The sequence below is a fragment of the Thioclava litoralis genome (genome assembly GCF_045278885.1).
In the GTDB taxonomy this organism is placed as follows: domain Bacteria; phylum Pseudomonadota; class Alphaproteobacteria; order Rhodobacterales; family Rhodobacteraceae; genus Thioclava; species Thioclava litoralis.
Genome location: NZ_CP135443.1, coordinates 1527693 through 1640973, shown reverse-complemented (window position 1 = coordinate 1640973; position 113281 = coordinate 1527693). Strand labels below are relative to the sequence as shown.

At 61.1% G+C, this 113281-nt stretch carries 115 protein-coding genes and 1 other annotated feature (2 of these 116 only partly in view); of the genes, 35 read left to right on the top strand and 80 right to left on the bottom strand.

Annotated elements, in window-relative coordinates:
• The 4 genes in view from ccoP to ccoN are tightly spaced (at most 12 nt apart) and all read right to left on the bottom strand, a layout consistent with a single transcriptional unit that may run on beyond the window.
• Positions 1-440, bottom strand: the start of a protein-coding gene (ccoP, locus tag RPE78_RS08010; RefSeq protein ID WP_339108981.1) for a cytochrome-c oxidase, cbb3-type subunit III. Its footprint begins 442 nt before the window's first position; 440 of the gene's 882 nt are visible here — the first part of the coding sequence; it begins with the start codon at positions 438-440; the stop codon falls past the left edge of the window.
• Complete coding sequence (locus RPE78_RS08005) at positions 437-628, bottom strand: cbb3-type cytochrome oxidase subunit 3 (protein WP_406720250.1); 192 nt, start codon at positions 626-628, stop codon at positions 437-439. The genes ccoP and RPE78_RS08005 overlap by 4 nt, the downstream gene beginning before the upstream one ends.
• A gap of 7 nt (positions 629-635) precedes the next feature.
• A complete protein-coding gene (gene ccoO, locus RPE78_RS08000; RefSeq protein WP_339108979.1) occupies positions 636-1364 on the bottom strand; it encodes a cytochrome-c oxidase, cbb3-type subunit II in 729 nt (242 codons plus the stop codon).
• A 12-nt stretch (positions 1365-1376) separates the two neighbouring features.
• Positions 1377-2972: a cytochrome-c oxidase, cbb3-type subunit I gene (ccoN, locus tag RPE78_RS07995; protein WP_406720249.1), complete on the bottom strand. Its 1596-nt coding sequence runs from the start codon at positions 2970-2972 to the stop codon at positions 1377-1379.
• 212 nt (positions 2973-3184) lie between these two features.
• Here ccoN and RPE78_RS07990 point away from each other — a divergent pair, with 212 nt between their 5' ends.
• Complete coding sequence (locus tag RPE78_RS07990; RefSeq protein WP_339108977.1) at positions 3185-4024, top strand: universal stress protein; 840 nt, start codon at positions 3185-3187, stop codon at positions 4022-4024.
• An 18-nt stretch (positions 4025-4042) separates the two neighbouring features.
• Positions 4043-4582, top strand: coding sequence for a hypothetical protein (locus RPE78_RS07985; RefSeq protein WP_406720248.1), 540 nt, complete (start codon positions 4043-4045; stop codon positions 4580-4582).
• On the opposite strand, the gene RPE78_RS07980 is transcribed toward RPE78_RS07985, so the two are convergent.
• Complete coding sequence (locus RPE78_RS07980; protein ID WP_406720247.1) at positions 4556-5527, bottom strand: PhzF family phenazine biosynthesis protein; 972 nt, start codon at positions 5525-5527, stop codon at positions 4556-4558. The genes RPE78_RS07985 and RPE78_RS07980 overlap by 27 nt on opposite strands.
• On the bottom strand, positions 5508-6254 hold the full coding sequence (gene fnrL, locus RPE78_RS07975; RefSeq protein WP_406721634.1) for a transcriptional regulator FnrL: 747 nt from the start codon (positions 6252-6254) through the stop codon (positions 5508-5510). The genes RPE78_RS07980 and fnrL overlap by 20 nt, the downstream gene beginning before the upstream one ends.
• Before the next feature lie 55 nt (positions 6255-6309).
• Here fnrL and hemN point away from each other — a divergent pair, with 55 nt between their 5' ends.
• On the top strand, positions 6310-7665 hold the full coding sequence (gene hemN, locus RPE78_RS07970) for an oxygen-independent coproporphyrinogen III oxidase (RefSeq protein ID WP_339108973.1): 1356 nt from the start codon (positions 6310-6312) through the stop codon (positions 7663-7665).
• Between the two features lie 149 nt (positions 7666-7814).
• On the opposite strand, the gene RPE78_RS07965 is transcribed toward hemN, so the two are convergent.
• The 10 genes from RPE78_RS07965 to RPE78_RS07920 all read right to left on the bottom strand — a co-directional run bounded on the left by RPE78_RS07965 (position 7815) and on the right by RPE78_RS07920 (position 22520).
• Entirely contained in the window at positions 7815-9038 is a 1224-nt protein-coding gene (locus RPE78_RS07965; protein WP_339108972.1) for a glycosyltransferase, read from the bottom strand.
• Positions 9035-10618 (bottom strand): ABC transporter ATP-binding protein, encoded by a 1584-nt coding sequence (locus RPE78_RS07960; protein WP_406720246.1) that lies wholly within the window; start codon positions 10616-10618, stop codon positions 9035-9037. The genes RPE78_RS07965 and RPE78_RS07960 overlap by 4 nt, the downstream gene beginning before the upstream one ends.
• Positions 10615-11721, bottom strand: a complete 1107-nt coding sequence (locus RPE78_RS07955) for an ABC transporter permease (protein WP_339108969.1) — start codon at positions 11719-11721, stop codon at positions 10615-10617. Before RPE78_RS07955 ends, RPE78_RS07960 begins: the two co-directional genes overlap by 4 nt.
• 1 nt (position 11722) lies before the next feature.
• Positions 11723-12919: an ABC transporter permease subunit gene (locus tag RPE78_RS07950; protein ID WP_339108968.1), complete on the bottom strand. Its 1197-nt coding sequence runs from the start codon at positions 12917-12919 to the stop codon at positions 11723-11725.
• Positions 12920-12958: 39 nt separating this feature from the next.
• A complete protein-coding gene (locus RPE78_RS07945; RefSeq protein ID WP_339108967.1) occupies positions 12959-14839 on the bottom strand; it encodes an extracellular solute-binding protein in 1881 nt (626 codons plus the stop codon).
• A 259-nt stretch (positions 14840-15098) separates the two neighbouring features.
• Positions 15099-15611 (bottom strand): c-type cytochrome, encoded by a 513-nt coding sequence (locus tag RPE78_RS07940; protein WP_406720245.1) that lies wholly within the window; start codon positions 15609-15611, stop codon positions 15099-15101.
• A gap of 117 nt (positions 15612-15728) precedes the next feature.
• The gene (locus RPE78_RS07935) at positions 15729-17834 is read right to left on the bottom strand and encodes a hypothetical protein (RefSeq protein ID WP_406720244.1); all 2106 of its coding nucleotides are present in this window, start codon (positions 17832-17834) and stop codon (positions 15729-15731) included.
• Entirely contained in the window at positions 17834-20578 is a 2745-nt protein-coding gene (locus RPE78_RS07930) for a DUF4159 domain-containing protein (RefSeq protein WP_406720243.1), read from the bottom strand. Before RPE78_RS07930 ends, RPE78_RS07935 begins: the two co-directional genes overlap by 1 nt.
• A complete protein-coding gene (locus tag RPE78_RS07925; protein WP_406721633.1) occupies positions 20578-21486 on the bottom strand; it encodes a DUF58 domain-containing protein in 909 nt (302 codons plus the stop codon). The genes RPE78_RS07930 and RPE78_RS07925 overlap by 1 nt, the downstream gene beginning before the upstream one ends.
• A 17-nt stretch (positions 21487-21503) precedes the next feature.
• Positions 21504-22520, bottom strand: a complete 1017-nt coding sequence (locus RPE78_RS07920; protein WP_406720242.1) for an AAA family ATPase — start codon at positions 22518-22520, stop codon at positions 21504-21506.
• A gap of 78 nt (positions 22521-22598) precedes the next feature.
• Here RPE78_RS07920 and RPE78_RS07915 point away from each other — a divergent pair, with 78 nt between their 5' ends.
• From RPE78_RS07915 to RPE78_RS07905, 3 genes are read left to right on the top strand one after another with little or no spacing between them, the layout of a single operon-like run.
• Positions 22599-23186: a DUF1285 domain-containing protein gene (locus RPE78_RS07915; protein ID WP_406720241.1), complete on the top strand. Its 588-nt coding sequence runs from the start codon at positions 22599-22601 to the stop codon at positions 23184-23186.
• On the top strand, positions 23187-23987 hold the full coding sequence (locus RPE78_RS07910; RefSeq protein WP_406720240.1) for a TIM barrel protein: 801 nt from the start codon (positions 23187-23189) through the stop codon (positions 23985-23987). It abuts the gene before it with no gap.
• A gap of 6 nt (positions 23988-23993) precedes the next feature.
• On the top strand, positions 23994-24800 hold the full coding sequence (locus RPE78_RS07905; protein WP_339108960.1) for a glycosyl transferase: 807 nt from the start codon (positions 23994-23996) through the stop codon (positions 24798-24800).
• Positions 24801-24803: 3 nt separating this feature from the next.
• Here RPE78_RS07905 and RPE78_RS07900 read toward each other — a convergent pair whose 3' ends face one another.
• From RPE78_RS07900 to RPE78_RS07885, 4 genes are all read right to left on the bottom strand, one after another.
• Positions 24804-25724 (bottom strand): cation diffusion facilitator family transporter, encoded by a 921-nt coding sequence (locus RPE78_RS07900; RefSeq protein ID WP_406720239.1) that lies wholly within the window; start codon positions 25722-25724, stop codon positions 24804-24806.
• Between the two features lie 76 nt (positions 25725-25800).
• The gene (gene polA, locus RPE78_RS07895) at positions 25801-28647 is read right to left on the bottom strand and encodes a DNA polymerase I (RefSeq protein ID WP_406720238.1); all 2847 of its coding nucleotides are present in this window, start codon (positions 28645-28647) and stop codon (positions 25801-25803) included.
• Positions 28648-29234: 587 nt separating this feature from the next.
• On the bottom strand, positions 29235-29654 hold the full coding sequence (locus RPE78_RS07890) for a globin domain-containing protein (protein ID WP_339108957.1): 420 nt from the start codon (positions 29652-29654) through the stop codon (positions 29235-29237).
• Between the two features lie 100 nt (positions 29655-29754).
• Positions 29755-29979 (bottom strand): zinc-finger domain-containing protein, encoded by a 225-nt coding sequence (locus tag RPE78_RS07885; protein WP_339108956.1) that lies wholly within the window; start codon positions 29977-29979, stop codon positions 29755-29757.
• 81 nt (positions 29980-30060) lie between these two features.
• On the opposite strand from RPE78_RS07885, the gene RPE78_RS07880 reads away from it, so the two are divergent.
• Entirely contained in the window at positions 30061-30990 is a 930-nt protein-coding gene (locus RPE78_RS07880) for an ABC transporter ATP-binding protein (protein ID WP_339108955.1), read from the top strand.
• A 121-nt stretch (positions 30991-31111) separates the two neighbouring features.
• On the opposite strand, the gene RPE78_RS07875 is transcribed toward RPE78_RS07880, so the two are convergent.
• Genes RPE78_RS07875 through ectA form a run of 4 tightly spaced genes read right to left on the bottom strand, consistent with a single transcriptional unit; the run spans position 31112 to position 34839 of the window.
• Complete coding sequence (locus tag RPE78_RS07875) at positions 31112-32554, bottom strand: aspartate kinase (protein ID WP_406720237.1); 1443 nt, start codon at positions 32552-32554, stop codon at positions 31112-31114.
• A gap of 6 nt (positions 32555-32560) precedes the next feature.
• Positions 32561-32968: an ectoine synthase gene (locus RPE78_RS07870; protein WP_339108953.1), complete on the bottom strand. Its 408-nt coding sequence runs from the start codon at positions 32966-32968 to the stop codon at positions 32561-32563.
• A 45-nt stretch (positions 32969-33013) separates the two neighbouring features.
• Positions 33014-34282 (bottom strand): diaminobutyrate--2-oxoglutarate transaminase, encoded by a 1269-nt coding sequence (gene ectB / locus RPE78_RS07865; protein ID WP_406720236.1) that lies wholly within the window; start codon positions 34280-34282, stop codon positions 33014-33016.
• A 47-nt stretch (positions 34283-34329) separates the two neighbouring features.
• A complete protein-coding gene (gene ectA, locus RPE78_RS07860) occupies positions 34330-34839 on the bottom strand; it encodes a diaminobutyrate acetyltransferase (RefSeq protein WP_406721632.1) in 510 nt (169 codons plus the stop codon).
• A 260-nt stretch (positions 34840-35099) separates the two neighbouring features.
• Between ectA and RPE78_RS07855 the strand changes: the two genes are divergently transcribed.
• From RPE78_RS07855 to RPE78_RS07840, 4 genes are all read left to right on the top strand, one after another.
• Positions 35100-35582 carry a MarR family winged helix-turn-helix transcriptional regulator gene (locus tag RPE78_RS07855; protein WP_406720235.1) on the top strand — a complete coding sequence of 161 codons (483 nt, stop codon included), beginning with the start codon at positions 35100-35102 and terminating at the stop codon, positions 35580-35582.
• 186 nt (positions 35583-35768) lie between these two features.
• On the top strand, positions 35769-36953 hold the full coding sequence (locus RPE78_RS07850) for a M24 family metallopeptidase (protein WP_406720234.1): 1185 nt from the start codon (positions 35769-35771) through the stop codon (positions 36951-36953).
• 14 nt (positions 36954-36967) lie between these two features.
• Positions 36968-38122, top strand: a complete 1155-nt coding sequence (argE, locus tag RPE78_RS07845) for an acetylornithine deacetylase (protein WP_406720233.1) — start codon at positions 36968-36970, stop codon at positions 38120-38122.
• A gap of 101 nt (positions 38123-38223) precedes the next feature.
• A complete protein-coding gene (locus RPE78_RS07840; protein WP_339108947.1) occupies positions 38224-38364 on the top strand; it encodes an entericidin A/B family lipoprotein in 141 nt (46 codons plus the stop codon).
• 73 nt (positions 38365-38437) lie between these two features.
• Here the strand turns inward: RPE78_RS07840 and RPE78_RS07835 are convergent, their stop codons facing one another.
• Positions 38438-39256: an ABC transporter permease gene (locus tag RPE78_RS07835; protein ID WP_339108946.1), complete on the bottom strand. Its 819-nt coding sequence runs from the start codon at positions 39254-39256 to the stop codon at positions 38438-38440.
• 123 nt (positions 39257-39379) lie between these two features.
• Between RPE78_RS07835 and cysQ the strand changes: the two genes are divergently transcribed.
• The 8 genes from cysQ to RPE78_RS07795 all read left to right on the top strand — a co-directional run bounded on the left by cysQ (position 39380) and on the right by RPE78_RS07795 (position 48529).
• Complete coding sequence (gene cysQ / locus RPE78_RS07830) at positions 39380-40174, top strand: 3'(2'),5'-bisphosphate nucleotidase CysQ (protein WP_339108945.1); 795 nt, start codon at positions 39380-39382, stop codon at positions 40172-40174.
• A complete protein-coding gene (locus RPE78_RS07825; RefSeq protein ID WP_406720232.1) occupies positions 40174-40971 on the top strand; it encodes a manno-octulosonate cytidylyltransferase in 798 nt (265 codons plus the stop codon). The genes cysQ and RPE78_RS07825 overlap by 1 nt, the downstream gene beginning before the upstream one ends.
• A gap of 334 nt (positions 40972-41305) precedes the next feature.
• The gene (gene galU / locus RPE78_RS07820; RefSeq protein ID WP_339108943.1) at positions 41306-42211 is read left to right on the top strand and encodes a UTP--glucose-1-phosphate uridylyltransferase GalU; all 906 of its coding nucleotides are present in this window, start codon (positions 41306-41308) and stop codon (positions 42209-42211) included.
• Position 42212: 1 nt separating this feature from the next.
• Positions 42213-43199: a UDP-glucose 4-epimerase GalE gene (gene galE / locus RPE78_RS07815; protein ID WP_406720231.1), complete on the top strand. Its 987-nt coding sequence runs from the start codon at positions 42213-42215 to the stop codon at positions 43197-43199.
• A gap of 187 nt (positions 43200-43386) precedes the next feature.
• Positions 43387-44232, top strand: a complete 846-nt coding sequence (locus tag RPE78_RS07810) for a glycosyltransferase family 2 protein (RefSeq protein WP_406720230.1) — start codon at positions 43387-43389, stop codon at positions 44230-44232.
• Positions 44233-44470: 238 nt separating this feature from the next.
• The gene (locus RPE78_RS07805) at positions 44471-45433 is read left to right on the top strand and encodes a glycosyltransferase family 2 protein (protein ID WP_406720229.1); all 963 of its coding nucleotides are present in this window, start codon (positions 44471-44473) and stop codon (positions 45431-45433) included.
• Positions 45430-47127: a beta-1,6-N-acetylglucosaminyltransferase gene (locus RPE78_RS07800; protein ID WP_406720228.1), complete on the top strand. Its 1698-nt coding sequence runs from the start codon at positions 45430-45432 to the stop codon at positions 47125-47127. The genes RPE78_RS07805 and RPE78_RS07800 overlap by 4 nt, the downstream gene beginning before the upstream one ends.
• A 4-nt stretch (positions 47128-47131) precedes the next feature.
• Positions 47132-48529 (top strand): nodulation protein NodH, encoded by a 1398-nt coding sequence (locus RPE78_RS07795; RefSeq protein ID WP_406720227.1) that lies wholly within the window; start codon positions 47132-47134, stop codon positions 48527-48529.
• Here the strand turns inward: RPE78_RS07795 and RPE78_RS07790 are convergent.
• The 15 genes from RPE78_RS07790 to RPE78_RS07720 form a co-directional block, all read right to left on the bottom strand.
• On the bottom strand, positions 48526-48987 hold the full coding sequence (locus tag RPE78_RS07790) for a PTS sugar transporter subunit IIA (protein ID WP_406720226.1): 462 nt from the start codon (positions 48985-48987) through the stop codon (positions 48526-48528). The genes RPE78_RS07795 and RPE78_RS07790 overlap by 4 nt on opposite strands.
• Positions 48988-49022: 35 nt before the next feature.
• Positions 49023-49601 (bottom strand): ribosome hibernation-promoting factor, HPF/YfiA family, encoded by a 579-nt coding sequence (gene hpf / locus RPE78_RS07785; RefSeq protein ID WP_339108936.1) that lies wholly within the window; start codon positions 49599-49601, stop codon positions 49023-49025.
• A 303-nt stretch (positions 49602-49904) separates the two neighbouring features.
• Complete coding sequence (gene lptB, locus RPE78_RS07780) at positions 49905-50654, bottom strand: LPS export ABC transporter ATP-binding protein (protein ID WP_406720225.1); 750 nt, start codon at positions 50652-50654, stop codon at positions 49905-49907.
• The gene (lptA, locus tag RPE78_RS07775; protein WP_406720224.1) at positions 50654-51139 is read right to left on the bottom strand and encodes a lipopolysaccharide transport periplasmic protein LptA; all 486 of its coding nucleotides are present in this window, start codon (positions 51137-51139) and stop codon (positions 50654-50656) included. Before lptA ends, lptB begins: the two co-directional genes overlap by 1 nt.
• Before the next feature lie 11 nt (positions 51140-51150).
• Positions 51151-51753, bottom strand: a complete 603-nt coding sequence (locus RPE78_RS07770; RefSeq protein WP_339108933.1) for a hypothetical protein — start codon at positions 51751-51753, stop codon at positions 51151-51153.
• Positions 51754-51771: 18 nt separating this feature from the next.
• Positions 51772-52386, bottom strand: a complete 615-nt coding sequence (locus RPE78_RS07765) for a ribonuclease D (protein ID WP_406720223.1) — start codon at positions 52384-52386, stop codon at positions 51772-51774.
• A gap of 204 nt (positions 52387-52590) precedes the next feature.
• Positions 52591-53112, bottom strand: coding sequence for a flagellar basal body-associated FliL family protein (locus RPE78_RS07760; protein ID WP_406720222.1), 522 nt, complete (start codon positions 53110-53112; stop codon positions 52591-52593).
• Positions 53113-53119: 7 nt separating this feature from the next.
• Positions 53120-53845, bottom strand: a complete 726-nt coding sequence (gene flgH / locus RPE78_RS07755; RefSeq protein WP_339108930.1) for a flagellar basal body L-ring protein FlgH — start codon at positions 53843-53845, stop codon at positions 53120-53122.
• Positions 53846-53850: 5 nt separating this feature from the next.
• Positions 53851-54282, bottom strand: a complete 432-nt coding sequence (gene flgA / locus RPE78_RS07750; protein WP_339108929.1) for a flagellar basal body P-ring formation chaperone FlgA — start codon at positions 54280-54282, stop codon at positions 53851-53853.
• On the bottom strand, positions 54282-55067 hold the full coding sequence (gene flgG / locus RPE78_RS07745) for a flagellar basal-body rod protein FlgG (RefSeq protein ID WP_339108928.1): 786 nt from the start codon (positions 55065-55067) through the stop codon (positions 54282-54284). The genes flgA and flgG overlap by 1 nt, the downstream gene beginning before the upstream one ends.
• Positions 55068-55078: 11 nt before the next feature.
• On the bottom strand, positions 55079-55792 hold the full coding sequence (locus RPE78_RS07740; RefSeq protein WP_339108927.1) for a flagellar hook-basal body complex protein: 714 nt from the start codon (positions 55790-55792) through the stop codon (positions 55079-55081).
• A gap of 3 nt (positions 55793-55795) precedes the next feature.
• Complete coding sequence (locus tag RPE78_RS07735) at positions 55796-56062, bottom strand: flagellar biosynthetic protein FliQ (RefSeq protein ID WP_339108926.1); 267 nt, start codon at positions 56060-56062, stop codon at positions 55796-55798.
• A 3-nt stretch (positions 56063-56065) separates the two neighbouring features.
• Entirely contained in the window at positions 56066-56374 is a 309-nt protein-coding gene (gene fliE / locus RPE78_RS07730) for a flagellar hook-basal body complex protein FliE (protein ID WP_339108925.1), read from the bottom strand.
• Positions 56375-56391: 17 nt separating this feature from the next.
• Entirely contained in the window at positions 56392-56784 is a 393-nt protein-coding gene (gene flgC, locus RPE78_RS07725; RefSeq protein ID WP_339108924.1) for a flagellar basal body rod protein FlgC, read from the bottom strand.
• Positions 56785-56786: 2 nt separating this feature from the next.
• Positions 56787-57173 carry a FlgB family protein gene (locus tag RPE78_RS07720; protein WP_339108923.1) on the bottom strand — a complete coding sequence of 129 codons (387 nt, stop codon included), beginning with the start codon at positions 57171-57173 and terminating at the stop codon, positions 56787-56789.
• An 80-nt stretch (positions 57174-57253) separates the two neighbouring features.
• Between RPE78_RS07720 and RPE78_RS07715 the strand changes: the two genes are divergently transcribed.
• The gene (locus RPE78_RS07715) at positions 57254-58573 is read left to right on the top strand and encodes a FliI/YscN family ATPase (protein WP_339108922.1); all 1320 of its coding nucleotides are present in this window, start codon (positions 57254-57256) and stop codon (positions 58571-58573) included.
• A gap of 40 nt (positions 58574-58613) precedes the next feature.
• Here the strand turns inward: RPE78_RS07715 and RPE78_RS07710 are convergent, their stop codons facing one another.
• The 3 genes from RPE78_RS07710 to RPE78_RS07700 are packed head-to-tail and all read right to left on the bottom strand — an operon-like array spanning position 58614 to position 61146.
• Positions 58614-60410, bottom strand: coding sequence for a sensor histidine kinase (locus RPE78_RS07710; protein ID WP_406720221.1), 1797 nt, complete (start codon positions 60408-60410; stop codon positions 58614-58616).
• Positions 60407-60991 carry an RNA polymerase sigma factor gene (locus RPE78_RS07705; protein WP_339108920.1) on the bottom strand — a complete coding sequence of 195 codons (585 nt, stop codon included), beginning with the start codon at positions 60989-60991 and terminating at the stop codon, positions 60407-60409. The genes RPE78_RS07710 and RPE78_RS07705 overlap by 4 nt, the downstream gene beginning before the upstream one ends.
• Positions 60988-61146 carry a NepR family anti-sigma factor gene (locus tag RPE78_RS07700; RefSeq protein ID WP_339108919.1) on the bottom strand — a complete coding sequence of 53 codons (159 nt, stop codon included), beginning with the start codon at positions 61144-61146 and terminating at the stop codon, positions 60988-60990. The genes RPE78_RS07705 and RPE78_RS07700 overlap by 4 nt, the downstream gene beginning before the upstream one ends.
• A gap of 92 nt (positions 61147-61238) precedes the next feature.
• On the opposite strand from RPE78_RS07700, the gene RPE78_RS07695 reads away from it, so the two are divergent.
• Together RPE78_RS07695 and RPE78_RS07690 are read left to right on the top strand one after the other, a co-directional pair.
• Positions 61239-62036 (top strand): response regulator, encoded by a 798-nt coding sequence (locus RPE78_RS07695; protein ID WP_339108918.1) that lies wholly within the window; start codon positions 61239-61241, stop codon positions 62034-62036.
• Positions 62037-62252: 216 nt separating this feature from the next.
• On the top strand, positions 62253-62741 hold the full coding sequence (locus RPE78_RS07690; RefSeq protein ID WP_339108916.1) for a hypothetical protein: 489 nt from the start codon (positions 62253-62255) through the stop codon (positions 62739-62741).
• Positions 62742-62978: 237 nt separating this feature from the next.
• Here the strand turns inward: RPE78_RS07690 and RPE78_RS07685 are convergent, their stop codons facing one another.
• The 3 genes from RPE78_RS07685 to RPE78_RS07675 all read right to left on the bottom strand — a co-directional run bounded on the left by RPE78_RS07685 (position 62979) and on the right by RPE78_RS07675 (position 65979).
• Positions 62979-63476 (bottom strand): DNA starvation/stationary phase protection protein, encoded by a 498-nt coding sequence (locus RPE78_RS07685; RefSeq protein ID WP_339108915.1) that lies wholly within the window; start codon positions 63474-63476, stop codon positions 62979-62981.
• A 147-nt stretch (positions 63477-63623) separates the two neighbouring features.
• Positions 63624-64481, bottom strand: coding sequence for a universal stress protein (locus RPE78_RS07680; protein WP_339108914.1), 858 nt, complete (start codon positions 64479-64481; stop codon positions 63624-63626).
• A 10-nt stretch (positions 64482-64491) separates the two neighbouring features.
• Positions 64492-65979 carry a SulP family inorganic anion transporter gene (locus RPE78_RS07675; protein WP_339108913.1) on the bottom strand — a complete coding sequence of 496 codons (1488 nt, stop codon included), beginning with the start codon at positions 65977-65979 and terminating at the stop codon, positions 64492-64494.
• 69 nt (positions 65980-66048) lie between these two features.
• Positions 66049-66106 (bottom strand) — a sequence feature (sul1 is cis-regulatory element that is thought to sense ions involved in sulfur or methionine metabolism; They are found in Alphaproteobacteria).
• A gap of 116 nt (positions 66107-66222) precedes the next feature.
• Between RPE78_RS07675 and RPE78_RS07670 the strand changes: the two genes are divergently transcribed.
• A complete protein-coding gene (locus RPE78_RS07670) occupies positions 66223-67107 on the top strand; it encodes a YihY/virulence factor BrkB family protein (RefSeq protein WP_339108912.1) in 885 nt (294 codons plus the stop codon).
• Positions 67108-67131: 24 nt separating this feature from the next.
• Here RPE78_RS07670 and RPE78_RS07665 read toward each other — a convergent pair whose 3' ends face one another.
• From RPE78_RS07665 to RPE78_RS07645, 5 genes are all read right to left on the bottom strand, one after another.
• Positions 67132-71034: a translocation/assembly module TamB domain-containing protein gene (locus RPE78_RS07665; RefSeq protein ID WP_406720220.1), complete on the bottom strand. Its 3903-nt coding sequence runs from the start codon at positions 71032-71034 to the stop codon at positions 67132-67134.
• Complete coding sequence (locus tag RPE78_RS07660) at positions 71034-72758, bottom strand: autotransporter assembly complex family protein (protein WP_339108909.1); 1725 nt, start codon at positions 72756-72758, stop codon at positions 71034-71036. The genes RPE78_RS07665 and RPE78_RS07660 overlap by 1 nt, the downstream gene beginning before the upstream one ends.
• A gap of 200 nt (positions 72759-72958) precedes the next feature.
• Positions 72959-73483 carry an NUDIX domain-containing protein gene (locus RPE78_RS07655; protein ID WP_339108908.1) on the bottom strand — a complete coding sequence of 175 codons (525 nt, stop codon included), beginning with the start codon at positions 73481-73483 and terminating at the stop codon, positions 72959-72961.
• 134 nt (positions 73484-73617) lie between these two features.
• Positions 73618-74133 (bottom strand): protein-export chaperone SecB, encoded by a 516-nt coding sequence (gene secB, locus RPE78_RS07650; protein ID WP_406720219.1) that lies wholly within the window; start codon positions 74131-74133, stop codon positions 73618-73620.
• A gap of 53 nt (positions 74134-74186) precedes the next feature.
• On the bottom strand, positions 74187-74717 hold the full coding sequence (locus tag RPE78_RS07645) for an FxsA family protein (protein ID WP_339108906.1): 531 nt from the start codon (positions 74715-74717) through the stop codon (positions 74187-74189).
• 156 nt (positions 74718-74873) lie between these two features.
• On the opposite strand from RPE78_RS07645, the gene RPE78_RS07640 reads away from it, so the two are divergent.
• Together RPE78_RS07640 and RPE78_RS07635 are read left to right on the top strand one after the other, a co-directional pair.
• Positions 74874-75530: a Tim44/TimA family putative adaptor protein gene (locus RPE78_RS07640; protein WP_339108905.1), complete on the top strand. Its 657-nt coding sequence runs from the start codon at positions 74874-74876 to the stop codon at positions 75528-75530.
• 87 nt (positions 75531-75617) lie between these two features.
• Positions 75618-76256: a Smr/MutS family protein gene (locus RPE78_RS07635; RefSeq protein ID WP_406720218.1), complete on the top strand. Its 639-nt coding sequence runs from the start codon at positions 75618-75620 to the stop codon at positions 76254-76256.
• Here RPE78_RS07635 and RPE78_RS07630 read toward each other — a convergent pair.
• The 4 genes from RPE78_RS07630 to hslV all read right to left on the bottom strand — a co-directional run bounded on the left by RPE78_RS07630 (position 76253) and on the right by hslV (position 80166).
• The gene (locus RPE78_RS07630; protein WP_406720217.1) at positions 76253-77032 is read right to left on the bottom strand and encodes a DUF1194 domain-containing protein; all 780 of its coding nucleotides are present in this window, start codon (positions 77030-77032) and stop codon (positions 76253-76255) included. The genes RPE78_RS07635 and RPE78_RS07630 overlap by 4 nt on opposite strands.
• Before the next feature lie 166 nt (positions 77033-77198).
• Positions 77199-78506: an ATP-dependent protease ATPase subunit HslU gene (gene hslU, locus RPE78_RS07625; RefSeq protein ID WP_406720216.1), complete on the bottom strand. Its 1308-nt coding sequence runs from the start codon at positions 78504-78506 to the stop codon at positions 77199-77201.
• Between the two features lie 3 nt (positions 78507-78509).
• Positions 78510-79619, bottom strand: coding sequence for a hypothetical protein (locus RPE78_RS07620; protein ID WP_406720215.1), 1110 nt, complete (start codon positions 79617-79619; stop codon positions 78510-78512).
• A complete protein-coding gene (hslV, locus tag RPE78_RS07615; RefSeq protein ID WP_339108900.1) occupies positions 79612-80166 on the bottom strand; it encodes an ATP-dependent protease subunit HslV in 555 nt (184 codons plus the stop codon). The genes RPE78_RS07620 and hslV overlap by 8 nt, the downstream gene beginning before the upstream one ends.
• Positions 80167-80264: 98 nt before the next feature.
• Here hslV and RPE78_RS07610 point away from each other — a divergent pair, with 98 nt between their 5' ends.
• The gene (locus RPE78_RS07610) at positions 80265-81185 is read left to right on the top strand and encodes a hypothetical protein (protein ID WP_406720214.1); all 921 of its coding nucleotides are present in this window, start codon (positions 80265-80267) and stop codon (positions 81183-81185) included.
• A gap of 94 nt (positions 81186-81279) precedes the next feature.
• The gene (locus tag RPE78_RS07605; RefSeq protein ID WP_406720213.1) at positions 81280-82140 is read left to right on the top strand and encodes a hypothetical protein; all 861 of its coding nucleotides are present in this window, start codon (positions 81280-81282) and stop codon (positions 82138-82140) included.
• 94 nt (positions 82141-82234) lie between these two features.
• Here RPE78_RS07605 and trxA read toward each other — a convergent pair whose 3' ends face one another.
• From trxA to regB, 8 genes are all read right to left on the bottom strand, one after another.
• Positions 82235-82555, bottom strand: a complete 321-nt coding sequence (gene trxA / locus RPE78_RS07600; RefSeq protein WP_339108897.1) for a thioredoxin — start codon at positions 82553-82555, stop codon at positions 82235-82237.
• A gap of 55 nt (positions 82556-82610) precedes the next feature.
• Positions 82611-85985, bottom strand: coding sequence for a double-strand break repair helicase AddA (gene addA / locus RPE78_RS07595; protein WP_406720212.1), 3375 nt, complete (start codon positions 85983-85985; stop codon positions 82611-82613).
• On the bottom strand, positions 85982-88963 hold the full coding sequence (gene addB / locus RPE78_RS07590; protein WP_406720211.1) for a double-strand break repair protein AddB: 2982 nt from the start codon (positions 88961-88963) through the stop codon (positions 85982-85984). Before addB ends, addA begins: the two co-directional genes overlap by 4 nt.
• Positions 88956-89645 (bottom strand): nucleotidyltransferase family protein, encoded by a 690-nt coding sequence (locus RPE78_RS07585; protein WP_406720210.1) that lies wholly within the window; start codon positions 89643-89645, stop codon positions 88956-88958. The genes addB and RPE78_RS07585 overlap by 8 nt, the downstream gene beginning before the upstream one ends.
• Positions 89621-90598: an aminoglycoside phosphotransferase family protein gene (locus RPE78_RS07580; protein WP_406720209.1), complete on the bottom strand. Its 978-nt coding sequence runs from the start codon at positions 90596-90598 to the stop codon at positions 89621-89623. Before RPE78_RS07580 ends, RPE78_RS07585 begins: the two co-directional genes overlap by 25 nt.
• The gene (gene tsaE, locus RPE78_RS07575; RefSeq protein ID WP_406720208.1) at positions 90598-91080 is read right to left on the bottom strand and encodes a tRNA (adenosine(37)-N6)-threonylcarbamoyltransferase complex ATPase subunit type 1 TsaE; all 483 of its coding nucleotides are present in this window, start codon (positions 91078-91080) and stop codon (positions 90598-90600) included. Before tsaE ends, RPE78_RS07580 begins: the two co-directional genes overlap by 1 nt.
• Positions 91081-91119: 39 nt before the next feature.
• Entirely contained in the window at positions 91120-92682 is a 1563-nt protein-coding gene (locus RPE78_RS07570) for a PAS-domain containing protein (protein ID WP_339108891.1), read from the bottom strand.
• An 82-nt stretch (positions 92683-92764) separates the two neighbouring features.
• A complete protein-coding gene (gene regB, locus RPE78_RS07565; RefSeq protein WP_406720207.1) occupies positions 92765-94144 on the bottom strand; it encodes a sensor histidine kinase RegB in 1380 nt (459 codons plus the stop codon).
• A gap of 142 nt (positions 94145-94286) precedes the next feature.
• Between regB and RPE78_RS07560 the strand changes: the two genes are divergently transcribed.
• Both RPE78_RS07560 and RPE78_RS07555 read left to right on the top strand, forming a co-directional pair.
• On the top strand, positions 94287-94919 hold the full coding sequence (locus RPE78_RS07560) for an SCO family protein (RefSeq protein ID WP_339108889.1): 633 nt from the start codon (positions 94287-94289) through the stop codon (positions 94917-94919).
• Positions 94920-95010: 91 nt separating this feature from the next.
• Positions 95011-95565, top strand: coding sequence for an ActR/PrrA/RegA family redox response regulator transcription factor (locus RPE78_RS07555; RefSeq protein WP_339108888.1), 555 nt, complete (start codon positions 95011-95013; stop codon positions 95563-95565).
• 8 nt (positions 95566-95573) lie between these two features.
• On the opposite strand, the gene RPE78_RS07550 is transcribed toward RPE78_RS07555, so the two are convergent.
• The 11 genes from RPE78_RS07550 to RPE78_RS07500 form a co-directional block, all read right to left on the bottom strand.
• Positions 95574-97322 carry a methyl-accepting chemotaxis protein gene (locus tag RPE78_RS07550; RefSeq protein ID WP_406720206.1) on the bottom strand — a complete coding sequence of 583 codons (1749 nt, stop codon included), beginning with the start codon at positions 97320-97322 and terminating at the stop codon, positions 95574-95576.
• A complete protein-coding gene (locus RPE78_RS07545; RefSeq protein ID WP_406720205.1) occupies positions 97319-97507 on the bottom strand; it encodes a hypothetical protein in 189 nt (62 codons plus the stop codon). Before RPE78_RS07545 ends, RPE78_RS07550 begins: the two co-directional genes overlap by 4 nt.
• Positions 97508-97664: 157 nt before the next feature.
• Entirely contained in the window at positions 97665-98123 is a 459-nt protein-coding gene (locus RPE78_RS07540; RefSeq protein WP_339108885.1) for an Lrp/AsnC family transcriptional regulator, read from the bottom strand.
• Positions 98124-98215: 92 nt separating this feature from the next.
• The gene (mscL, locus tag RPE78_RS07535; protein ID WP_339108884.1) at positions 98216-98647 is read right to left on the bottom strand and encodes a large conductance mechanosensitive channel protein MscL; all 432 of its coding nucleotides are present in this window, start codon (positions 98645-98647) and stop codon (positions 98216-98218) included.
• An 80-nt stretch (positions 98648-98727) separates the two neighbouring features.
• The gene (locus tag RPE78_RS07530; RefSeq protein ID WP_406720204.1) at positions 98728-99597 is read right to left on the bottom strand and encodes a TonB family protein; all 870 of its coding nucleotides are present in this window, start codon (positions 99595-99597) and stop codon (positions 98728-98730) included.
• On the bottom strand, positions 99594-100034 hold the full coding sequence (locus tag RPE78_RS07525) for a biopolymer transporter ExbD (RefSeq protein WP_339108882.1): 441 nt from the start codon (positions 100032-100034) through the stop codon (positions 99594-99596). Before RPE78_RS07525 ends, RPE78_RS07530 begins: the two co-directional genes overlap by 4 nt.
• 3 nt (positions 100035-100037) lie before the next feature.
• On the bottom strand, positions 100038-100418 hold the full coding sequence (locus RPE78_RS07520) for a biopolymer transporter ExbD (RefSeq protein WP_339108881.1): 381 nt from the start codon (positions 100416-100418) through the stop codon (positions 100038-100040).
• Between the two features lie 5 nt (positions 100419-100423).
• Positions 100424-101068: a MotA/TolQ/ExbB proton channel family protein gene (locus tag RPE78_RS07515; RefSeq protein WP_339108880.1), complete on the bottom strand. Its 645-nt coding sequence runs from the start codon at positions 101066-101068 to the stop codon at positions 100424-100426.
• Between the two features lie 270 nt (positions 101069-101338).
• Positions 101339-101977: a hypothetical protein gene (locus RPE78_RS07510; RefSeq protein WP_339108879.1), complete on the bottom strand. Its 639-nt coding sequence runs from the start codon at positions 101975-101977 to the stop codon at positions 101339-101341.
• A gap of 65 nt (positions 101978-102042) precedes the next feature.
• Positions 102043-102834, bottom strand: coding sequence for an inositol monophosphatase family protein (locus RPE78_RS07505; RefSeq protein ID WP_339108878.1), 792 nt, complete (start codon positions 102832-102834; stop codon positions 102043-102045).
• Positions 102835-102959: 125 nt separating this feature from the next.
• Positions 102960-103910 carry a LysR family transcriptional regulator gene (locus tag RPE78_RS07500; protein WP_406721631.1) on the bottom strand — a complete coding sequence of 317 codons (951 nt, stop codon included), beginning with the start codon at positions 103908-103910 and terminating at the stop codon, positions 102960-102962.
• Between the two features lie 90 nt (positions 103911-104000).
• Between RPE78_RS07500 and metF the strand changes: the two genes are divergently transcribed.
• Positions 104001-104867 (top strand): methylenetetrahydrofolate reductase [NAD(P)H], encoded by an 867-nt coding sequence (gene metF, locus RPE78_RS07495; RefSeq protein ID WP_406720203.1) that lies wholly within the window; start codon positions 104001-104003, stop codon positions 104865-104867.
• 68 nt (positions 104868-104935) lie between these two features.
• Entirely contained in the window at positions 104936-105448 is a 513-nt protein-coding gene (locus tag RPE78_RS07490) for a PaaI family thioesterase (RefSeq protein WP_339108876.1), read from the top strand.
• Here the strand turns inward: RPE78_RS07490 and RPE78_RS07485 are convergent.
• A complete protein-coding gene (locus RPE78_RS07485) occupies positions 105412-105969 on the bottom strand; it encodes a hypothetical protein (protein WP_406720202.1) in 558 nt (185 codons plus the stop codon). The genes RPE78_RS07490 and RPE78_RS07485 overlap by 37 nt on opposite strands.
• 93 nt (positions 105970-106062) lie before the next feature.
• On the bottom strand, positions 106063-107709 hold the full coding sequence (locus tag RPE78_RS07480) for a 4Fe-4S dicluster domain-containing protein (RefSeq protein WP_406720201.1): 1647 nt from the start codon (positions 107707-107709) through the stop codon (positions 106063-106065).
• 250 nt (positions 107710-107959) lie between these two features.
• Between RPE78_RS07480 and greA the strand changes: the two genes are divergently transcribed.
• Entirely contained in the window at positions 107960-108430 is a 471-nt protein-coding gene (gene greA / locus RPE78_RS07475) for a transcription elongation factor GreA (protein WP_339108873.1), read from the top strand.
• 12 nt (positions 108431-108442) lie between these two features.
• Positions 108443-109465, top strand: a complete 1023-nt coding sequence (locus RPE78_RS07470) for a hypothetical protein (RefSeq protein ID WP_406720200.1) — start codon at positions 108443-108445, stop codon at positions 109463-109465.
• Between the two features lie 36 nt (positions 109466-109501).
• On the opposite strand, the gene RPE78_RS07465 is transcribed toward RPE78_RS07470, so the two are convergent.
• The gene (locus RPE78_RS07465) at positions 109502-110137 is read right to left on the bottom strand and encodes a GNAT family N-acetyltransferase (protein WP_339108871.1); all 636 of its coding nucleotides are present in this window, start codon (positions 110135-110137) and stop codon (positions 109502-109504) included.
• Entirely contained in the window at positions 110134-110751 is a 618-nt protein-coding gene (gene mobA / locus RPE78_RS07460) for a molybdenum cofactor guanylyltransferase MobA (protein WP_406720199.1), read from the bottom strand. Before mobA ends, RPE78_RS07465 begins: the two co-directional genes overlap by 4 nt.
• Positions 110752-110837: 86 nt before the next feature.
• Here mobA and RPE78_RS07455 point away from each other — a divergent pair, with 86 nt between their 5' ends.
• Both RPE78_RS07455 and RPE78_RS07450 read left to right on the top strand, forming a co-directional pair.
• The gene (locus tag RPE78_RS07455; protein ID WP_339108869.1) at positions 110838-111542 is read left to right on the top strand and encodes an AzlC family ABC transporter permease; all 705 of its coding nucleotides are present in this window, start codon (positions 110838-110840) and stop codon (positions 111540-111542) included.
• Positions 111539-111871, top strand: coding sequence for an AzlD domain-containing protein (locus tag RPE78_RS07450; protein WP_339108868.1), 333 nt, complete (start codon positions 111539-111541; stop codon positions 111869-111871). The genes RPE78_RS07455 and RPE78_RS07450 overlap by 4 nt, the downstream gene beginning before the upstream one ends.
• A 112-nt stretch (positions 111872-111983) precedes the next feature.
• On the opposite strand, the gene RPE78_RS07445 is transcribed toward RPE78_RS07450, so the two are convergent.
• Positions 111984-112634, bottom strand: a complete 651-nt coding sequence (locus RPE78_RS07445) for a hypothetical protein (RefSeq protein WP_339108867.1) — start codon at positions 112632-112634, stop codon at positions 111984-111986.
• 217 nt (positions 112635-112851) lie between these two features.
• Positions 112852-113281: the 3' portion of an MBL fold metallo-hydrolase gene (locus RPE78_RS07440; protein ID WP_406720198.1), read on the bottom strand. The gene runs 626 nt beyond the window's last position; 430 of the gene's 1056 nt are visible here — the last part of the coding sequence; its start codon lies beyond the right edge, outside the window; its stop codon occupies positions 112852-112854.

Sequence of the window (113281 nt, the reverse complement as noted above, 5' to 3'; positions counted from 1 at the left end):
CAGAGCCAATCGCTATCCAGAAGGCTGGGATAGCCCAGACCCTGCTGGCCACCGGCCCCTGCCCCGTGACATTGCGCACACCATGTCTGGAACACCGCAGCCCCCGCATTCTGGGTATAGTTCACCAGTTCGGGGTCCTGAGCGATGGCCGCGAGGTCGGTATTCACCAGTTTTTCCTCGACGGGCGCATTCATCGCATCGAAGCGCTCCAGATCGGCTTCAAGATCGGCGCGGGTCGATTTGTGCAACAGCCCCGGCGTTGCCCCGTTCAACAGCGGCCATGCGGGCATCGCAACCGAATAGCCCAGAGCGAAGATGATGCAGGCATAGAACGTCCACAGCCACCAGCGCGGCAGGGGGTTGTTGAACTCTTCGATACCATCCCAGCTATGGCCCGTGGTCGAAGGATCATTCGGCAGTTTCTTGGGTGTCTTGCTCATTTGCCCACCTCCTTGTCGGCTGCGGTTGCGGGACGGTCCTCGTGACGGAACGGGATGGAGGCGCTGTCGCGCTGTGCTTTGCGGGCACCGGGCCGGAAGGCCCATAAGATCGCGCCCACAAACATCATCACCATGAACAGCAGCATCCAGCTATCGGCAAATTCACGGAAGATATGATAGTCCATCATGCCCTCCTTACCGGCTTGCATCGCGTTCGAAGGTCGAGAAATCGACCATCGTGCCCAGAACCTGCAGATAGGCGACCAGCGCATCCATCTCGGTCACGGCGGGCTGACCATCAAAATTGCGCACATTGACACGGTCGTCATAGCGCTCGAACAGGCCATCGGTATCGGCATAAGGATCCAGCTGGGCCGCGAAATCGGCCTTGGCCGCCTCGATCATATCGGAGCTATAGGGCACCCCGACCGCCGCATCGGTTGTCAGACGTTCTTCCAGATGGGCCGTATCGATCAGACGGTTCTTCAGGAAGCCGTATTTCGGCATCACCGATTCCGGCACGACCGATTGCGGGTTGGTCAGGTGATCGACATGCCACGCATCCGAGTAACGCCCGCCCACACGCGCCAGATCCGGCCCCGTGCGTTTGGACCCCCATTGGAACGGGTGGTCATACATCGATTCCGCCGCCAGCGAGTAATGACCGTAGCGTTCATACTCGTCCCGCATCGGGCGGATCATCTGGCTATGGCAGACATAGCAGCCCTCGCGGACATAGATATCGCGGCCGGTCAGTTCGAGGGGGGTGTAGGGGCGAACCCCTTCCACCTTCTCGATCGTGTTCTCGAGATAGAACAGAGGCGCGATTTCGACGATCCCGCCGATGGTCACCACAAGGAAGGAGCCGATCAGAAGCAGCGTCGCGTTCTTCTCGATGATCCCGTGTTTATCCAGAATGGACATAGGTCTCTCTCCTTACTCTGCCGCAACAGGTGCCGCGGCCACGGCCTTGGGCTGCTTGGCAACCGTCGCCCAAAGGTTCCAGGCCATGATCAGCGAACCGGTCAGATACATCACACCCCCAAGAGCCCGCACGACATACATCGGGAATTTGGCGGAAACGGTGTCAGCGAACGAGTTCACCAGGAAGCCCTGCGCATCCACCTGACGCCACATCAGACCTTCCATGATACCGGTCACCCACATGGAGGCGGCGTAGAGCACGATCCCGATCGTCGCGAGCCAGAAATGCCAGCTGACGGCCTTGAGCGAATAGAGACGCTCGCGTTTCCACAGTTTCGGAACAAGGAAGTAGAGCATCCCGAAGGTGATCATCCCGTTCCAGCCAAGCGCGCCGGAATGCACGTGACCGATGGTCCAGTCCGTATAGTGCGACAGCGAGTTGACGGCCTTGATCGACATCATCGGACCTTCAAAGGTGGACATGCCGTAGAAGCCGATGGACACCACCATCATACGGATCACCGGATCGGTGCGCAGTTTGTCCCACGCGCCCGAGAGCGTCATCAGACCGTTGATCATCCCGCCCCAGCTGGGCATCCACAGCATGATCGAGAACACCATCCCCAGCGTCGAGGCCCAGTCGGGCAGCGCGGTGTAATGCAGGTGGTGGGGACCAGCCCAGATATAGAGGAAGATCAGCGCCCAGAAGTGGATGATCGACAGCTTGTAGGAATAGACGGGACGCTCGGCCTGTTTGGGCACGAAATAGTACATCATCCCGAGGAAGCCTGCCGTCAGGAAGAAGCCCACCGCGTTATGGCCATACCACCACTGCGTCATCGCATCCTGCACGCCCGAGAAGAGCTGCACGGATTTCGACCCGAAGATCGAGACCGGCAGAGCGAGGTTGTTGACGATATGCAGCATCGCCACAGTCACGATGAACGAAAGGTAGAACCAGTTGGCCACATAGATATGCGGCTCGCGGCGTTTGAGGATCGTGCCGAGGAAGGTGATCAGATAGGCCACCCACACGACGGTCAGCCAAAGATCGACATACCATTCCGGCTCGGCATATTCTTTCGACTGGGTGGCCCCGAGGATATAGCCAGACGCCGCCAGAACGATGAACAGGTTATAGCCCCAGAACACGAACCAGCCGAGGCTGCCGCCAAACAGCCGCGCCGCCGAGGTGCGCTGCACCACATAGAAGGACGACGCGATCAGCGCGTTCCCGCCAAAGGCGAAGATCACCGCAGAGGTGTGTAGGGGACGAAGCTTGCCGAAATTCAGATAGCCCTGCGCCCATTCGAAATTCAGCGCCGGAAAGGCCAGCTGGAAAGCGATGAACACGGCGACCAGAAAGCCGACGATACCCCATAGAACCGTTGCCACCACGCCATAGCGAATGACACTGTCAAAATATTCCGTTTGCGAGACGGGTTTGGATTTTTCCATTCCCCGCATCACCCAGATCAGTGCAATCACAGCCGCCACAAATACTTCGATCGCATTCACGGTATAGGCGAGATCGCGGCCATAGCTGGCAGCAATCGCGGCAAGCACCGCGACGAGCCCCAGCATAGCTAGCTTGAGATAATCCCACATATTGCGTCCCTTCGTCTTATTCTCCCCTGCTCAAATGAAAGGGGCACGACTTCAGTCCCTTTTGCGGGGGACGCCTTCACTATGCATTGATCTGCATCAACTCTTCGAGAGGGCAAAAAGTAGGTCTTCAATCCATGAATTGATCCTTGTCAAAGTGGTGAATTAGAAGCAGGCATATGATATTTTCCGAACTGAAATGACGAGGCAAAGCCATGTCCTATAAATCTATTCTGACTATTGTTACCGATCTGGGCGCGGCGAAAGCCCAGTTGGACGCGGCCGTTGTGATGGCCCGTCAGGAGCAGGCGCATCTTGATGTGCTCTGCCTCGGCGTCGATGTTTCGCAGACGGGCTACTATTATGCAGGCGCAACTGCCTATGTTCAGAAGGAAATCATCGAACAGGCGCAAGACGAAGCCCGCAAGATCGAGGAAGGCGTGCTGGCGCGGCTGAAAGCCGAGGATATCCGCTGGGCCACCGAAACCATGGTCGTCCAGCTTGGTTCGATCTCTCCGGCTGTGGCGATCCGCGCGCGGTTTGCCGATCTGGTCGTGATGGGACGCCCCTATGGCGAAGATCGTGGACAGGAAATCGAGGCCACCATCGAGGCCGCCCTGTTCGAGGGCAATGTGCCGGTGCTGATCGTCCCCGACGATTTCAACGGTCGCCTGAGTGGCCGCCATGTGGTGGTTGCGTGGAATCAGTCCGACGAATCGCTCAATGCGGTGCGCGACGCCCTGCCGCTGCTGAAAGCTGCGGAGAAGGTGGATATCACCCTTGTCGCGCCGCCCGCACATGGGCCCGAACGCGCCGATCCCGGCAGTGCGCTTTGCCAGATGCTTGTGCGCCACGGTGTGGCCGCCGAAGTGACGGTGCTGCCCAAAACCATGCCGCGCATCTCCGATGTGATCAATCGCCATGTCAGCGACACGAGCGCCGATATGATCGTGATGGGGGCCTATGGCCATTCGCGCTTCCGCGAGGCGATTCTTGGCGGGGCAACCCGTCACATGCTGGAAATGGCTGCCGTTCCGGTGCTGATGTCGCATTAAACCGGCAAGAAATCTCTGATGGCACTCACGAACGGGCGGCTTTATGCCGCCCGTTCCACACTGTGCTGGACAGTCGTGCCGCCACACCCCAATCCTGCGGCTGTCACCCGAAAAACCGGCCATTGGAGACTGGAGAGACTGATGCGACTGCTCGCCCTGCCCCTGATAGGAACCCTCGCGCTTGCGGCCTGCATGCCGCCGGGCAGCGCCAAGCCGGATGCAGGGAACGTGGCCGCAGCCGGACCGATCCCCGCAGGGTTTCAGGGCCGCTGGGGCATGAGCCTGAACGACTGCACCTCGACGAAGGGCGATGCCAAAGGGTTGATGACAGTCAGCGCCGATACCCTGACCTTTTATGAATCGCGCGGTGTTCTGACCGAACCGCAGGAACAATCCGCAACCAAGCTTGCGGGCCTGTTCGACTTTACCGGCGAGGGCCAGTCATGGTCCTATCACGAAATACTGGAATTGAAGGACAAGGGCCAGACCGTGATCCGCACCGAAACCGGCGATGGCGCGGCCCCTGCCCCGCTACGCTATACGCGCTGCCCGATCTGATCGGGGATCAGGACCGAGGGGGGGAAGCCTGAGCCTGCCGCGGCTGATCTCGACCGCCGCGCCGGACACATGGACCGAGGCCAAGCGCCCGCCCCGACAGATCACGCGCAGTCCAAGATCCGAGATGCGCCCCATCTCGACACCCTGCTGCAAGGCAAAGCAGGTCTCGCCATCCCGCAGAGCCCCTCGTGCCAGAAGCTGCGCGGCGAAAAGTGCGGTGGCAGACCCTGTCGCGGGGTCTTCGGGAATACCGCCCATCGGGTCGAACATCCGCCCCTGCCAGCGATACGCCCCTGTGGGCGCATAAAGATACACCCCCGCCGCCGCCAGCTCTGTCTGCAAAAGGTCGAAGGCGGGCTGCACCGGCCACGCCCGCGCCAGCGCCTCTGTATCGCGCAGACCGATAAATGCAAAACGCGGCCCGCCGGCAATCACCGCCAGAGGCGCGTCATCCAGATCCGCGGGGCCTAGCCCAAGCGCGGCGGCACAACGATCCGGCGCTGCGCTCTGCGGCAGGTCGTCGGGCAGGCATTCGGGCAGGACAGGTGCCTGAAATTCGGCACGGATCTCTCCGGCCTCACGCCAGACACGCACCGGCACAAGCCCCGCTTCCTCTTCCAGCACCAGCACACGGTCGAAATCGGCCCCGTCCGTATCCGGAGCAAGATCCTCAAGCGCCAGAAAGATCGCGCAGCCAATGGTGGGATGACCGGCAAAGGACATTTCGCCCTGCGGATAGAAGATCCGGACGCGGGCACGGTGGGCCGGATCGGCGGGCGGAAAGACGAAGATCGTCTCGGAGAGGTTGAACTCGCGCGCGATGGTCTGCATCTGCGCATCGCTCAACCCCGTCGCATCGGGCAGAAGGGCAAGCGGATTTCCCGCGAAAGGCGTCGTTGTAAAGACATCAAGCGTGACAAACGCCCTAGTTGAAGATCCCGCCATCCGCATCATCTCCCGCCTCAAGCTGCAACGCATCCATATCGGGCACGGTCACATGGCGCTTGCCTTCCAGCGAAATGATCCCGTCCCGCTTGAGCGCCGAAATCTGGCGCGACACCGTTTCAAGCGTCAGGCCCAGATAATCGGCCATCGCCTCGCGGGTCAGCGGCAGATCGAATGTCATACTTTCCGAGGGGTTTTTCATCTGCAAGGACGCATTGCGCCGCGCGATGATCGACAGCAGCGAGGCGATCTTCTCGCGGGCGGTCTTGCGCCCCAGAAGCAGCATCCATTCACGCGCGGCATCCAGCTCGTCCAGCGTCATCTGCAACAGGCGCTGCGCCAGATGCGGGGTGCGCTCGATCATCGCCTCGAAAGGCTTGCGCCGGAAGCAGCACATCAGCACATCGGTGGTGGCCGTCACGTTGTAAGCGGCGTTGGACCGCCCCGGACGCCCGACAAAATCCGAGGGCAGCAAAAGCCCCACCATCTGCGTGCGCCCGTCTTCCATCGCCTGCGTGATCGTGGCGATTCCCGTCACCACAGAGGCCACGAATTCCATTTCGTCACCGGCCCAGACAATGGTCTGGCCCGCCTCGTAGGTGCGGTAGAACTTGATCGCCTCAAGCTCGTCGATTTCCTCCGCGCTACAGCGAGCACAGACCGCCCGGTGGCGGATGGTGCAGTCCCCACACTGAAGCGTGAGCGAGGGCACATCATCTTTCGTAATGGACATTTGATATGAGTCAATTTCTGCTGCGCGTTGATCTTCTAAACATATCTGCATGGAACACAAATCGCAACTCGCCCGTCTGGGATTGTTTGACGCACGCGTCCCCCGCTATACCAGCTATCCGACGGCCCCGCATTTCAGTGCGGATGTGGGACCGGAGGCCTTCTCCTCCTGGATCGAAGCCATCCCTGCGGGAAGCTCTATCTCGCTTTATATGCATGTGCCTTTCTGTCGGCGGCTCTGTTGGTTCTGCGCCTGCAGAACGCAGGGCACGCAAAGCGCCGAGCCAGTGCAGGCCTATTCCGAAGTCCTGCTGCGCGAGTTGAAAATGCTCAAACAGCGGCTCGCCCCCGGCGTCACTTTGTCGCGGCTGCATTGGGGGGGCGGCACGCCGACGCTGATGCCCGCCGATATGATGCGCCGTCTGGCCGAGGCCACCTTCAACGCGGTGCCTCTGGCCGAAGGGGCCGAATTCTCGGTCGAGATCGACCCGAACGAGATCGATGCCGCACGTCTGGATGCGCTGGCGCAGTCGGGCATGAACCGTGCCTCGATCGGGGTGCAGGATTTCGATCCCGAGATCCAGAAGATCATCGGGCGCGACCAGAGTTTCGAGGTGACGGCCCGCGCGGTCGAGATGATCCGGGCACGAGGCATCTCCAGCCTCAATGCCGACATCCTGTTCGGCCTGCCACGGCAGACGCCGCAGCGGATTTCGTCTTCGGTGCAGAAACTGCTGTCGCTGGCCCCTGATCGTGTCGCGCTTTACGGCTACGCCCATGTGCCGTGGATGGCCCGTCGCCAGAACATGCTGCCCTCCGACGAATTGCCCACACCGGAAGAGCGGCTCGACCTGTTCGACCGCGCGGCGATGCTGTTCCGCGCGGATGGCTATGACACAATCGGCATCGACCATTTCGCGCTGCCCGATGACGGTCTGGCCGTGGCGCAGAAGGCAGGCCAGCTACGGCGCAATTTCCAGGGCTATACCGACGATCAGGCCAATGTTCTGGTCGGCCTCGGGGCCAGCGCGATCTCCCGCTTCCCGCAGGGCTATGCGCAAAACGCCTCGGCCACGGGCAAGCATGTGGGCGCGATCCGCGATGGCAGCTTCTCGACGGCGCGCGGCCATATCCTCAGCCGCGAGGATCACCTGCGCGCACGTATCATCGAAGCCCTGATGTGCGATTTCGAGGTCCGCACGGATGACCTTCTCCGCCATCATGATGTGACGCTCGCCCATCTGACACAGATGTTCAGCCATTGTGCGGCCGAATTCGAGGACTGCGTCGAGATGACAAGCTTCGGCCTTGTGATCCCCGAGAAAGGCCGCCCCCTGACCCGTTTGATCGCGCGGTATTTCGATGCCTACGATCTCTCGAAGGCGGGCCACAGCTCGGCCATCTGAAACCAGCGTTAGGGGGCAAAGCCGGAGGGGGCAGTGCCCCCGACCGAAACGGAGCGGGGCTCGATGCCCTGCTCCGTTTCGCTCCCCCCGCAGGACAAGGTCGCGCCTGCCCCCGCTCCCCCACAAGGCGGCAACACGCTGGAACCGCCTCAGGCACGCCCTGCGGTTTCGACAAACTCGACAAGTCTGGGCAGACACTGGCGGCGCAGATCATATTGCGCGACCATATGGGCACGCGCGGCAAGCCGCATCGGGATAAAACGCTCGGGGGCGGCCAGAGCCGCGATCAGCCGGTCCGACCACCCCTGAATATCGAAAAAGCCGACCAGCTCTCCGGTCTCCCCATCCGCGATCATCTCGCGCACGGGGGCGGTATCGGAGGCCACGACATGGCACCCCGCACTCATGCTTTCCATCAGCGACCAGCTCAGCACAAAGGGATAGGTCAGATAGGCATGGGCACGGCTGACCTGCAGCATCGCGATATAGCGGTCATAGGGGATACGCCCCAGAAAATGCACCCGCGAGAGATCCAGCCTGTCGCGGACCTCGTTGAGATAACGCTCTTTCCAGCTGATCCCGTCTTTCGGGGGGCCGCCGTAACTCTGCCCCTCCTCGCCCACGATCAACACATGGGCCTCCGGACGCGCCGCCAGCACGTCGGGCAGCGCCCGCATGAAGCTGTGATAGCCGCGATAGGGCTCCAAGGAGCGGTTGACGAAGGTCAGCACCTCGTCTCCGGGACGGAAACGCAGCCCCTTTTGCGCAATCTCGAAGACCGCATCGGGGTTGGGGCACAGCCTGTCGGTATCGACCCCGTCATGACAGATGGTGATCTTGTGCCGGAATTCGGGCTGGAAGGTCTCGGCCTGAAACCGTGTCGGGCACAGGGCCGCATCGGCCTGCACCATGGTCTGGATCAGATGTGCCGAGCGCGCCACGGTCGAGATACGGCTCTCGAACATGTCACGGGCGAATTCGGGATCGAAATCGGTATCAAGCCCCGATGTCCGGTACATCAGTTCGCCATAGATCAGCAGTCGCGCTTCCGGCCAGACCTCGCGCAGATACAGCGTCTCGCCCCAACCGGGATGGCCGAAAATCACATCCGGCACATAGCCATGCTCGCTGCGTAATTGCCGCGCGGCACGGGCCGCCTTCATCCCGCGTTCGGAAACCTGCGCATACATCCGCGTAAGGTTCGACGACAGGGTTACCTCGTCGGGCTGGCGGTATTTCACCACCCTGACCGGTGAAGGGCGGGTGTTTTTCTCGGCCGTCAGGGCCAGAACATCATGGCCGCGCGCCTGAAGCGCCGGAGCCAGATGCGGAAACTGGCCGGGAAAGTTCTGGTGCGCGAAGAGGACCTTCACACCGCCTCCCCCAAAGCTGCCGCCATCAGGTTGCGGGTATAACCGGTTTTGGGGTTGGCAAAGACATCGCCCGCCGCGCCCTGCTCGACCACCTCGCCGCGCTTCATCACCAGAACCTTATGGCTCAGCGCCCGCACCACCCGCAGGTCATGGCTGATAAACAGATAGGCCAGCCCGTGTTTGCGTTGCAGGTTGCGCAGAAGATCGACGATCTGCACCTGCACCGTCATATCCAGCGCCGAGGTCGGCTCGTCCAGAACCACCACTTTGGGGCGCAGGATCATGGCGCGGGCAATGGCGATGCGCTGCCGCTGCCCGCCCGAGAATTCATGCGGGTAGCGATGCATCGCCTCGGGCGGCAGGCCGACCTCTGCCATGATCTCCGCCACCATTTCGGTGCGGTTGCGCCCGGGCTCGAGCCCATGCACGGTCAGCCCTTCGGCGATGATCTGTTCGACCGTCATCCGCGGGCTGAGCGAGCCGAACGGGTCCTGGAACACGATCTGCATATCGCGGCGCAGCGCGCGCAGGCGCTTGCCCTCCCACTGGGCGATATTCTCGCCCGCATAGATGATCGGCCCGTCGCTTTCGATCAGCCGCATGATGGCCAGCGCCAGCGTGGTCTTGCCGGACCCGCTTTCACCCACAATGCCCAGCGTCTCCCCCGCCCGCACCGACAAAGACGCGCCATTGACGGCCTTTACATGGCCCGTCACCTTGCGCAAAAGCCCGCGTTTCACGGGAAACCAGATCTTGAGATCCTCGGTACGCACCAGTTCCGGCGCATCCTCGGGCACCGGATCGGCAAGACCTTTAGGTTCGGCGGCCAGCAGCTTGCGGGTATAGGGGTGCTGCGGATTGGCAAAGATTTCCTCGGCCGGCCCCTGCTCGACGATCTCTCCATTCTGCATGACACAGACACGGTCCGCGATACGACGCACCACGCCAAGGTCGTGGCTGATGAACAGCAGGCTCATGCCCATATCGCGCTTCAGATCGGCCAGCAGGTCAAGGATCTGCGCCTCGATCGTCACATCCAGCGCGGTGGTCGGCTCGTCGGCAATCAGCAGATCCGGCCCATTGGCCAGTGCCATCGCGATCATCACCCGCTGGCGCTGCCCGCCCGAGAGCTGATGCGGATAATCGGCCAAACGGCTTTCGGGGTCGGGGATGCCGACCTTATCCAGCAGCTCGACAATCCGTGCCTTGGCCTGCGCGCCCCGTACACCCTGATGCAGCGCCAAGCTTTCGCCCAGCTGCTTTTCCAGCGTATGGAGGGGATTGAGCGAGGTCATCGGCTCCTGGAAGATGAAGCTGATATCATTGCCGCGCACCTTGCGCAGAAGGCGCTCGGGGGCGCCCACCATCTCCTGGTTCTTATAGCGCACAGACCCCGACAGATGCGCATTCGGCCCCAGAAGCTGCACCGAAGACAGCGCCGTGATCGACTTGCCCGAGCCGGATTCCCCCACCAGCGCCACGGTCTCACCCTGCCCCACGGTAAAGCTGACGCCCTTCACCACCTCCGGCCCGCGCCCGAAACTGATCTTCAGGTCTTTGACATCGAGGATCGTGGTCATTGGAACACCTTGCGCGGGTCGAAGGCATCGCGCACGCCCTCGAAGATGAAGATCAACAGCGACAGCATCGCCGCGAATGTGAAGAAGGCCGAGAGCCCGAGCCACGGGGCCTGCAGGTTTTCCTTGCCCTGCTGCGCCAGTTCCCCCAGCGAGGGCGCCGAGGACGGCAGCCCGTAGCCAAGGTAATCCAGCGAGGCCAGCATCGAGATCGTGGCGGTCACCACGAAGGGCAGCATGGTCAGCGTCGCCACCATCGCATTGGGCAGGATATGGCGGCGCATGATCGTGCCGTCACTCACCCCCAAGGCCCGCGCGGCGCGGACATATTCGAAATTGCGCGCGCGCAGGAATTCTGCGCGCACGACCCCCACCAAGGCAGGCCAGCCAAACAGGATCGACACAAAGACCAAGAGCCAGAAACTGCGCCCCAGAATGGCGAAAAGGATGATGATCACATAGAGCGAGGGCGTCGAGGCCCAGATCTCCAGAAGCCGCTGGAAGACGATATCGACCTTGCCGCCGAAATAGCCCTGCACCGCCCCCGCCGCGACCCCGATCAGCGAGCCGACGCCGGTGACGATCAAGGTGAACAGGATCGAGGTGCGGAAGCCGTAGATCACCCGCGCCAGCACATCATGGGCGGTGTTGTCGGTGCCCAGCCAATGGGTGCTGTCGGGCGGCGAGAAGGCCGGCGCGACATCGCTGATGGTGCGGTAATTATAATGGATCAACGGCCAGATCATCCAGCCGGTCTCGACCTTTTCGCCCTCGACCGTACCTTTCTCCCGCGCCTCTTTCATATAGGCCTCGGGGTCGTCCCAGCAGGCCTCGTTACCGCCGGTGACAATCAGGCATTGCACCTCCGGCTCGCGATAGACGGCTTCGGTGCGGAAATCCCCACCGAATGTGGTCTCGGGGTAGAACCGGTAGGCCGGAAAATAGAAATGCCCGCGATAGTTCACCACGATGGGCTTGTCATTGGCCAGCACCTCGGCAAACAGCGAGGCGACAAACAGCACGCTAAAGATAACCAGCGACCAGAAGGCGCGGCGATTGGCTTTGAAATTCTGCCAGCGGCGCCGGTTGAGCGGGGAAAGTGCCATATCAGCCGCCCCTCTTCTCGAAATCGATCCGTGGATCGACAAAGACATACATCATATCCGACAGGATTCCGACCACCAGCGAGATCAGGCCAAAGACGTAAAGCGTGCCGAAGATCACCGGATAGTTCCGCTCGACCGCCGCCTGAAAGCCCAGAAGACCGAGGCCGTCGAGCGAGAAGATGGTTTCCACGATGATCGACGACCCGAAGAACACGCCCAGAAAGGTCGAGGGGAAGCCCGCGATCACGATCAGCATCGCATTGCGGAACACATGGCCGTAAAGGACGCGATGTTCGGTCAGCCCCTTGGCGCGGGCGGTGACGACATATTGCTTGTTGATCTCGTCAAGGAAGGAGTTTTTCGTCAGCAGGGTCAGCGTGGCGAAACTGGAGATCGTGATCGCCGTGATCGGCAGCACGATATGCCAGAGGTAATCCTTGGCCTTGCCGAGCGTGCTCAGCGTGTCGAAATTATCCGACGTCAGGCCCCGCAGCGGGAAGAGCCTGTAACAGGTCGGGTTCCAGCTCTCGGGGATAAAGGGGATGTGGAAGCAGTTGCCCGACACAAACAGCACCAGCAGAAGCACCGCAAACAGGAACCCCGGAATGGCATAGGCCACCACGATCACCGCCGAGGTCCATGTATCAAAGGACGTGCCATCGCGCACGGCCTTGCGGATGCCCAGCGGGATCGAAATCAGATAGGCCAGCAGCGTCGACCAGAGCCCCAGCGTGATCGACACCGGCATCTTCTCCGAAATCAGCTGCATGACCGTCTCGTTGTGGAAGTAGCTCTTGCCGAAATCGAAGGTCAGATAATGCCCCATCATGATGAAAAACCGCTCGACCGCACCGATTTTTTCGGTGCGGCATTCGGGAGCGGTGACAGAAGGCACCCCCTGATAGCCCTCTTCGCAGACGATCCGCGAAAAGCCCATCTGCACTTCCAGCTGGGCGAGCTGCTGCGGCGAGATCCCCCGCGCGCCCTGATAGCCCTGATCATCGCCGCCCTGCGCCTGTCCGGAATCGCCGCCGCCGCCGGTCAGGTTGCGCATGGAATCGCCGCCCCCCTCGACCCGCGCAAGGATCTGCTCGATCGGACCGCCGGGGACAAATTGCGTGAGGGTGAAGTTGACGATCATGATGCCGAGAAGTGTCGGTATCACAAGAAGCAACCGCTTCAGGATATAGGCGCCCATAAGTGGCCTCGCCCCTTTTCTGCCCGAGCCCCTGCGCGCTTACAGCGCGCCGGAGGCCTTCAGTTTTTCTGCTTTTGCGGCGTCATACCACCAGAAATCCATCTCGCCCAGCGAATAGGGGGGAAGGGTCTGGGGGTGATCGAAGATGTCATAATACGCGACCGTATAGGTGTTCTTGTACCATTGCGGCACCCAGAAGCGGATCGCCCGCAGCACACGGTCCAGCGCATGGACACGGGTCGTCAGCTCGTCTTCCGTCGTGGCCTGCTCGACCAGCGTGATCAGCTTGTCGACCGCCGGATTGGCCAGACCCATCGCGTTGAAGACATCCCCCACGGATTGCGACCCGAAATATTGCTGCAGATCGGACCCCGGTAGCAGATCCTGCCCGAAATGGCTGATCACCATATCGAAATCATGGCTGCGTTCGCGGCTTTGATATTGCGCGTCATCGACACGTTCGTTGACCGCCTCGATACCAAGCTGTTTGAGGTTCTCGACATAGGGGTTGATGACACGGTCCATCGACTGGCTGTCATTGAGAATGTCGATATGCAGCACCTTGCCATCCTTGCGGCGCAAACCGTCGCTGCCCACGGTCCAGCCCGCCTCCTCCAGAAGCTTCGCCGCCTGACGCAGGTTCTTGCGATCCAGCGCACGTTCACCCGATACGGGGGCCATCACCGCATCCTCCGTCAGCACCCCTTCGGGCAGATCGGCCTTCAGCGGCTCGAGGATTTTCAACTCTTCGGGGCTGGGCTTGCCAGTGGCCTCCAGCGGCGAATTCTCCCAGATCGAATTCACCCGCTCGTAAAGCCCGTGAAACAGCGTCTTATTGGACCATTCGAAGTTGAACGCCAACCCAACGGCCTCGCGCACCTTCGGGTCCTGAAACATGGGGCGGCGCATGTTCAACACGAAAGCCTGCCCCGAGGCCACATTCCCGTCGGGCAGTTCGGCCTTGACCACCGCCCCGCTTTTCACAGCAGGAAAGGTATAGCCTGTCGCCCAACTATTGGACGACGCCTCGTTGCGGAACCTATAGATCCCCACCTTGAACGCCTCGAAAGCGGCGTTGTAATCACCGAAATACTCGATGCGCAGCTTGTCGAAATTGTTCCGCCCGCGATTGATCGGCAGGTCCTTGCCCCAGTAATCGGGATTGCGCTTCCATGTGATCGAGCGGTTGTTCTTATCGCTGTCATACATATAGGGGCCGGTGCCGACCAGCGCCTCGGGGAAGGTCTTGTCCAGCGTCAGATTGAGGCGCTCGAACTGCTTTTGCTCAAAGACGGGCAGCCCCCCCACCATCTGGATCACATCGCGGCGCGGCGCATCCTTGGTGAAGGTATATTTGATCGTATGGTCATCCAGCACCTCGGCAGAGGCCACCTGCTGCGCCACAAGCTGACGGAAGCTCGACAGACCATAATCGCGCAGCTGCTCGAAGGAAAACAGCACATCCTGCGCCGTCATCGGCGTCCCGTCCGAGAAAGTGATGCCCTCGCGCAAATGGAAGATCACCCAGTCCTTGGACACGGGATATTCAAGTGTCGTGCACATCAGGCAATAGCTCTGCCCCACCGTATCGGAGGTGCCGGTCAGAATGCTTTCCTGCGGCACCGAAGCCAAGGCCGCAGCGCGGCCCTGCACCGAGTAGGGGTTGAAATTATCGAAGGCCCCGACCGTCCATTCCGACATCTCCCCCCCTTTCGGAGCCTCGGGGTTCACATAGTCGAGATGCTGGAAATCTGCGGGATATTTCAGATCATTCAGGGTCGAGATCCCATAGGCTTTCACCACGGTCTGACCACCGACCTGCGCGGCCCCCACCTCGCCCGCAACCTCTTGCGCCGCCGCCGGTCCGGCAAGCAGGGGGCTTGTGCATCCCAAAACGGCAATCATAGCAAAAGGCATCATATATCGCCGCGCTCCGCGCTCTTGCGGAACCGCCTCTACAGGCGCCTTTGTCATGTCATGCATTACCGTTCCTTTCACACAGGCTGGACCCCGTATAGGTAAAACTGCGAAAGGCCGCCTATCAAGTTGCTTCTGTGTGAAACACCTGTGAAGGCACGATTTTTGATGAGGATGCGCAGGATTGTGAAGCGGTGATGCAAAAAGAGCCACCCCCGAGGGCGGCTCTTGGAACGGTCTCTGCTTGGCGTGAAGGCCGCGGTTATTGCAGGCTTTCGATATAGGCGACCACATTGGCGCGGTCTTTGGCCTTTTTCAGACCGGCAAAGGTCATCTTGTTGCCCGGAGCGAAATCTTTGGGATTGGTCAGCCATGCATCCAGCGCCTCGTAATCCCATGTGCCGCCATGCCCCTTCAGCGCCTCGGAATAGGCGAAGCCATCGACACTGGCGATCTGGCGCCCGACCACGCCATCCAGATGCGGCCCCACAGCATTCGTGCCGTCAACCTTGTGGCAGGCCTTGCATTTATTGAAGACCTTGGCACCGGCGGCGGCATCCCCCTCGCCCATGACGACCTCGACCACATCCTCGGCCGGTGCCGCCGCACTGTCGCCGCCAATCAGACCACCGGGCGCATCGGTCATGCCCGCTGTCTGTGCATCATTGCCGCCCACAGTATAAAGCGCCTGCGCCGCCCAGCTTCCGACAAGAAAAAACAGCACAGCGCCCACCAGACCGAGGGCCGCTTTGAAGAGGTTAGAGAGTGTGAACATGGCTCATCCCGGGATGGATCATCGTCAGTAATTGCGACCATTTAATATCACCAAATGGTGAGCACTTTGACCGAGATCATGTTTTCGCTTTAAATCCGCATCTGCCGCAAGCCGGATCTATCCTGTCTGGCGACGGCGTCCCCGCCCTTCGTAAAGCCATGCCCCCACTGTCAAAAGTGCCGCCAGCACCAGCCATGCCCAAGCGGGGAGAACCGGCATCACACGGATATCGGCCACTTCGGACGCCCCGCGCGGCGTGATCCCGATCCAGCCCTGCCCGGCCGAGGGCCGGCCCTCGCGCACGCTGCGAATCTGCGGGATCCCCTCTTCCAGCCGCGTCACAGCCCCGCCAGAGCCCGCCACCGCCTGCGCCAGTGGCGCGCCCGAGGCAATGGTCTGCTCATATTCGCGCGGACTGGCCGGACCCAGCGCCACAACGCGGTCCATATCGCCCTGTTTCAGCCGGTACAGCCCCGCCTCGGACGCGGCCCATTGCGCGGTAAACCGCCCCGGTGCGGTTTCTTTCAGATCCACCTGCGCGGTCGTGCCATCGGGCCTGGTAATGGTGACAGGGCCGGTTTTCTCGGCCATGCTGCGACGGACAATGGTAAAGCCCATCGCGCCGGGCTGGACCTCGGCATACAGCGCCTCTTCCTCCAGCTCGGGCTCTTTCATCTCCCAATGGGCGATACGTTTGAGCAATTCCAGCTGCGGCCCGCCCCCGTCATAGCCGCGATCCCACAGCCATGCCTGATCGGATGCCAGAAGCGCCACCCGCCCCTTGCCTTCGCGGCTCATGACCAGAAGCGGCGCATCCTGCGCGCCCGTCAGCACGGTCTCGCCGCGCACATCGCCCAGTTCGATCTGGCGCAGCCAATGGCCCCAATGCTTGGTCCCGCCATCCTTCGCGGGATCGACCGGCGGCATCCCTGCCAGCCCCGCCGTCACCGGATGGCGCATCCCCAGCCTGGTCGGGCGCGGCAGATAGCTCTGCGAGAATACCCGCCCCGTAGGCCGTGCCGGCAGAATGTCCTTGAGCGGCGTCTGCCAGAGGCTTTCGACAGTGGCGAATTCCGGCCCCGCCGATACCAGAACCGCGCCGCCATCGCGCACATATTGCGCGATATTGGCAAAATAGCTTTGCGGCAGGATGCCCCGCGCGGCATAGCGGTCAAAGATGATCAGATCGAAGTCATGGATCTTGTCAACGAACAGCTCGCGGGTCGGAAAGGCGATCAGCGACAGTTCCGACACCGGCACCCCGTCCTGCTTTTCCGGCGGGCGCAGAATGGTGAAATGCACCAGATCCACCGCAGCGTCCGATTTCAGCAGGTTCCGCCATGTGCGCTCGCCCGCATGCGGCTCGCCCGACACCAGCAGCACGCGCAACCTGTCGCGCACTCCGTTCATCTGCACCACCGCATCGTTATTGCGGTCGGTCAGCTCGCCCGCGACCGGCGTCAGCGAGAACTGCACCACATTCTGCCCGCCGTGGTCCAGCACCAGCGGCAGCTCCAGATCCTCGCCCACATTCACCTGATAGCTTTGCGCGGCGGCCCCATCGATGGCAATCTTCAGCTCGGCCGTTTTGGGCGCCTTGTCAGGCACCTGCCCCATATCCTCGACCTTCAGCCGGATCGAGACGGGTTCTCCGATAATCCCGAAGCTCGGCGCGGACTGGATCACCAGACGGCGGTCCCAATCCGCCTTATGGCCCGTCAGCAGCACCTGAAGCGGCGCGGGCAGATCCGGCATCAGCCCCGCGTCATGCGCCTGCCCGTCGGTCACCATCAGCGCGCCCGCCACCCGTGCACGCGGCTCGGCGGCCAGCGCCTCGGCCATAGCCGAGCCCAGCAGCGTGCCCGCATTCTCGGGCGCATCGCCCACCGTGATCCGGCGCAACTCCGTATTGGGCCGCGCCTCGATCTGGCGGGTCAGGCTGGCCACCGCCTTGTCGGTCTGTGCGCTACGATCCGACAGGTTCTGGCTGGCCGAGCGGTCGTCCAGCAGGAACACGATATCCGAAAGGCTTTTGCCCTCTTCCGTCTGGATCGACGGTTGGGCCAGCGCAAGAAGCAGCACCGCAAGCGCCATGCCCCGCAAGGCCCAGCCGCGCAGCCCCCGCCAGAGCGCGACCCCCACGGCCAACCCGCAGATCACGCCCGCCAGCACCAGACTCTCCCACGGCACCAGGGGTGCCCAGATCACCGAGAGGGTGTTCATTACTGACCAAGCCTTTCCAGAAGTGCGGGCACATGCACCTGATCGGATTTATAATTGCCGGTCAGCACATGCATAATAAGATTGACCCCGAACCGGCGCGCCATCTCGCGCTGCTGGTCCCCGCCCATGCCGCGCCCGACCGGCAGCAGCGGGTTGCCGCGCGCATCCACGGCCCAGGCCCCCGCCCAGTCATTGCCACCAATTACCACGGGCGTCACCCCGTCATTGAGATCACGGAACGGCATCCCCTCGGCCTGTGCGGCCTTGCCATCCGCCGCCTCGACCCAGACCGGCCCGTCATAGCGCCCGGGAAAGCTGGCCAGCAGATAGAAGGTCCGTGTCAGCACATGATCGGGCGGAATCTGTGTCAGCGGCGGAATATCGAGCGGCGCCGCCAGAGCCTTGAGCCGCTGCCCCTCGGGGGATTCGCCCATACCGGCGGTATCGGCATCGCGGGTATCGAACAGTATCATGCCGCCCCCCCGCAGAAAGCGGTTGAGCTTGGCATAGGCTTTGGGGCTGGGCGCGGGCTGGTCCGCTGTCACGGGCCAGTAGATAAAGGTGAAAAGCGCCAGATCATCGGTTTCCAGATTCAGCGCCATCGGTGTCGAGGGTTCGACGGTGGTGCGGGCATAAAGCGTGTCCGACAGCCCCTGAAGCCCCGCCTGCGCGATGCGGTCCACCTCGGCATCGCCGGTCACCACATGCGCCAGCACCACATTGGACGCGGCAGCAATCGCACGGTCAATCGGCATCTGGTCTTGCGCGCGGACCTGCTGCCCCGCCAGCCCGCAAGCCAGCGCCACAACCGCCGCTCCGGCCAGATGCGTGGCCCGCGGCCCGCGCAGCCGCCCCGACAGCAGAAGCGAGGCCAGAATATCCACCACAAGCGCCAGCAGGGCCAGCCCGAGCAACGCGCCCTTCAGCGGCCGCGCAACCTGCGTCTGCGCCCCCTCGACGGGGATATCCGCAGACCATATGGCGGGTGCCAGCCGCCGGTCCGGTGCCACGGCATTCAGGGCCACAGCGCGGTCATCGGCGGTATAAAGCCCCGGCTTCAGATCCGGCCCTGCCGGCCCTGCGGCCAGCGTCTCGCCTGCGACACCGCTGGCGTTTTCGGCGGTCGAAAGCCGCCCGAACCCGTCAATCAGCTTTTGCGGCACCCATGTCGTGCCCGCCAGCTCGCCCGGATCGGGCTGCGCAGGACGGCTGGAAATAGCAAGACGTTCAAGCATTTGCGGGAAAAGTCCGGAAAGCGGAAGGGTAGACCATTCGGCATCCGCCGCCACATGGAACAGCACAAGCTGCCCGTCCCCCAGTCTGGAACGGGTCACCAAAGGCGTCCCGTCAGCCAGCGCGGCAATGGTGCGTGAAGCCAGATCCGGTGCCGGATCGGCCATCACCTGCGCCTTCACGGTCACATCGGACGGCACCGTCAGCCCCTCGAAGGGCGAACCGGCGGGAAACGGCGCAAGCTGGCGTGGCTGTCCCCAGCTCATCGTCCCCCCGATCGAGCGCCCGCCCGCCCGCAGATGCACCGGCAGAAGGGGGTCGCCGCTCAGATCGGCCGCGGCCATATGCGGCCCCGCAAAGCGCACCAGAAGCCCGCCCTCCTCGACCCATTCGGCCAAACGGTCAGGAGCGGAAATCTCGGCCATATCGGCCAGAATGATCACATCGGGATTGGCCACCAGCACATCGTCCAGAGTGCCCTCGATCAGATCGGCGGTGGGCTTGAGAGCCTCACGCAGATAATGGGCGGGGTCCAGCAGCTCCAGCCCCTCGCGCGAATTGGTGCCCGACACCAGCGCCACCTTGCGCCGTTTGACCGCATCATCGGTCAGGCTCACCGCCCCTGCGGAACGGAGGCCCACCACGGCAAAACGGCTCACACGATTGCGCAGCTCGGGCGGCAGATCAAAGAGCGCCACGCCTGCTGCCCCCGCCATCGTGACCGGCACACGGGCCAGTTCCCGCTCGATCCCGTTAGGGTCGAGCCCGATGGCCGCGACCTCGATGGTCGCGGTCAGCGGGGCTTGCGACCTGACCGGAACCTCGACGCCACTGTCCCTGATCCGCGCAGGCCCAAGCGCGATCACCGGCGCCTGAGACTGCCAGACGGTCAGCGGCCCGCGCACCTGCAAGGCCTGCACCAATGCCGCGCGTCCGGCGCGGTCCAGCCCGTCCGAAATCCAGAGCGTCTCGAATTTTCCCTTCGGCAGGATCTTCGCCGGTTCGATATCCTGCGGCTCCCATGCCATAGGCTGCACGCCCGCCAGCCCCTGCGCCACGGTCTCGGCGCTCAGGAATGGTGGCGGCTCGGGCGGCGGGTCACTCAGCGAAATCAGCGCCACGGGCCGCCCGTCGGCCTGCGCCTGCGCCAGAGCCTGCGAGATCCGGTCCTGACGGCGGCTCCAGTCGCGCGCCGAGGCCCAGCTGCCATCGGTCAGAATGACCAGCGGCCCCGATGCTCCCTGCACCGACATCGCGGGATGCAGCACCGGCCCCGCAAAACCGACAATCGCGGCAGCAACCGCCAGCATCCTGAGCGCCATCAGCCACCACGGCGTGCGCGCAGCCTGCACTTCCTGATCGGACAGCCCCAGAAGCAGTGCCACACCGGGAAACCGGCGGCGCACTGGCGCGGGCGGCGTGGCGCGCAGCACAAGATACAGCACCGGCAGGGCCACCAGCCCCAGCAAAAGCCAGGGGGCGGTAAACCCGACGGGTCCAAGACCCCACATCAGCGCCCCCTTTCCAGCGCGGCATGCAGCCAAAGAAGCGCCGATTGCGCCGTCTCGCCGGTATGATGGGTTCCAAACTGCCAGCCCGCGGCCCGTGCCATCCGGGCCAGCCTGTCGCGCCGCTCGGCCAGACGCAAGCGGTAGCGCGCACGCAGATCACCGGCCTTACGGGTCTCGTGGCGCAGGCTCCCCGCCATCGATTCAAAAATCGTGCGGCCATCAAAGGGGAAATCCTCCTCGACAGGGTCCAGCACCTGCAGCATTACCCCCGTCACGCCGCGCTCCGAAAGGCGCCGCAGGCTTTCGGCCATACGTTGCGGATCGCCCAGAAAATCCGACAGGAAAACCACCTTCGATTGCGCCCGCACGGCAGAGGTCTCGGGCACGCCGTAATCATCCACCGCACCGGCCTGCGCCATCATCTGCGCCAGCGTCATGATCTGCCCGCGCCCCGGCTTGGGGGTCACCAAGGCCCCCGTCAGCCCCACCCGCTCGCCCGAGCGGACCGACAGAACTGCCAGCGCCAGCGCCAGAAGCCGCGCCCGCGCGCCTTTTTCCGGTCGGGCATTGCGGCCGGTCCCGGCCCCTGTGAACTGCATCGACGCGGCATCATCCACCCATAGATGCAGCGTCTGCGCCAGTTGCCATTCGCGCTCCCGCACGAACTGGCTGTCCGAACGGCCCGACCGCCGCCAGTCGATAAACCGTGCCTCGTCGCCGCTATGGACAGGGCGGTATTGCCAGAATTCCTCGCCCGTTCCCGCACGGCGCTTGCCGTGAAAGCCCATCTGCACCGTGCGCGCAAGCTGTTCCGCCGCCAGAAGCAGGGGCGGCAATGTCGCCGCCTGCTGGTCGGCCTCGCGCCGCAAGCCCAGCACGGGAGCCTGCGAAACGGGCGCTTTTGTCATCGGAGCTTTGGAGGCGTTCACGCCGCAACCTCTTTCGCGGCTCTGGACGCCACCTCCTGCGCCACATCGGCAATGATCTGCGTCAGGTCGTCACCACGCGCCCGCGCCGAGAAACTCAGCGCCATGCGGTGCACAAGAATGGGCTCGGCCAAGGCCAGAACATCCTCGACCGAAGGGGCCAGACGTCCCTGCATCAGCGCCCGCGCCCGCACCGTCAGCATCAAGGCCTGTGCGGCCCGCGGACCGGGCCCCCAGGACAGTCTGTCCTGCACCAGCGCCGAGGCATCGGGCTCGTTGGGGCGGCAGGCGCGCACCAGATCAAGGATCATCTCGACAACCGAAGCCCCCACCGGCATCTGCCGCACCAGATTTTGCGCGCGCAGCAGCTCGTCGGGGGTGAACACCTCATGCGCCTCGCCCAGTTCGGCCCCCGTCGTGGCCAGCAGGATCGCACGCTCGGTTTCACGGTCGGGATAGACCACATTCACCTGCACCAGAAAACGGTCAAGCTGTGCCTCGGGCAGCGGATAGGTGCCTTCTTGGTCAATCGGGTTCTGGGTGGCCAGCACATGGAAGGGGCGGCCCAGCGGACGGCTTTTTCCGGCAATCGAGACCTCCTGCTCCTGCATCGCCTGCAACAGCGCCGACTGGGTGCGGGGGCTGGCGCGGTTGATCTCGTCGGCCATCAGAAGCTGGCAGAACACCGGCCCTTCGAGGAAACGGAACGCCCGCGCCCCGTCGGGGGCGGTCTCCAGCACCTCCGAGCCCAGAATATCGGCGGGCATGAGGTCAGGCGTAAACTGGATGCGGCTCGATTTGAGCCCCATCACGGTGGACAGCGTATCCACCAGCATGGTCTTGCCCAGCCCCGGCAGCCCCATCAAAAGCGCATGCCCGCCCGACAGCATCGCCGCCAGAACCAGTTCCACCACGCGCTCCTGCCCGATGAAACGCTTATTGATCGATTCCCTTGCCGCCATCAGCTTTGCGCCAAGGGTTTCAATTTCAGCGACAAGATCGGTAGGCTCGGTCATGACAATGCTCCGCGAAAAGTATTACATATAGAAAACCAGATTACGCCTCAAAACCAAATAGCTAATTCAAAGGCCCGCATGACACAGACACACAAGCCCGTGAAGGCCCCCACCGCCGACGGGCTGGCAGCAGCGGCCCGTCAGGCCACGCAGAAAGGCCCGCCGCCCGTGCATCTCTGGAACCCGCCCTTCTGCGGCGATCTGGATATAGAAATCCGGCGTGACGGGACATGGTTCTACCTTGGCACCCCGATCGGGCGCGAGGCTCTGGTCAGGCTTTTCGCCTCGATCCTCAAGCGCGAAGGCGACGCGTATTTTCTGGTCACTCCGGTCGAGAAAGTGGGCATCCGCGTGGTCGATGCCCCCTTTCTGGCCGTCGATGCCGACGTGACCGGCACCGGCGAGACGCAGCAGATCCGCTTTACCACCAATGTCGGCGATACGGTCACCGCCAATGCCGACCATCCGATCCGCGTCACTCTCGACGCGCAGGGAGAGCCCTCCCCCTATGTGCATATCCGGCGCGGTCTGGAGGCGCTGATCGACAGGAAAACCTTCTACAGGCTGGTTGACCTCGCCCAAAGCGGGAAACATGGTGAAGAGGACTGGCTGGGGTTGTGGTCGGAAGGCCGATTCTTCCCCATCATCCCCATGGCGGAGCTTTGAATGCCGAAATTTGCAGCCGATCTGGATCATCTCTTCTCTGACCGTCCGCTCATGACCCGGTTCTCTGCCGCGAAATCTGCCGGTTTCGATGCGGTCGAGATGCGCAGCCCCTATGATGCAGCGGCCCCCGATCTGCGCTATCAGCTGGTGATGAACGACCTGTTCTGGACCGGGCTGGACGCTCCGCCACCCAACTATACCGGCGGCCTGCCGGGCTATGCGGGGGTCGCGGGCCAAGAAGACCGCTTCCTGCGCGATCTCAAGCGGGCCCTGCGGGTGGCCGACGTGCTGAAATCCGGTTTCCTGACACTGCTGGCGGGGCCCGAGGCGCAGATCGGCACCCTGATCGGCAATCTCAAGGCCGCCTGCAAAGCCCATCCGAAAGCGCGTTTCATGATCACCCCAGAGGGGGCGGGCAGCCTGCTGCCCGATCTGGCAAGCTGTGCCCATGTGCTTGCGGAAGTCGGCGGCAAAAACCTGTGCCTGGCCGCTGATCTGCGCAGCCCCCTTGCTTCCGGCGAAGACCCGATTGCATGGGTCACACCCTACCTGCCGCAACTTGGCCATCTCTGGCTGGCAGGGGCCGATGGGCACGAACCTGCGGGCGAGTCCCTTGATCTGGCGGGGCTTTGCGCCCATCTCGACGCGGGCGGTTATTCCGGCTATGTCTGCGCCAACTATACGCCGCGCGAGACCACCGAAGGCGGGCTTGCATGGCTGAGGCGCATCATAGGGGACACTCCCTCCGAGGAGCCCGCCCCCAAGAAGACACGGGGGCGACCCCGCAAGGCGAAAGGCTGAATTGCCATGATCAAGCAGGTGATCTGCATCAACTGGGGCACCAAATATGGCCCGCCCTTCATCAATCGCCTTTACGCTATGGTCGCGCGCAATATCACGCCGCCCTTCACCTTCACCTGCTTTTGCGACAACCCCGAAGGCATCCGCCCCGAGGTGAAAACCGAGCCCCTGCCCGAGATTCCGGTTGAAATCCCGAAGACCCGCAAGGGGATCTGGCCCAAGGCGCGCCTTTGGGGGCCGAAGCTGGGCAGCCTGACGGGCAATGTGCTGTTTCTGGATCTGGATCTGGTGATCACCGGATCGCTGGATGATCTCTTCACCTATGGCGACCCTGATGGCGTGGTGCTGTCGCGCAACCCCGCCAAACCCTTCGAGCGGCTGGGCCAGACCTCCTGCTTCCGCTTTCCGGTGGGCAAGCTCCTGCCCCTGCAAGAGACATTCTGTGCCGATCCTTTGGGTGTGGCCGAGGAATATGTCTATGAGCAGCGCTTTGTGACCCGTAATGCGCCGGGCGGCATCGACCTTTTCCCGAAGAACTGGGTGCAGCATTTCCGTTATCAATGCCTGCCGGTCTTCCCGCTGAACTGGGTGATGCCCGCGCGCAAACATCCCGATGCCCGCGTGGTGATCTTTCCGGGCGGGGTCTACCCGCAGACCGCCATTGAGGGCGGCTGGCAGGGGCGCGAGGGGTTTACCCTGCGCGACCATCTTGCCAATTTCCCCAACCGCCCCGAGAACGAGGGCTCGGCCTTCCGCTATCTGCGCCACTTCATGAAGCCTACGCCGTGGATCAAAGAGGCGTGGCGCGAATAGCACTCAGGCAGGGTGGGGATCGGGGCGGGCATCCGCACAGCCCAAAGCCGCGCTTTCGGGTTCAAGCGTCACATGGGCCAAGCCGAACCGTTCGACCAGCATCGCCTTGGCCCGCGCGATAACGGGCGCATATTCCACCCCTTCGGCCAGCACGATATGCGCCTCGCAAGAGGTACGCTTTTCATCGATCTGCCACAGATGCACATGATGGACCCCCGTCACGCCCTCGATCTGGCCCAAGGCCTCCTTGATCTCGGCGCTATCACGCGCGGCGGGCGCGCCCAGCATCAGGATGCTGGTGACGGGTTTCAGATCCGCGAAAATATGCCACAGAATGAAGACCGAGATCAGCACCGTCAGGATCGGGTCCACCAGCCGCCAGTCCCAGATCAGGATCACCGCACCGCCGATGATCACCGCAACCGAGGCCCCCGCATCCGCCAGATTATGCAGGAAGGCCGCGCGGATATTCAGGCTGTCTTTCGAGAGCTTGAAGGTCAGCGCAGCGGTGCCCAGATCAACGATCAGCGCCAGCCCTGCGAGAATCAGCACGGTCCAGCCCTCGACCTCGGGCGGGTCGATCATGCGCCCCACCGCCTCGGCCAGCAGCCAGATCGAGATCAGGATCAGTGCGATATAATTGGTGAAAGCGGCCAGCACCTCGGCGCGGGACCAGCCGAAAGTCATGCGCGCATCATGGCCCCGCCGCGCCAGCCTGCGCGCGCCAAAGGCAAGGATCAACGCCGCCGCATCCGAGAAGTTATGCACCCCGTCGGCCACCAGCGCCATCGAGCCTGCCAGCGCTCCGCCCACGACCTGCGCAACCGTCAACGCCATATTGATCGCCACCGCCCAGACCACGGCACGGTCGCCGCTCGCGGGGTCCAGATGATGGTGGTGGTGATGGTGGTGATCATGCGGCATGGGTGGCCTCCCTTTGGGACCACCCTAGCGCGGGGCTGGCGGCTGCACAGCCAGCCCGTATATCACGGTCGCGTGATCAATGCGCCTCGGCCCAGGAAAGCCCCTGCCCCGCATCGACAATCAGCGGCACATCAAGCTTCACCGCAGGCTCGGCGGCGCCTTCCATGATCTCGCGGGCGGTGGCGATCAGCCGGTCCACATCAGCCTCGGCCACCTCGAAGATCAGTTCGTCATGGACCTGCAGGAGCATGGTCGCGTCAATACCCTTGATCGCCTCGGGCATACGCACCATCGCGCGACGGATGATATCGGCAGCCGCCCCCTGAATGGGCGCGTTGATCGCGGCGCGTTTGGCAAAGCCCGCCCCCGGCCCTTTGGCATTGATTTCGGGGGTGTTGATCCGGCGACCGAAGAGCGTTTCGACATAGGCGTGCTCTTTGGCGAAGGCCGTGGTGTCCTCCATATATTGGCGGATGCCGGGGAAACGCTCGAAGTAGCGGTCGATAAAGCCCTGCGCCTCGGCGCGGGGGATGCGCAGGTTGCGCGCAAGACCGAAGCCAGAGATGCCATAGATGACGCCGAAGTTGATCGCCTTGGCCTGACGGCGGATCATCGGGTCCATGCCCTCGACGGGGGTGTTGAACATCTCGGAGGCGGTCATCGCGTGAATATCCACGCCCTCGCGGAAGGCCTGTTTCAGCGCGTCGATCTGCGCGACATGAGCCAGAATCCGCAGCTCGATCTGGCTGTAGTCAAGGCTGACGATCCGGCGGCCCTCGGGGGCGACAAAGGCCTCGCGGATGCGGCGACCCTCATCCGAGCGGACGGGGATATTCTGCAGGTTCGGGTCGGTCGAGGCCAGACGCCCCGTATTCGCCCCCGCAATGGAATAGGACGTATGCACGCGACCCGTCTCGGGGTTCACATGGGTCTGCAGCGCATCCGTATAGGTGGATTTCAGCTTGGAAATCCCGCGCCAGTCGAGCACCGCCGAGGCCAGCTTGGCGGCTGCGGGATTGCGGTCTTCCATCGTGGTGATGTCTTCGAGCACATCGGCGCCGGTCGAATAGGCACCGGTCTTGCCCTTCTTGCCGCCCTCGACGCCCATCACGTCAAAGAGGATCTCGCCCAGCTGTTTCGGCGAGCCTACGTTGAATTTCTGGCCTGCGATCTCGGTGATCTCGTCTTCAAGCTGCGCCATCTTCTGGGCGAAGACATTGGACATACGCGCCAGCACCGAGGCATCGACCTTCACCCCCGCCATTTCCATATCGGCCAGAACCGGCACGAGCGGGCGTTCTTCGGTTTCATAGATCGTGGTGGCCTTTTGCGCGTGAAGCTGCGGTTTGAACAGCTGCCACAGGCGCAGGGTGATATCGGCATCTTCGGCGGCATAGGCCACGGCCTTCTCAAGCGGCACCTTGTCGAAGGTGATCTGCGATTTCCCCGAGCCGATCAGATCCTTGATCGGAATGGGTTGGTGGTTGAGATAGCGGTCCGAAAGCGTGTCCATCCCGTGGCCATGCAGACCGGCGTGGAGCGAATAGGACAGAAGCATCGTATCCTCGATCGGCGCCATGCGGATACCGTGGCGGGCGAGGATCTTGAAGTCATACTTCATGTTCTGCCCGATCTTGAGGATCGAGGGGTCTTCCAGCACGGGTTTCAAGAGCGCAAGCGCCTCTTGCAGGCCCATCTGTTCGGGCACAAGCTGCGCGCCACCGAAGAGGTCATCGCCACCCTCGGTATGGCCCAGCGGCAGATAGGCGGCCTCATTGGGTTCAATCGCCAGCGAAACGCCAACCAGATCGGCCTGCATCTCGTCAAGCGAGGTGGTCTCGGTATCGATGGCCAGCCAGCCACGCGCGCGGGCTTTATCGAGCCATTTGGCAAGCGTCGCGGCATCCTTGATATGGACGTAATTCTCGGGGGTGAAGGGGGCCGCCTCGGGGAGGGTCACTGCGCTCCCCCCCGCCTCGGCGGCCCCGCCCGTGGCTTTCGCCACGGGCTCTAGCGCGGGTGGCGGCGTGGTGCCGGATTTCTCGGCGACGCGGCGGGTGAGCGTGCGGAATTCCATCTCGTTGAGGAATTTCATCAGGGTTTCCGGCTCGGGGTCGCGGACCTCGAGGTCGTCCAGCGTGAAATCGATGGGGGTCTCGGGGTCCAGCGTCACAAGCTGTTTCGACAGGCGGATCTGGTCGGCATTGTCGATCAGGGTCTGGCGGCGCTTGGGCTGTTTGATTTCACCCGCCCGTTCCAGCAGCGTCTCCAGATCGCCATATTCATTGATCAGAAGCGCGGCCGTCTTGATGCCGATCCCCGGAGCGCCCGGAATATTATCGACCGAATCGCCCGCAAGCGCCTGCACGTCGATCACCTTATCGGGGGTCACGCCGAATTTCTTCTCGACCTCTTCGGGGCCGATCTGGACGTTCTTCATCGGGTCCAGCATCTCGACCCCGCCGCCGACAAGCTGCATCAGGTCCTTATCGGAGCTGAGGATCGTCACCCGACCGCCTGCTTCGCGCGCCTGACGGGCAAGGGTGGCGATGATGTCATCTGCCTCATAGCCCGCCAGTTCCTTACAGGCGATATTGAACGCCTCGGTGGCCGTACGAGTCAGCGGGATCTGCGGGCGCAGATCCTCGGGCATGGCCTCGCGATTGGCCTTATACTGGTCATAGAGGTCATTGCGGAAGGTATGGCTGCCCTTGTCGAAGATCACCGCCACATGGGTCGGCGCATCCGCGCCCTTGGCCTCTTCGACATATTTGAACAGCATATTGCAAAAGCCCGACACCGCCCCGATCGGCAACCCGTCGGATTTGCGCGTCAGTGGCGGCAGCGCATGATAGGCGCGGAAGATAAACGCCGATCCGTCGATCAGATGCAGGTGGCACCCTTTGCCAAAACCTTCCGCCATATGCTTCCCTCCGGTCAGCTTTTACATACCTGTATTTCGAGACGTTCTGCCATGATCCGCCGGTTTCTTCCAGTTCTACCGGGACTTTCTTTTCCCCCTCGGACAAGCAAGCCGCCCGACATCTGACCGGGTTACCGACAACCTTGCCCGAAGGGAGATACCCCTGCGAACTCTGCTAGGACACGACCAGTTACCCTACGGGATGCGCCTCTATCGGAGAGAAAGGGGATTGGTGAAGTGACCGTGGTTCAGGACGCGGCGCATAGGGATCTGCGCGGCCGGATCCATTACAAGACCCTGTTTCATTACAAGACCTTCTACAGGCACATGGGCGCAACGCCAGTGACATGAGCCAGCCGATGTGGCCCGTGAGACCAGCAGACCGCACAGATCCTGTTCGCCGATCAGGGCACCTATACCGGCAGCCCCCCACGGATAGGGCCGGACAGGGCGCCGGCAGATGTCCTGATGGGCGCGAAGTGCAGATCCGGAACCGGTCCGGTACTCACATTGCTGAATACGTCGCGCAGCAATATGGCAGCCCGCCTCTGCGCTGCGATCGGGCTGAAATCCCGATTTTGCAACTCTCAGGCGGCTTCATCCGATGCACCGGCCAGCATCTCGCGACTGACAAACTCCAGAAAGCGACGCCAGGCTGTTTCATAGGCCTCTGTCCAGTCGCGCCCCAACTGGATCGCCAGAGTCGCCACAAGGGCCTCTATCACGGCGGGATAATGTTCGGCCCGCACCCCGTGCCCGCGATGGTCACGCCCCAACTGGCGCAATGCCCGTGACAAGTCTTCGGGCGCGTTTTCATAAGACAGCAAAAGCTGCAACGCCCCCGCAAACTTATCGGCCTGACGCGCGATAGATCTGGGGAAAAGCGGCTCCATCTCCGGATGGCGGGTCAGAAGATAAAGGTAGAAATCCTGCAAAAGGCAGGGCCTGCGCAAAAGCGCCTTTGCGTAGCTATCGCGAATAAGTGCAGTCAGGCCCTTGTCCAGCACGATCCTTCCCTCCGAAACGTGACGCAACGGTAGGAAGAATAGCTTAACAGGGGCCTAATCGCGATGCGGGCATTGGTTCAAATTGAATCAACCCGCAGGATCAGTGCCCCGTCTTGGCATGCGCGCGGTCGATCACATATTTCTTGTCGCAATATCCGCATTCGACAAAGCCGGTTTCGGGCGGAATGGCCAGCCAGACACGCGGATGCCCCAAAGCCCCCACGCCGCCATCACAGCACACTTTCCACGTCGTCACGATTTCGGTTTCAGGGGCTTCCGGCACAGAAGGGGTCGGGGTAGCGGCAGTCTGGGTGGTGGCGGTCATCGGTGGCTCCACTATATTAGGGACAGGCAGCAAGCGCCCGGGTTCGGGCCCATGATACAGCAATGCGAAAAGGACCGGCAAGTGGCAGGATCGGCAATCGAGATCAAAGGTTTACGGAAAACTTACGCAGGCACGCGCCATGCGCCCCCGAAAGAGGCGCTGAAAGGGCTGGACCTTGATATTCCCGAAGGCTCGATCTTCGGACTGCTCGGGCCCAATGGCGCGGGCAAATCGACCACGATCAATATCCTCGCAGGGCTTGTGCGTAAAAGCGCAGGTCAAGTGAAAATCTGGGGCTTCGATCAGGATGAGAATCCCCGCCAATCGCGGGCGGCCATCGGCGTGATGCCGCAGGAAATCAACATGGACCCCTTCTTCAAACCGCGCGATCTGCTGGAACTGCAGGCAGGGCTTTATGGTGTACCCAAAGCCGAGCGCTGGACCGACGAGATCCTCGAACTGGTGGGACTGTCGGATAAAGCGGAAACCTATGCCCGCAGCCTTTCGGGCGGGATGAAACGCCGTCTGCTCTTGGCCAAGGCATTGGTCCATCGCCCGCGGATTCTGGTGCTGGACGAACCGACAGCGGGGGTGGATATCGAACTGCGCAGCATGCTGTGGCGCAATGTCCGCAAGCTGAACGAACAAGGCATGACGATCATCCTGACGACCCATTATCTGGAAGAGGCGCAGGAGATGTGCGACGAAATCGCCATCATCAATCATGGTGATCTGATCATACGCGACAGGACCGAGGCGCTTCTGGCACAGATGGACGCCAAAACCATGCTGATCACCCCAATGGGCGACGCCCCCGACATCACCCTGCCCCAAGGCGTGCAGTTGACCCGCCGCGAAGACGGGCTGCTGGCCTTCGACTACAACCGCCATAAAACCTCGGCCAATGCCATCCTTGATGCCGTGCGCGCCGCCCATATCGACATTGCCGATGTCAAAACCACCGAGGCCGATCTGGAAGACGTGTTCCTCTCCCTCACCTCGGGCCGCTAAGGAGGGGGCAAGGCCCCCGACCGGTTTTGCCGGGGCCTCGATGGCCGCGGTAAAACCGTCCCCCCAACAGAAAAAGGGGCACGCCGAAGAGCACCCCTTTCCCGCATTCACAAACTCAAACTCAGGCCGCTTTCAACTGCAACTCGCAGGGCGCGATAAACTCGCCATGCAGCGCGGCAATCACCGGCTTCAGGCTCGGGCGCTCCAGCACGAATTGCACATCCACATTGCGTGGACCCTGCGTCGCCCCCAATGCCTCATGGCCCGCCGCCGCAATCGCCTGCAGCCCGCGCGTCAGGGTCGATAGCCCGTTCAGATCGCGCCCGATGATCGAGGCCATCGCCAAGGGTCGCGCCGAGACCTTGGCCGAGGGGTAGATCCGGTTCAGATCCTGCTCCACCTGCCGCGCCACCTTCAACGAGCAATCGACATAATGGGTGATCGTATTAGCATTCGACGCCTTGGAGATGATGCGCACATCATGGCGCGTCAGCACCTCGAGGATCGCCGCATCATAGCCCTTCACCCCCACCATATCCTGCTCGAAGAGCTCAAGCGCCAGAATATCGAGGCCAGTGATGATCTCGACCGCAGGCGTATCCGCCGGCTTGTCGTCGATCAGCGTACCCGGATCATCGGGCTCGAAGGCGTTGGTCACGCGCAACGGCACCTCGGCCTGACGCAGCGCCTTGGCTGCCTTGGGATGGATCGCCTCCATCCCCATATTCGACAGCTGATCGGCCACGTCATAATTGGTATGGCCCAGCTTGCGCACGGCGTCTTGCCCCACAAGGTTCGGATCCGCCGAAGACAGATGGAATTCCTTATGGATGATCGCCTCGCGCGCGCCCGTTAAGGCCGCCAGCCGCGAGAAGGTCACCTCGGAATAGCCACGGTCGAATTCGGCCATCAGCCCTTCGCGGCATTGCGCATAACCCGTGACAATCGGCATCTCGGAACTCAGATCCACGCCCTCAAGCCCCGCCTTCAGGCGGCCCTCAAGATCGGGATCGCCCTCTTCGCGCCAGCCCGACAGGTCGACAAACCGCGCCGCCACGCCTGCGCGTTGCAGCATCAGCGTGGTGACATAGGCCGAATGCGCTTCGCCCAGCCCCGAGAGCATCTCGCGCATCGCCAGCATATGATCCGACAAACGGAAATGCCCGTAAGAACACAGCCTTCCGAGATCGATCAGGCAGTTACGCGCGCCATCAATCCGGTCACGCACGAAACTATCGGCCTGCGCCAGATCGGCGGGATGGTCCAGCACCTTGCGATGCGCCTCCCCCATGGCCTGCGCCACAACATCCAGCGCTTCCAGCCAGCCATGATCATTATCGGCATCGGCAAAACGCGCATAGACGCCGCGCTCGCCGGTCTTCTTATGCTCAAGAAGCAGGTTGGTGATGCCGCCGAAAGCCGAGACCACGAAGACACGGCCATATAGCGCGGCCCCTTCGCGATCCCCGATGAACAGCGTGTCACGCAGCTCGCGCACGCGGCTCATCGAGGTGCCACCGATCTTTTCGACGGTATGAGCGGGATATTGCGGAGTACTGCCCATGCTGGCTTACGCCTTCTCCAGCTCGTCCGCAGGCGCGTAAGAGCCGTCCTCGCGGTGCACTTCCTTGCCGGTCACCGGCGGGTTGAAGCAGCAGGCCATCACCAGATCCGCGCCCTCATCGGCAATCAGGCGGTGACGGTCATGCAGGTTGAGCGCATACATCACGCCCGGCTTGATCTCATGGGTCTTATTGTCGTTATCCAGTTCGATGATGCGCCCCGTGCCGGACATGCAATAGACGCTCTCGAAGTGGTGCTTGTAGTGGAACTCATGCTCCGAGCCCGCTTCCAGCGTGGTGATATGGAACGAGAAGTTCATCTTGTCATCGGCCAGCAGCATGCGGACCGAGGTCCAGCGCTCATTGGCCACGGCTTTATCGGTGTTCTTCAGTTCGTTGAAATCACGTACAATCATAGTGGTCTCCTATTCTTTTGGGGCTGGATTATTCGCCAACCCAGATTACTTGCCAGCGACTTCGCGGGCCGATTGGATCAGAATGTCCAGACCCTCACGGAAGATCGCATCCGGCGTGGTCAGCGGTGCCAGCACCTTGACCACCTGGTCTTCATTGCCCGAGGTCTCGATCACGAGGCCCTTTTCAAAGCAGCGGCCACAGATCTCGGAGGCGCGTTCGCCGGTGCCGACATCCACGCCCTGCATCAGCCCACGGCCCTTCAGGAAGGCGCCATCGAACATCTCGGCCACCTCTTGAAGCGCGGTGGTCAACACCACAGCCTTATCGGCCAGCTGGCGTTGGAAGGCGTTATCGGCCCAGAACTTCTCGATCGCGGTTTTCGCGGTCAGGAAGGCATGGGTATTGCCGCGGAAGGTGCCGTTATGCTCGGCGGGGCCCATCACGTCATGCTCGGGGCGCACCAGAACCAGCGCCATCGGCAGGCCCATGCCCGAGACCGATTTCGCCATGGTCACGATGTCGGGTTTCACACCCATTTCTTCAAAGGAGAAGAAGGTGCCGGTCCGGCCACAGCCCGCCTGAATATCGTCGATGATAAACAGCGCGCCATGCTTGCGGGCCACGGCCTCGACGCCGCGCACGAAGTCCGGCGATGCGGCATTCAACCCGCCCTCGCCCTGCACGGTCTCCATGATGATCGCGGCGGGCGCATCCACGCCACCCGAAGCATCCGACAGCATCTGGTCCAGCAGAGCGACCGAATCCACGCCCTCGGCATAGCCATCAAACGGCATGCGGGTCACGCCCTGCGGCATCATCCCTGCCCCGCCACGGTGATAGCCATTACCGGTCGCGGCCAGCGCGCCCATGGTCACCCCGTGGAAGCCATTGGTGAAGGCGATGATATTCTGACGACCCGTCGACTTGCGGGCGATCTTCATCGCGGCCTCAACCGCATTGGCGCCAGTCGGGCCGATGAACATCAGCTTATGGTCCATATCGCGCGGACGCAGGATCAGGTCGCGGAAGACCTCGATGAATTCGCCCTTGGTATCGGTATGGAAATCAAGCGCATGGCCCAGTTTATCCGCCATCAGGTGGTCCACTAGGGCTTTTTTCATATCGGGGTCGTTATGGCCGTAGTTCAGCGACGAACAGCCCGCCAGAAAGTCGATGTAGCGTTTGCCATCGGCGTCGAACAGCTCCGAGCCACGGGCTTCGGTGAAAACGGTATCGAAACCACGGCAGTAAGAGCGGGCATCGGATTCGCGTTGGGTAAAAATCGTCCGGTCGTTTGCTTTGTCAAACGGCATAAAGAACCTCTTGGGTTTGATATGGGGAATGGGAAGAAGGGGGCGGATCAGGCCGCCGCCATCGCCTCTTCCTCGAATGTGATGGTGACCATGTGCTCGGTTGCGGCATGGCCTGCGAAGTGGTCATCGCGGTCGAAATGTGCAGCCGATGTCAATTCGCCGCCAATAGAGCGCGCGAAAGAGCGGAACAGGCCCCATGAAGCCTCGTTCGATTTGGTGATGGTGGTCTGCAGGCGGGCACAATCCGCCGTCTCAGGGCGGTCAAGCAGATGGGCCAGCATACGCTTGCCCAGGCCAAGACCGCGCGCTTCGGGCGCCACGGCCACCTGCCAGACAAAAAGGGTATTGGGGGTCGAAGGCGGGATATATCCCGAAATCCAGCCAACCGGCAGGCCATCCTGTTCGACCAGAACACAGGTATCGCGGAAATGGTCGCATTGCAGGAGATTGCAATACATCGAGTTCTCGTCCAACGGCTTGCACCGCGACACCAGCGACCAGATTTCCGACCCGTCCTTCGCGTCCGGCTTTCGGAAGGTAAGCTTTGGCTGTTTCATGACTTCGACTGTCGGCACGATTCCACTTCCTCAGTTGCTTCGTCAATCTAATTAGATCATCGAAGTATAAATTTCAACATTCAAAGTAATTTTCTTTTCCATTGTTGAAAATATAGGCTTAAATTTGCTATAAACCCATCGAAACCCTAAGTGACAAAGGGAATATCCATTAGTCAAAGCAAAGGAAATCGTAATTGCCCACCGCCTCCGCCTCTGCGATATTAAGCCATTCGAAGCTTCTAACCAGTTATGGAGACGGTATGAGCAGCGACCGTACCGATATGAGTCTTATTGCCCTGCGCCGCATCCTGCGTGCGACCGAGCTTTTTGGCCGTGACCTTGCGAAATCGGCGGGGCTGACGCCTGTGCAGTTCCGTGTCCTGCAAGTGGTGTCCGAAAAGGGCTGGTCGACCGCCAAGGCGATCTCGACCCGTATGGGGGTCAGTCAGGCCACCGTCACCTCGCTTGTCGACAAGCTGGTCGATAAGGGCATGGTCGAAAGGAAGCGGTCCGAGATCGACCGCCGCCAGACCGATATTGTCATCACCGAAGCCGGCCACCACGCGCTGGACGAAGCCCCCGACGCCCTGCAGCAGCGCTTTGTGAAGAAGTTCGAAAATCTGGCCGATTGGGAGCAGGCCCAGCTTGTGGCCTCGCTGGAACGCGTCGCCGCGATGCTGGATGCGGGCGCGATCGATGCAGCTCCCGTGCTGCATGCAGGGGATATTACGCCAAGACAATAAGCAGATACGCGCCCTTCGGGGGCGTATGGGCCTTGGGTTTCCGCCAAGGCAGCCGATTTCCGTTTGACGCTCGCAGGGCATGCGGTGTCCCATATAGGCAAGGCAGCGCCCGAACAGGTGCTGCCCGCCACCGCACGCCCATCGGCCCCAGCCGGTTTACGCCAGCAATTTCAAGACGGAGACTCCATGCCCATCGAGAATGCCCCCTTCAGCCTGCCCGAATATCAACGTCGCATTGCGCTGGTGCGCCATTCGATGGCCGAGCGCGGGCTGGATGTGCTGTTTGTCACCAACCCATCCAACCAGTTCTGGCTGACGGGCTATGACGGCTGGTCCTTCTACACCCATCAAGGCGTCATCCTGACGATGGAGGGCGACCCGATCTGGTGGGGCCGGATGATGGATGCCAATGGCGCCAAGCGCACCGTCTGGATGGGCGACGAGCAGATCCGGTGGTATGCCGACCGTATGGTGCAATCCGACACGGTGCACCCGATGGAAGACCTCGCCTCGCATCTGCGCATCCTTGGCCACGGTCAGGCGCGAATCGGGGTGGAGATGGAGACCTATTTCTATACCGCCCGCGCCCATGCCGTTCTGGCCGAGGGGCTGCCCGACGCCACGCTGGTGGATGCGTCGGTGCTGGTGAACTGGCAGCGGCTGATTAAATCCGACGAAGAGCTGCGCTTCATGCGCCGTGCCGCGCGGATCTCGGAATTGGTGATCTCGCGCGCGGTCGAGCTGATCGAGCCGGGCTATCACAAGCATGATCTGGTGGGCGAGCTGTATAAGACCGCCGTTCAGGGCGAGGATGACAGCTGGGGCGATTACCCCGCCATCGTGCCGATGCTGCCCTCGGGGGCCGATGCCTCCGCGCCGCATCTGACGTGGAATGGCGAGGCCTTCCAGAAAGACCAGATGACCTTCGTCGAGCAATCGGGCTGTTACCGGCGCTATCACGCGCCGCTCTGCCGGTCGGTTTACTTGGGCAAGCCGCCGCAGCATATGCTGGATGCGGCGCAGGCGCTGACGGCGGGGCTGAATGCCGGCATCGAGGTCGCCCGCCCCGGCAATCGCGCCTGCGACATTGCCCGCGCTTTGGACACCGAATTGCTAAAGGTCGGCATCGAACGCCCTGCCCGCTGCGGCTATGCGGTCGGCTGTTCCTACCCGCCGGATTGGGGCGAACATACCGTCTCGCTGCGAGCGATGGATGAGACCGTGCTGCAACCGGGGATGACCTTCCACTTCATGCCGGGCCTCTGGATGGACGATTGGGGGATGGAAACCACCGAAACCATCCTGATCCGCGAGGATGGGCCCGCCGAGCCGCTGTGCAATATCGAACGCAAGCTCTTCGTCAAAGACTGAGCTTGGAGGGAAATATGTCAGATCTTCAACATGCAAAGGCTATTCTGGGAGACCTGATTGCTTTCCCCAGTATCTCTGCCGAGAGCAATCTTGATATCATCACTTATTGCGCCCGCCATCTGGAAGCGGCGGGCGCAAGGGTAGAGATCCTGCGCGATCCGTCAGGGAAAAAGGCCAATCTCTGGGCCACGCTCGGGGCGGAGGGGGATGGCGGGCTTGTGCTTTCGGGCCATAGCGATGTCGTGCCGGTGGCCGACCAGAATTGGCGCACCGACCCTTTCGAGATGCAGGAAGAAGACGGTCGGCTTTACGGGCGGGGAGCATGCGACATGAAAGGCTTCATCGCTTGCTGCCTGACCAAAGCCGAAGATCTGGCGCGCATCGCCGGTCAACACCCCATCCATTTCGCGTTCACCCATGATGAAGAGGTCGGCTGCCTTGGTGCGCGCGCACTGACCGACACGCTTGCCCAACGCAACCTCCGCCCCCGTCTCTGCATCATCGGCGAGCCGACCGAGATGCAGGTGATCGAGGGCAATAAGGGCTGTTGCGAATATAGCGTGACCTTTTCGGGGCTGGAGGGCCACAGCTCGGCCCCCGAACGCGGCGTGAATGCGGTGGAATATGCGGCGCGCTATATTGCTCGCCTGTTGGAGCTGCGCCAGCATCTGGTGACCCGCGCCCCTGCGCAGTCACGTTTCGACCCGCCTTGGACCACATTGAATGTGGGACGGCTGCAAGGGGGTGTGGCCCATAATGTAATTGCCAATCATGCGGTTCTGGACTGGGAATTCCGCCCCATTACCAGTGATGACATGCATTTCGTGAAATCCGAGGTCGCCAGCCATGTTGACACCCTACTGGCCGAGATGCGCCAGACCCACCCGCAGGCCAGCATTCTGACGGAAACCATAGGCGAGGTGGCGGGGCTGGAACCTATGCCGGAAAACGAGGCCCGCGATCTGGTCTTCGGGCTGACGGGGCACAACGAGGCGGCTTGTGTCCCTTTTTCGACAGAAGCCGGCCTATTTCAGGCCCTTGGCACCGATGTAGTGATCTGCGGCCCCGGGTCAATCGCGCAAGCGCATAAGCCTGACGAATTTGTCAGCCTTGACCAGATGCAAAGCTGTCTGACCATGTTCGATCGGCTGATTTCCGACCGCCCATAGGCAGAAATCCGTTCATACGGGAATATTCACGATAATGACGGAACTTGCGGAACCTGCATGATTTTCGTGTGTTATGGCCCCAGAGACAAAGGAGTCGCACCATGACAAAACGTATTTTCCCCGCCCTTATTCTTGTTGCCGTCAGCGCGCTTTCGGCCTGTTCGACGGTGCACGGCTTCGGTCAGGACGTTTCGACCGCAGGTCACGTTGTCCAGCGCGAAGCGGTAGAAGCCCAACGCTGATCCCGCATGGACGGCAGCCCCCGGTGCATTTTGCTGTGGCGGGGGCTGCCGGATCGGGGCGGCTTTCGCCCCCTTAACGTCGGGCGCCCCAAGAGACAGAGGCGTATTGACGGGTGTAGAATTCGCCCAGCAAACCGATCATCATCAGCGCCAGCCCGACATAAAGGGCATAGGGCCAGTTCGAGAAATGCGGATTGTAGTTGATGAACGTGTAGCCGCGTGCTTGGTCGATTGTGTGAAACAGCGGGTTCCAGCTGAACAGGACCAGCATCTTGTGCGGCAGGGTATTGGCCAGAAACATCTTGCCGGACGCGATCATATTGGCGCGGGAGTAGACCTGCTGGATCACCCCCACAACATCGGGGGCCCAAGGCTTGGCCGCCAGAAACACCATCCCGATCGCCACACCGGTAAACCAGCTCAGCATCACCATCCCCAAGGCACCGACCCAGTTGTAAAACGAGATCGGCGTGAATGCGGCGTGATAGACATAGAGCACCGCCACAATCGACAGCATCTGGATATAAAGTGCGCCCAGAGCAGCCGCGGTAATCGAGACGGCGGTCGTCATCGGGGCGTGTTTCATCATGGCAGAGGTCGGCCCTTCCGCCCCGAAGACCGCGCTCATGGCCTTGGCGTGGGTCATGAACAGGAACACCCCGCTCATGATATATAACAGGAAATCACCGCGCACCGTACTGCCGCGACCAAGCAGCGCATACATGACATAGAAGGTGAAAACGAGGATCATCGTCTGCATCATGTTCATCAGCAGCCCCACCAGCGCATTGCCGTGGGTTTTGCGGATTTGACGCACCGTCGCATGGTAGATCAGCTCCAGAAGACTGAAGGTTGACCCGATTGTCGAATTACTTTGTTGCGCTCTGAACATAATTCCGCACTCTGCCTCGTAGGACTGAATATGTCTTGCAAAACTTGCTGTTTACTTGATGCCCTATCATAACTGTGACACCTAAACAGTACTAAGCGGCGAACGTGACGGATTGGAGACCTCATGGATTATGAAAAGCTCGTGCCAACCATTCGCAAACTGGCTCTGGAAGCCGGTGACCGAATCATGGAAATCTATGATGGTCCGGATTTCGAGATCAAATCCAAATCCGACGACAGCCCCGTAACGGCCGCTGACGAAGCGGCGGACAAGATCATCTCGGACGGGCTGCGCGCGGCGTTCCCCGATGTGGCTCTGGTGACCGAGGAACAGGCGGCAAGCCATGATCTGACAGTATCGACCTTTTTGATTGTCGATCCGCTGGATGGCACGAAAGAATTCATCAAGCGTCGCGGCGAATTCACCGTGAATATCGCCTATGTCGAAAACGGCGTACCGAAAGCGGGCGTGGTTTACGCCCCTGCGATCAAGCGCCTCTTCTACACGCTCGCCGATGGCCGCTCGGTCGAGGAAAAAGGCAGCTTCGACAAAGAGCAGCCCGGCGAGATCAGCCCGATTACGGTTTCGACCCCCGATAACCGCGCGCTGATGGTGGTGGCCTCGAAATCGCACCGCGATCAGGCGACCGATGACTATATCGGCCAGTATGGCGTGAAAGACATGACCTCGGCCGGATCGTCGCTGAAATTCTGTCTGGTCGCGACCGGCGAGGCCGATCTTTATCCCCGCCTTGGCCCGACGATGGAATGGGACACCGCTGCAGGGGATGCGGTGCTGCGTGGCGCGGGCGGCCTTATGATCAACTTCGAGGATCACAAGACCTTCTCTTATGGCAAAGACGGTTTCCGCAACCCCTTCTTCATCGCCTATGCACCGGGCGTCCTGCTGGTAAAATAATGTCGACCCTTATTGTTATTCCGGCGCGCTACGCATCGACCCGCTATCCGGCGAAACCGCTTGTGACCCTGACCGGTGCCACAGGCGAGAAAAAGACCCTGATCCGCCGGAGCTGGGATGCGGCCATGTCGGTGCAAGGCGATCTGCGGGTTGTCGTGGCCACTGATGACGAGCGCATCAGGGCCGAGGCCGAAAGCTTCGGCGCCGAGGTGGTGATGACCTCGCCCGAGTGCCGCAATGGCACCGAGCGCTGCGCCGAGGCCCATGCCAATCTGGGCGGCGGCTTCGAGTATGTGGTCAACCTTCAGGGCGACGCGCCGCTGACGCCCCCCTGGTTTATCGAGGCGCTGATTGCGGGCATCAAGGGCTGCGATCTGGATCTGGCGACGCCGGTCCTACGTTGTGAGGGCGCGATGCTGGAGGCGCTGAAGGAGGACCGTCGCCATGACCGCGTAGGCGGCACCACGGCCGTCTTCGGGGCCTCCCATCAGGCGCTCTATTTCTCGAAAGAGGTCGTGCCCTTCACAAGCCAGACCTATGCGCCCGATGCACCGACGCCCGTTTTCCATCATGTCGGGGCCTATGCCTATCGCGCCGAAGCACTGGCACGCTATCCCGGGTGGGACATCGGACCGCTCGAACAGCTCGAAGGGCTGGAGCAGCTGCGCTTCCTCGAAAACGGCCATGACATCCTCTGCGTCGAGGTCGAATCACGTGGTCGCCAGTTCTGGGAACTGAACAACCCTTCGGATGTGAGCCGTATCGAGGCCATGATGGCGGAAATGGGACTCGCCTAAAAGTTTAGAACTGCTCGGTATTTGATCGAGCAGTTCTTATAAACATTTAAAAATTGGTTAATTCGCATAAAATTTCCGCAACGTTAACTCAACCTCAGGGTTATTTTCCATTCGCCAAAGCAGCGGAGATCAGCTTAAGCTGTGAGGGACGGCTTGATTAATCCGGAAATCTCAACAAATTAAAAAATGCCGTGACACGTTGAACTAAATTGCGCGTTCGCGCGTTCTGGGAATTGATGCGACATCGCGATCTTGTTTGGAACCAAACTTCGTGTGTAACATTGATTAAACTGAAATGGATGCAACTCCGCATCCTAAACCAAAAAGGTGCTTGATGACACGTAAGGTCACTAAAGCGGTCTTTCCCGTTGCAGGTCTTGGAACCCGCTTCCTCCCCGCGACCAAATCTATTCCTAAAGAAATTCTGACGCTGGTTGACCGGCCGCTAATTCAATATGCCATCGACGAGGCACGCGCCGCAGGCATCACCGAATTCATTTTCGTGACCTCGCGCGGGAAATCCGCACTCGAGGACTATTTCGACGACGCCCCCGAACTGGACGCCTCCCTGCGTGCCAAGAACAAGACGGCGATCCTCGAAGAGCTTGAAAAAACCAATATGCCCTCGGGCGCCATTGCCTATGTCCGCCAGCGTCGCGCGCTGGGTCTGGGCCATGCGGTCTGGTGTGCGCGCCGGATGATCGGCGACGAGCCCTTCGCCGTGATCCTGACCGATGACGTGATCGCAGCCGACAAGCCCTGTCTGGCACAGATGATCGAGGCCTATAACGAAAATCCCGGGAACTATGTTGCCGCGATGGAAGTGCCCACCTCGAAGATCTCGTCCTACGGTGTGCTTGATTGCGAACAGGTCAACGGCAACACCTATAAGGTGAACGGCATGGTTGAAAAGCCGCCAGCCGAGGAAGCGCCCTCCAATCTTGCGGTCATCGGGCGTTATATCCTGACCCCCGAAATCCTGCATAACATCGATGCGGCGATCCAGTCCAACACCACCGGTGCGGGCGGCGAGTTCCAGTTGACCGATGCAATCGCGCAGGACATCGAAGCGGGCAATCCGGTTTACGGCTTCCGTTTCAACGGCCAGCGTTATGACTGCGGCTCCAAGGCAGGCTTCCTGCAAGCGACCGTGGCCTTTGGTCTGGCACGCGATGACCTCAAAGACGAATTCGCCGAATATCTGGGCGATGTCATGACGATGCGGGCTGCTGCAGAGTAAGATGACCAAACATGTTCTAGTCACAGGTGGTGCGGGCTATGTTGGTTCGCACGCTTGCAAGGCGCTCAAGCAGGCAGGGTATATCCCTGTCTGCTTTGACAATTTATCGACCGGCTGGAAAGAGGCTGTCAAATTTGGCCCTCTTGAAGTGGGAGACCTGCACGATCGCGCCCGCCTCGACGAGGTCATTGCCAAATACCAGCCTCTTGCCATCATGCATTTCGCGGCCCTGTCCCTTGTGGGCGAGTCGATGAAAAACCCTGCAAAATATTGGGCGACCAATGTGAATTGCGCGCTGAACCTGATTCAGGCAGCCACCGATGCAGGGATCGACAAATTCGTCTTTTCCTCCACCTGTGCGACCTATGGCGATCAGGATGGTGTGGTGCTGAATGAACAGACCCCGCAATTCCCGATCAATGCCTATGGCGGGTCCAAACGCGCCATCGAGGATATGTTGCGCGATTTCGGCAATAGCCACGGGCTGCGCTCGGTGATCTTCCGCTACTTCAATGTGGCAGGGGCCGACCCCGAGGCAGAGGTGGGCGAACAACATGTGCCGGAAACCCATCTGATCCCGCTGATGCTGGATGCAATCGCCGGAAAACGTGCAGCGCTGACAGTGTTCGGCTCGGATTACGAGACCCGCGATGGCACCTGCATCCGCGATTATGTCCATGTCTCCGATCTGGTCGATGCGCATGTTCTGGGGTTGAAATGGCTGGAAGAGGGCAAACCCTCCGAGGTCTTCTGCCTTGGCACCGGCAACGGGTTCTCGGTGCGGGAAGTCATCGCGCAATCGCGCAATGTCACCAATCGCGAAGTGCCCATCATCGAAGGCGACCGCCGCGAGGGGGATGCCGCCGTGCTGGTCTCGGGGTCGGTGAAAGCGAAAGACGTGCTGGGGTGGACCCCCAAACGTGCCGAGCTGGAAACCATGATTGCCGATGCATGGCGCTGGCATCAGGCGCCGGAATATGCAGAATAATTCCTGACCCAGTCAGGAGACCTGCCCGATGCAGACCCGAACGCTCTGGTCTGCATACCGGTTGCGGCAAAAACGACAAAACGCTCTTCTGCGCGCATGGATGGCGCGCAGAAGGCTTACGCCCCCGCCGCGCCCCTTTGCGGCCCCGTCCGATGCGCCTGTCCTCTTCTGTTGCCTGCGCAACGAGATGGAGCGTCTTCCCGCCTTTCTGGAGCATTATCGCCGCCTCGGCCTCGGCCATTTCCTGATGGTCGATAACGGGTCGGAGGATGGCAGCACGGCCTATCTCGCGACGCAGCCGGATGTCTGGCTCTGGCAGACCGGTGCCAGCTACCGCGCCGCGCGGTTCGGCATGGACTGGATCAACGGGCTGCTTCTGGCCTATGGTCATGGCAGATGGTGCCTGACGGTCGATGCCGACGAGCTTCTGGTCTATCCCGACCACGACAGGCTTCCTTTGCCCCGGTTGACCCGCAAGCTGGATCAGGCGGGACAGGATGTCATGGCCGCGCTGATGCTGGATCTCTATCCGAAAGGGCCTTTGTCGGAGGCGCATGACCTGCACGATCTCACCGAATTCGACGCTTGGGGCTATGACTGGGAGTATCAGCCACGCTACGGCAATATCTCCATCCGTGGCGGCCCGCGCAAACGCCTGTTCTTTCGGGACCGTCCGGACCACGCCCCCCATCTGCATAAAACGCCGCTGCTGCGCTGGCACTGGCGCTACGCCTATCTGAGCTCGACGCATCTGCTTCTGCCCCGCCGGTTGAATGGCGGCTTCGATGCACGGCGGAACCTGACGACCGGCGCGTTGCTGCATAGCAAGTTTCTGGCCTCGTCGATGGACCGCGCCCGCGAGGACCAGCACCGCAAACAGCATTTCACCCATGTCGAGAACTATCACCGCTACTACGAGGCGCTTACCGAAAATCCGGCCCTTTGCGGCGCTCCCTCGCAAAGCTGCCCTACAGCGCCCCGCCTTGAAGCCTGCGGGCTGATCACCCGCGGACAGGCGCTTGCGCGGCGTTAGACGCACAGTCGCCAAGGAAATCCGTGCGACCAACCATGACTGATTTACCCGCCCGCCTATATGCCCTAGCGTGCAAGAACCCGATCAACCCGCCATGAGAAGACAGGCACTCTTGTGCACAACGAGGCCCGTTAATCCTGTTGAAAAGAAGATCGGGCAGAAAGACAAAATGCGGGCGCGAGACGGTTAGGTGAAACTGAAACAGCTTTATAAATTGCGATGGGAACGGAAAAAGTTCTTGTTCCGCGCGTTTCGCAAACGCCGCGAATTGAGCTGTCTGGCCGACAGAACCCGCGCCATCCGCACCGAGGATATTCTGGTCTTTGTCACGCTGCGCAACGAGCGTATCCGCCTGCCCTATTTCCTGCGCTATTACCGCGAGATGGGCTGCCATCATTTCATAATCGTCGATAACGGCTCGGATGACGGATCGCGCGAATATCTCGAAACCCAGCCCGATGTCTCGCTCTGGCACACGAAAGCCAGCTATAAGGGCGCGCGCTTCGGGATGGACTGGGTCAACCATCTTCTGCGCCGCTATGGCACGGGGCATTGGTGCCTGACAGTCGATCCCGATGAATTCTTCGTCTATCCTTTCTGTGACACCCGCACGCTGGATGCCCTGACCGACTGGCTGGATACCTACGACATCCCGCATTTTCCAGCCATGCTGCTGGATATGTATCCCAAGGGGCGGCTGGAAGAGCAGCCCTATGAGGAAGGCCAGAACCCGTTCGAGATTGCCTGCTGGTTCGACAGCGGAAATTACACCATCACGAAAAACCGGCTCTACCAGAATCTCTGGATTCAGGGCGGACCACGCGCGCGCAAATTCTTCGCCAGCGCGCCGGCAGAGGCCCCTTCGCTCAACAAGATCCCGCTGATCCGCTGGCAGAAAAACTATGTCTATATCAGCTCGACCCATATGGCGCTGCCGCGCGGGCTCAATACGGTCTATGATGAATGGGGCGGCGAAAAACCTTCGGGCTGCCTGTTGCATGCCAAATTCCTGTCGGTGCTGAATGCGAAGGTGACGGAAGAGATCACCCGCAAGCAGCATTATTCGGCCTCGCGCGAGTATAAGGCCTATGCCGAGGTGCTGGCGGAAGATGGCGAGCTTTGGTGCCGCTGGTCCGAAAGATATATCAACTGGCGCCAGCTTGAGATTCTGGGCCTCATGTCGAAGGGCAACTGGGCATGAGCGTCGGGTTTGTCATGATGTGCCATACCGCACTGGACCGCGCCGCCGAAGTCGCGCGCCACTGGGCCGCGCAGGACGCGCCGGTGGTGATCCATGTCGACAAACGGGTTTCGGCCTCGGCCTATGACGGTTTTGTCGCGGCTCTGGCCGACCTGCCCAATATCTCGTTTTGCAAACGTTTCGCCTGCGAATGGGGCACATGGTCTCTGGTGGCGGCAGCCCAAGCCGGGGCCGAGCAGATGTTGGACCGCCACCCCGAGGCACGCCATGTCTTTCTGGCCTCCGGCTCCTGCCTTCCGCTGCGCCCCCTCGAGGAACTGCGCGCCTATCTCGATGCCCGTCCCTGGACCGATTTCATCGAATCCGTCACCACATCGGAAGTGGGCTGGACGCAGGGCGGGCTGGACATGGAACGTTTCACCCTGCGCTTCCCCTTCTCATGGCGCAAGCACCGGAAGCTGTTCGATGATTACGTCGCCTTCCAACGCAAGATCGGATTTCAGCGCAAGATCCCCGACGGGCTGGTGCCGCATATGGGCAGCCAGTGGTGGTGCCTGACCCGCAAGACCCTGATCGCCATCCTGAAGGACAAGGACCGCCCGCTTTACGACCGCTACTTCAAGAAGGTCTGGATACCGGATGAAAGCTATTTCCAGTCGCTGGCGCGGATCTATGCCACCTCGATCGAGAGCCGGTCGCTGACGCTGACCAAATTCGATTTTCAGGGCAAGCCGCATATCTTCTATGATGACCACTTGCAGCTTCTGCGACGCTCGGACTGCTTCGTGGCGCGCAAGATCTGGCCCAAGGCCGACAGGCTTTATGCGACGTTTCTCAAACAGCGCAAACCGGCGGCCAAGATCGCAGAGCCCAACCCCTCGAAGATCGACCGCCTGTTCACCAAAGCGGTCGAACGGCGCACGCGGGGCCGTCCGGGCCTGTATATGCAGTCCCGCTATCCCAATCGCGATCATGAGAACGGCAAGACGGCAGGCCCCTATTCGGTATTCCAGGGCTTTTCGGACCTTTACGAGAATTACGAAGGCTGGCTGTCGAAATATGTGGCGGGGCGCGTGCATGGCCATCTTTTCGACAAGGATCAGGTTGCGTTTTCGGGCCATGATCCGATGTTCAACGGCTGTCTGGGCGACAGCCCCGAGCTGCGCGACTATGCCCCCCGCGCCTTTCTGACAAACCTGATGTGGAATTCCCGTGGCGAGCGGCAATGCTATATGTTCAGCCCGCGTGACAATCAGGCGCTGAACTGGTTCACAGCGACCGACCCGAATGCACAGATCTCGGTGATTACGGGCGCATGGGCCATTCCGCTTTATCGTTCGACAGATCCATTCGCGACGGTGCGCAAAGAGGCCGCGCGCCTGCAGAAGATCGAACTGGCCCAGCTGGAGATCCTGCGCTCGATGTATGTCAAAGCGCGCATCCGGCTTTGGAATTTGCAGGAATTTCTGGAAAACCCGATGGAGCATCTGCAGATCATCATCGACGAGATCAGCCCCCGCGCCGCACGGCGTCTGGCGGAAGCGCCGCAGATGGTCGATCTTAGCGGCTTCGGGCAGTTTTTGCAGAACCTCAAGAACCAAGGCATGCAACCCCAGCTGATGGGCGATTTCTCGACCGTCTCGACACCGGATCCCCACGCAACGCGGCGCAGACGCTCGCAATTTTTAAAGTGATCTCATGGCAAATTTTGAAAGCTTCGTTATTCTGGCTGAAATGCGCACCGGCTCGAACCTGTTGGAAGCGGCGGTCAACATGCTGCCCGACACCCATTGCCACGGCGAGGCGTTCAATCCGGCCCTGATCGGCTATCCCAACAGGACCGATCTTCTGGGGATCTCCAAAGAGGCCCGTGACGCCGATCCCAAAGAGCTATGGAAGAAAATCCGCAAGGCGCCCGGTCTGAATGGCTGCCGCTATTTTCATGAACATGATCCACGCGTGCTGGGCCTGATGCTCAATGATCCCAAATGCGCCAAGATCGTGCTGACTCGCAATCCGGTCGAAAGCTATGTGAGCCTGAAGATCGCACGCTCTACCGGCCAATGGAAGCTGGGCGATGCCAAGCACCGCCGCGTGGCGCAGGCCGAATTCGACGCGACGGACTTCGAGGACCATCTGGAAAGCTTGCAGAATTTCCAGATCAAAATCATGAACGCGCTTCAGGTTTCCGGCCAGACCGCGTTCTATATCGATTATGAGGATGCGCAGGACATTGCGGTGCTGAACGGGCTCGCGAAATGGCTGGGCGTGGCAGATGGCCCCGAGGCGCTGCCCGACAATCTGGTTGTGCAAAACCCCGAAAGTCTGGAAGAAAAGGTGCGCAACTTCCCCCAGATGGAAGCCTCGCTGGCGCGGCTGGACCGCTTCAACCTTTCCCGCACCCCCAATTTCGAACCCCGTCGCGGGCCGAATGTGCCGGGGTTCATTGCCACCGCTGTTGACAAGGCAGGGCTTCTTTACATGCCGCTTCGTCCGGCCCCCGATGCCGAATTCCGCGACTGGTTGCAGAAACTGGGCGAGATCAGCGACGGTTTTTCGCAAAAGACCCTGCGCCAATGGAAGCGCCAGACGCCGCAGCATCGCAGTTTCACGGTGCTACGCCATCCGGTGATGCGGGTGCATCTGGCCTTTCTGGCGCTCCTCGACTGGCCGAATTTTGCGGAAACCCGCGAGACCTTGCGCAAAGCCTACAAAATGCCCCTCCCCAAAGAGGGCCAATCGCTCGAGCAAGACGCATATCGTACGGCCCTGACAGCTTTCGCCGTCTGGCTGAAATCCAGCGTCAACAGCCAGACCAGCCTGCCTGTCCACCAGCTATGGGCCAGCCAATCCACCATGCTGCAGGCCTTTGCCAGCTTCGCCACGCCGGATCTTCTGGTGCGTGAGGACCGTCTTCAGGAGGATCTCGCCTATCTTCTGGCGACGACGGGGCTTTCCCATGAGCCCCCCCTGCCGCAGCCCGATTGCGGGCGGATCGCCTTGGGCGATGTGTATTCGGCGGAGTTGGAACAGGCGGTTCGCGACGCCTATCCCCGTGATTACATGCAATTCGGATTTACCGACTGGTCGGCTTAGGCCGCCAGCCCCTGCGTGGTGGTCAACACACCATGCAACGCAGCCGGATCAGTGTTCGAGCGCAGCTTTTTACAGGTGTCTTCATTACGCATTGTGCGCGACACCAGCGCAAGCGCCTTCAGATGGTCCACACCAGAGCTTTTGGGCGCCAGCAGACCGAACACCAGATCCACCGGCTGCCGGTCTACCGCATCGAAATCCAGCGGTTTCTCAAGGCGCATGAACACGCCCACCACGTGATCCAGCCCATGCAGGCGCGCATGGGGCAAGGCCACGCCATGCCCGACACCGGTCGGGCCCAGACTTTCACGCTCTTGCAGCGCATCAACGATGATCGCGGCATCAAGCCCGTAGGCCTGTGCCGCGATATCTGCCAGATCCTGAAACAGACGCTTTTTGCTAGCCACATTGGCAACCGCACGCACGGCGGCCGGGCGAAGCAGAGACGATAGATCCATCGGTCCTTTTTCCGCGCCCATTTCAGTGCAGGCGCTTACTTGCTGTGACGGGGGTCGATCCAGCCAATATTGCCATCTTCACGCTGATAAACAACGTTGACCCCGCCATGTTTTTCGTTGCGGAAGACCAAAAGCGGCTTATGCGCGAGTTCCATCTGCATCACCGCATCACCGACAGAGAGGGTAGGCACCCGCGTCTCCATTTCGGCAACGATGGTGGGCGCATCGCCCCCTTCGGCACCAGTCGATTCGTCTTCCTCTTCTGGAGCCAGCACATAAAGCCCTGCCGCCTCGAATTCAACTGCGGTGGTGCGCGCGGCCTGATGGTCTTTCAACCGGCGTTTATGGCGACGCAGTTGTTTGTCCATTTTCTCTTGCAAAGCGTCAAAGGCGGCATAGACCTCCGTTGCAACGCCCCGTGCCTGCGCGGTCAGTCCCGTCGACAGGTGCACGGTCGCTTCACAGATATACTCATGCGCGTTTTTCGAAAACACGACGGTGGCATCAGTCGGTCGTTGCGAATATTTCTCGACCGTGCTGCCCAGCTCGGTTTTGACATGGGATTGCAGAGCTTCACCGATATCAAGCTGTTTGCCGCTAATTTGGTAACGCATGGCGTCTCCTTCCTTGATGACTGTGTCACGGTGCTCGGCACCATATTTACAGTCGGTTAAATTCTGTGAGGGGGCACACCTTTCCTGCTCGTTCCCGACATCGAGCAAAGAAAAATACGGACCGGGCAGCCGAACCAAGGGCTGCGCGAAGCATCGGGAATATGATAGCCAGATCACGCATTTGACTACATTTGGGAACGTTCCCAAGAGGAAGTCAACGGGTGATCGTCGCTGCACTGCGGCGTATGACACAACTGTGACGGGCGGACGTCATGCCCTCACTTCTGTCTGGAATAGGGGATATTATTGAAAGCGGAAATCCTGCCCCAGATAGACACGGCGGACGTTTTCATCATTAACGACCTCCTCCGTGCTTCCGGACATCAGCACAGCGCCATCATGCAGGATGTAAGCACGATCAACGATTTCAAGCGTTTCACGCACGTTATGGTCGGTAATCAGCACCCCGATACCGCGCTCTTTCAACTGCCCGACAAGATGGCGGATATCTCCCACCGCAATCGGGTCCACGCCGGCAAAAGGTTCATCAAGCAGCAAATATTTCGGGTCCGCCGCAAGGCAGCGCGCAATTTCGCAGCGGCGGCGTTCGCCCCCCGAAAGCGCCAGGGCGGGAGAGCTGCGCAGATGCTCGATAGAGAAATCGCTCAGCAGCTCCTCCAGCCGCTCGCGACGGCGGTGACGGTCCTGCACCGCTATTTCCAGAACGGCCATAATATTTTGCTCGACCGTCAACCCGCGAAAGATCGAGGCCTCTTGCGGCAGATAACCAATCCCGAATCGCGCGCGGCGATACATTGGCAGACCGGTGACATCGCGGCCATCAATGCGCACCTGCCCCGCATCCGGCGTGATCAGCCCCGCAATATTATAAAAACACGTGGTTTTTCCCGAACCGTTCGGCCCCAGAAGCGCAACCACCTCGCCGCGGTCCAGCGTCAAAGAGACATCACGCAGAACAACCTTCTTGCGATAGCCCTTACGGAGGTTGCTGACGCTTAGCCCGTGCTCAAGCGTTTCGGCTGTGTGATCCATCACTGTCCTCCGGGTGCCAGAATGGTGCGCACACGCCCGTCCATCTGCCCTGTCCCCGTGGTCATATCGACCGTCAGCTTATTCCCGGATAGCGCATTTTTCCCTTGGGTCAGCAGGACATTTCCGGTCATCACCAGATTGCCGCTGCGCACGTCATAGACCGCGTCCTGCGATTCCGCCGCATCGGTCTGGGACACAAGCGTCACCCCTCCAGATGCGATCAACTTGTTGATCTCGCTCTGGGTTTCTCCGTATTCCACATGCAGCTCTGCGGCTTTCAGGCGCATATCGCTTTGCACGACAAGAACATCTCCGCGGAAAACGGCCTCGCCGGTGCTTTGATCGACCTGCAGGCTGTCAGAGGTAATCTCGACCGGTGCCTTGGTATCCGTCGACAGCCCCCCAAAAGCCACCTGCTGCGCGGCGCCCAGCGTCGGAAACGCCAGCCCTGCCCCCAAGATCATCACCGTCAAAAATTGCCGCATGTCACCCACCTTCATTCTTGGGGTTGGTATACCAGCTTCACGCCCTTGGTGAAGAGCAGATTATTCGGGCCACCGGGTTGGGCCTGCGACAGCTCCATCGCTCCGGCATCCAGAACGCCCATCGGCGCTTCGCCATGCACCGCCCCCGGAGAAACGATCTTGGTCCGGTCCGTCGTCATCTCGACCAGCTCGGATTGCATGCGATATCCGCTTGACGTCTGTAGTGCGACACGGTCACGCAGCTCGATCAGCCCCGCATCAGGACGCAATTCACCCGCCTTGGCGTTCAGATCCACCACAAGGCCGGAGCGCGCCTGAAGTTTCGCGACGAGCTGGGCCACCGAGCTGCCATTCGCGCCCATCGGTTGCAGAACGGCCTTGGACGCGCGCACCGAAAGGGCAGCACCATCCTGCGTCAGCCCCGAATATTCCGGCGACACAACCTGCGGCTCCCGCGCCAGTTCTGCGATATCGACATCGGAATAGGGGATCACAGACCCCGGCTCGACCCGATGCCCGACCAGAAACACAAGCGACAAAAGCACCAGCGCCGCCAGAGGCAGTACTGTCTTGGCCCATGCGACCAGAATGGAATGTCGGTTATCGCGGATCATATCGAAGGAGATGTCGGCTTAGTGGTGGAAGATGTCGCTTGGCTCATCCCACCCCATCAGGTCAAGACGCGCACGCGCTGGCAGAAAATCGAAACAGGCTTGGGCAAGCTCCAGACGGTCTTCGCGGATCAGGCGCGGCAGCAAACCGGCCTTGAGTCTGTGCAGATGCAACACATCGGAGGCCGCATATTCTTTCTGGGCATCCGTTAACACCGCCGCTCCCCAATCGGAGCTTTGCTGCTGTTTGGAAATATCGACACCGACAATCTCCTGCAGAAGCAGCTTGAGCCCGTGACGTTCCGTAAAGGTCCGCACCATTTTAGACGCGATTTTGGTACAGAAAATCGGCGCGGTCACCACGCCGAACGCGTTATACAGCGCCGCAATATCGAAACGGGCGAAATGGAAGAGCTTCTCGACCTCGGGATCGGCCAGAAGGGCGCAGAGGCGCGGCGCGTCTTTCTGGCCTTTCGCGATCTTCACCAGATGGGCATGCCCGTCGCCGCTGCTGAGTTGCACAAGGCACAACCGGTCGCGACGCGGATCAAGCCCCATCGTTTCGGTATCAATCGCCACCACCGGACCAAGGTCAAGCCCCTCCGGCAGATCCCCCTCGTGCAAATAGATCGTCACACGCAATCTCCTATCTTTGGACCCATATAGGCGCTTTGACAGGAGCTTGCCAACGCAGGCTTCGCACATAGTCTGTGGAAAATACCCAGCCCGCGCGCAAATCGGCAAAGAAGCGCACAGGAAGGCGAGCATCCCTTATCCGAATGCGCTGCAAAGATCAGAAGGCCGCAGCTTGGCCCCGCTCTTCTCCTGCCGCGCCAGCTCCTAGCTATCCTGACGCAAGATATCCGAAATCAGGATGCTTTTGACATCCGGCCCGACCACCGAACGGGCATTTTCCAATAGGGCGCGACGCAGTTCGGCCATCTTGTCCGTCGAAGTATAAACCCCTTCGAACCCGCCATTATTGGCGTGATCAAACAGGACCTGAAGAAACGAATCTCTCAGACGCGGCTCCACGGCATAAACCCGTTCGGTACCACCCACCGGCATCTCGATCGAGAGAGACATAATGACCATCGCGCGCACCCGGTTCGCATCCAGCAAAGGCACGACAAACTGGTTGTTCAGCTTAACAAACTCGGAGGTCGGCACACCTTCTTCCCCGCCCTCCTCACCATGACCTTCCTCGGCTGTGGCATGCGTCTCCCCTGTTGCGGCGGCAGCGGCTTCTCCTTCGGCCACCTCTTCCGGAGGCGGCGGCGCAGGACGCAGGAAGAACCCTGCTCCTCCGCCAATCGCGAGGCCGAGAATCACGAAGATGACCGGAAGCAATTTACCCATCATGGCCTCCTTAGAACGGCATCACGATATCGGCGATCTGGGACCCGATCCGCGGCTGCTGCACATCCGAAATCTGTCCGCGGCCACCATAGGAAATCCGCGCGCCAGCGATCTTGTCATAGGTGATCTCATTCTGACGGCTGATATCTTCCGGCCGGACATAGCCCGTTACGATCAGCTCACGCACTTCGTAGTTAACGCGAACCTCTTGGCTACCCTGCACACGCAGGACCCCGTTGGGAAGAACATCGATGATCGTCGCCGCCACGCGCAAGGTCAGCTGCTCGTTACGGGAGACATTCCCATCCCCTGCGAAAGACGAATTCGAATTGGTGGACACGGCGCTGGCCATGCTGGCCCCCTCCGGCAGGGATTTATTGATCTGCTCGGGAATACCGAACAAGGACGGGATCCCCATAGATTGCGATTCCGTCCTGCTGCGATCGCTGGAATTGGAAAATTTCGCGCTGTCATCGATTTCGATCACAACCGTCATGATATCTCCCTTGCGGGCCGCGCGACGGTCCCCCAGCAGCGATTTGGGCGTGCCGGACCAAAGCGAGGCCTGCGCGACCGGCGAACGGTCCTCGGGCATTTCCGGCATCGGGATCGTGTTCATGGCGAAATATTCATTGGTGTCTTCCACCGGCGTAAAGCTCGGCGTGCGCCCTACTTCGCCAAGGCGCTGGCAGCCAAGGATCGAAAGGGTCATCAGAAGGAGGCTCAGGCGACGCATGACAATCAGTCCTTGTTCACATAGGCGGTACCATCCGCCGAAATAGTGGCCGTAACAGTGGTGCGGGAGGAGACATTCATCACGCGGATGCTGTCGCCGATAGCGGCGCGCTCCAGCGCGCGCCCCTCGGTGATAATGGTCAGAGAGCCACGATTATATGCCAGTGACACCGTCTGATTCCGTTCGACAATCGCAGGCTGGCTAAGATGTTCGGGGCGGATCGGGCGTCCGGCATAAATCGCGACACGCGTCTCAAGACCGACCGCGTCAATCGGGTCCACCAATGCACCGGGCACATCCATAGAGGCGATATCCAGATCATCCGGCGTCAGAATGGTCTGCGCGCGCAAGGTGCGCGTCGCCACAACGACTTCGGCCTGAAGGCTGGTTCCGGCAACCGCAAGCAACGCCACCAGAAGAGGGGCAAAGCTACGCATCAACGCACCTGTACCGTCGCGCTCAGAATCTGGTCCGCAGCCGATATCACCTTGGAATTCAGCTCGTAACCGCGCTGCGCCTTGATCAGTTCAGTGATCTCGCGCACCGGATCCACCGAGCTTTCCTCAAGATACCCCTGCCGCAGCGTCCCCAACCCGTCCTGCCCCGGCTCTCCGACAACGGGCGGGCCGGACGCGCCGGTTTCCAGAAAGAGGTTCGAGCCAATAGCTTCAAGCCCCTTCTTGTTGGTGAAATTGGCCAGCGTCAGCTGCCCCATCAGTTGCGGCTGCACCTGATCGCTGAAATAGGCATAGACCTCGCCCGACGTATTGATCGCAACAGAGGTCGCATCATCGGGGATCGTAATGCCCGGCACGACCGGATAACCATCCGAGGTCACGATCTCGCCATCCGCCGAACGTTTAAGCCCGCCGTCACGGGTATAGGCCGACACACCCGAAGGCATCTCGACCTCGAGATAGCCGATCCCGTCAATGGCGACATCAAGATCACCGCCCGTGCTCACCAGAGATCCCTGTTCGAGAATCTGCGTCACGGCAGTCGGGCGCACACCCAGACCAAGCTGTACGCCGGACGGCACGACCGAGCCATCGCTGGCGCTAATCGTTCCCGGACGGGTGAGCTGTTGATAGGTGAGATCCGCAAATTCCGCACGACGTGCGTTATAGCCGGTGGTCGACATATTCGCGAGGTTGTTCGAAATAACCTCGACGCGCATTTGCTGGGCGGCCATCCCGGTGGCGGCAATCTGTAGGGCACGCATAAGGCTTCTCCTTACTTCGTCAGCGTCGAAATGACGTTGCGGATGCGTTCGTCTTCTCGATCAAGGAATTTCTGTCCCATCTCGTAGGCCCGCTGCACTTCGATCATGCGCGCGACCTCTGTGATTGGGTCTACATTCGATTCCTCAACAAATCCTTGCAGGACCTGAGGAAATTCCTGCACCTGTGCGCCCCCTTCCGCATAAAAGAGCGTCCCGCCCGAATGCACCATGCCATTCGGGTCAGCGGGGTCGTAAACCCCAAGCTGCGCAATAGGTTGGCCGTCAACAGACATCGTGCCGTCCTGCGCCACCGAAAGCTGCCCTTCAGCGGGAATAAAGATCGGCCCTCCCCCCGAATCCAGCACGGGATAGCCGTCTTGGTTCTGCAAAATCCCCTCTGCGGAGGGCACGAAATTTCCGGCGCGGGTCAAAGCGTCGCCCTGCGGGGTCTGCACCATGAAATAGCCATCGCCCTGAATGGCGAAATCGAAGTTGTTTCCGGTGGATGTCAGGCCACCCTGCAGCGTCGAGATCTCGCGGCCATTGCCAAGCGCCATCGACAAAGACGGCTCGTCATTGCCCAACGCCTCGACATGTTCGGCAAAAATCACCCCTTCCTTGCGGAAACCGGTGGTAGAGGTGTTGGCGATATTATTCGCCACCACCTGCATTTCCTTCATCAGACCCGATTGACGGGTCAGCGTTGCATAAATCGCATTATCCATAAGTTAGCTCCCGGCAATCATGGGGATGATGCCCGAGGTGAAAAAATCGACCAATCGTTCCGACATAAAAGACATAGACACCCAGAAAACGATGAGCATCGCACCGACTTTGGGCACAAAAGTCAGGGTCATCTCCTGCACCGATGTCAGCGCCTGAAACAGACCGATGGACACCCCGGCAATCAGGGCGACAGCCAGCATCGGAGCCGAAATCATCACCGCGACCCAAAGAGCCTCGCGCAACGTATCGAAGAAGATGACATCATTCATGGGTTACACCGGCATCCGCAGGATTTCCTGATAGGCCTCGACGACCTTATTGCGCAGCGTCACGGCCGCCTCGACCGCCAGTTCGGTCTGCGACAGGGCCTGCACCAATGTGTGGGGATCGGCATCGCCGGTCATTGCGGCCTTCGCGGTTTCCTCGCCATTCTTGACGGTATCCACGAAATCGCTGGCCAGAGCTGCAAACGGATTTTCGGTCGCCTCGGTGGCATTGCCCCCCGACCCCTCAAGCCCAAGTTGTGCAGCGGAACGGCCTTGGGCATAGCCCTGTGCGGCCAAGGAAGTTTTCACGTCCATTCTAGACTTCTCCTAGGTTAACGGCGCAGAATATCGAGCAGAGCCGAGGACATTTGCCGCGTCTGATCAAACATCTTGATATTCGCCTCGTAGCTGCGCTGCGCTTCACGCGCGTCAGCAATTTCCACCACCAGATCGACATTCGAGCCGTCATAGTAGCCATTCGCATCGGCCAGCGGGCTGCCCGGATCATAGATTTGCTTCAGATCCGAGCGATCCAGATCGACCTTGCCAAGCTCGACCTTGCCCGTAACTCCCTCCTCTTCCATCACCTGTTTGAACTTCGTCAGCTTGCGGTGATAGCCGGGGGTATCCGCATTCGCGATATTCTCGGACACATAGCGCAGACGCTGTGCCTGCGCCTTCATGCCCGATGCCGCGAGAGAAAAAGAATCGCCAAAGTCAGTCATAATCAGCTCCGTGCAACGCTTGTTCTCAGAATGTTCAAAGTTGATTTGTATATGGTTAACGCGAGATCATGCTGGCGCTTGGTCTCCACCGCTTTCACCATCTCGTCTTCCAGCGAAACCGTGTTGCCATTAGGGGAGGCCGTGCCGGGATCGCTGCGGGTGGTCACCTCCGAGGTCACCAGATTATCCGCACCGATATGGCCCGCCCGCGTTGCCTTCATCGGCATCGCAACCTCTTCCTGATAGGTTTCGGCAAAAGGCGTCACATCCTGCGCCTTGTAACCGGGGGTATCCGCATTCGCCATGTTGCGCGAGACTGCGGATTGGCGCTGAGCGGCGTGGCGTGCCATCGACTCAGCCATATTCATCACATCGATTTTTTCGAACACCGAGGCTTCTCCTCTGAGATTTCAACCAAGGCTTAAGAGTGATTCATTAAAAAACATTTAGAAAACGAATGGAGGCCAGAATGGCTTATGCAGATTTGGACCTGTTGCGGGCATCAATTTCAGACTTTGGCGCAGTGCATACAGTGGGCAGAATCAGCCGTGTCGGTCAGGGGGTGATCGAGGCAACAGGCCTTTCGCGCGTCGCAACCCTCGGAGATCGCGCGGAAATTCTCTGCCAGTCAGGGTTGAAAATTGGCGCCGAAGTGCTGTCGCTTGAAAAAGATCATGTCAAATTGCTGGCCGACGGGGCCGCGGACGGGCTGGCCATCGATGACCGGGTAGATTTGCTGGGCCAGACCGGAATCTGTCCCGACAGCTCTTGGATCGGGCGAATCATCGATCCGTTCGGCAATCCGCTGGACGGCCAGCCCCTGATGCGCGGCCCGATCGAACGCAACATACGGTCCCGCCCGCCGGCGGCCGCCCAACGCCGTCGTCTGGGCGCGCGGTTGGAGACCGGTCTTGCGGTATTCAACACCCTTCTCCCCCTTGTCAAAGGCCAGCGTATCGGCCTCTTTGCAGGGTCTGGCGTGGGTAAATCCTCGCTTCTGGCCAATTTTGCCAAGGGGGTCGAAGCCGATGTCGCGGTGATCGCCTTGATCGGTGAACGTGGCCGCGAGCTGCGCGAATTCGTTGAAAAAGTTCTTGGACCGGAAGGTATGGCACGCTCGATCATTATCGCTGCGACCTCCGACCAATCGCCACTGGTCCGGCGGCGCTGTGCGCTGGCGGCGATGACCGTCGCAGAACATTTCCGCGACCAAGGCAAGCATGTGCTGTTTCTGGCCGATAGCATCACCCGATTTGCCGAAGCCCATCGCGAGGTTGCCCTTGCCGGTGGCGAGGCCGCGACCCTACGCGGCTTTCCGCCCTCGACATCCCAACAGATCATGGGGCTGGCCGAGCGCTCCGGCCCGGGCCCGGAGGGGGCGGGCGATATTACCGCCGTCTTCTCGGTGCTGGTCCCCGGCTCTGATATGGAAGAACCGGTGGCGGATATCCTGCGCGGGACGCTGGACGGGCACGTTGTCATGGACCGCAAGATTGCCGAACGCGGCCGGTTCCCCGCCATCGATCTTCTCCGCTCGGTCTCGCGCTCCCTGCCGGATGCCGCGACAGCACAGGAAAATGAACTGATCAAACAGGCACGACGGTTGCTTGGTGCCTATGACAAAGCCGAGATGATGATTCAGGCAGGGCTTTATGCCGCAGGCTCCGATCCTGTCGTGGATAAGGCCATCAAGGTCTGGCCGGCATTGGATGGCTTTATCGCCGAAGCCGAAACCAAAAACACTCAAGCCAGCTTCGAGCGGCTCAAGGCAGCACTGGCCAAGGCCTGACACCGTGCAGCATTAAGGAATAAAGGGGCCAAACGGCCCCTTATTCTTCTTCCTCATCCTCGTCATCATCTTCGTCGTCACGGGCATGGCGCAGCTCTGCCTCCTGCAACTCCGCCAGCTTGAACTCGGCGGTCAGACGATAGCGGCCATTTTCCTGCGAGGATTGCAAATCCCCGTTGAGCTGCTGCACGAAGGCCTGTGCAAGCTGCGATCCCAGCCCCGAGCTGGTATCCGGCGAGGCCGGCGGCGCATTTTCGTCCACGGAATTTTCCAGCGCCAGACAGGCATAGCCCTTCCGTGTCTTCCGCAGGGAAATCTGCAGATCGGGGCGCGACCCGTCCACCGTGCCCGCATATTTCATCGCATTGGTCATGGCTTCTGTCAGCAAGAGCGACAGCGGCACGGCCTGATCGGGGGTCAGCCGGATCTCATCCACATGACAACCGATATCGATCCTGCGTTCCGGCCCTGTTGCCAGCGCGGAAATCTGGCGCACGATATCGGGAAGAAGCTCGTTGGCCGTGATATCGGTCAAGCCCGATGTCTGATACAACCCGCGGTGGATGGTTGCCAGACTGATCACGCGCTCCTGCAGCCCTTTCATCAGGTCTTTCGCCTCGGGCGAGCGGGCCTTGCGGATCTGCATCGAAATGATGGAGGCGATCAGCTGGAGGTTATTCTTCACACGGTGGTGGACCTCGCGCAGCAGCACCTCCTGATGGTGGATCATATCCTCCAGCTCGGCCTCGTCATGCAGGATGGTTTCTGTCATCTTCTCGTAAGACAGGGCCAGATCCTGAATTTCCTTCGGCGCACCGGCATAGTTCAGGTTCCCAACACGACGCGACCCCGAGGCAAAACCACGCAACGCACGTGACAGCCGCTTGATATGGCCGATCACCAGCTTTTGCATCGCGAAATACGCCACAAGCAGGCTGGCAAGCCACATCAGACCCGGCACCAGAATCGGAGACACATCGGCGATCGGGTTCATCGAGATTGAGGCTTTTGCAGGCCAGCTTCCCATTGCATAAAGCTGCCCCGGAAGAAGCTCCAGAACCGAATAGACCCGTTCCTGCCCCGAGTTCGCCCGCGCGGTAAAGGTGACAGCATTGGTTCCCGCCAGCGCCTTCAGCGCGCGATGGGCGGGCAGATAGTCTTTGGTCAAGGCGAGATCGCCCGACGAGGTGAGCACCGCGCCACTGGTGTCGAATGTCAGGATCATCAACGAATTATCGACATCATATCCCAATGTGTCGTTCTCGTGATCACGGTGCAGCAACGAAGAATGCGGCAGGCTCAAGCTGACGAAGCCAAGCTTGTTCCCATCCTTGTCATAGACCGGATGGGTCGCACCGATCACCGCCGTGCCGGAGACCGGCCCATGCGGATTGAGAATGAAATTCGGCGTGTCCAGTGGCAGAAGCTTCTGGAAATACTTGTTGTTCGAAAAATCATAGGACACGCTGCGGGACGAGCATTCCATCTGCCCGTCCTTATCCACGAAAGCGGCCAGGGAAAGCGCAGGATCGGCTTCCACGACTTTGCGCATCTGCGCGCTACAAGCGTCCATATCCCCCAGCAAGGGCGGTAGGGTATAGGCCAGAAAACGCGCTTCGGCCTGCGCCTGCTGCAAAAGCCGCGTCTCGCCCGTGACCGCCTGCAGGGTTTCGCCCATAAGCGCGGCTTCCGACCGCGCCCGTGCCTCTTGCAGCAGTGAATTCGACTGGATGGCCGAGATCAGCAGCAGTGGGAACAGGGCCACTGCCAGAAAGATCGCCAGACGCACACCGAGACGGTCGATGAACGACCCCGTCGATCCTTCTTTCCTTATCATGCAGCGGCAGTCCCCGATTTACTCATTACAGCCAGCGAAGTCGCATCCATACCGGAGAGGATATCCTCGCCCTCCTCCAGCTTCAGCATCTCCGCCAGTCGTGCACGCGCACGATTGGCACGGCTCTTCACCGTTCCGACCGCGACCCCCATGGTCTCGGCTGCCTCTTCATAAGAGAAACCGGATGCCCCAACAAGAATAAGAACTTCGCGATGTTCGGGGGTCAGCTTGTCAAAAGCCACCATGAAGTCATTCATCGCCAGACGCCCATCATGGGCGGGCCGTTCACACAGGGCTGCGGCGTGAACACCATCAGGGTCGGCCACCTCGCGCTTGCGTTTGCGGCGATCCGAATAGAATGTGTTCCGCAGGATCGTAAACAGCCAGGCGCGCATATTCGTGCCAACCTGAAATTTCTCGATATTCGACCACGCCTTGACGATCGTATCCTGCACCAGATCATCTGCGGTCGCGGAATTGCGCGTCAAAGACATCGCAAAGGCACGCAGGGCCGGGAGATGTTCGGGCAGTTCGTCGCGAGGATCTTCGACCTTGTTCGTGTCAGAGGAGGGCGATGTCATTTGTCGCCCTCCTTAGCACGTAGTTGTGCCAGCAAATCTTTGAAGCGATCGGGAACATCTTCATTCAGGGCCTGCTCGTAAGCCTTCTTGAGGTTCCTGTTGATCTGTTCCTTTATGCTGGCTCGCGACTTGTCGTCAGCCATTTCGTTGGTCATACCTATGGTTCCGATCACAGCTATTTTGCATGGAACCAAACGCAGGACAATGGAGTTGGTTCCTTGGAAAACGAAAATTTGGGAGTTTTTACATGCCCACCGATATCGCCGGCGCCATCGCTGCGAACCTGCCCTACCTGCGCCGCTATGCCCGTGCGCTGACCGGGAGCCAAGACACGGGTGATCGCTATGCGGCGGCGACCCTTGAGGCGATCCTTGCCGAAGAAGCGATCTTCAAGAATGAAACGGATCCGAAGGTGGCTTTGTTCCATGCCTTCCATCTTGTCTGGGCCTCTGCCGGCGCGCCGCTGGGCGAAGCCGAGGGCAGCCTCGAGATGCGCGCGCAGGACCATATGGCAAGCCTGACGCCCAACACCCGCGAAGCCCTGCTTTTGCACACCATCGAGGGGTTCCGTTTTGAGGAGGTCGCCTCGATCATGCAGATCGAGACCGCCGAGGCCGAAGAGCTGGTAGAAATCGCCATGCGCGAGATGGAAAACTCGGTGGCTGGCAAAGTGATGATCATCGAGGATGAGGCGATCATCGCGATGGATATCCGCGCGATTGTCGAAGAACTCGGCCATCAGGTGACGGGCATCGCCCGCACCCGCACAGAGGCTGTCGAGCTTGCCGCCCGCGAGAAACCCGATCTGATCCTCGCCGACATCCAGCTGGCCGACAATTCCTCGGGGATTGATGCCGTTAATGACATTCTGGCCCAGTTCGACCAGTTGCCGGTCGTCTTCATCACCGCCTTCCCCGAGCGTCTGCTGACAGGCGAGCGCCCCGAACCGGCCTTCCTGATCACCAAACCCTATACCGAGACGCAGGTCCAATCGGCGGTCAGCCAGGCCATGTTCTTCAGCTCGACCGAAACCCTTCTGGCCTAACCGATACCAGACCGGCGCAAATCCGGCGCGGAAAGACCCACCGAAAACCCCGAGCCCGTGCTCGGGGTTTTTTCTTTTATTCCATAGGCATAAAACCGCCAAACCCGACGGTTTCCCGCGCGGCCTCACAGCCGTTCAAGGAACCGTTCGCGTCAACATGCGTTCACTTTCCATAACAGCGGCGCTTATCGCAGCCCGCGCAGATGGAGAAACAAGATGAAACGCATCCTTGCTCTGACCAGTGTCATGGCCCTGTCGGCAGGCGCTGCTCTGGCCGCGTCCGGTCCGGTCACCAGCGTGACCGTGAATAACGAAATTCATGATCAGAACGGCCCCGCCGCGCAGGCGTTCTACACGAAAATGGCGGCAGATCTGCAGACACAGATCATCGCCGATCTCGGCCCCGCCTTCGACCCTGACAAAGCAGGTTCCAGCATCAAGGTGGATCTGGACGAGGCCGAAGTCGCAAGCACATGGGACACTCTTGCCAATATCGCGGATTCGAAGCTCGGCGCCCAGATCAACGTCTATTCCGCCACCGATAATGGCAAATTCGACCATTACGATCTTGATGTCGGCTTCCCCAATATCGCGGTTTCCCTGCCCGAGGGAACGGACGCCACCGCCCTCACGGTTGACGACCCGCTTTATTACAACGCCCTGATCGACCTCTTCTCGCAAGAAGTCGTCAAACGCCTGAAATAAGAAAAAGCCCCGGCCAGACCGGGGCTTTTTTCTGTGCGGCACCATCATTGCCGCCTGTCCGTGACCTTTCCCCGCATCATTGCGCATTGCTCGGCCAAAACGGCGCGTTTCGCCCCCGTCTCATCCCTCAAGCCCTGAAGCCAAACCCCGAAAACGGCATCACGCCCCAGTCTCTAACCGGATCTTCACGCATAAAAAAGCCGGGCAAACGCCCGGCTTTTTTGCAGAGTAGACCTCTTACTTGGCCAGATGCGAACGCAGCATCCATGCCATTTTCTCATGCTGACCCGCAACGCCACCCAGCAGGTCATCGGTGGCGTGGTCATTATGCTCGCCTGCCAGTTCGATGACGTCCTGAATACGGGCGGCGATCGCCTCGTGATCCTTCACCAGATCGGCGATCATCTCTTCGGCGGTGGGCTTTGTATCAAGCTCTTCGATCTGCGAGAAGGCATTGAGCTGTTTGAGGTTCATCGGTGCTAGCTCGCCAAGCGCACGCACGCGCTCCGCAATCTCGTCTGCGGTTTCGAACATGATGCCATATTGCTCTTCGGTCAGCAGATGCAGCGGGCGGAACAGCGGGCCTTCCACGTTCCAATGGTAGAACTGCGTCTTGATCGCCAGCTTATACACATCCGCTGCGACCTGATTGACCGCCTTGGCGACAGCTTTCTTCCCCTCGACACCGGTGTTGACGGCTTCGGCTTTCGGTTTGACTTGAAGCACATTGTCCATGAGATCGGTCTCCTCTGATTGCGGACCGGGCACCTTAAATGCAGCGCCGCGCGGTCCTTTCCATGTTTCACACAGACAACGAAACAGGCGCCGCACCGTTCCGTGCGACGCCTGTTTTTTTCGTCTGATCCACCAAAGGGTCCGGTCCTAGCGCATCAAAAGCACCGGAACCTTGCAGGCGCGGATCAGGGCCGTGGTGGTCGAGCCGATAATGAAGGACCGGATCCGCGAATGGCCGTAAGCCCCCATCACGATCAGGTCGATACCATCCGCATCGATATGCGAGCCCAGTGCTTTTTCCGGCTCACCCGACAGTCCGACCGCACGCGGCTGCAACCCCGATTGTGCCAGAAGCTGGCAGCCCTCTTCGGCACGGGACCGAGCATTGTCTCCGACAGACACCACCTGCAGATCCAGATCGGTGAAAATCGGTGACTGGGCCAGCACCGCCATCGCACGCTTGGCCGAAACCCCGCCATCATACGCAATCGCCACACGCTCCACCGGTGCGAAAGCCCGATTGGCCACCAGCACCGGCACCTTGGTCGAGCGGATCGCACGCTCCAGATTGGAGCCAAGATGGTCATGGGCAATATCGGCCTCATCCCCGCGCTTGCCGATGATGATCAGCCGTGCATCCGCCTCGCGCTCGGTGACGGCCTCCAGAATATCCCCATTGCGCAACTGCGTCGCCACGTCCTGCGCACAGCCATCCCGCAGGCAGACTTCTTGCGTGCGGGCCTTGGCGTCTTCCAGAATTGCACGCCCGCGCTGCGACACCAGCTTCGCGCGTTGTTCGTCGATACTGGCAAGCTGCGCCATCAGCGCCGAGCGCGCCCCCAGCGCGATCGTTCCGGACAGATCCTCGCTTTGCTCGGGCGCGCGGCCCAGCACATGGATCAGCTCGGCAGGCACCCCCAGACGGGCCATCGCCCAAGCGGTATAGTCGCAGACGCTGGCCGAATAATGCGACCCGTCGACGAAAGAGATAATCTTCTTGTCCATGCGCTCCTCCTTAATGCCCGCCTGCCGCGACTTCGGCATCCGGCTTATCGGCCTGCCCCAAACGCCCGACCATCTGCCGCGACATCTCGTCCATACCGATCAACGTGACCTCCGCCCCGTCACGGCGGAATTTCAGCACCGCCATGTCCAGTGCAGAGACGGCAGAAAGATCCCAGATCTTGGCGTCTGTCACATCAATCACCACATGATCAAGCGCTTCGTGAAAATCGAAAGCTGCCATGAAATCTTCCGTAGCACCATAGAAGAGCTGCCCATGCACATAATAGGTGCGCGCGCGGCCATCGGGCGACAGCTTGGAGGTCAGATGGAACTGGCGCGCGATCTTGGCCGCAAAGAAACAGCCCGACAGCAGCACCCCCACCAGCACACCGATAGCAAGGTTATGGGTGGCCACCACCACGGCCACCACTGCCAGCATCACCGCGCTCGAGGTTTTGGGATGCACCGTCAAGTCACGGATCGAGGACCAGCTGAACGTGCCGACGGACACCATGATCATGATCGCCACCAGCGCCCCCATCGGGATCTGGCTGACCCACGGCCCCAGCACCACACAGAAGATCAAGAGCATCACGCCCGCCACCAGCGTCGACAGACGCCCGCGCCCACCGGATTTGATGTTGATCATCGACTGGCCGATCATCGCACAGCCCGCCATACCGCCGATAAACCCGGTCAGACCATTGGCGATCCCCTGCCCCACACATTCCTGATTGCGCGAGGATTTGGTATCGGTGAGATCATTGATCAGGTTCTGCGTCATCAGGCTTTCCAAAAGCCCCACCACAGCCACGCCCAGCGAATAGGGGAAGATGATCTTCAGCGTCTCCAGAGTGAAGGGCACATCGGGGATCAGGAAGCTTGGCAGCGCATCGGGCAGCTTGCCCATATCCCCCACCGTGCGCACCTCCCAACCGAAACCGATGGAGCAGGCCGTCAGGATCACGATGGCCACCAAGGGCGAGGGCACCGCCTTGGTAAAGCGTGGCAGGATATAGATAATGGCCAGCGCCAGCGCGATCACGACAAAGGTGAACATCGGCACCCTCGCAGGGTCCATTTCGGGAAGCTGCGCCATGAAAATCAGGATCGCCAGGGCGTTCACAAAACCGGTCATCACCGATTTCGAGACAAAGCGCATGACGAAGCTCACGCGGCTCACCCCGATCACGATCTGGATCACCCCCGCCAGCACGGTCGCGGCCAGCAGGTAGTCCAGAGAATGCTCGCGCACGAGACTGCCCATCAGAACGGCCGTCGCGGCCGTCGCGGCCGAAATCATGCCGGGACGTCCGCCCACGATGGCGGTGATCACCGCGATGGAAAAGCTGGCATATAGCCCCACTTTCGGGTCCACACCGGCAATGATGGAAAAGGCGATGGCTTCGGGAATGAGCGCAAGCGCCACAACAAGGCCCGACAGCACGTCTGCGCGCAAGCTGCCGACCCATGATTTGCGATAAGCATCAAGGTTCATGTCATATCCTGACCGTTTCGGCCCGCAATTTCAGGCAGGCGTCTCGGATTTGGGGTTTGTATTTAACGGGTTTCTCCGGCGGATCGGCGGCCGGAAGAGCCACCCGGGCATCTCACCCGGGTCCTGACGATTGCCCTTTGCATACGAAACCGTGACCAAAAGGGCAATCCGTCCGACACATTTTCCGCGCCCCATTGCTCCAAACCGTCCAACACGCTTAGGTATTTGGCAAAAGGAGATCACGTGTCGGTCACACCTGCTCATATCCTGCGTGTTTCGCTGAACTTTTCCCTTCAGCTTCTAGGGCGGCTTGCGGCCACGAATATCGGGCTGATCTCCGCCGGAGTGGCCTTCTATGCGATGCTAGCCATCTTCCCCGGCGTTTCGGCCACCATCGCGATCTGGACCGCCTTTGCCGACGCCAATACGATCCGGACCTATCTGGCCGTGGCCGATAATTTCATCCCGCCACAGGCGTGGAACCTGTTGTATTCGCAGATCCAGAGCTGGCTGATCTCGACCGATTCCACCATCGGCTGGGGCACGATCGCCTCGCTGGGCGTGACGCTTTTCTCCGCACGGGCAGGGGTCGGGGCACTGGTGCTGGGGCTGAATGTCATCCACGGCACCAAACCCCGCAACACGATCTGGAGCATCTTCTTTGCCTATTTCATGACCTTGGCGCTGGTGGCGGTCATGATCGGCGCATTGGCAACGATTGTCGCCGTGCCGGTTTTTCTCAACATCCTGCCCTTCCACAACACTCCCGCCCTGATCGCATTGACCAACCTCATGCTGTCATGGCTGCCTTGGGGGGCGATGTTTCTGCTGATGTTGACGGTGCTGGGGATCCTCTATCGTTACGGACCGCGCAAAATGGGCCGCCCGCGCGAGAAGATCTTCACCTTCGGGGCCGTGATCGCAACCCTCGTCTGGGGAGCAGCAAGCTTCGGACTAACTTTCTACCTGTCGCATTTTGCAAGCTACTCCAAGCTTTACGGCTCTATCGGCGCCGTGATCGCCCTTCTTCTATGGCTCTACCTGTCGGCCTTCGCCATTCTGTTCGGGGCCGCCTTCAATGCCGAATGGCGCAAGGAACGCACCGGCAGCACCAAGCCGCTGGATTGAAGAAGGGGCCCGAAGGCCCCTTGCTCAGTAGTCTTTCTCCAGGAACACCCCAAGCCCGCTATCTCCATCCGACCCGACCGTGCCTTTTGCGGTGATCGTCTTGGTCAGATCCAGATTGAGATTGATCTCGGTCTGCCCGGACGATCCAAGCTCGACATCGGTATAGATCTTGTCCGAGATATATTTGCCCGCCGTCACGGTGGCATTCCCGTCACTATCGGTGCCGACATCCAGATCATCCAGCCCCGTGCTATTGCGCAGCTTGGACATGATGCCGTTGTCATTGCGGCCCGCCAGCGTCGCCACCGCAGATGCCAGCTCTGCCGCTTGCAAAGCCGAGATATTGCTCAGCCCCTGCCCGAAGAGAAGCTGGGCCAGCACCTCTTCCTGCGGCAGTTCCGGCGAGGAGGTCACGCTGAGATCCGGCGCGGTCGCCTGCCCCGAGATACCAAGCGTGATGGCGTAATCGTTCTTGGTCGTCGTGGCCGAGAAATCGATATAGGGCGTAAACTCCCCCTGAAGCTGGATCGACCCCTGATCCAGCGTAAAGCGCTGGTTCAGCACATCCAGCCGCCCGCGCACCAGCTCGAAACTGCCGATTGGCACAACATCGGCCGTGGTGCCGGTGATCCGCAGCTGGCCGCCCAGCTCGGCATCAAGCCCGCGCCCGCGCACGAAAAGCTGGTTGGGCGCGGAAATGGTGATATCCAGCGGGAAGGCCACCGATGACCCGCCCGAGGTGCTCTCGCTCTCCGATTGCAGCACCCCTGCCCGCGCACGGGTCTGCCGCGAGGCCGCGCTTTCGGCGACATGGGTGATATCGGGGATGGACTCCACCCCGCCCAGTCCGGTCGAAGGCACGCGGATCTCGGTGTCCGACAGGCGCAACTTACCGGCGATCTTCGCCCCGCCCGTCAGCGCCCCGTTGATCCCCAGATCGCCCGAGATACGGGTATCATACAGATTGGGGTCCCGCAGCCGCGCACGGTCCAGCGCAATCGCCAGATCCGAGCTGTAAGGCGCGGTGAGCCTGATCGGACCAGTCACCTTGACCGTGCCGCCATCGCTGAAATTGGCGCTGGTCGTCAGATTGACCCGACCGCCGCCAAGCTGGGCGTTCACATTGATCGCCTCCAGCGCCAGCGAAAGGGTCGGCGCGCTAAAGCGCAGCCCCTGCCCCGTCACTTTGCCCGACACCGCGTTCAGCGCCAGCGGTCCGTTCAGCGCAAGGTCGAAATTCAGCGGCCCCTCGACAGAGCGCGGCGAGATGAACGCATTGGCCAGCGCCGATTGCGTCGCCCCTTTCACTGCCAGATTGGCCGTTTTGAAATCCGAAGCCAGCGTCCCCGACACTGTCGCATTGGTATTGCCCGGTCCGGTTGCGCTGATATTCACACCATAATGCTGACCGTTATCGGTGACATCGCCTTTCACCGTCAGCGGACCGGGGAAGCCCGGTGCCAGCAAAGCGGCATTGGCCAGACGTGCATTCAGGTCGATCTTGCGCGCCCCTGCGGTCACCGTGCCCTTGGCATCGGCACTCAGTTGCGGGTTCGACAGGGTGAATTTCTGTAGCTCGATATCATCGCCATTTTGCAAAACGGCCAGATCCAGCACAGAGTCCCCCGCCAGCAGCTTGTCGGCCTGCGACTGGCCCATCGCGACATTCTTGGCATTGGCCTTGAGCGTGATCAGGCGCCCTGCTGTCCCGTCGCTGACCGCCGCCTGCGCGGTGATCTTGCCGCGATAGGGCGCGCCCAGACCCGACAGATCGCTCTCGAGAGAGACATTGATCTCGCCCTGACCGCCCTTCAGCGCCCCTGCCCCCGTGGCTTTCAGATTGGGGTTAGAGATGTTGAAGGTATCCAGCGAGATATCGCCGTCCTTCTCCAGCGCGTTCAGGTCGATAACCGTCTTGCCTTGCAGGAACTTGTTCACCTGCGGCTGGCCCACGGCCACGCCGTTTCCGGTGGCATTCAGCACCACACGACGCCCCTCTTCGCCCTCGGTGTAATGCGCGTTCAGATCGACCGCGCCGCCATAGCCCGCCCCGAGAACGTTCAGGTTGGCCTTGGCCGTCGCCGTCACATCCGCATTGCCGGTGGCCAGCGCCCCCGAGGCCTTGGCACTCAGGGCTTTCGCATCCGCCGAGAAATTGCGCAGCACAAGGCCGTTTTCATCCCGTTTGGCGGATAGGACGATCTTCGATTGCCCTGCCAGCGCGGCATCCGCCTGCGGCTGCCCGATCGCGATATCCTGACCCGTCACATCCACATCGGCATCAAAAGCACCGCTCAGCACGGTAAAGCTGCCTTTGACCGTGCCCAGAACCGACCCCGAAAGATCGCGCCCCGAAACCTGCGCCAGACGTGCAAGATTATCATGGCGCACCTGCGCATCCGTGGTGATGGTCAGGCCGCCGGTCGGATCCTCAAAGGCCACGTCGCCCTGCAATGCGTAATCACGGCCAGCCACCTGCAAACCGCTCAGCTTGATCGGGCTGCCTTTGACCCAGTTGAAATCGGTCTGTCCGGTCAGCGTCGGCCCCACGGCCTCGGCCAGAGCGGCCTCGCCCATCGCGATGCCCTGCGTGTCAAAACTGACATGCCCCGCCACAGCCGGCTGGTCGGGATCTTGCGTAATGGTGCCCGTCCCGTCCAGATTGACCTTCTCAAGCGACAGTGTGGGGCTTTTGAGCGCATCGACCAGACCGGTCAGGGTCCAGTTATCGCCCGCCGCCGCGTCATAGCTGAGCTTCAGCGAGGCATCCTGCAATGTGGTATCGGCCCCCGTCACCGGCAGCACGACCGGCTCGCCGGTCTCCAGCCCCACATTCATATCCAGATCGAACCGTTCGGGCAGACCGCTTGCGGCCAGCGACATCGACCCTTTCACATCCACCGCCTGCGCATCCAGCGACAGCCGGTTGATATCGGTGCCGCCCTTCGCCTTGGACACCCCGTCCACTTCCAGCGCGATATTCTTGCCGAAAAAGTCGTGATAGGCGGGCTCCAGCATCGGGGTAATATCCCCCGCAAGCGTGGCCTTGAAGGTCTTGTCGGTGCCATCCTCGCCTTTGGTCTGGCCAAGGATCACCTTCCCCGTCAGGCGCTGCTGGCCATCGGTCGACAATGCCATATCGGCCAAGAAATCGCTCAGCGGCCCATCACCCGAGACAGCCAGCGTCACGGCAGGGGCCCCCGGAAGGCCCAGTTTCTTCGAGACCAGCCCGCCCTGACCTTCCTGCGTCAGCAGGTCCAGCGACAGGGTCTGGGTGTCATTGGCATAAGAGCCGTTCAGCGAGAACTGTCCCTGCACCTGATCGGTGCGGTCAATGGTCAGCTTGGCATCACCACTGCCTCCGGCCAGTTTCAGCGACCCGTTCACCTTGAAAGTCAGCGGCTCCCCCAGAATGGACTCGCCCAGCTTCACCTCGCCCACATCCAGCTTGTCGACATTGAGCGACAGGGGCAACTCGGGCAGCGAGAAGGGTTTGGCCTCGGCGTCGGGCACTTCCACCCCTTCCTGCGCGGCAGGAAGGCGGGTCAGTTCGATCGAGCTGGCCGAAAGCTCCTTGATGTCGATATTGCCGCGCAAAATTGCGGAGCGGTTCCAGGACAGGCCCGCATTGCGGATCACCAGCCACGGCCCCTGATCATCCGAAATCGTCAGGCTGTCAAAGGTCGCCCGCGAGGACAGCGCGCCCTTGAACCCGTCAAGACGGATGGTGCGCCCCTCGCCGGACAGCTTGTCCTCGATCAGACCGGTCAGATAGGACCGGTCGCGCTTGGATTCGTCGCTGGCCGCCGTATCGGTACCGGTGGTCTGGACGGTGGTACCATCCTCGGTCTGGGTCGTTGTGGTTTCCTGAGCGAAGCCCAGCATGGGCCATAGCGCCAAAAATGCGATTGCGAGTTTCGTCTTCATCAGAATGCCTGCCCCAATCCGACGTAAAGCTGCACGCCTTCGCCTGTATCGCCATCCACCGGTGCCGCGACATCCAGACGGATCGGGCCGATACCGGTTTTGTAACGCAGGCCGATCCCCGCGCCCGATTGCCAGTCGCCGGTGCCATCATCCCCGACCCAGCCCATGTCATAAAATGCCACCGCGCCGATACTCTCGGTGATGCCCGCGCGGAATTCCCCCGAGAAGCCCATGAATTCGGTGCCGCCGGTCTTGAGCGTGCCGTTTTCCAGCTTTTCGACGCCAAGCGACTGGTAAGGCTGACCGCGCACGGTGCCACCGCCGCCGGAATAGAAAAGATAATCCCGCGGTGTTTCCGCAAGAGACGCGCCAAGCACCGCCCCGTATTGCGCCCGCCCTGCCAGCACGAAACGGTCATCCGCACCAAAGCCGAAATACCCGCGCAGATCGCCCGTGGTCTGGATCCCCGTGCCGGTCGCACTGTTCAGCCCCACGAAAGGCCGCAGGCCGATCTTGGCATAATACCCTTTGGTCGCATCGGTCTCGCTGTTGCGTTTGTCCAGCGTCAGCGTGCCCGGAGCAGCGATCTCGCTGAAATAGGTATCGCCCACATCATCCGTCACCATCGACCAGCGATAGGCCAAGCCCAGTTCGCCGGTGATCTGCTCGTTGAAATAATGCGTCAGACCGCCGCCGATCTCGAAGGAATTCTCGTCGTAATCGTCGGTCGATTCCCGCGCCAGCGTGGTTTCGGCATAGGCAGAGGTATCCGCCGAGAAGGTGGCCGGACGGTCCATGCGCACGCCAAGACTGTAATCGGCCCCGCCATCCGAGCCGCCAATCCCCGACACTTCGGCATCCACGCGCAGCCTCTCCGCCCCGCCAAAAAGGTTACGGTGCAGCCAATAGCCCGAGAGCGTCAGACCATCGACCGTCTGGTATTCGACCCCTGCGCCCAGACGGCGGCGTTTTTCCTCGACCACGCCCAGCGTATAATCAAGGGAATCATCGGCATTCAGCTTGTCGGCCTCGGTCATGGTGATCGAGCTGAACACGCTGGCACGGCGCAGGCGGGTGCGCACCAGTTCCAGTTCGTCAGGGTCGAACACCTGCCCCTTGGGGAAGCCTGCAATGGCGCGAATCCGTTCTTCGCGCATACGCTTATAGCCCGAAATGGTGAGGTCCCCGAAGGTCACTTTCGGGCCGGGATCAAGCCGGATATCGGTGGCCAGCGTCTCGTTGCGATGATCGGCGGTGATCTTCTGGCTGGCCACATCGGCCTTGGCATGGCCCGCAGCCTCCCAGCCATCCACCGCCGTCTGCGCCGCCGAGCGGATGACACTGGTGCGCGCGGTCTGCCCCGCCCTGAAGCCATCGGGCAACTCGGTTTTTGGGGCCAAAGGCGCCACCTGCGCCTGCGAAAAGGTGAATTTCGGGCCAGGATCGACCGTGATCTGGATCGATGAAATCGTCGCGGGTGCGTCAAGCGGGGCGATACTTGCGGCTTCTTTGCCATTCACCAGAATGGAGATCGAAGGGGCATAATAGCCCTCGTCGTAAAGCGCGCCCAGAAGACGGGCGTAATCGGCACGGGCAGAGCCGAAAAGATCCTGCGCATCGGGCGCATCCTCTCCGGTCTTGGCCTCGGCACTGACCACCAAAGACGCGCTTTTCAGCGTTTCGGTCAGGTCCTTGTCCCCACCGGAAACCTGAAACTGTGCCATGTCCTGCGCAAATGCCGCACTTCCCCAAACGGAAAGCACTATCCCTGCCAGACCAATTTTCCTGCTGCGCACCTGATTGCCCCCAATCCGCATTATTTTCGGAAACAGTTGCAGCTATTGGCGGTTTTTTCCAGTGCAGCCGACACAATTTTGGGGGAAACTTGCCGAGATCGTCAAAAGTGATCCACTTGGCACACAGATCATCCCAAACTTTTGAAAATCCGGTCCTTATGCCCTGTCATATAGATCGAAAGCCAGCGCGAGAACCGTTCCGGATGGCGGGTCACCTCGGCGGCCAGATCATGCAGATCGACCCATTTCACCTGCGCCACTTCCCCGGGATCGGGGGCAAGCGCCAGATCGCGCGGCGCATCGGCCAGAAACACGTCCACGACCTCGTGCTCGATCAGGCCATTGCCCACATCGGCACGGTATTCCAGACGGTCGGCATGGCTGGGATACAGCCCCGTAATGCCCAACTCCTCGCGCATCCGGCGGATCGCGCAGTCATGCTGCGCCTCGTCCCAATGCGGATGGGTGCAGCAGCTATTGGCCCAAAGCCCCGCCGAATGGTATTTCCCTTCGGCCCGCTTCTGGATCAGCACATCACGGCCCGCCATGACGAATACCGACACGGCCTTGTGACGCAGCCCCAGACGATGTGCATCGAGCTTATCGACTGGGGTCAGCTCTTCGCCAATCCAGGCCGGAATAAGATCGGTCATCGCACACACCTCCATAGCGAACGCCGCCGCAAGATTTGCTTGCAGCGGCGTCATTTGTCACGGGGGCAGATCGTCACAGGGGGGCGTTGTACCAGCACGCGCCCCCTGCCCGAACGCGACATTGGTCCGAACGCTTAGTTCGCCACCTCGCCCGAGGCCGCCTGCACTTCGGCGCGGCGCGCCAGCTCGGCACGGTAGAGCTGCACGAAATCGACCATTTCCAGATTGAAGGGCGGGAAGCCGCCATCGCGGGTGACATCCGACACGATCCGGCGCACAAAGGGGAACAGCTGGCGCGGGCATTCGATCAGCAGGAAGGGATGCAGCTGGTCGGCGGGCACGCCCTCGATGTGGAAAATCCCGCCATATTCAAGCTCCAGCAGGTAAAGCGCGGTGTTGGTGGCCTTGTTGTTCGAGGTCACCTTGAACTTGCAGATCACCTCATACTGGTTATCCGCCTGACGCTTCTTGGCATCAAGGCTGACCTGCACCTGCATTTCGGGCTGCACATCCGCAGAGGTCAGACCTTTCTGCGCAACCATATTCTCGAAGGACATATCCCGCACGAATTGCGCAAGGATCTGCATCTTCAATGCCTGCTGGCCCTCATCAGCGCCCGGAGCGGTCGCGCCATTGGTTTCTTCGGTCATCTTGTTCTCCAAATCACTTTGACGAAATGTCTAGCACTGGCGTGCCGCTCTCTTCAATGCCGCGTCCAGCCGGAATTGCCCGGACGGGGCGGGTTTTCCGTATCAATTTCCTCAAATTCGCCGTCGATCACGCCCGGACCGTTTGCCGGACTGCGGCCCATACCCCGATTACGGCTGTCATAGCCCGCAGGGTCGTCAAAGCCCTGCGACGCCGCCCCGCCCATCTGGAAGCCCTGCACCCTGACACGCTTGGCAATCTGCCCCGTGACCCAGTCGCGCACGGCGGGGATCAGCAGCAGAAGACCGCAGGTATCGGTGAAAAACCCCGGCGTCAGCAAAAGCGCCCCCGCCAGCAGGATCAGCGCCCCATGCGCCAGCGGGCGTGAGGGATCATTCAGCTCGGCCATCGACCGCCGCAGCTCGGCCATCGCCTGCGCCCCCTGCGAGCGCACCAGAGAGGTGCCGATAATCGCCGTCAGCACCACAATCGCAAGCGTCGGCCACAGCCCGATCAGCCCGCCGACCTGAATGAACAGGCCGATTTCGATAATCGGAACCAGCAGAAAGGCCAGAAAGATCCACATGGGTTAGTCCTTGATCCAGTCTATAATATCGCACGCCAAATCCCTGATCTGCCGCTTTGATCACGGCATGGACTTGAACGACCTCGTGTCATACATATGTGCGCAGGAGCGAAATACCAAGTCGCCCACCAAAAGCCGTTCGCCCAAGGGACCCAGATGAACAACACAATCATCCAGCTTATCCTTCTTGCCGCCGTTGCGATCTTCTTGATCTTGCGGCTCAAAAGCGTCCTTGGAACCCGAGACGGCTTCGAACGTCCGCCACAGTCGCCCACCGCAGAGCCGGAGGCCGATCCCCAGAAATTCACGGTTATCGATGGCGGACCCGATCACGATATCATCGACCATGTGCCGGAAGGCTCCTCCTCGGCCAGCGCCTTGGCGGCGATGAAACGTCTCGAACCCAGCTTCGAGGTGGGCGGCTTCCTCAAGGGCGCACGTTCCGCCTACGAGATGATTCTCATGGCCTTCGAAAAGGGCGATCTGGACGAGGTCAGACCCTTCCTCTCGGCACAGGTCTATGACGCTTTCTCCGCCGCCATCGCGGATCGCAAAGCCCGTGGCCTGACCGTCGAGGCCGAATTCATGGGCCTGCGCGAGATGACCCTTGATGCCGCCACGATCGATGGCAGCAATGATGCCGAACTGACCGTGCGTTTCGTGGGCGAGCTGGTCTCGGTTTCGCGCGATGCACAGGGGAATGTGGTCGAGGGCGATCCGCGCATGCCGCGCAAACAGCGTGACATCTGGACCTTCGCCCGCAAAATGGGCGCCTCCGATCCGAACTGGCAGCTTGTGGCGACGGGCGGCTAAGGTGGCCCCCGCGACCATATATACGCGATGCGCCGCCGGAAGGGCGGCGTTTTGCATGGGGCTACGGCCAGAAGCACGGGGCCGGTGATGGGGCGCAAACGCAAACTGACCGAGGAAGAGCGCGAGCTTTGGAACCGTGTGGCACGCACCACGCGGCTTTTTCACGGCCGCCCCTCCGAACCGGTTTCCATGCCACCCGATGACACGCCCCCTGCCAAACCGTCTTCTCCCGTTCAGCCCCCCCTGCCCGAACGCACCAAACCCGATCTGCCGAAAGCCGATCTGGGCAAGCTGCGGCTGGGGGGCGCGACCCCGCGTGCGGGATGGTCGCATGTGCCGCCCCATTCCATCCCCGAGACACTCAAGGCCCAGCCGCTGCGTATGGATCACAAGGCCCATAAGGCGATGACCCGTGGCAAGCTGGTACCCGATGCCAAGATCGACCTGCATGGCATGACACAGGCCGAAGCCCATCCCGAACTGATCCGCTTCATCCTGCGCGCCCAAGATCACGGGCACCGGCTGGTGCTGGTGATCACCGGCAAGGGCAAGGTGGTCGAGGATTGGGACCCCATTCCCACCCGTCGCGGCGTGCTTCGCCATCAGGTGCCGCAATGGCTGCGCCTGCCCCCGCTTGGTCCCGTGGTGATGCAGGTCTCGCAGGCGCATCAGCGCCACGGGGGCGAAGGGGCCTATTATGTCTATCTGCGCAGGCTGCGTGGCTAACCGCCGCGCCCCTTGGCCCACCCTGTGAACGGCCCCATATCCGGCAGTCGCGCAGCAGCCTCCCATGCGTCCAGAGACAGCATCGTTTCGGGCGCCAGCATCACAAAAGAGGCAGGCCGGATTTCCCGCAGCAATTTTCGCGTCATTGCCTGCTGATAGTCCTGATAGCTTGCGGCAATCTCCAGAAAAGCGTTCGGGCCATGCAGCACCTGCGCTTCGAAATAGGGGATGGGCGAGGGCTGCTCGCCCTCGATCACCAGCGCATTCACCGTAATCCCCGACATATCGGTCGCGCCATAGGCGCTTCGGGGCGGAAAACCTGCGTTATTGACCCCATCGCCCGCGATGTCGATAATCTGCCGGACGCATGTCTCGGGCGCGCGCCTCAAGGTGATCACGGCCTGACCGAGCGCATAGCCCAAAGCGGTGGGATAGTTGCTGACAGGTCTTTCCCCTGCCCCGATCCGCTCGGCAGCGCCCAGAATGGTCGCGCGCCCGTCCACAAAAACCCACGGCAGCGTTTCAAAAGTCTGGTCGGTGCCGCTCCATTCAAAGGCAGTCAGCCAGATACCGCCCCGTTCCTCAATGGCGGCCACCACCCGAGGATCGGCCAAAGCCCGTGCCATACCCTGTTTTTGCAACGCATATTCATGGCTGTCGATCGAGGCGGAAATATCAAGCGCCAGCACCAGAGCCAGATCACAGCGCGCCTGCGCCGAAAGGGGCACCATCCCCAGCGCCAAACCAATGGCAACCATCCATCGTTGGAGTCCCATGCGCTCTCCCCTCGATTTCCGGCCTCCCTTGCGGGGCCTGACCGAAAGGGTCGGCAAAAATAGTTAACGCACCAATAAGATTTGCCCCTGTCCCCGCGCCCCTCGCGCAAACGGGGCATAAAAAGGGGCGCGAAACCCTGCTTCGCGCCCGCATTTTGTGCATATGTTACAGAACATACCGGCTGAGATCCGAGGATTTTGCCAAGGCCCCCACCTCTTTCTCGACAAAGGCCGCATCGATTTTCACCGTTTCGCCGCCACGATCGGGCGCGGTGAAGGACAGCTCCTCGAAGACCCGTTCCATCACGGTATACAAACGGCGCGCGCCGATATTCTCGACGGTGGCGTTTACCTCGGCGGCAATGCGGGCCAGTGCGGCAATTCCGTCTTCGGTAAACTCCACCACCACCTCTTCGGTGCCCATCAGCGCGGTATACTGGCGGGTCAGGGCGTTATCGGTTTCCGTCAGGATACGCATGAAATCGGCCTCGGTCAGCGCGCGCAGTTCCACGCGGATCGGCAGACGGCCCTGAAGCTCGGGCAAAAGGTCCGACGGCTTGGCAATATGGAAGGCCCCCGAGGCGATGAACAGGATATGGTCGGTTTTCACCGGACCATGCTTGGTCGACACGGTCGTGCCCTCGATCAGCGGCAGCAGGTCGCGCTGCACCCCCTCGCGCGAGACATCGCCGCCACGGGTCTCCTGCCGCGCACAGACCTTGTCGATCTCGTCGATAAAGACGATCCCGCCATGCTGCACGGCCTCCAGAGCCGCCGCCTTGACCTTTTCATCATCCAGAAGTTTGTCGGCCTCTTCGGCGATCAGAAGGTCATAGCTTTCCTTCACGGTCACCTTGCGGCGCTGCTTGCGGCCCGAACCGAAGGCCTTGAACAGATCCTGCAGCCCCTGCATCTGTTGCTCCATGCCGGGCTGGCCACCCATCATGCCAATCGGCATACCGCCGGTGGGATCGGAGACCTCGATCTCGATCTCCTTGTCATCCAGCATCCCGTCGCGCAGCTTCTTGCGGAACATCTCGCGGGTCGACTCGCGGGCATCCGCTCCGGCAATCGCCTCGATCACGCGCTCTTCGGCAGCACTATGCGCGCGGGCCTTGACCTCTTCGCGCATATGCTCGCGGGTCTCGACCAAGGCCACATCGGTCAGGTCGCGGATGATCTGTTCCACATCGCGGCCCACATAGCCCACTTCGGTGAACTTGGTGGCCTCGACCTTCAGAAACGGTGCCTTCGCCAGCTTTGCCAGACGGCGCGAGATTTCCGTTTTACCGACGCCGGTCGGACCAATCATCAGGATATTCTTGGGATAGACCTCGTCTTTCAGGTCATCGGACAGCTTCTGGCGACGCCAGCGGTTGCGCAGCGCCACGGCCACGGCCTTCTTGGCCTCGGACTGGCCGATGATAAAGCGGTCAAGCTCGGATACGATTTCACGCGGGGTGAGATTGGTCATGGATTACTCCGTTTTATAGGGCGGCAGATGCGCTTTTCCGGGGAAGTCGGGCAAGGCGCGCATCAGCGCGATGCGCAGGTCCGTCCAGAACGCGCCAAGCGCGGTCAGCACAATGCCGGTGAAGAAGAGAACCGTGGCAGAGACCTCGAACCAGCTACGGGTCGGGGTTTCGGCATCGGTCAGCCAGCTGACCAGAAAGATCAGATAGCCGATGCCCACGGTCAGGAAAGAACGACGGTCGATGACCAGCGCCAGCATGGCGATCAACCCCAAAGACAGGCCCAGAAGCGCGTAGCCCAGACCCGGCCCCATACCGATAAAGGTCATCGCCAAGGTATTGACCAGCGCAGGGGCGGCACATAGATGCAGCCAGAACCCGCTGGCCGAGGCCCGCCCCATACGATAGGGGTCGCGCGTGTCAAACCACATCCCCCCTGCAAAGGCCACCAGCCCGAAGATCAGCGTGCCCAGAGCAAGGGTCGAATTGCGCAGATCCATCGTCTCGTTGAAGCTGGTGAAGGGCGCCGTGAACAGGTCATTGGTCGAGCCGAAGATCACAAAGCACCCCGCCAGCCCGCAAAGCGCGATCAGCACCATCGTGAAGGGCAACCGGAAGCGGCAATACCACGCAACCAGTGCCCCCGCCATCAGCACCGCCAATGTCAGAACCACCGCTTTAGGGCTGGATTGCAGGTCATAGACATGGCCCAAAGCCCAGATCATCGGCGGCATCACCGAAGCCCCATAGGTCAGCACCAAGAGGATCGAGGGCAGCACCATCCGCCGTCTGCGGGTAAAATACTCCGCCAGACACCAGGCGATCACCGCCCAGACGGCATAGATGGCCACCACGCCCGTGGCGAAGACCGTCTGCGGGTCGGGCAACAGCACCCCTGCGGTCAGGGTCAGCCCGAAGGCCCCCGCAATCAGGATGCCCAAGCCCACCGTGACGAAAATCTCGGCAAAACCGCGAAACAGCTCGAAAGGCTCGTCTTCGGCGGCGCGGTGGCTGGCCCGTGCCGCCGCCAGCGCCTGCACCGAGGCCGCCTGTGCCTCGGTCAGATGGCCCGCAGCAACAGCCGCGCGCAGATCGGCCTGTGTCAGATCAGCCAATCGTTTCCACCGTCACATTGCCATTGGTATAGACGCAGATATCGGCGGCAATCGCCATTGCACGACGCGCCACTGTTTCGGCATCCAGATCGGTCTCGATCAAGCCGCGGGCCGCCGCCAGCGCATAGTTCCCGCCCGACCCGATGGCCGCAATGTCATGTTCGGGCTCAAGCACATCGCCCGCGCCCGTGATGACAAACAGATCGGTGCCGTCGGTCACGATCAACATGGCCTCGAGGTTCTTCAGATATTTATCCGTGCGCCAGTCCTTGGCGAGTTCGACACAGGCGCGCGCCAGCTGACCGGGGGCCGCCTCCAGCTTGATCTCCAGCCGCTCGAGCAGGGTGAACGCATCGGCGGTAGAGCCCGCAAAGCCCGCCACCACATCATGCCCACCGGGGCTGAGCCTGCGCACCTTGCGCGCCGTGCCCTTGATCACTGTCTGGCCAAGGCTGACCTGCCCGTCACCTGCCACCACAACCTTACCGCCTTTACGCACACCGATAATCGTGGTGCCGTGCCAGCCCGGGAATTTATCTTCCGACATATAGACCTCCGTTTGACCCTGATATGTAGGCGCAGGATTCCGCTTGCAACCCTGCCTTCGCTCTTGCCGAAACGGATAAGCGGTGGAAAGCTGCCGAAATGAGCCAGCCGCATCTTACACTTTACCTTGATCCCCCTGCCCTTGCCCGCCTGAAAGCGGGGCAGCACAATTTTTTCCAGCGTGTCACCGGCGCGATGGAATCAGTGGGGTGGACGGTCTCGGCGGAGGAAAGCACGCTGAATGCCCGCTTCGAAGCCCCCGAAAAGCGGGGCTATGCGCTTTATCATATGGAAGAGCCGACCCATGACAGGGCGCTGACCTGCCGCCGCAGCTATACCGGCGCCTATTGGCATGTCGAGGCGCAGGCCGCGCGCTGGGAATGGCCGGTGGCCCATGCCAGATTTCCCCTGCGCCAGATCGACGGCCCCGAAGCCAAGCATTTCTATCGGGCGCTGCGCGAACGTGTTCTGGGCAATGCCCGCGTCACCGACGAAGGGTTCGCCCTGATGCCGCTGCAAGGACGGTTGAGCGAACATCGCAGTTTCCAGTCGATGAGCCCGCTGGAGATGATCGAGACGGTGATGGTGCGCGTCACACAGCCAGTGATCGCAACGCTGCATCCGAACGAGGACTACACCCCCCTGGAGCGGCAGACACTGGTGGCGCTGGCCAATCGCTACCCGCATTTCCGTGTGCAGGAGGGGGGCACGCCCGAACTCCTGCGCCGTTGCTCCTATGTGATCACACAGAATTCCTCTGTCGCCTTCGACGGCTATATCCTGCGTAAACCGGCATTGCTTTTTGCGCAGATCGACTTTCACCATATCGCGGGGTCGGTGCCGCATATGGGCTTGGATGCCGCGTTGGAAATGCTGCAAAAACGGCAGAATTTCGCCAAATATCTTACATGGTTCCTGCGCGATCAGGCGCTGAATGCCGGACGACCGGAGTTTGAAACCCGTCTGCTGACCCATCTGCGGGAAAAGGGCTGGCCCGTACCCTCCATTGCCACGGCCTGACACGCGTCCTCTTGCCCCGAAGACGCAAAACTGGAAACATCGCCCGATCACCGCCACAGCCGCGTGGCACAATGGCCGCAAAGGGGCTTCGCCGATGGTCTTCTTTCCCGTTCGCCAGATCGAGATCGACCCTTTCAGCCTGACCCTTATGCCGATGCAGCAAGAGCATCTCGGGGCGCTGCATGGCCTGTCCGTTGCGCTTGGATGGCCCCATCGACATGCGGATTGGGCGGCCAATCTGGATAGCGGCACCGGCATCGTGGCGGTGGACGAGGCAGGTCGGGTGCATGGCTCGGCCATGACCTTTTCCTATCACAGGGATCTCAGCGCCATCGGTATGGTGATCGCCCATCCCAAACTCGCCCGCACAGCGCTGTTCCGGACCCTTGCGACCGAGGCACTGGAGCAGAGCACGGGGGCCGCTTTCCTGAATGCCTGTCAGCAAGACGTGTCTTTTTATCGCGATCTCGGGGTGCGTTCTGCGGCACCTGTTTTTAGATATGAGGGCTTTCTGCCTTGCGGATTTTCCCTTGCGCGCAATGTCCGGCCCTTCCGCCCGCAAGACCGCCCGCGCCTCCATCAGCTTGATCAAAGCGGCTATTGTGCCGACAGATCCCGACTGGTTGCCACCCTTCTGGAACAGTCCGAAACCTATGTGATCGAGACATGCGGCCATGTCACAGGGTTTGCGATGCGCCGCCGTTTCGGTCGGGGGCATGTGATCGGGCCGGTCATTGCCGCCAACGAGACCGACGCCCTCAGCCTGACCACCTCGCTTATGGCGGGGCTGGCGGGGCAGTTCCTCCGGCTTGACACCCGCCAGACCGAAGGAAGCTTCGTCGGGTTTCTCGCGGCTCTGGGCTTCCGCGCCCGTCCGGATGTCACCACAATGACCACCACCAACCTGACCTTCAGCCCCGAAATCTATGCGATTTCCGGCCATTCTACGGGCTGAGCCACCCACCATAGCAAAAAGGCGCCCCGAAAGACGCCTTTTCAAGCCTGACGGCCCCGTTTCAAACCCTAAGGGCCGTCTCCCTCAGCCGCGATCAGATCGCGCTGTTGATCCAGTTTTGCAGGGCCGCTTTCGGAGCCGCACCGATTTTATTCGAAACGACCTCGCCATCCTTGAACAGGAACAGCGCCGGAATACCGCGCACGCCAAGCGATGCGGGGCTTTCGGGGTTTTCGTCGACATTGACCTTTACGATCTTGACCTTACCGGCCATCTCGCCCGCGATCTCTTCCAGAGCGGGGCCGATCTGACGGCAGGGGCCACACCATTCGGCCCAGAAATCAACAACGACGGGAACGTCGGATTGGCGGACTTCGGCATCGAAGGTTGCGTCGGTAACAGCGACAGTTGCCATGGGATTTCTCCTGAATACTAAGTTGATGAGAACCTATGTATGCGACCCCGCCCCGTCAAGATGCAGGGTCACTGCACAAAGCCGCATCCATCTGTGCATCAGTCAGCCAATCGATCCGTGCCTTTGCCGTCCATAACAGCCCGCAGTCGATCGCGCGGTCAGGGTAGATCTGGCGCAGCATCTCGCGGTAGGCGGCCAGCTGGCGCACCAGACCCAGCGGTGTTTGCGCCACATCCTCGGGCACGATCTGGTTGGATTTGTAATCCAGCACCCGCACACGGTCCGGCCCGACCAGCAGCCGGTCGATGATCCCATGCATCAGCTCGCCATTCATCCGCGCGGTCAGTTCCACCTCGGCCAAAGCCTCGGGCGCCAGGAAGGGCTGCATCTCGGGGGCGCGCAGCACCGCCCGCGCCTCGGACAGAAGCGCAGGAAGCTCATGCTCGAAGGCGGCATCCTCGCCGGTCAACAGCAGATCGCGCGCCCAATCCTCCCAGTCGTCCTCGGGCCAGTTGGGCAGATGTTCCAGCAAAAGGTGGATCTGCCGCCCGCGCCGCTTGGCGGCCTCTTCATCGAAGACACCGGGCAAATCCCCCGCCAGAGCCTTCGCCCCACCCAGATCCGAAGGCGTCAGCACGCGCTTGGGCCGCTCGGGGCGCAAGGCAGGCACCTGCGCCCAATCGGGCAAAGCGGGATAGGTATCGACCACCCTGCCCGCCTTGAACCCGTTTTCCGGCCAGTCGCCATGCTGCACACGGCGGATCTCGCCCAAGGCTTGCAACTCGGGCGACAGCCCCGTGGCAGGCCGGTCACCTGCCTGCAAAAGACCGTTGGAAATCATCGAATACCAGCTGTCATCGCCCTCTCCGACCTTCCCCTGAGCGCCCACAATCAGCCATTTCTCGGCCCGTGTCATCGCCACATACAGCAGCCGCATCCTCTCTTCGGTCTGGCGCGCGACATTGGCCGCCTGCGCATCCGCCTCTTCCGGCGGGCGGTCGGCCGAGGGCGCGGCCCAAGCCGCCGTGCCATCCTCAAGCCGGTAGATATTCAACGGACGCGCCTTGATATGCGGCTTGCCGGTATCGGGCAGGATAACCACCGGCGCCTCAAGCCCCTTGGACCCATGCACCGTCATCACCCGAATGGACCGCCCCGCGCCCTCAAGCTGGCGCTTCACCTCGACATCATCGGCATCCAGCCACACAAGGAACCCCGTCAGGCTGGGCACCTCGGCGCGTTCAAAGGCCAGCGCCTGCGAGATCAGCTCGTCGATGCCATCCTCGGCCTCGACCCCGAGCCGCGCAATCAGCTTCTCGCGCCCGCCGTGGCGGGTCAGCAGCCGTTCGATCAGATCATGCGGACGCAGGAAATCGGCCTGATCGCGCAGATCCTGCAGGATTTTAAGCGTTTCGGGGTGGCTTTCGGATTTACGCAGGGCTTCCCACAGATATCCCTTCCGTGGTTGGGCCAGCGTGTAAAGATCCTGCTCGCTCCAACCGAAAAGCGGCGATTTCAGCGCCTCGGCCAGCGCCAGATCATCTTCCGCCGTCGCCAGAAACGCCAAGGTCGAGCGGATATCCTTCACCGCCAGTTCAGCCCCCAGCTTCAGCCGGTCCGCGCCCGCAATCGCCAGTCCGGCAGCCTTGCACGAGCGGATAATCTCGGAAAACAGCGCCCCGCGCCGCTGCACCAGAATGAGGATATCGCCCTCATGCAGCGGGCGGCTGTCCGCGCCATCGGGCAGGCGCACGCCTTGGTCGATCATCGCGCGGATCTCGGCGGCGACAGTGCGCGCCAGAACCACGGTCGGGTCGGTATCGGTCAGGAGGTCAACGGGGTTGTCCCATGCCTCTTCTTGCTCGGTTTCGGCCTTTTCGACCAGCGGCCACAGATCTACCCGACCGGGCATTTTATCAAAGAAAGCAATATGTTCAGGCGCACCGCCCAAGCCCTCATTGGCCTCGCCCGAGAAGGTCATATCGGTCAGCCCCAGCACCGCCCGAGACGAGCGGAAACTATGCAAAAGCTGCGCCTCCTGCAGGGGCCGCCCGACGGCTGCGAATTTGGCCGAGAAATGCCGCTGCATCGCCTCAAAGGCCCGCAGATCGGCGCCTTGGAAGGAATAGATCGACTGTTTGCGGTCGCCCACCACAAAGATCGTGCGGGTCTCGTCGCGCGCGCCCTCGCCTGCGGTAAACTCATCGGCCAGACGCTCGATCACGCGCCACTGGCTGGGCGAGGTATCCTGCGCCTCATCCACCAGAATATGGTCGATCCCGCCATCCAGCCGGAACAGCACCCATTGCGCCATGGTGCTATCCGACAAAAGCCGCCCCGCCCGTTCGATCAGATCGTCGAAATCCAGCCAGCCGCGTGCCGCCTTTGCGGCCTCAAGCTTCGGCAAGAAGACCCGCGCGAAATTCTGCAAAGCCTCCGTACGGTCGGCAGCCTGCAACCCAAGCCGCATCGGGCGGGCCTGTTCGACCCGCTCCATCAGCTCGTTGAACGGATCCATCAAAGCGCCTGCGGCCTTCTGCGTGGCCTTTGTGGGCAGCGAGCCGATCTTGGCGCTAAAGGGCACTTTGGCCGATGCGCCCGTCAGGCAAACATCCTCCAGAATGGCCAGTGCGCTGAGGTCCGCCCCCGAGATCAGCCCCAGCTTCAGCGCGTTCTTGGCATCACTCGAAGAGCCTTTGGCCATGACCGCCACCATATCGCGCAGGATCTTCAGGTCATGCGTGTCAAAGACCTCATCCACCAGCGCTTGCCCGTCAAATCCGGCTGGCAAACCGTAAAGCGCCAAGATCTGGTCGCGGGTCAGATCCTGTGCAAAACCGTCCTTATTGCCCGCGATATTGGCCAGTAGCCCGCCCAGATCATCGGTTGAATAATACCGAACCAAGCCGTCCAGCACGGGGCAGTCCTCGCCCGTGGCAATATCCTCCAAAATCGCCTGACGCAGCAGATCACCCGAGCGGTCATCCATTTCGGAAAACCCATGCGGCACGCCAGCCTCCAGCGGAAACCGCCGCAGAAGCGCCGCACAGAAGGAGTGGATCGTCTGGATCTTCAACCCGCCTGGCGTCTCGATCGCCTTGGCAAAGAGCCGCCGCGCTTCGGCCAGACGGTCGGCGTCGATGGTGATTTCCTCACCCAGATCAAGCAATTGCTGACGCAGAGCCGCATCCGACAGCATCGCCCATTCGCCCAGACGTTTCAGAAGACGGTTCTGCATCTCGGTCGCGGCGGCCTTGGTGTAAGTCAGGCACAGCACCTTCTGCGGCTCGGTCCCGTTCAGCAACAGCCGCGCCACGCGGTCGGTCAGAACCCGCGTCTTACCCGAGCCAGCATTGGCCGACAGCCATGTCGAGGCCGTCGGAGAGGCCGCGCGAATCTGGCGGATCGTCGCATCATTGGGGGCGTTCATGTCAGATCCTCCCCATCGGGTGTCTCGCTCAGCTCCCATTCGCCATAACGCGAAAGCTGGTCATAATCGCTGCGGTCCTGCGCCCCATGCATCGCCCGACGGGCGGTAAAGCCTTGGGCGGGCTTCATATAGGTCGCCACCAGCTTGCAGAATTTGGCCCAGGCCTCTTCCGCCGTCTCGGTCTGGGTCTCGCCGCCGCGGGGCTTGAATTCGACGGTCGTGGTGTGATGGGCCGTCTCGCCCTCGCCGCCCAGACGGATATAGGTCATGCCCTCGACCTCGCGCGGGCCGATCTGCTTGAAGGCGCCACGGGTGACCATCGCGGCCTCTAAAAGCATCTGCTTGTCAAAGTGGATCATCTCGCCCGCCGAGGGCGGAGAGCCTGATTTATAATCATAAATCCGGCTCAGCCCGTTTTCCAGAATATCGATCCGGTCAGGTTTGGCGGTCAGCTTGAAGTCCAGATCGGGCAAGGGCAGACCGGTCTTTTCCTCGATAATCGCAGGCGTGCCCAGCTTCGCCCGCGCGGCTTCGTCCACGGCAAAGCGCCGCGCGATCTTGGTGATCCGCGCCAGCCAGAGCCGCTGCACCGAGGGCCATGGCACCTCCTCGCGCAGGACATCCTCGGCAATCGCGATCAGCCGCGCCTCGCCCAAGGCGGGGTCTTCATCCTCGGGGCGCTGGCGCACGAAACGCTCGACGATCTCATGCAGCACATTGCCGCGCAAAAGCGGGTCCGGTTCGGGCCGCAAAGGGTTCAACGGATAGAGTTTCAGCACCTTGCGGGCGTAAATCGCGTAAGGGTCGCGGATCAGCGTCTTGACCTGCGTGACCGACAGATCCTTCGGGCGCGCCTCGACCGGAGGACGCGGCGAAGGGCGACGCGCGGGCTTGGTCTCGCCCTGCGGACGGTCAAGGCTCGACGCCAGTCCCAGCCATTTCGCGCCGCGCTCGCGCATCTTGGCCAGCGCCTCGGGGCCGCGTTTGTCGGGCAGACCGGACATCAGGTTCACCATCCGATTCACCCAGCGCGAGGGGACGGTCTCGGCCTCGGCATCGCGCCGCGCACGGGTCAGAACGACACGCGGCGCGCCCACCGCCTGCTGGAAGTCATGCGCCGAAAGCCCCGTCTGACGCTCGGGCAGCAAAAGCCCCGCCTGAAGCCGCATCTGCCGCGACAACCAAGGGTCGGGATCGGGCGCCTCGGGCCATGAGCCTTCGTTCAGCCCCGCCAGAATCACCAGCTCGGCCCCCTGCACCCGTGCCTCAAGCGCCCCGAAAATGGTGATGTCGCGATGGGCCGCCAGCCCCGCCCGCGTCATTGAGCCCTGCAGCAAATGATTGACCAGATCGGCATAGGACGCGCGGGTATAGGCGCCGCCATGCACAGCCTCGCGGGCCAGTTCGGAAAAGACGCGGAAGGCCTCGCGCCCGCCATCTTGCAACCAAAGCTCGCTGGCCTCGACCGTGCCATCCGGCCCCGTCGCCAGATGCGCCGCAAGCGCCAGATGATGGGTCACACATTCGCCCAAGGGCATCTCGTAAGGCGCCTCCAGCAAAGGGAAAAACGCGCCCAGCCAATTGGCCCAGGTCAGCTTGTCCAGATAATCGGGCTTGTCATCATAGCGTTTCGCCCAAGCCACCAAAGCCGCGTGGTCGGGAAAAGCAGGGCCCCTTTTGCGCAGATCCAGTTCCAGCTCTCGGGTATAGCGCAGATGGGTGCCGCGCATGGTCGAGCCCGTCGCGGTCAGCGGATGCTTCAGCAAAATCAGCAGCCCGTCCAGCGTCAGAGCCTCGCCGCGCATCGCCGCCAGATGGCGCAACAGCCGCCCCGGAGCCGTCTGTTGCAGCGGTTGCCCCGCCGAATCGTCAGGGATGATCCCCCAGCGGTCCAGCGCCACCGCCACCCGCCGCGTCAGCATACGATCCGGCGTGATCAGCGCGGTCGAGGTGCCGTTTTCCGCCGCCTCCCGCAGGATCAGCGCGATAGCATTGGCCTCGGCGCGGGGGTCTCGGGCCTCGATCAGGGTCAGGTCTTCGCAGGCCGCAACCAGATCCGGCAGATGCGCGCCCTCCTGCATCCATTGGTCAGTCACAGGGGCGGGCCTGAGGGCCAGCGAAATCAGCGCGTTACGTTCGGGCGAAGGTTCCGGGCGGTGATGCCAGCGGGTCACATCGGCGGGCGTGGCCTCAAGCGCATCCAGCATCGCGCGATACCGGTATTGCGGGTGATCCTCGATCGGAAATGTGCCGGATTTCAGGCTGTTCCACGCATGCGCCGGCATGGAGAAATCGAAGCCCGGCAGCACAAGCGCCCCCTGCGGCAACCGCGCCACCGCCTGCATGAACAGCCCTGTCGCCCCGCGTGACCCCGTCGACCCCGCCACAATAATCGGGTCCGTCGGCCCCGCCTCGGCCCAATCCGCGATGATCTGTTCGACCACCCGACGCTGGCGGGCCTCGGCATCGGGGGTGGCATCTGCCTCGAAGTATCGCGCGACAATCCGAATGAAATCAAGGCTTAAGCGCCAGTGCTGCGCATGGGTATCGGCAATCTCCAGCGCCTCGAGGTCATCGGGGGTGACGCCTTCGCTTTGCATCTCAGCCATCAAAGTCGCCAGACTATCGGCCAGCCCGAAGATCCCATGCCCCGCCTCGAACCCCGGAAGCCGGTCAACCAGCCCCGCCACCAACTGCGCCAGTTCCAACCGCCGCCGCAAAGCAGGTTCGGCAGGCGGAAGCCCCCGCACCGGCGCCCGCCCGAGGTCGGTCACCAGCTTCAGTTGCGGCAGAAACCGCGCGCCATGCAGGTCAAATTCCTCGCGCACACGCCGCAGCATCCGCCCCGAGTTCAGATAAAGCCGCACCCGCGCCATCGCCTCGGGGGGCTGGTCCTGCATCCGCGCAATCAGCCCCGCAACCAGCTCGCGCGGGAAATCCACCCCGCAGGGCAGAGCGTAAATGCCCCGTTCAATCATCGCCGTGATCCAGAAGCGCCTCGGCCAGCGGAATGCTTTCGGGACGCCCGACATCACACCAGCCGCCGTCGTGGATGACCCCGTAAACCCTGCCCTTAGTTAGAAGACGGTCCCATAAGAGGTTCAACGAAAACGCCCCTTCTGGAATATCTGAAAGTTCAGCAGGATCGATAAGCTGTGCACCTGTATAGACAAATCCCGGGCCACGCGACAGGCGCCCCTCTGACAGAGTGAAATCTCCCGCGCCCTTGTGACCCGTCGCGCGTTCAGGCGGAACCAGCATCAACAGCGCCGACATCTTCGCCGGATCCCAAGCCGCCCGCAGCGCGGCCAAAGGATTCGGCCCCGTCCAGATCGCATCCGTATTCAACGTAAAGACCGGCCCCTGCCCCAGAAGCGGCAGCGCCTTGCGCAGCCCGCCGCCGGTCTCCAGAATCTCATCCGTCTCATCCGAAATCTCGACAGAGCGCCCCGCCAGATGCTCGACGATCTGATCACCCCGATAATGGATATTGGCGACGACCTTCGAAATCCCTGCCTCTTCAACAAGTTCCAGCGCATGATCCAGCAGGGGGCGGCCTGCCACCTCGACCAGAGGCTTGGGGCGATCCGCTGTCAGCGCACCCATCCGAGTGCCGAAACCGGCAGCAAACAGCATCAGGCTATCGGGCGTGTCGCACATTGGAGGCGTATCTCCTCAATCAGGGGGGCGTCGGGGGCGGGCATGGTCCGCAGAACCTCGTCGCGCAGTTCAGACAGGGCCGGATGGGTCAGATTGTGCTGCAGATGCGCCCAGACGCGCGGCATAAATTCCAGATAGCGCGGCTTTCCTGCTCCAAGGCAAAGCCGGACAAAAATGCCCAGAATACGCAAAGCGCGCTGCGCGCCCAGACAGGCATAGATGGCAGAAAATACGTCCGCATTTTGTGCTGTCTTCCGGCAGTAAAATGCAATCTGCGCCGCTTCGGTCTCTCGCGAGACCTCCCGCCGCGCATCCTGTAAAGCCGAGACCAGATCATAGGCCGGATGGGCCAGAACGGCGTCCTGATAATCCAGCAGCCCCAGCCGCGCGACCCCTTCACGCTCCGCCAGAAGCAGCGCATTTTCGGCATGGAAATCGCGCAGGGACACAACGCGCTGCCCGTCATCCACCCGCGCGAAAGCCCGCCGGACGGCGGTGGACAGCTCGGGCCGAGCGGCACAGGGATACCATTCTTCGGTCAGCGCGGTCAGATCGGCCAATCCTTTGGCATCCAGCTCTGCCAACCCCTCCGGCGGAGCACAATCGCGCAGACCGACCAGCACCTCGGTAATCAGACCGTACAGCTCGGCCTCGCGCGCGGGATCTTGCGCCACAAGCCGGGCGATCAGGTCATCCCCCAGATCTTCCAGCAGCAAAAGCCCCTGCGAAAGATCCTGCGCGTAGATTTGCGGAACAGAAAAGCCCTGGCTCGCCAACCAGTTGGTCATGTGGAGAAAACGGTCAAGCTCCTCTCCCGGGCAGGTAAGCATCAAGACCGCAGGCGGCGTTCCCGTGATACGTTCATAGCGGCGCGCGGAGGCATCTCCGGCAAGCGGCAGGCGCTTGCCCTCCGCCCAGCCAGCCCGTTCCAAAAAGGCGTCGACCCTATCCATCACAACGCCTCCAACATCTCGGGCAGACGTGCGGCCCACGCGGCATCGCCCGAAAACACCACCTGACGCGACGCGCCCTCTTCGGTCAGGGAAAACGCCAGCGTCAGGGCCGAAGCCGGAGCCAGATCCCCCAGACGGTCAGGCCATTCCACCAGACAGATCGCTTCCTGAAAGGCCTCGTCCAGCCCGAGTTCCAGCACATCATCAGGGTGGGACAGGCGATAAAGATCGCTATGCCAGATTTCCGGATCCGCCTCATAGACCTGCACAAGCGTAAAGGTCGGGGATGGCACATCCTCATATAACCCAAGCATCTCGAGACGATGCTGGATCAGGGCCCGCGAAAAATGGGTTTTGCCGGCACCGATCTGCCCGTCCAGCAACAGCACATCGCCCGCCTTGAGAAAGGGGGCGATGGTCCGGCCAAGCCGGGCAGTGGCATCGGGGTCGACAAGAGGAAGGGTCAGGATATCTGCGCTCATGGCGCCCGTTCTACCCTGCCTGCCTGCCCGTGCAAAGGATCATTGCGCGGCAATCTTGCGCAAAGGTTCCAATGTCGAGAGCGCCTCTTTTTCTGCAAAGCTGGCCATCAGCGCCCCTCCGGCCAGCGGCACGAACCTACACCCCACCACGCGCCCGTCGCGCAGGGTCACCTCGCCTGCCAGAGGTTCGCGCTCGGCCATTGCCCCCAGACGCAAGCGGGCGCGGCTCCATATCTCGGTCGGAACACAGGCTTCGGCCCAAGACCGCAGAGAGTCATGCAGCGACATGCCAGCGGATTGCACCGGCCAGAGCGCCCGATAGGCGGCATTGGCGCTGGTCAGCTCGCCCGAGGGCAGGAAAACGGCGACAGCCTCGGAGATATTGTCCAGCACAGAGCGGTCCAGATCCCGCTCGGAACGGAATTTGCGGGTCAGGGTCATCTCCGAGGTGATATCCTCGAACAGGAAAGCAATGGCCCCGTCAGGATGCGGACGACCGGTGACACGGTAGGTCTGGCCATTGGGCAGGTTCCACGTCTCCGAATGATAGCCCGCTGCCGCCTGCTTTTCTAGCGTGGTCATCTGCTCGCGCCAGCTGCGGTAATCCTTTGGCTCTGCCATCATGCGGGTCTCGCGCAGACGATCCAGAAACGCGTAAAGTGTGGGACGTTTGGACAGGAAATCCACACCAAGCGCCGTCAGATCGCTCAGCGCAGGGTTGAATAGCTGCAACTGGCGTTGGCGATTGAAGATCGCCAGACCGATCGGCAGGTCGGCAAAGGTTTTGGTCAGGGTCTGCACGAAATCACGCAGAGCCTTTTCCGCATAGACCGTCGCGTCGGCAGATTGCGCGAAATGCATCCAGTTATCGCCCAGACGGTAGCTGTAGCAATCGAACCAGGTATCAATGCCATCCTCGTCCTGCAGCATCAGCCGACGCGGCGCATATTCGGTCTGTTCGCGCTCGAACTGGAAAATCTGCGGCAAGGGCCAACTGAGCGTGACCTCTTCCTCTTCAAAGGTGCCGGCCCGCAGCAGATAGGCGCGGTTCGCCCAGATCGTTTCGCCTGCCGCGCTCTCCTGCCACACCAGCGATGGCGACAGATCCAGCGCATGGCGCAGGTTCTCCAGCTCGTCCTCGAGCGCGCGCTGGGAGAGACCATCGACCAAAAGCCCCTGCCCTTCGGCTTCGGGATCAATCAGGGTCACGCGGGTCAGGCCATTCACATCCTCGGCCAGCAAGCGCAGCGGTGCCCCGCCATTGGGTCCGGGAAAGCCGGTGAGTTCAAGCCGCCCCACCGTCCGCAGATCGGCAAGGCTTTCGCGCACGGTTTCGAAACGCGGCATCAGAAACGCAACCAGACGCCCCCAGTCGCTAGAGGCAAGCGGCGAGGCTTCAAGCAGGGTCCGCGCAGGCGCGGTCGCGTCGATCAGCTCTTCATCATCAAACAGAAGAACCGTCTGCTCGATCATGGGCTGAAGCGCGCGAGCGTCCTTCTTGCGCAAGCTGCGCTGCAGTCGGGTCAGCACCAAAATCGCCACGACCGCCGCAACGGTTGATGCAATCGCAACCAGACCCGTGATGACCAAAACCTCTGACATATCCATGCCCCATGCCACAAACTTAAGTCAAAGATGCAACACAATGGTTAATGCGCCGTTAAGCTTAACAATTCCTTTTCGATCAGCTCTCTATCGGCACATTCTCCCCCAGAGCCTCGCGCTCGGGAGCCAGCAGCCGCTCGATCGGCCAAGCTAGCTCGACAATCGCCCCCGAACGCTCGGGCTTGCGATCTGCGGGCACAAAGGGGGTTGTTCCATTGCGAAAGGTGATCCGCGCGCCAGTGCGTTCCAACAGCGTTTTGGCGATAAACAGCCCCAGCCCCATCCCCTCATATTCCTTACGCGCGGTCGAATTCCGCCCGTGCAGGAAGGGGTCACCGATACGCCCGATCACATCGGGCGCATAACCGCGCCCGTCATCACACACACGCACCACGATGGTCGAGCCACTCCACAGCGCGTCGACCCAGACCTTGCTGGCCGCAAAATCCACCGCATTCTGCACCAGATTACGCAGCGCATGGATCAGCTCGGGGTAACGATAGATGGCGGGCTGCTTATCGCTGCCATCGCCAATCGGTTCTGTCGTAAAGATAATTTCTTTTCCGCGATCCATATGCGGCTCGGCCGCCTCCCGCAGGACAGAAATCAGCGGCGCGGTCCGCAGATGCAGGTCATCCTTGCCCGCACGCCCCATCGAACGCAGGATATCGCGACAACGGTCCGCTTGCGCACGGATCAACAGCGCGTCCTCCCGAAGTTCCTCGTTATCGGAAAGCTCGTCAGCCAGCTCGCTCGACACCAGCTTGATCGTGGCCAGAGGCGTGCCCAGCTCATGTGCCGCCGCCGCCACAACCCCGCCCAGATCGGTCAGTTTCTGCTCGCGCGACAGGGCCAGTTGCGCCGCCAGAAGCGCCTCTGACATGACACGGCTGTCATTCGAGATCCGCTGCGCATAGGCACCAAGGAAGACGACCCCGATGACAATCGCCGTCCAATACCCAAACTCGAACAGCGCCGGTAGCTGGATGACTTCGCCTTCGGTCGAGACCAGAGGCACATAAAGCCCTGCCACGAAGGTCGTCAGAACCACGGTCACTACCCCGATCAACATCGTCGCGCGCCATTCAAGCGTCGTTGCCGCGATGGTTGTCGGAACCAGAATCAACAGGGCAAAAGGGTTGTTCAGCCCGCCCGTCAGCAGCAACAGCACCGCCAGCTGCGCGGTGTCGAACAAAAGCAACGCCAGCACCGCGTTATGTGACAATCTGCGGCTTTCCGGCGTCAGGAACAAAGCCAGCAGATTCACCAGAACCGAAGCCCCGACCGTCGCCAGACACCAGACAAGATTAAGTCCGATCTCTAGCAAAAACCACGCCACGAGGATGGCCATCAACTGGCCGATAATCGCCATCCAGCGCAAAAAGGTCAGCGTGCGCAGCCGCACCCATTCATGCGATGTCGTCCCGCGCACGGGGAGCGCCGTTTCAAACCCCGACATGACCGCGTCCTTCCCTTCCGTCAAAATGCCTTTAGGACATTCTGTCTGCTTCAAAACCAGCATCAATATTGATAACACTGCTGCAAAATCCGATCTGCTTCACAAATTCAACAGATGACCGGATCCGCATGGGAGAAAATTGATGAGCCTTTCCCCGAAAGTCTATGCCATTCTAGGGGCTGTTATCGTGGTCGGCGGCATCGCTATCGGCATCGGCATGACCCGCAACCAGCCTGCGGATGCATTTGCTCAATGTCGCGCCAAACCTGCTGCGGGCCATGTCAAACTGGGAGGACCCTTCACGCTGACCTCGGAGACGGGCGAAACTGTCACGGATCAGCAGGTCTTCACAAAGCCGAGCCTGCTCTATTTCGGCTATACCTACTGCCCGGATGTCTGCCCTCTGGATTCCATGCGAAATGCGCAAGCCACTGATATTCTTGACGAACAAGGCTATGATGTACAGCCGGTTTTCGTGTCGGTGGACAGCGCCCGTGACACCCCCGCTTCGGTGGCGGCCTTCACCGATGTCATGAGCCCAAAAATGCTGGGGCTTGTGGGCACACCAGAGCAGATCAAGGTGGCTGCCAAAGCCTATCGCGTGCTGTTTTCGGTGCAAAACCCGGACGACCCCTATACGCTGATCAGCCACTCCACCCAGACATATCTGGTGCTACCCAAGCTTGGCTATGTCGATTACTTCGATCGCGACACGACGCCGGAAGAGATGGCCGAGCGCGTCAGTTGCTATATCGACCACGCGAACGCAGAGTAACTTGCAAGCGAGGACGTATGGCGGCATTTGACCCTGTGCCATTCGCCGCCTAAAAGATGTCTGGTGCTTGGATTTTTTTGCGGACGACCCAATGGTTGATGATCTTTCTTCCGAAATCGGCTCTGATCGTAGCCTGTTGCTGGTCGATGACGATCAGGCTTTCCTGACACGCCTCGCGCGGGCCATGGAAAAACGTGGTTTCGAAGTCCAGATGGCTGGCTCTGTGGCCGAGGGGAAAACGCTGGTCGGCCAATCTGCCCCCGCCTATGCCGTCATCGATTTACGGCTGGAGGACGGCAACGGGCTGGACGTCGTGGAAGCTCTGCGTGAAAGCCGCGAGGATGCGCGTATCGTGGTGTTGACCGGCTATGGTGCGATTGCCACCGCCGTTGCCGCAGTCAAAATGGGGGCCACCGACTATCTGTCCAAACCGGCGGATGCGACCGATATCACCAATGCGCTTTTGGCGCGCAGCGACACGCAGCCCGCTCCGCCGGAAAATCCGATGAGCGCGGACCGCGTCCGTTGGGAACATATCCAGCGGGTCTATGAACTTTGTGATCGGAACGTGTCGGAAACGGCGCGGCGCCTCCATATGCACCGCCGCACCCTGCAACGTATTCTGGCCAAACGCAGCCCGAAATAGCAGGCCAATCACCCTGCCTTGGGCGACATCACCTGTCCGTCAAAGCTGTCATCGGCAAGATTTTGGCGGAACACCAACATTGTTTGCTCCAGGCGCCCTGCCATCTCGTTCAGCGCATTATGTGCAGCAGTCGTTTCTTCGAGCATGGCGACATTCTGCTGCGTCGTCCGGTCCAACTGCTCCACAGAGCTATTCACCTCATTGACGGATCGCGATTGCTCGGCCGCGCTTTCAGCCAGTTCACGGATCTGGGTCGCAATCGTCCCGACATGCCGGATAATCCTGTCGAGTTCGGACACGGTGCGGCTGACCAGTTCGGCACCGGTTTTCACCTGCCGGCCCGAAGCCTCGATCAATTTGCTGATTTCCTGCGCCGAAGACGAAGAACGCTGCGCCAGTTCGCGCACCTCCGATGCGACCACCGCAAACCCGCGCCCAGCCTCTCCCGCTCGCGCAGCTTCTACACCTGCATTCAGCGCCAGAAGATTGGTCTGGAAGGCGATATCGTCAATCACAGAGGAAATCCGCGCAATCTGTGTCGAGCTTTCCTCGATAGCGGCCATCGCTTCGATCGATTCGGCCACCACGGTCGAGCTTTCCCCCGCCGCCTTACGCGCCTTTTCTGCCGATCCGGCAGTTTCACGGCTCACCAGAGCCGCCTGTTCGATCGCCACCGTAAGCTCGTTGATCGCAGCGGCGGCATCACCAAGTGCGCTTGCCTGCCGTTCGGACCGGGACGAAAGGTTGTCGGCGGCGGATGTGATTTCGGAAATCTGCGCCCGAATATCGACGGCGCATTCCAGAGCAGTGGTCACGGTGGCGGCAAGCTGCTCGACCGAAAGATTGAAATTATGCGCCAGATCCGCATAGCCCGGATCGTCGGGCCGCACCATCCGCACCGACAGATCCCCCTGCGCAAGCTGCTCCAAAGCGCATTTCAAGGCCGCCACAAACTGCTCCTGCCGCTTGGCCGTCTCGGCGCGCTCCATACTTTGTTGACGTTCGGCCTCCAGCACCGCCATATCGGCAGCATGTTTTTCATCGGCCTGACGCGCGGCCAAGGCGCTGGCCTCCTGCGCGGACTGCGCGGATTTCTCGGCCACGGCACGATGCGCCTCGGCCTCGCGCGACATGGCCTCTGCCGTTTCCCGTGCCTGCGCGGATTGCGCCGAAATGGCCTCAAGTTCGGACATACGGTCCAGCGCATCACGGAACAGCTTCTGCCGTCGCCGGACCACCTCGATCAGCACGCCCGCCTCAAGGGCAAAGAGACCGCCATGTAACGCAATCCTTTCAAGATTCTCGTAAATATCCGTACTGGGATAGACCAGAACCGGATAGATGATCCCGAGCCCTGCGTGATGCAGAACCGTACTGACGGTCATCACGATCAAACAGCGCGTATCCACAAGTGCCGTCACCATCGCGCACATCACAAAAAAGGCCATATGGGTGTCGATGATCCAGGGATGGCCTGCAAACGCGGCTGTAAAGGCGAAACATTGGCCGATCATCCCCTGCGCCAGAAGCGAACGTCCCTTTTTCGTGTCCCCGATATGCCACCCCAAAAGGGCCAAAGCCGCAAAGACACCTGCCGCCCCTGTCGCGATCCAGAATGCGGTCCCGATGATCCAGGCCACAAGCGACACACCAAGCGCCGCAACCACCATCCCGAATGCCAGATATTTCATCGCCATATCGCGGCCCGCAAAAGGCAGATCGCTATCGTCGCTGAAAAAGGCCCCTACTTTATTCATCCGCAGATCCATTCCACTTTTCTGGCATCCAGAAGAAACCACGCCCCCGCCCTCTCGAGACGGTCGAGCTGAGCTAAATCGTCAATCTCGATCAAAAGTCCGAAGGGCGCACGGGTTGGTCCGATCAGCCGCGCCTGTGCGACATCGGCCACCTGCACGGCATCTTCCCACGGCGGCACAACCATGAGGGTCAATCCCGCATGATCAGGCCGTGCCCCTGTCAAATGTGCGATCGGCGCGACCAAGAGCGAGAAGAAAAGAATCAACGCCTCCAGCTTCATCCGAACCTCTTTCACAAGTCTCGGAATCTACCTAAGGAAGAACATTTAAGCTGCGATTAAATTATATCGGAAGCGCCGTGGTATTCTGCACCTCATGCAGCGAAAAGCTGGACTGAAGCTGCGCCACCCCCGGCAAAGAGGCAAGCCGCGCACGGTGTAATTGTGCGAAATCATCGGTATCCTGCGCCACGACTTTCAGCAGGAAATCGGCCTTGCCTGCCATCAGATGGCATTCCAGCACCTCGGGCACCTTGCGCACCTCGCTCTCGAAGGCACGCAGAACCTCGTCCTTCTGGCTCGACAGGGTAATCTCGACAAAAACCGTGGTGTTCCGCCCCAGACGGCGACGATCCAGAAGGGCTACGTAATCGCGGATAAAGCCTTCTTCTTCAAGCCGTTGCACGCGCCTATGACACGCGGACGCCGAAAGGTTCACACGCTCGCTGAGATCGGCATTGGAAATACGGCCCTGCTGCTGCAGCACCATCAAAATCCGGCGATCCGTCGCATCAAGTGACATACAGTTTCCTTCGGCCCAAAACGGTCTGGGCCGAAGAATCTTCTAATTTTGAAACTTGTTCAAGAAACTTTCCCCTTCTCGCAGGAAAGAGTTCAGCTTTTTTTCAACGCGTCCCGAATATCGATCAGAACATCCAGCTCGCTCGGGCCGGTGGGCACCGCCGGTGCCACCTCATCGGGCTTCTCCGCGGCAGCGCGAATGCGGTTCACCATCCGCACCAGCATGAACACGACAAAGGCGATGATCAGAAAGTTGATGACAGCGGTCGCGAAAGCCCCATATGCAAAGATCGCAGCCCCCGACTCGCGCGCAGCCTCAAGGCTGGACCCCGCTGCGACATCGCCGGACAGCACCAGATACATATTGCTGAAATCCAGCCCGCCGATGACCAGCCCGATAATCGGATTCAGAAGATCGGAAACCATCGATTTCACAATCGCCGTAAATGCCGCACCAACGATAATCCCCACGGCCATATCCATCACATTGCCCTTGGCAATGAAATCCTTGAATTCCTGCAGCATAACGTTTCCCTCGTTCTAATCGAATTGCACATGCTTATCGTTAATCACATGCATATCCCGCGCGGGGCTTCAACAGAAACTTAGTGCCGCAGGAAGCTCATCGGCAGCGTGAATGTCAGGCTGGCATTGCCCAGACCCGCCGGTGCTTTGGGGAAACGGCCCGCATTGCGCACCGCAGAAAGAGCCGCCGCATCAATGGCCGCATTGCCTGAAGACCGTGCCAGCGAAGCGGAAACCAGCTGTCCGGAGGCCGCAACCGTCAACCGCACGACCGCCTGCCCCTTGGCCCCATTGGCCCCCGAGGGATAGCGTTTGCGCCGTTCAACCCGCTGACGGATCTGCGCGCCCCAACGCCCGCGCAGGCTTTCGCTTTGCGCATTGGACAGGGTCGCCGCATTCGAATGGCCATCATTGCCCCGCGCCCCGCGATTGCCCGACCCCGCCGCATGGCGCGCTGCGCGCCCTGCCGTATCGCGGTCCGATTTCCGGCCCTTGCGCTGGTCATCCCGCGCCTGACGATGCGGTTTGACCGGCTTTTCGGGCTTGGCCTCCGGACGCTCCGACGTTTCGGGCGCAAGCTCCGTCGGTTTTTCTTCCTGCACCACCTTCTCTTCAACCGGTGGCGTCTCGGGGGTCACTTCCGCTTCCTCGGTCACCTCCGGCACTGGCGGAGCCTCCGCAACCGTTGGCAAGGTCACTTTGGGCATATCGATCTTGGGCGGGGCAGCCGCAAGCTTTAGCTCCGGCTCGGGCATTTTGGGGTTTTCCCAAGCCTCGACCAATTCGGCGACCTGCGCATCCGCCGCCTCGATACTGACCAGCGCATCGCCTCCGGACCCTGCCGAAACCGCGCCTTCCGAACGGGAAACGAACCCGAACGCCATGACATGCAGCGCCGCAGCCACGGTCGCGAACCCCGCAAGCTCTATAAGAACACGCCCGCTTTTCATTCCGCCCCTCCCCGGGTCGTCACCAGTTCAACTTTGGCAAAACCGGCCTGCCCGAGCTTGGGCAGCAATCCCGCAAGATAGGTCGCTTTCACATGCTGATCCCCGCGAAGCAGAAGATGGGCGGGATCGGTCTCGCAATCGGTTGTCGCGCAATATTCTTCCCGCGCCTGAACCAACGCCCCGACCAGCGGATCCACATCTTCGCCCTGCGCCACGATCATGTCACGGAACCCAAGCTGCCCCTCGGCCCCGAGAAACACCGAGAATTCCCCCTCGGCTTCGGCCGCGGCCTCGGAGTGTGGCGGCTCTGTCGGGAAAGGTTCGGGCGGGGACAGTTTGGCTGAAATAAGAAAGAAAATCAGCAGAAGAAAAACGACATTGATCATGGGCAGAAGCGAAGAATTTCCGCCCCGACGCTTGGGCGCATCGAATTGCATAGCTCACTCCACCAAAATCAGATGGCTGAACCCGGCGGCGGTCAGACGGTCCATCACCGTCACCAGAGCCTGCAGCTCGGCCTCTTTGGCCCTCAAGATCACCGGATCGCTGCGCTCTTCGGTCAGACGGTCCAGCTCGGTGACAAGATCATCAAAGTCGCGCGGTGTCCCGTTCAGCATCAGCGTGCCGTCTTCCGCGATATCGACCAGTCGCGGGGCCCCTTTCCACTCGGAGGCGGCCCCGCTGGCTGCGGCCAGAGGCAGGCTGACATCTTGCGTAAAGCGCGATGCCAGCATGAAAAAGACCAGAAGCAGAAAGACGACATCGATCATCGGCGTCAGATCGGGGCGTCGGCGCACGCGCTCCGGAGCGAAGTTGAACATGACGTTTACTCCGCCGCCAGCGCCCGGATCGTATCTTGTTTGGCGTCACGCGAAACGAAGACCTGCGTTGCGGTATCTTCCATATCCTCGCGAAGACCGTCCACGATGCTTTCGAACCATGTCAAAGCCACCTGTGCCGGAATTGCAACGGCCATACCGGCTGCGGTGGTCAGCAGCGCCTCCCAGATCCCGCCGGCCAGTGTTGACGGGTCCGCACGAGCGCCCGCCTCCTGCAAAGCCTGGAAGGCCGAAATCATACCGGTCACCGTGCCCAGCAGACCGATCAACGGGCCGATCGTGGCCGCCAGTTCCAGACCACGCAAGCCACCGCGCGCCTTGGACAGCAAGAGCCGTGCCACTCGCCCGGTTTCTTCGCGCGCCTCGCTATCGGTCAGGTTCGAATCCGCCGCCAGCATCGCTGCGCGGGTCAGACGGGCGCGCAGGCTGCGGCGTTTCTTGAGGCTGTCAATCGCGGCGGCGCGCTGTCCGGCCTTCCATTGCACCAAGGCGCGGCGCGAATGGCTGCCCCCCGACCATGCACCGAAACAGGCAAAGCGGTAAAGCTTCCACAAGATCAGGGCCACGGTCAGCACCGAAAGAAGAGCGATCGCCCAAATCGCAGGGCCGCCCATCTGGAGAAAATCTGTCAAACGGCTCAAGCCGGTTGCAGGATCGACTGCAATTGATTCGGGTTCCATCACGTCCTCAAATACCAGAGTGTTTCTATCAGAAATACAAACTGAGCCAGCTTGTCAACGAAGAGCCACCGGCAAAAGCGGAGCGGATTCAGTAAACACCTGAATCTTATAGATTAAAAAATTAATGCCGAAGCAAAGCTCCGGCACGGGTCAGGGAAAGATTTTGGATAAGCCTTATGGCCACTGCGGCGAGACAGCCCCGACGCCCACAGTGGCCATTGGTCACGCAGCGGCAAAGCCTTGCGTGTCCCCACCCGGGCGGACAAGACGCGTTGCCTGCCACGCCGACCAGCCTTCCGGCTGGGTCATGTGAAATTCTTCAAGCGCCGGATCGGGCAGAGGTGCCCCTGCAAGCCGTGCCCGCGCCTCTTCACGCGCTTGCCGGATAATCTCGTCGGAGCGGCGCGACATCGCACCATCCACCAGATCATGCAGCATCTGCCGCAGGTCCTGCTTGCTGGCAGGGCGACATTCGTCGATCAGATCCATCAGCCTCTGAAGACGCTGACGCGCGCTCTCGAGACGGTCGATAGCACGGTCGCGCTGATCCGCACGAAACGCGAGTTCCAGCGGCAGGCTGTCCTGATAGCTTTGCAATTCCGCCCAGAGCGCCGCAGAAGCGGCTTCCAACGACGCATCGACCATATTCAACTGGGCAATCCGGTCTTCGACCCGCGCGATCCCGTCACGGATACGTGCCACGCGGTGATGCAGCATGGCCTCTGCCGCCTCGCAAGTTGCAATGTCACGCGCAGCGCGCCCGATCTCGATCAGGCCCATCGCCACGGCGACCACCTGATGGTCCACGACAACACGCCGGGCGGTCAGCCCCGCCAGAATCCAGTCCTGTTCCTGCTGCATGATGCACCTCGCTTTCTGCGTTGTTCAGAACATCGCAGAGCAAGGTGAACAAGTAGTGAACGGATTTACTCCGGCTTGCGCAAAATTTTCGTCAAAGGCTCGAACATCTCGGCATTGGTCGCCACAACCGAGCCGCTTTCGAAGATCTCGCGGTCCTCACGCACGGCCGAGACGAAGCCACCGGCTTCCTTCACGATGACCAGACCTGCGGCCATATCCCACGGCTGCAGCTCGCGCTCCCAATAGCCTTCGTAGCGGCCCGCCGCCACATAGGCCAGATCCAGCGAGGCCGCCCCCCAGCGGCGCACACCGGCACAGGCGGGCATAAGACGCGCCAGATCGCGCAGGGTCGCCGGTAGGGTATTCTTGGCCCCGAACGGCACGCCGGTTGCAAACACGGCCTCGGTCATCGAACGACGGCCCGAAACGCGCAGGCGGGTTTCGTTCATGAAGGCGCCAAAGCCCTTTTCGGCGAAGAACATCTCGTCTTTGGCGGCGTCGAAGATCACACCGGCTACAACCTCGCCCTTATGTTCCAGCGCGATCGACACGGCCCAATGCGGCATACCGTGCAGGAAATTGGTCGTGCCATCCAGCGGGTCGACGATCCAGCGGCGGGTCGGGTCTTTGCCCTCTTCCTCACCGGTTTCCTCGCCCAGCCAGCCATAGGTCGGGCGTGCGTTCAGCAGCTCTTCCTTGATCAGCTTCTCGGCCTCGCGGTCGGCACGCGACACGAAATCCCCCGGCCCTTTGGCGGAGACCTGCAGGTTTTCGACTTCGCGGAAGTCCTTCACCAGCGACCGGCCTGCCTTACGGGCGGCTTTGATCATGAGGTTAAGATTTGCGCTGCCTTGCATGGGAGATCTCCTTGGGGGGTTCGAGGCGTTCGCTTATACCGTCGGGCACGCGATTCCAAGCGTTATATACGCTTCCGGCACAGCGTGATGCGAAAGCCCTTCTCCCCGATGCCGACCCGCGCGCGTCAGAGCGCCACATCTCCGGAGACAGCGCCTGTCGTCATGGCCGCCGCGCCGCGCTGCAATTTGACAGGCTCGGTCCGCGCCAGCCGCAGGAAATAGGCCATATAGGGCTGCACGGCATCCTCCGTGCGGGTGGCGGCATATAGGCGCTTTTGCAACCCGTGCTCTGTCACAGGTTTCGTTATGTAATCAGGGCGATAGCGCACTTCGCGCAGCACCCAGTCAGGCAGGACGGCCACCCCGCGCCCGGCGGCTACCAGCATCAAGATCACAGCGGTCAACTCGACCTGACGGTGGGTTTTAGGCTCGATCCGTGCCGGCGTCAGCAAGCCCGAAAAAATATCCGAGCGCGCCCGGTCCACCGGATAGGTGATCAATGTCTGGTCCAGAAAGTCCTCGGCCTCGACATATGCTTTCTGCGCCAGCGGGCTATTGGCCGCTGCAATGAATGTCGGGGAATAGTCGAACAGCGGGTTGAACACGACACCGTCAAGCTTTTCCGGATCGGACGAGATCACCAGATCGACCTCTTCGTTCTGTAGGGCCGGCAGGGCACGGAATGCCAGACCGGGGCGGATATCGATATCGACATCCGGCCACGCCCTGCGGAACTGCTCGAGCACCGGAAAAAGCCAGTCATAGCAGGCGTGACACTCGATCGCGATATGCAACCGCCCCGCCCGCCCCTGCCGCAGGGCCAGAAACTCGTCCTCGACCGCGCGCACCTCGGGCAGGACCCGCTGGGCCAGACGCAGCAGCCGTTGCCCCGCCGCCGAAAGCCGCATAGGCCGCGAGCGGCGCACAAACAGTTCGGTCCCGACCTGTTCCTCCAGCCCCTTGATCTGATGCGACAGCGCGCTTTGTGTAATATTGAGCGCCTCCGCAGCCCGCGCCAGCCCGCCCGTGTCTTCAATCGCTTTGATGGTTCGCAGGTGACGCAGCTCGAGATACATCAAATCTGACTCATGTTGTTGTTGAGTAATATGAGTTTGTCTCACATTACGGAATCTGGCACAAGATCTTCAATCAGTAAGGATAGCGCCATGACCACGCCCCGTTTGAGTTTTGAATTCTTCCCCCCGCAAACGCTGGAAGCATCGTTCCGCCTGTGGGAAACGGTAAAGACTCTGGCCCCGATGCAACCGAATTTCGTCTCGGTGACCTATGGCGCAGGTGGCACGACCCGCAAGCTGACCCATGAGGCGGTGACCACGATCGGCAAGAATTACGGGCTGGATGTGGCCGCTCACCTGACCTGCGTCAATGCGACCCGCGCCGAGACGATGGAAATCGTCAACGCCTATGCCGAGGCAGGGGTCAACCAGCTTGTCGCACTACGCGGCGATGCGCCAAAGGGGCAGGACCGCTTCGCGCCCCATCCCGAGGGCTTCGCCTCCTCGGTCGAGCTGATCGAGGCGCTGGCCGCCGACGGGCGCTTCACCATCCGCTGTGGCGCCTATCCCGAGCCGCATCCCGATGCCGCCGACGATCTGGCCGATGTCCGCTGGCTCAAACGCAAATGCGAAGCCGGTGCGACCTCGGCGCTGACCCAGTTCTTCTTCGAGGCAGAGACCTTCTTCCGCTTCCGCGACCGCTGCGAGAAAGAGGGCGTGAAGGCCAAGATCATTCCGGGCATCCTGCCGATCCAGTCGTGGAAGGGCGTGCAGCGTTTTGCGGCAAATTGCGGCGCCAATATCCCCGAGCATCTGGGACCGGCCTTCGAGAAAGCCATTGCCGAAGACCGCGAGGAAGACCTCTCGATCGACCTTTGCACCAAGCTATGTGAAGAGCTGATCGCGGGCGGCGTGGAAGACCTGCATTTCTACACCGTCAACCGCCCCGTGCTGACGGGCCGCGTCTGCCAGAATCTGGGCCTTGCACAAGGGCTTGATCTGGGCGCGGTTGCCTGAGACGGCAGCGCCTGACACTATAGACGAAACGGGGGCCGCGCGGCCCCTTTTCCATGCAGGAGCCACGGATGACAGACACCGCCCTCTTTGCCGAAAGCGCCAAAGATTTTCTCTCGCGCGACGAGGTGACCTCGATCAGCGGTCTCGACTATATGCAACGGATCATTGACGGCAGCGCGCCGCATCCGACGGTTGCCAAGCTCATGAATTTCCGCGTGATTGCCGCTGAATACGGCAAGGTGACCTTCCGCGCCTTTCCCGAACATGCCCAGACCAATGCCTTCGGATCGACCCAAGGCGGCTGGTACGGAATGGTGCTGGATAGCTGCATGTCTATGGCGGTGATCTCGGGCCTCAGGAAAGGCCAGTTCCAATCCACCATCGAATACAAGATCAATCTGATCCGCGCGATCCCACCCGGAGCAGAGCTGACCATCACCGGCGAACTGACCCATATCGGGCGGTCAACCGGCGTCGCGGTGGGCGAGATCCGTGGCACGCAGGACGGCAAGCTTTACGGCCAAGGCTCCTGCACATGTTTCATTCAGGGCAGCCCGCAGGACGATGCCGGAAGATCGTAATAGACATAGGCCTTACCGATCACCCGCTGCCAGCGCCGCTCCCCCCATGCCACGAACAGAGACTGGTCAAACCCCTCCGGCGTGAAAAGACCGCTTCCAATCATCCGACCCTGCGCCAGAAACCGGTAGCGGATCGTGGGCTGGATATTCAGTTCGGGCACCTCATCGGCCGTCAGAATGCGCAACCGGTTTTTCTGTACGGCCCGGGCAACAGCCGGATCCTCTGCCTCTGTCACAAGGCGGGCCATAATGCCTGCCTTGTAACGTGCCTTGTCGCGCGGGATCAGAAAGCTGGAAATCATCACCTCGTCCACACCGGTCAGCCCGCCGACAAGCCGCGCCATCGACGCCCGCCCCCCAAGCGCCGTCATGGCCTCTTCCACGCCCAGCCGGAGGGTCAGCACATCCGTTGAGGCCTGCCGTGGCCATTGCCCCCGACGTTTTTCCGGCAAAGGCTGGCCCGCCAGAAGACGCAGCACAAGATGGTTCAGACGGAACTGGCGTTGGGTCAGGACAGCCATGCACACCTCCACAAGAGACACCCTTACCCTGGGGCAACGGCATGAATGCGAGATTAATCCTGACAAAAAAGGGGCCGACCGGCCCCTTTTCGCTTACATATTGGGATAGTTCGGGCCGTCGCCGCCCTGAGGCGTGGTCCAGTCGATATTCTGGGACGGGTCCTTGATATCGCAGGTCTTGCAATGGACGCAGTTCTGGAAGTTGATCTGGAAGCGCGGGCCCTCCTCGCCTTCCAGCACCTCATAGACGCCTGCGGGGCAGTAACGCTGCGCGGGTTCCGCATATTTCGGCAGGTTGACCGAGATCGGCACCGAAGGATCGCGCAGCTTCAGGTGGCAGGGCTGGCTTTCCTCGTGGTTGGTGAAGGAAAAGCTCACATTGGTCAGCCGGTCGAAGGACAGCTTGCCATCGGGTTTGGGATAGTCGATGGGCGCGAAATCCTTGGCCTCGCCGGTGGCCTGCGCATCGGTCCTGCCATGTTTCAGCGTGCCGAAGACCGAGAAGCCGAAGAGCTCGTTCGTCCACATATCGAACCCGCCCAGCACGGTCGAGGCATACATCCCCCATTTCGCCCACATCGGTTTGACATTGCGCACCTTTTTCAGGTCGCGGCCAATCGCGCCATCGCGGACCTCGGCCTCGTAGGTGGTCAGTTCATCGCCCGAACGGCCCGCCTTGATCGCTTCGGCCGCAGCCTCCGCCGCCGCAATCCCCGACAGCATCGCGTTATGATTACCCTTGATGCGCGGCACATTGACCATGCCCGCCGAACAGCCCAGCAGAACACCGCCCGGGAAGCTCATCTTGGGCAGCGACTGGTAGCCACCTTCGGAGATCGCCCGCGCGCCGTAAGCCACGCGCTTGCCGCCCTCCAGAAGCTTGGCCACCTCGGGATGATGCTTGAAGCGCTGGAATTCCATATAGGGGAAGACATAGGGGTTCTCGTAGTTCAGATGGACCACGAAGCCCACATAGACCTGATTGTTCTCGAGGTGGTAGATGAAGGACCCGCCGCCCGCATTATTGCTCAGCGGCCAGCCCATCGTATGGGTCACGGTGCCTTGCGCGTGCTTGGCGGGGTCGATCTCCCAGATCTCTTTCATGCCAAGGCCGAATTTCTGCGGGCAATGGCCTTCGGACAGGTTGTAACGGTCGATCACGATCTTGGCCAAAGACCCGCGCACGCCCTCGCTGAGGAAGACATATTTGCCGCGCAGCTCCATGCCCGGTTCATAGGCAGGCCCCGGCGTGCCATCGGCCTCGCGGCCGAATTCGCCCGCAACGACCCCCGCCACGCGGTCGCCCTCCATCACCAGCTCGGACGCCGCCATGCCGGGGAAAATCTCGACGCCCAGCTCCTCGGCCTGCTCGGCCAGCCAGCGGCAGACATTGCCCATCGACACGATATAATTGCCGTCATTCGACATCAGCTTGGGCATCGGCCAATGCGGGATCTTGGTGGCCTTGGTCTCGGTCAGCAGCAGGAAGTTATCTTCCGTCACCGGCGTATTCAGCGGCGCGCCCTTTTCCTTCCAGTCGGGGATCAGCTTGTTCAGCCCTACAGGGTCCAGCACCGCACCCGACAGGATATGCGCCCCCACTTCCGAACCTTTTTCCAAAACGACCACTTCAAGATCGGGGTCGATCTGCTTCAGACGGATGGCAGCCGACAGGCCAGAGGGGCCAGCGCCGACGATGACAACGTCATAATCCATCGATTCGCGGGTGATTTCGGTCATAAAATTAGGGCTCCCTGGCTGGCCTTCGCGCGTGCTTTTACGTTTTCAATAGCTTACCTTCAGTCTCAAGGCAATCTGGGCCTAAGTCTAGAGGCTTGTTCTGCACGGTGGAAATGCGAAACCGACACTTTACTTCTGGAGAGCGAAATTTCGCATCTGCCTCGGGCTGGCCCTTGACACCACGGCGTCATCCCCGATTTACACTTCTTCGACCGCCCAAGGAAAAACAAAACGGCAAAGGGCCTTGTTTATGGAAAAGATACCGCTGACCCGCGCGGGATTTAATCGGCTGGATGCCGAGTTGAAGAAACTGAAATCTGTCGAGCGTCCTGCTGTCATTCAGGCGATCTCGGAAGCACGCGAACTGGGCGACCTTTCGGAAAACGCCGAATACCACTCGGCGCGCGAAAAGCAGAGCTTCATCGAGGGCCGCATCAAGGAAATCGAGAGCATCCTCGGCCTCGCACAGGTGATCGAACCGAAAACGATGTCGGGCGCGGTGAAATTCAGCGCCACCGTCACGATTGTCGATGTCGATACCGACGAAGAGAAGACCTACCAGATCGTCGGCGAACATGAAGCCGATCTGGAAAAGGGGCTTTTGAACATGAAATCCCCTCTGGCCCGTGCGCTGATCGGCAAGGATGAAGGCGATACCGTCGAAGTCCGCACCCCCGGTGGCACGCGCAGCTACGAGATCCTCGAGATCCTCTTCGTCTGACGGAGCCTGAAGATGACACCCGAAAGATCCGACCCGCTGAACCGGCAGCCCGATCAGCCCCGACCCGCTACGGATACGGGCTTTGGCCGCACGGAAATGATCGCTGCGGCGCTCAGTGTCCTCTGGCTTGTTCTGGTGATCGGGGTCTGGGTCTTCATTCCCTCCGGAACTGACGGGCAAACGACATCTGTCATCTTCACTGTGGTGGGTATTTTCCTGCCTTTCGCCATGATCTGGGTGGCGGCCCTGACGGCCAAAGCCTCACGGGAAATGCGCGCCGAGGCGCAGTCGCTGCGCGCCTCGGTGGATGCGATGCGGCAGGCATGGGTCACCGAGGCCCGCGCCCGCCGCGACGGCTCTGTGGAGAAGAAGCTTGACGAGATCGTGCTGGCCACCCGCCAGACCGAAACCGCCTTGCTGAATCTTGCGACGCAGGGCAGCGGCCATGCTCTGGAGGCCACCGCCGACACCAAGATGGCCCTTGTCAGCCCACCGCCGGCCCATCCTCTGCACGAGGAACAGGCCACGTTCGAACTTGGCGCACCGGCAGAGCCGCTGGGCACGCCGGTCACCGTGGGCGATTTCGTGCGTGCGCTGAACTTCCCCGATACGGCAGATGACCGCGAGGGGTTCCGTGCGCTACGCCGCGCGCTGGAAGACCGGATGATGGCCAAGCTGATCCGTGCCGCGCAGGATGTGCTGAACCTGCTATCGCAGGACGGCATCTACATGGATGACCTCAAACCCGACCGCGCCCGCCCCGAGCTCTGGCGCCGCTTCGCCAAGGGCGAACGCGGACGCGAGGTGGCGGCCCTGGGCGGGGTGCGGGACCGTTCGTCACTGGCGCTTTCGGCGGCGCGGATGCGCAATGACACCGTGTTCCGCGATGCGGCCCATCACTTCCTGCGCCAGTTCGACAAGACCTTCGCCGGTTTCGAGCCCAATGCGACCGATATGGAGATCGTCGAACTCTCCGACACCCGCTCGGCACGGGCTTTCATGCTGCTGGGGCGCGTGGCTGGCACCTTCGACTAGGGAGCCATGCCCTGCGCCCGACGCAAGAGCCGCGCCTTAAGAGCTGCGGCTTGAGCCACGGGGGGCCTCGGAGGCATCCCAAGGCCGTAGCGGGCAGACCATCACAAAGGCCGTGCGATAGGCGAAGAGCAGCTCTGTCAGGCGGCTCTCCCGCGCGCGGATCACCCGAAAGCCCAGACGCTCGTATAATGCGCGGGCCCGCATGTTCTCTTTGACCACATCCAGACGCAGTTGCACGTAGCCACGGCGTCTGGCCTCGGTGCAGACCGCCGTGATCAAGGCCGCACCAATCCCGCGCGAGCGCTGGTCGGCCCGCACCGAAAGCCCGTCCACCACCATCGCCCTATGTTCCTGATCACGGGCCAACACCCACAGGCAGGCCCAGCGCCAGACGGCCCCGCCCAGCCCGTAAATGGCCCTCAGATCGCGGTGATCACCGCCCACAAAGGCCCCCTGCGCGGTGCGGAAGCCCGCAACGGCCAGTAGGGTTCCGCTGTCATCCTCCACGGCGCAATATCCGTGTGTTCCGTCCATCACCCGCGCAATGAAGGCCAGCGCCTGCGGTTCGGGGCCCAGAACACGACCCAGCTTGCCGCCGAAGGCCTGCCAGTAAAGCTGCGCGGCAGCCTTGCGGTGATGCTCGGGAACCCCGCGACGGATATGATAGCTCATTTCCCTGTCCCCAACGCGTCATGGCGTGCTTGCGCCAGTTGCAGGTCTTCGGGCGTATTGATGTTGAAAAACGGGTCAGGCAGGTCGGCAAACTCCACGCGCCGCGCCCGTGCAAGCCGCGCCCCAAGACGCCGCTCCCCTGCTGCCAGCGCCTGCGCCACCTGCCCGCGCCACGCACAGGGCCAATAGGCAAGGGTCGGATGCCCCCGCCCCTGCGAGACCGCCTGCGCGGGCTCTGCCTGCGCGCCCGCGCCTGCGCCTGCGGGCACAAGCCGCGCCACAAGATCGGCGGGAATAAAGGGCGTATCCACGGCCACAGTCACCAGCCCCGCCGCGCCAGCAAGACTTGCCCAGTCAAGCCCTGCCAGAATGCCCGCCAGAGGCCCGTCATGCAGATGCGCGGGCGGATCGGGCAGAACGGGCAGATCCTTGCACCAGGCGGTGAAACGCTCGGGCGTGCCATTGGCCGAAACCGCAAGCCGCGCGACCTGTGGCGCAAGCCGGTTATGGACATGCGCAAGCAGGGGCTGGCCGCCCAGCGAGAGCCATGCCTTATCGACGCCCCCCATACGGCGCCCCTCTCCTCCGGCAAGGATCAGGCCGAAAATCTCCAAATTGCCTCCAATACAATTCTGCGCTTGTCGCCCTTGAGAGCGTGCTTATGACTGCCTGCATGAACACCGACTTACAAGAGCAAAGCATGCACGCGCGTCACGCCTTTCTTCGCGGTATTGTGGCCACCCTGCCCTTTACGCTGGTCATCGCCCCTTTCGGCCTACTCTTTGGCGTGGCCGCAACCGAGGCGGGCCTCGATCTTGGCGAGGTAATGGGATTCACCATTCTGGTCATCGCCGGTGCCTCGCAGTTTTCCGCCATCCATTTGATGGAAGAACATGCGCCCGTGATCCTCGTCATTCTGACCTCGCTCGCCATCAATCTGCGGATGGCCATGTATTCCGCCGCGCTGGCACCCCATCTCGGGCAGGCAAAGCGCTGGCAGCACGCGCTGGTTGCCTATTTCATGGTCGACCAGACATTTGTGACCGCCGAAACCGAATATCGCCTGCGCCCCGAGATGTCGCTGCCCGCAAAACTCGCCTTCTATGCGGGCTGTTCCACGGTATTGCCGCCGCTATGGTATCTGTCAACGCTTCTGGGGGCTGTCGCGGGCGCGGCCATCCCGCCGGAATTCGCGCTGGATTTCGCGCTGCCCATCACGTTTCTGGCGATGATTGCCCCCGCACTACGGTCGCTGCCGCATATCGCGGCCACTTTGATGTCGGTCTGTGCGGCTCTGCTGCTGGCTTTCCTGCCCGCAGGTATGGGCCTGCTGATCGCCGCGGTCTGCGCGATGGTGACCGGCGCACAGGTTGAACTGTTTCTGGCACGGAGACGCGCAGCATGACCGGCTATTCCCCGTTCGAAATCTGGACCATCATCATCGTGCTGGGCATCGGCACCTTTGCCCTGCGCTATGTGTTTCTGGGACTGGCGGCGCGCAAACCGATGCCCGAATGGCTCTTGCGCTATCTGCGCTACACCCCCGTGGCCGTGCTGCCTGGCATGGTCGCCCCGCTTGTCCTGTGGCCCGAAGCGACAGGTGGCATGCCCGAACCCGCACGCATGCTGGCCGCCCTCCTGACCCTTGGGGCAGGCATTGTGACACGCAATGTGCTGCTGGCCATTCTGGCAGGCTTTATCTCGCTTTATCTGGGCCTGTTCCTGATCTTCTAGGCGCCCTGTCAGGCCAAAGCCTCCCCCCTTTGTGCCAACAGCCAGCCTGCCGACAAACCCACGCAGCAAAAAGGGCCCCGAAGGGCCCTGTCCGCTGGAGGGGAACGGCGTATTATTTGCCGTCCTGTTCTTCAAAAGCCTTTTCGCGGATCTCGGCGGCCCGCGGGTCCGATTGCTGGATCATCAGCACGCCCGAGTTATTTTCGGGATCGTTATCATGATACACGCGGTAGGTCGCGCCCGGCAGCTGTGCGAAATACCGCGACAGTTTCTTGGGCGACCATGTGTGATGGATCGCCTCGAATCCGGGAACATCCTTGAGCACGGTCGAAATCGCATTGGCACAATAGGATTTCTTCGCGGCACCGTATTTTTCGGCATTGGCACGGATCATCTGCGCCTGCGCCATAGTCACCGGCACCTTCTGCTCGATCACGTCCCACCGCTCGCGGGCATGGTAATCGATGTAGAATTTCCGCATCCGCTCGGTGATCCCGAAATGCAGGTCGTTCCGCTCGGGCGCGTAGGGGTGATACCACGTCCCCGCCGGATCATAGAGCACCCGCTCGGGACCATCGATCATCAGCCCCGAATGGCCACCGGCACCGGTTTCACGACTGACAACCGTGTAAAGCGTGATCGAGGGCGGATCGCCCGACACATAATGCGCCTTGGCCACAGCATCATCCGGTGCCCAATGCGGTTCGGCAGCACAGGCGACAAGGCCAAGCAGCATGCCCAAACAAATAAGTAGTCGGCGCATCAGCCAGACCCCCTTGTAACTTTTTCACGTATAAAGAGCGGCAACCGCCCTCACTCGACCTGGCTTTTGAAACACGGAAATCCAGCACAAGACAACCGCCGCAGAAGTCAGGCTCCAGATAAAACCCGAAGCTGTTCCGCCAAGGGCACGGTTTCAAAAATCCGCCCGCCTGCAAGACGGTCCCTATATGGCCCCGATGCCGCGCCGCTGCGCGCGGCTAAAGCAGATGCCAGAGCCACGCCCCGTCAGCCCGCGCGACCCGCCCGACCTCGCCGCGGTGGTGGAGATGGTTGAGATGCGCCACCGCCTCGACCATCGCCAGCCCGTAGACCGCTTCGGTGATCTCGCGCTTGAACAGGGGCGGAAAACAGTCGCAGGCCGTCTTCGGCCCTCCACCCGGATGGGCACCTAGATGGGCGCGCAGACGTTTCAGCGCCCCCTCGTGGTTCTGGATCATCTGATCAAGCCGTGTCGGCAGCCCATAGAAAGGCAGCTTATGCCCCGGCAAGACCAGCTGGCGTTCCGTGGCATAGGGCCGGAAGCCGCGCGTGCTGTCCATCCAGCCCGCCACCGGATCGGCCTCGGGTTCCGTGGCATAGACCCCGAGATTGGCCGAGATCGACGGCAGGATCTGATCCCCGCCCAGC

Excerpts from the sequence above, each read along its gene's own strand:
- addA (WP_406720212.1), bottom strand. The coding sequence starts at position 85,985 with ATGAACGCCCCCAATGATGCGACGATCCGCCAGATTCGCGCGGCCTCT.
- RPE78_RS07685 (WP_339108915.1), bottom strand. The coding sequence starts at position 63,476 with ATGGACAATGTGCTTCAAGTCAAACCGAAAGCCGAAGCCGTCAACACC.
- RPE78_RS07710 (WP_406720221.1), bottom strand. The coding sequence starts at position 60,410 with ATGATAAGGAAAGAAGGATCGACGGGGTCGTTCATCGACCGTCTCGGT.
- RPE78_RS07705 (WP_339108920.1), bottom strand. The coding sequence starts at position 60,991 with ATGACATCGCCCTCCTCTGACACGAACAAGGTCGAAGATCCTCGCGAC.
- RPE78_RS07735 (WP_339108926.1), bottom strand. The coding sequence starts at position 56,062 with ATGAATGATGTCATCTTCTTCGATACGTTGCGCGAGGCTCTTTGGGTC.
- RPE78_RS07935 (WP_406720244.1), bottom strand. The coding sequence starts at position 17,834 with ATGAACACCCTCTCGGTGATCTGGGCACCCCTGGTGCCGTGGGAGAGT.
- secB (WP_406720219.1), bottom strand. The coding sequence starts at position 74,133 with ATGACCGAAGAAACCAATGGCGCGACCGCTCCGGGCGCTGATGAGGGC.
- RPE78_RS07640 (WP_339108905.1), top strand. The coding sequence starts at position 74,874 with ATGAACAACACAATCATCCAGCTTATCCTTCTTGCCGCCGTTGCGATC.
- RPE78_RS07875 (WP_406720237.1), bottom strand. The coding sequence starts at position 32,554 with ATGGGCAGTACTCCGCAATATCCCGCTCATACCGTCGAAAAGATCGGT.
- RPE78_RS07915 (WP_406720241.1), top strand. The coding sequence starts at position 22,599 with ATGACACAGACACACAAGCCCGTGAAGGCCCCCACCGCCGACGGGCTG.
- RPE78_RS07690 (WP_339108916.1), top strand. The coding sequence starts at position 62,253 with ATGAAACGCATCCTTGCTCTGACCAGTGTCATGGCCCTGTCGGCAGGC.
- lptB (WP_406720225.1), bottom strand. The coding sequence starts at position 50,654 with ATGGATCACACAGCCGAAACGCTTGAGCACGGGCTAAGCGTCAGCAAC.
- argE (WP_406720233.1), top strand. The coding sequence starts at position 36,968 with ATGTCAGATCTTCAACATGCAAAGGCTATTCTGGGAGACCTGATTGCT.
- RPE78_RS07645 (WP_339108906.1), bottom strand. The coding sequence starts at position 74,717 with ATGTGGATCTTTCTGGCCTTTCTGCTGGTTCCGATTATCGAAATCGGC.
- RPE78_RS07770 (WP_339108933.1), bottom strand. The coding sequence starts at position 51,753 with ATGATCCGCGATAACCGACATTCCATTCTGGTCGCATGGGCCAAGACA.
- RPE78_RS07960 (WP_406720246.1), bottom strand. The coding sequence starts at position 10,618 with ATGACCACGATCCTCGATGTCAAAGACCTGAAGATCAGTTTCGGGCGC.
- RPE78_RS07680 (WP_339108914.1), bottom strand. The coding sequence starts at position 64,481 with ATGGACAAGAAGATTATCTCTTTCGTCGACGGGTCGCATTATTCGGCC.
- RPE78_RS07580 (WP_406720209.1), bottom strand. The coding sequence starts at position 90,598 with ATGGATAGGGTCGACGCCTTTTTGGAACGGGCTGGCTGGGCGGAGGGC.
- RPE78_RS07660 (WP_339108909.1), bottom strand. The coding sequence starts at position 72,758 with ATGGCACAGTTTCAGGTTTCCGGTGGGGACAAGGACCTGACCGAAACG.
- RPE78_RS07980 (WP_406720247.1), bottom strand. The coding sequence starts at position 5,527 with ATGGCGGGATCTTCAACTAGGGCGTTTGTCACGCTTGATGTCTTTACA.
- RPE78_RS07520 (WP_339108881.1), bottom strand. The coding sequence starts at position 100,418 with ATGTTCAACTTCGCTCCGGAGCGCGTGCGCCGACGCCCCGATCTGACG.
- RPE78_RS07465 (WP_339108871.1), bottom strand. The coding sequence starts at position 110,137 with ATGAGCTATCATATCCGTCGCGGGGTTCCCGAGCATCACCGCAAGGCT.
- polA (WP_406720238.1), bottom strand. The coding sequence starts at position 28,647 with ATGGCGGAAGGTTTTGGCAAAGGGTGCCACCTGCATCTGATCGACGGA.
- metF (WP_406720203.1), top strand. The coding sequence starts at position 104,001 with ATGACCACGCCCCGTTTGAGTTTTGAATTCTTCCCCCCGCAAACGCTG.
- ccoO (WP_339108979.1), bottom strand. The coding sequence starts at position 1,364 with ATGTCCATTCTGGATAAACACGGGATCATCGAGAAGAACGCGACGCTG.
- RPE78_RS07695 (WP_339108918.1), top strand. The coding sequence starts at position 61,239 with ATGCCCACCGATATCGCCGGCGCCATCGCTGCGAACCTGCCCTACCTG.
- RPE78_RS07505 (WP_339108878.1), bottom strand. The coding sequence starts at position 102,834 with ATGCAAGGCAGCGCAAATCTTAACCTCATGATCAAAGCCGCCCGTAAG.
- RPE78_RS07900 (WP_406720239.1), bottom strand. The coding sequence starts at position 25,724 with ATGCCGCATGATCACCACCATCACCACCACCATCATCTGGACCCCGCG.
- RPE78_RS07760 (WP_406720222.1), bottom strand. The coding sequence starts at position 53,112 with ATGATGGGTAAATTGCTTCCGGTCATCTTCGTGATTCTCGGCCTCGCG.
- RPE78_RS07470 (WP_406720200.1), top strand. The coding sequence starts at position 108,443 with ATGACACCCGAAAGATCCGACCCGCTGAACCGGCAGCCCGATCAGCCC.
- RPE78_RS07545 (WP_406720205.1), bottom strand. The coding sequence starts at position 97,507 with ATGGTTGTGCCGCCGTGGGAAGATGCCGTGCAGGTGGCCGATGTCGCA.
- RPE78_RS07635 (WP_406720218.1), top strand. The coding sequence starts at position 75,618 with ATGGGGCGCAAACGCAAACTGACCGAGGAAGAGCGCGAGCTTTGGAAC.
- tsaE (WP_406720208.1), bottom strand. The coding sequence starts at position 91,080 with ATGAGCGCAGATATCCTGACCCTTCCTCTTGTCGACCCCGATGCCACT.
- RPE78_RS07925 (WP_406721633.1), bottom strand. The coding sequence starts at position 21,486 with ATGACAAAAGCGCCCGTTTCGCAGGCTCCCGTGCTGGGCTTGCGGCGC.
- ectA (WP_406721632.1), bottom strand. The coding sequence starts at position 34,839 with ATGAAACAGCCAAAGCTTACCTTCCGAAAGCCGGACGCGAAGGACGGG.
- RPE78_RS08005 (WP_406720250.1), bottom strand. The coding sequence starts at position 628 with ATGATGGACTATCATATCTTCCGTGAATTTGCCGATAGCTGGATGCTG.
- mscL (WP_339108884.1), bottom strand. The coding sequence starts at position 98,647 with ATGCTGCAGGAATTCAAGGATTTCATTGCCAAGGGCAATGTGATGGAT.
- RPE78_RS07585 (WP_406720210.1), bottom strand. The coding sequence starts at position 89,645 with ATGTGCGACACGCCCGATAGCCTGATGCTGTTTGCTGCCGGTTTCGGC.
- RPE78_RS07605 (WP_406720213.1), top strand. The coding sequence starts at position 81,280 with ATGGTCTTCTTTCCCGTTCGCCAGATCGAGATCGACCCTTTCAGCCTG.
- addB (WP_406720211.1), bottom strand. The coding sequence starts at position 88,963 with ATGATTGAACGGGGCATTTACGCTCTGCCCTGCGGGGTGGATTTCCCG.
- RPE78_RS07985 (WP_406720248.1), top strand. The coding sequence starts at position 4,043 with ATGGCACTCACGAACGGGCGGCTTTATGCCGCCCGTTCCACACTGTGC.
- RPE78_RS07850 (WP_406720234.1), top strand. The coding sequence starts at position 35,769 with ATGCCCATCGAGAATGCCCCCTTCAGCCTGCCCGAATATCAACGTCGC.
- RPE78_RS07500 (WP_406721631.1), bottom strand. The coding sequence starts at position 103,910 with ATGTATCTCGAGCTGCGTCACCTGCGAACCATCAAAGCGATTGAAGAC.
- RPE78_RS07885 (WP_339108956.1), bottom strand. The coding sequence starts at position 29,979 with ATGACCGCCACCACCCAGACTGCCGCTACCCCGACCCCTTCTGTGCCG.
- RPE78_RS07910 (WP_406720240.1), top strand. The coding sequence starts at position 23,187 with ATGCCGAAATTTGCAGCCGATCTGGATCATCTCTTCTCTGACCGTCCG.
- RPE78_RS07510 (WP_339108879.1), bottom strand. The coding sequence starts at position 101,977 with ATGCAGCAGGAACAGGACTGGATTCTGGCGGGGCTGACCGCCCGGCGT.
- RPE78_RS07665 (WP_406720220.1), bottom strand. The coding sequence starts at position 71,034 with ATGAAGACGAAACTCGCAATCGCATTTTTGGCGCTATGGCCCATGCTG.
- RPE78_RS07610 (WP_406720214.1), top strand. The coding sequence starts at position 80,265 with ATGAGCCAGCCGCATCTTACACTTTACCTTGATCCCCCTGCCCTTGCC.
- RPE78_RS07870 (WP_339108953.1), bottom strand. The coding sequence starts at position 32,968 with ATGATTGTACGTGATTTCAACGAACTGAAGAACACCGATAAAGCCGTG.
- RPE78_RS07445 (WP_339108867.1), bottom strand. The coding sequence starts at position 112,634 with ATGCGCCGACTACTTATTTGTTTGGGCATGCTGCTTGGCCTTGTCGCC.
- greA (WP_339108873.1), top strand. The coding sequence starts at position 107,960 with ATGGAAAAGATACCGCTGACCCGCGCGGGATTTAATCGGCTGGATGCC.
- RPE78_RS07525 (WP_339108882.1), bottom strand. The coding sequence starts at position 100,034 with ATGCAATTCGATGCGCCCAAGCGTCGGGGCGGAAATTCTTCGCTTCTG.
- RPE78_RS07950 (WP_339108968.1), bottom strand. The coding sequence starts at position 12,919 with ATGGGCGCCTATATCCTGAAGCGGTTGCTTCTTGTGATACCGACACTT.
- RPE78_RS07450 (WP_339108868.1), top strand. The coding sequence starts at position 111,539 with ATGACCGGCTATTCCCCGTTCGAAATCTGGACCATCATCATCGTGCTG.
- RPE78_RS07655 (WP_339108908.1), bottom strand. The coding sequence starts at position 73,483 with ATGACCGATCTTATTCCGGCCTGGATTGGCGAAGAGCTGACCCCAGTC.
- RPE78_RS07490 (WP_339108876.1), top strand. The coding sequence starts at position 104,936 with ATGACAGACACCGCCCTCTTTGCCGAAAGCGCCAAAGATTTTCTCTCG.
- cysQ (WP_339108945.1), top strand. The coding sequence starts at position 39,380 with ATGGATTATGAAAAGCTCGTGCCAACCATTCGCAAACTGGCTCTGGAA.
- RPE78_RS07810 (WP_406720230.1), top strand. The coding sequence starts at position 43,387 with ATGGAGCGTCTTCCCGCCTTTCTGGAGCATTATCGCCGCCTCGGCCTC.
- RPE78_RS07715 (WP_339108922.1), top strand. The coding sequence starts at position 57,254 with ATGGCTTATGCAGATTTGGACCTGTTGCGGGCATCAATTTCAGACTTT.
- RPE78_RS07630 (WP_406720217.1), bottom strand. The coding sequence starts at position 77,032 with ATGGGACTCCAACGATGGATGGTTGCCATTGGTTTGGCGCTGGGGATG.
- RPE78_RS07530 (WP_406720204.1), bottom strand. The coding sequence starts at position 99,597 with ATGAAAAGCGGGCGTGTTCTTATAGAGCTTGCGGGGTTCGCGACCGTG.
- RPE78_RS07855 (WP_406720235.1), top strand. The coding sequence starts at position 35,100 with ATGAGCAGCGACCGTACCGATATGAGTCTTATTGCCCTGCGCCGCATC.
- galU (WP_339108943.1), top strand. The coding sequence starts at position 41,306 with ATGACACGTAAGGTCACTAAAGCGGTCTTTCCCGTTGCAGGTCTTGGA.
- galE (WP_406720231.1), top strand. The coding sequence starts at position 42,213 with ATGACCAAACATGTTCTAGTCACAGGTGGTGCGGGCTATGTTGGTTCG.
- RPE78_RS07455 (WP_339108869.1), top strand. The coding sequence starts at position 110,838 with ATGCACGCGCGTCACGCCTTTCTTCGCGGTATTGTGGCCACCCTGCCC.
- RPE78_RS07485 (WP_406720202.1), bottom strand. The coding sequence starts at position 105,969 with ATGGCTGTCCTGACCCAACGCCAGTTCCGTCTGAACCATCTTGTGCTG.
- fliE (WP_339108925.1), bottom strand. The coding sequence starts at position 56,374 with ATGGACGTGAAAACTTCCTTGGCCGCACAGGGCTATGCCCAAGGCCGT.
- RPE78_RS07920 (WP_406720242.1), bottom strand. The coding sequence starts at position 22,520 with ATGACCGAGCCTACCGATCTTGTCGCTGAAATTGAAACCCTTGGCGCA.
- RPE78_RS07990 (WP_339108977.1), top strand. The coding sequence starts at position 3,185 with ATGTCCTATAAATCTATTCTGACTATTGTTACCGATCTGGGCGCGGCG.
- RPE78_RS07795 (WP_406720227.1), top strand. The coding sequence starts at position 47,132 with ATGGCAAATTTTGAAAGCTTCGTTATTCTGGCTGAAATGCGCACCGGC.
- RPE78_RS07940 (WP_406720245.1), bottom strand. The coding sequence starts at position 15,611 with ATGTTCACACTCTCTAACCTCTTCAAAGCGGCCCTCGGTCTGGTGGGC.
- RPE78_RS07740 (WP_339108927.1), bottom strand. The coding sequence starts at position 55,792 with ATGGATAATGCGATTTATGCAACGCTGACCCGTCAATCGGGTCTGATG.
- hslV (WP_339108900.1), bottom strand. The coding sequence starts at position 80,166 with ATGTCGGAAGATAAATTCCCGGGCTGGCACGGCACCACGATTATCGGT.
- trxA (WP_339108897.1), bottom strand. The coding sequence starts at position 82,555 with ATGGCAACTGTCGCTGTTACCGACGCAACCTTCGATGCCGAAGTCCGC.
- lptA (WP_406720224.1), bottom strand. The coding sequence starts at position 51,139 with ATGCGGCAATTTTTGACGGTGATGATCTTGGGGGCAGGGCTGGCGTTT.
- RPE78_RS07480 (WP_406720201.1), bottom strand. The coding sequence starts at position 107,709 with ATGACCGAAATCACCCGCGAATCGATGGATTATGACGTTGTCATCGTC.
- RPE78_RS07800 (WP_406720228.1), top strand. The coding sequence starts at position 45,430 with ATGAGCGTCGGGTTTGTCATGATGTGCCATACCGCACTGGACCGCGCC.
- hpf (WP_339108936.1), bottom strand. The coding sequence starts at position 49,601 with ATGCGTTACCAAATTAGCGGCAAACAGCTTGATATCGGTGAAGCTCTG.
- RPE78_RS07905 (WP_339108960.1), top strand. The coding sequence starts at position 23,994 with ATGATCAAGCAGGTGATCTGCATCAACTGGGGCACCAAATATGGCCCG.
- RPE78_RS07540 (WP_339108885.1), bottom strand. The coding sequence starts at position 98,123 with ATGTCACTTGATGCGACGGATCGCCGGATTTTGATGGTGCTGCAGCAG.
- RPE78_RS07790 (WP_406720226.1), bottom strand. The coding sequence starts at position 48,987 with ATGGATCTATCGTCTCTGCTTCGCCCGGCCGCCGTGCGTGCGGTTGCC.
- RPE78_RS07945 (WP_339108967.1), bottom strand. The coding sequence starts at position 14,839 with ATGATGCCTTTTGCTATGATTGCCGTTTTGGGATGCACAAGCCCCCTG.
- flgH (WP_339108930.1), bottom strand. The coding sequence starts at position 53,845 with ATGCGTCGCCTGAGCCTCCTTCTGATGACCCTTTCGATCCTTGGCTGC.
- ectB (WP_406720236.1), bottom strand. The coding sequence starts at position 34,282 with ATGCCGTTTGACAAAGCAAACGACCGGACGATTTTTACCCAACGCGAA.
- RPE78_RS07955 (WP_339108969.1), bottom strand. The coding sequence starts at position 11,721 with ATGGCACTTTCCCCGCTCAACCGGCGCCGCTGGCAGAATTTCAAAGCC.
- hemN (WP_339108973.1), top strand. The coding sequence starts at position 6,310 with ATGGAACACAAATCGCAACTCGCCCGTCTGGGATTGTTTGACGCACGC.
- RPE78_RS07555 (WP_339108888.1), top strand. The coding sequence starts at position 95,011 with ATGGTTGATGATCTTTCTTCCGAAATCGGCTCTGATCGTAGCCTGTTG.
- RPE78_RS07840 (WP_339108947.1), top strand. The coding sequence starts at position 38,224 with ATGACAAAACGTATTTTCCCCGCCCTTATTCTTGTTGCCGTCAGCGCG.
- flgA (WP_339108929.1), bottom strand. The coding sequence starts at position 54,282 with ATGCGTAGCTTTGCCCCTCTTCTGGTGGCGTTGCTTGCGGTTGCCGGA.
- RPE78_RS07675 (WP_339108913.1), bottom strand. The coding sequence starts at position 65,979 with ATGAACCTTGATGCTTATCGCAAATCATGGGTCGGCAGCTTGCGCGCA.
- RPE78_RS07835 (WP_339108946.1), bottom strand. The coding sequence starts at position 39,256 with ATGTTCAGAGCGCAACAAAGTAATTCGACAATCGGGTCAACCTTCAGT.
- RPE78_RS07825 (WP_406720232.1), top strand. The coding sequence starts at position 40,174 with ATGTCGACCCTTATTGTTATTCCGGCGCGCTACGCATCGACCCGCTAT.
- RPE78_RS07930 (WP_406720243.1), bottom strand. The coding sequence starts at position 20,578 with ATGTGGGGTCTTGGACCCGTCGGGTTTACCGCCCCCTGGCTTTTGCTG.
- RPE78_RS07700 (WP_339108919.1), bottom strand. The coding sequence starts at position 61,146 with ATGACCAACGAAATGGCTGACGACAAGTCGCGAGCCAGCATAAAGGAA.
- RPE78_RS07570 (WP_339108891.1), bottom strand. The coding sequence starts at position 92,682 with ATGTCAGAGGTTTTGGTCATCACGGGTCTGGTTGCGATTGCATCAACC.
- flgG (WP_339108928.1), bottom strand. The coding sequence starts at position 55,067 with ATGCGTGCCCTACAGATTGCCGCCACCGGGATGGCCGCCCAGCAAATG.
- flgC (WP_339108924.1), bottom strand. The coding sequence starts at position 56,784 with ATGACTGACTTTGGCGATTCTTTTTCTCTCGCGGCATCGGGCATGAAG.
- ccoN (WP_406720249.1), bottom strand. The coding sequence starts at position 2,972 with ATGTGGGATTATCTCAAGCTAGCTATGCTGGGGCTCGTCGCGGTGCTT.
- RPE78_RS07560 (WP_339108889.1), top strand. The coding sequence starts at position 94,287 with ATGAGCCTTTCCCCGAAAGTCTATGCCATTCTAGGGGCTGTTATCGTG.
- regB (WP_406720207.1), bottom strand. The coding sequence starts at position 94,144 with ATGTCGGGGTTTGAAACGGCGCTCCCCGTGCGCGGGACGACATCGCAT.
- RPE78_RS07550 (WP_406720206.1), bottom strand. The coding sequence starts at position 97,322 with ATGAATAAAGTAGGGGCCTTTTTCAGCGACGATAGCGATCTGCCTTTT.
- hslU (WP_406720216.1), bottom strand. The coding sequence starts at position 78,506 with ATGACCAATCTCACCCCGCGTGAAATCGTATCCGAGCTTGACCGCTTT.